At 36.1% G+C, this 115,343-nt stretch carries 108 protein-coding genes and 1 tRNA gene (1 of these 109 running past the window's edge); 41 read left to right on the forward strand and 68 right to left on the reverse strand.

All coding sequences use genetic code 11. From position 1 onward, the window contains the following. Positions 1–673: 673 nt before the first annotated feature. From OL225_RS21370 to OL225_RS21405, 8 genes are all read right to left on the reverse strand, one after another. Positions 674–1,000 carry a VanZ family protein gene (locus OL225_RS21370; RefSeq protein ID WP_047374019.1) on the reverse strand — a complete coding sequence of 109 codons (327 nt, stop codon included), beginning with the start codon at positions 998–1,000 and terminating at the stop codon, positions 674–676. Between the two features lie 25 nt (positions 1,001–1,025). Next, positions 1,026–1,403 carry a glycine cleavage system protein GcvH gene (gene gcvH / locus OL225_RS21375; RefSeq protein WP_047373847.1) on the reverse strand — a complete coding sequence of 126 codons (378 nt, stop codon included), beginning with the start codon at positions 1,401–1,403 and terminating at the stop codon, positions 1,026–1,028. 107 nt (positions 1,404–1,510) lie between these two features. Next, positions 1,511–8,545, reverse strand: coding sequence for a cell surface protein SprA (gene sprA, locus OL225_RS21380; protein WP_264519602.1), 7,035 nt, complete (start codon positions 8,543–8,545; stop codon positions 1,511–1,513). 57 nt (positions 8,546–8,602) lie between these two features. After that, complete coding sequence (ruvA, locus tag OL225_RS21385) at positions 8,603–9,187, reverse strand: Holliday junction branch migration protein RuvA (RefSeq protein WP_047373848.1); 585 nt, start codon at positions 9,185–9,187, stop codon at positions 8,603–8,605. 195 nt (positions 9,188–9,382) lie between these two features. Further along, positions 9,383–10,678 (reverse strand): carbohydrate porin, encoded by a 1,296-nt coding sequence (locus OL225_RS21390; RefSeq protein ID WP_264519530.1) that lies wholly within the window; start codon positions 10,676–10,678, stop codon positions 9,383–9,385. Between the two features lie 509 nt (positions 10,679–11,187). Then, positions 11,188–13,473, reverse strand: coding sequence for an NADP-dependent malic enzyme (locus OL225_RS21395; RefSeq protein ID WP_047373853.1), 2,286 nt, complete (start codon positions 13,471–13,473; stop codon positions 11,188–11,190). Between the two features lie 16 nt (positions 13,474–13,489). After that, on the reverse strand, positions 13,490–14,341 hold the full coding sequence (locus tag OL225_RS21400) for an ATPase (RefSeq protein ID WP_264519531.1): 852 nt from the start codon (positions 14,339–14,341) through the stop codon (positions 13,490–13,492). 85 nt (positions 14,342–14,426) lie between these two features. Then, positions 14,427–14,690, reverse strand: coding sequence for a hypothetical protein (locus OL225_RS21405; protein ID WP_047373857.1), 264 nt, complete (start codon positions 14,688–14,690; stop codon positions 14,427–14,429). 364 nt (positions 14,691–15,054) lie between these two features. Here OL225_RS21405 and OL225_RS21410 point away from each other — a divergent pair, with 364 nt between their 5' ends. The 8 genes from OL225_RS21410 to OL225_RS21445 all read left to right on the forward strand — a co-directional run bounded on the left by OL225_RS21410 (position 15,055) and on the right by OL225_RS21445 (position 25,200). Further along, a complete protein-coding gene (locus tag OL225_RS21410) occupies positions 15,055–15,513 on the forward strand; it encodes a GtrA family protein (RefSeq protein WP_047373859.1) in 459 nt (152 codons plus the stop codon). Positions 15,514–15,516: 3 nt separating this feature from the next. Next, complete coding sequence (locus tag OL225_RS21415) at positions 15,517–16,254, forward strand: lysophospholipid acyltransferase family protein (protein WP_264519532.1); 738 nt, start codon at positions 15,517–15,519, stop codon at positions 16,252–16,254. A 30-nt stretch (positions 16,255–16,284) separates the two neighbouring features. After that, entirely contained in the window at positions 16,285–17,730 is a 1,446-nt protein-coding gene (locus tag OL225_RS21420; protein WP_264519533.1) for an MFS transporter, read from the forward strand. A 94-nt stretch (positions 17,731–17,824) separates the two neighbouring features. Continuing rightward, on the forward strand, positions 17,825–18,781 hold the full coding sequence (locus tag OL225_RS21425) for a DUF3810 domain-containing protein (RefSeq protein ID WP_319800609.1): 957 nt from the start codon (positions 17,825–17,827) through the stop codon (positions 18,779–18,781). Between the two features lie 917 nt (positions 18,782–19,698). After that, positions 19,699–21,213, forward strand: a complete 1,515-nt coding sequence (locus OL225_RS21430; RefSeq protein ID WP_264519535.1) for a thioredoxin domain-containing protein — start codon at positions 19,699–19,701, stop codon at positions 21,211–21,213. Positions 21,214–21,404: 191 nt separating this feature from the next. Continuing rightward, on the forward strand, positions 21,405–23,600 hold the full coding sequence (locus OL225_RS21435; RefSeq protein ID WP_047373866.1) for a peptidase domain-containing ABC transporter: 2,196 nt from the start codon (positions 21,405–21,407) through the stop codon (positions 23,598–23,600). Positions 23,601–23,661: 61 nt separating this feature from the next. After that, entirely contained in the window at positions 23,662–23,856 is a 195-nt protein-coding gene (locus OL225_RS21440) for a hypothetical protein (RefSeq protein ID WP_156118338.1), read from the forward strand. 45 nt (positions 23,857–23,901) lie between these two features. Further along, complete coding sequence (locus OL225_RS21445; protein WP_047373870.1) at positions 23,902–25,200, forward strand: HlyD family secretion protein; 1,299 nt, start codon at positions 23,902–23,904, stop codon at positions 25,198–25,200. 399 nt (positions 25,201–25,599) lie between these two features. Here the strand turns inward: OL225_RS21445 and OL225_RS21450 are convergent. From OL225_RS21450 to greA, 7 genes are all read right to left on the reverse strand, one after another. Further along, a tRNA-Met gene (locus OL225_RS21450) sits at positions 25,600–25,673 on the reverse strand. A 44-nt stretch (positions 25,674–25,717) separates the two neighbouring features. Then, positions 25,718–27,010: a TlpA family protein disulfide reductase gene (locus OL225_RS21455; protein WP_264519536.1), complete on the reverse strand. Its 1,293-nt coding sequence runs from the start codon at positions 27,008–27,010 to the stop codon at positions 25,718–25,720. 61 nt (positions 27,011–27,071) lie between these two features. Further along, the gene (locus tag OL225_RS21460; RefSeq protein WP_047373874.1) at positions 27,072–27,287 is read right to left on the reverse strand and encodes a hypothetical protein; all 216 of its coding nucleotides are present in this window, start codon (positions 27,285–27,287) and stop codon (positions 27,072–27,074) included. A 5-nt stretch (positions 27,288–27,292) separates the two neighbouring features. Further along, complete coding sequence (locus OL225_RS21465) at positions 27,293–29,275, reverse strand: T9SS type A sorting domain-containing protein (protein WP_047373875.1); 1,983 nt, start codon at positions 29,273–29,275, stop codon at positions 27,293–27,295. A 74-nt stretch (positions 29,276–29,349) separates the two neighbouring features. Next, complete coding sequence (gene clpX, locus OL225_RS21470) at positions 29,350–30,537, reverse strand: ATP-dependent Clp protease ATP-binding subunit ClpX (RefSeq protein ID WP_047373877.1); 1,188 nt, start codon at positions 30,535–30,537, stop codon at positions 29,350–29,352. 68 nt (positions 30,538–30,605) lie between these two features. Continuing rightward, positions 30,606–30,995, reverse strand: coding sequence for an HIT family protein (locus OL225_RS21475; RefSeq protein WP_264519537.1), 390 nt, complete (start codon positions 30,993–30,995; stop codon positions 30,606–30,608). Between the two features lie 54 nt (positions 30,996–31,049). Next, positions 31,050–31,520 (reverse strand): transcription elongation factor GreA, encoded by a 471-nt coding sequence (greA, locus tag OL225_RS21480; protein WP_047373880.1) that lies wholly within the window; start codon positions 31,518–31,520, stop codon positions 31,050–31,052. A 109-nt stretch (positions 31,521–31,629) separates the two neighbouring features. Between greA and OL225_RS21485 the strand changes: the two genes are divergently transcribed. The 4 genes from OL225_RS21485 to OL225_RS21500 all read left to right on the forward strand — a co-directional run bounded on the left by OL225_RS21485 (position 31,630) and on the right by OL225_RS21500 (position 35,064). After that, on the forward strand, positions 31,630–32,085 hold the full coding sequence (locus OL225_RS21485) for a hypothetical protein (RefSeq protein ID WP_264519538.1): 456 nt from the start codon (positions 31,630–31,632) through the stop codon (positions 32,083–32,085). An 8-nt stretch (positions 32,086–32,093) separates the two neighbouring features. Further along, entirely contained in the window at positions 32,094–32,543 is a 450-nt protein-coding gene (gene dtd / locus OL225_RS21490) for a D-aminoacyl-tRNA deacylase (RefSeq protein ID WP_264519539.1), read from the forward strand. 10 nt (positions 32,544–32,553) lie between these two features. Continuing rightward, entirely contained in the window at positions 32,554–33,150 is a 597-nt protein-coding gene (locus OL225_RS21495) for a hypothetical protein (RefSeq protein WP_264519540.1), read from the forward strand. A 255-nt stretch (positions 33,151–33,405) separates the two neighbouring features. Continuing rightward, entirely contained in the window at positions 33,406–35,064 is a 1,659-nt protein-coding gene (locus OL225_RS21500; protein ID WP_264519541.1) for a S8/S53 family peptidase, read from the forward strand. Positions 35,065–35,146: 82 nt separating this feature from the next. On the opposite strand, the gene OL225_RS21505 is transcribed toward OL225_RS21500, so the two are convergent. The 13 genes from OL225_RS21505 to OL225_RS21565 all read right to left on the reverse strand — a co-directional run bounded on the left by OL225_RS21505 (position 35,147) and on the right by OL225_RS21565 (position 46,773). After that, positions 35,147–35,659 (reverse strand): hypothetical protein, encoded by a 513-nt coding sequence (locus OL225_RS21505; protein WP_264519542.1) that lies wholly within the window; start codon positions 35,657–35,659, stop codon positions 35,147–35,149. 59 nt (positions 35,660–35,718) lie between these two features. Beyond that, on the reverse strand, positions 35,719–36,258 hold the full coding sequence (locus OL225_RS21510) for a hypothetical protein (RefSeq protein WP_264519543.1): 540 nt from the start codon (positions 36,256–36,258) through the stop codon (positions 35,719–35,721). 51 nt (positions 36,259–36,309) lie between these two features. After that, positions 36,310–37,014 carry a DUF1361 domain-containing protein gene (locus tag OL225_RS21515; protein ID WP_264519544.1) on the reverse strand — a complete coding sequence of 235 codons (705 nt, stop codon included), beginning with the start codon at positions 37,012–37,014 and terminating at the stop codon, positions 36,310–36,312. A gap of 8 nt (positions 37,015–37,022) precedes the next feature. Next, positions 37,023–38,393 carry a DUF4173 domain-containing protein gene (locus OL225_RS21520; RefSeq protein ID WP_264519545.1) on the reverse strand — a complete coding sequence of 457 codons (1,371 nt, stop codon included), beginning with the start codon at positions 38,391–38,393 and terminating at the stop codon, positions 37,023–37,025. A gap of 59 nt (positions 38,394–38,452) precedes the next feature. Beyond that, positions 38,453–38,746, reverse strand: coding sequence for a hypothetical protein (locus OL225_RS21525; protein WP_264519546.1), 294 nt, complete (start codon positions 38,744–38,746; stop codon positions 38,453–38,455). A 12-nt stretch (positions 38,747–38,758) separates the two neighbouring features. Next, the gene (locus tag OL225_RS21530) at positions 38,759–39,244 is read right to left on the reverse strand and encodes a ubiquinone biosynthesis protein COQ4 (RefSeq protein WP_264519547.1); all 486 of its coding nucleotides are present in this window, start codon (positions 39,242–39,244) and stop codon (positions 38,759–38,761) included. A gap of 25 nt (positions 39,245–39,269) precedes the next feature. Continuing rightward, a complete protein-coding gene (locus OL225_RS21535) occupies positions 39,270–39,566 on the reverse strand; it encodes a hypothetical protein (protein ID WP_264519548.1) in 297 nt (98 codons plus the stop codon). 30 nt (positions 39,567–39,596) lie between these two features. Further along, positions 39,597–39,887, reverse strand: coding sequence for a hypothetical protein (locus OL225_RS21540; RefSeq protein ID WP_264519549.1), 291 nt, complete (start codon positions 39,885–39,887; stop codon positions 39,597–39,599). A gap of 65 nt (positions 39,888–39,952) precedes the next feature. Continuing rightward, positions 39,953–40,243, reverse strand: a complete 291-nt coding sequence (locus OL225_RS21545; protein ID WP_047373901.1) for a winged helix-turn-helix domain-containing protein — start codon at positions 40,241–40,243, stop codon at positions 39,953–39,955. A gap of 87 nt (positions 40,244–40,330) precedes the next feature. Further along, positions 40,331–40,948 (reverse strand): hypothetical protein, encoded by a 618-nt coding sequence (locus tag OL225_RS21550; protein WP_264519550.1) that lies wholly within the window; start codon positions 40,946–40,948, stop codon positions 40,331–40,333. 178 nt (positions 40,949–41,126) lie between these two features. Beyond that, positions 41,127–42,629 carry a RagB/SusD family nutrient uptake outer membrane protein gene (locus OL225_RS21555; protein ID WP_264519551.1) on the reverse strand — a complete coding sequence of 501 codons (1,503 nt, stop codon included), beginning with the start codon at positions 42,627–42,629 and terminating at the stop codon, positions 41,127–41,129. 11 nt (positions 42,630–42,640) lie between these two features. Next, entirely contained in the window at positions 42,641–45,589 is a 2,949-nt protein-coding gene (locus OL225_RS21560; protein ID WP_264519552.1) for a SusC/RagA family TonB-linked outer membrane protein, read from the reverse strand. Between the two features lie 419 nt (positions 45,590–46,008). Further along, positions 46,009–46,773 (reverse strand): enoyl-CoA hydratase/isomerase family protein, encoded by a 765-nt coding sequence (locus OL225_RS21565; protein WP_264519553.1) that lies wholly within the window; start codon positions 46,771–46,773, stop codon positions 46,009–46,011. A 253-nt stretch (positions 46,774–47,026) separates the two neighbouring features. On the opposite strand from OL225_RS21565, the gene OL225_RS21570 reads away from it, so the two are divergent. Both OL225_RS21570 and OL225_RS21575 read left to right on the forward strand, forming a co-directional pair. Beyond that, a complete protein-coding gene (locus OL225_RS21570; protein ID WP_047373909.1) occupies positions 47,027–47,578 on the forward strand; it encodes a phage tail protein in 552 nt (183 codons plus the stop codon). Positions 47,579–47,613: 35 nt separating this feature from the next. Next, complete coding sequence (locus OL225_RS21575; RefSeq protein WP_264519554.1) at positions 47,614–48,435, forward strand: T9SS type A sorting domain-containing protein; 822 nt, start codon at positions 47,614–47,616, stop codon at positions 48,433–48,435. Between the two features lie 76 nt (positions 48,436–48,511). Here OL225_RS21575 and OL225_RS21580 read toward each other — a convergent pair whose 3' ends face one another. The 23 genes from OL225_RS21580 to OL225_RS21690 form a co-directional block, all read right to left on the reverse strand. Further along, entirely contained in the window at positions 48,512–49,207 is a 696-nt protein-coding gene (locus OL225_RS21580; protein WP_047373911.1) for an SMUG2 DNA glycosylase family protein, read from the reverse strand. 2 nt (positions 49,208–49,209) lie between these two features. Beyond that, a complete protein-coding gene (locus OL225_RS21585; RefSeq protein ID WP_264519555.1) occupies positions 49,210–49,980 on the reverse strand; it encodes a DUF4241 domain-containing protein in 771 nt (256 codons plus the stop codon). A 163-nt stretch (positions 49,981–50,143) separates the two neighbouring features. After that, a complete protein-coding gene (locus tag OL225_RS21590) occupies positions 50,144–50,305 on the reverse strand; it encodes a bacteriocin-like protein (protein WP_264519556.1) in 162 nt (53 codons plus the stop codon). A 154-nt stretch (positions 50,306–50,459) separates the two neighbouring features. After that, on the reverse strand, positions 50,460–52,955 hold the full coding sequence (gene paaZ / locus OL225_RS21595) for a phenylacetic acid degradation bifunctional protein PaaZ (protein WP_264519557.1): 2,496 nt from the start codon (positions 52,953–52,955) through the stop codon (positions 50,460–50,462). 8 nt (positions 52,956–52,963) lie between these two features. Beyond that, positions 52,964–53,188, reverse strand: a complete 225-nt coding sequence (locus OL225_RS21600; RefSeq protein WP_047373916.1) for a hypothetical protein — start codon at positions 53,186–53,188, stop codon at positions 52,964–52,966. 62 nt (positions 53,189–53,250) lie between these two features. After that, on the reverse strand, positions 53,251–54,078 hold the full coding sequence (locus tag OL225_RS21605) for an alpha/beta hydrolase (protein WP_264519558.1): 828 nt from the start codon (positions 54,076–54,078) through the stop codon (positions 53,251–53,253). Positions 54,079–54,459: 381 nt separating this feature from the next. Beyond that, positions 54,460–54,717, reverse strand: a complete 258-nt coding sequence (locus OL225_RS21610; protein ID WP_264519559.1) for a hypothetical protein — start codon at positions 54,715–54,717, stop codon at positions 54,460–54,462. A gap of 92 nt (positions 54,718–54,809) precedes the next feature. After that, positions 54,810–55,403: a transferase hexapeptide repeat family protein gene (locus OL225_RS21615; protein ID WP_047373921.1), complete on the reverse strand. Its 594-nt coding sequence runs from the start codon at positions 55,401–55,403 to the stop codon at positions 54,810–54,812. A 76-nt stretch (positions 55,404–55,479) separates the two neighbouring features. Continuing rightward, positions 55,480–56,685 (reverse strand): 3-oxoadipyl-CoA thiolase, encoded by a 1,206-nt coding sequence (gene pcaF / locus OL225_RS21620; protein ID WP_264519560.1) that lies wholly within the window; start codon positions 56,683–56,685, stop codon positions 55,480–55,482. A 51-nt stretch (positions 56,686–56,736) separates the two neighbouring features. Then, positions 56,737–57,432: a DUF6624 domain-containing protein gene (locus OL225_RS21625; protein WP_264519561.1), complete on the reverse strand. Its 696-nt coding sequence runs from the start codon at positions 57,430–57,432 to the stop codon at positions 56,737–56,739. Between the two features lie 31 nt (positions 57,433–57,463). Continuing rightward, positions 57,464–57,877: a PaaI family thioesterase gene (locus OL225_RS21630; protein WP_264519562.1), complete on the reverse strand. Its 414-nt coding sequence runs from the start codon at positions 57,875–57,877 to the stop codon at positions 57,464–57,466. A 9-nt stretch (positions 57,878–57,886) separates the two neighbouring features. Then, positions 57,887–58,195 carry a hypothetical protein gene (locus tag OL225_RS21635; protein WP_264519563.1) on the reverse strand — a complete coding sequence of 103 codons (309 nt, stop codon included), beginning with the start codon at positions 58,193–58,195 and terminating at the stop codon, positions 57,887–57,889. 22 nt (positions 58,196–58,217) lie between these two features. After that, complete coding sequence (locus tag OL225_RS21640) at positions 58,218–58,448, reverse strand: hypothetical protein (RefSeq protein WP_264519564.1); 231 nt, start codon at positions 58,446–58,448, stop codon at positions 58,218–58,220. 16 nt (positions 58,449–58,464) lie between these two features. Next, complete coding sequence (locus OL225_RS21645; protein WP_264519565.1) at positions 58,465–59,595, reverse strand: 3-hydroxyacyl-CoA dehydrogenase NAD-binding domain-containing protein; 1,131 nt, start codon at positions 59,593–59,595, stop codon at positions 58,465–58,467. Positions 59,596–59,688: 93 nt separating this feature from the next. Further along, the gene (locus OL225_RS21650) at positions 59,689–60,489 is read right to left on the reverse strand and encodes an enoyl-CoA hydratase/isomerase family protein (RefSeq protein ID WP_047373933.1); all 801 of its coding nucleotides are present in this window, start codon (positions 60,487–60,489) and stop codon (positions 59,689–59,691) included. 142 nt (positions 60,490–60,631) lie between these two features. Next, a complete protein-coding gene (paaD, locus tag OL225_RS21655; protein ID WP_047373936.1) occupies positions 60,632–61,096 on the reverse strand; it encodes a 1,2-phenylacetyl-CoA epoxidase subunit PaaD in 465 nt (154 codons plus the stop codon). Between the two features lie 3 nt (positions 61,097–61,099). Continuing rightward, positions 61,100–61,909: an alpha/beta hydrolase gene (locus OL225_RS21660; protein ID WP_264519566.1), complete on the reverse strand. Its 810-nt coding sequence runs from the start codon at positions 61,907–61,909 to the stop codon at positions 61,100–61,102. 6 nt (positions 61,910–61,915) lie between these two features. After that, positions 61,916–62,665 carry a 1,2-phenylacetyl-CoA epoxidase subunit PaaC gene (gene paaC, locus OL225_RS21665; RefSeq protein ID WP_264519567.1) on the reverse strand — a complete coding sequence of 250 codons (750 nt, stop codon included), beginning with the start codon at positions 62,663–62,665 and terminating at the stop codon, positions 61,916–61,918. A 111-nt stretch (positions 62,666–62,776) separates the two neighbouring features. After that, a complete protein-coding gene (gene paaB / locus OL225_RS21670) occupies positions 62,777–63,058 on the reverse strand; it encodes a 1,2-phenylacetyl-CoA epoxidase subunit PaaB (protein ID WP_002981782.1) in 282 nt (93 codons plus the stop codon). 113 nt (positions 63,059–63,171) lie between these two features. Continuing rightward, a complete protein-coding gene (paaA, locus tag OL225_RS21675) occupies positions 63,172–64,110 on the reverse strand; it encodes a 1,2-phenylacetyl-CoA epoxidase subunit PaaA (protein ID WP_047373942.1) in 939 nt (312 codons plus the stop codon). A 76-nt stretch (positions 64,111–64,186) separates the two neighbouring features. Next, positions 64,187–65,272 carry a 2Fe-2S iron-sulfur cluster-binding protein gene (locus tag OL225_RS21680; RefSeq protein ID WP_077413752.1) on the reverse strand — a complete coding sequence of 362 codons (1,086 nt, stop codon included), beginning with the start codon at positions 65,270–65,272 and terminating at the stop codon, positions 64,187–64,189. Continuing rightward, entirely contained in the window at positions 65,272–66,588 is a 1,317-nt protein-coding gene (locus tag OL225_RS21685) for a phenylacetate--CoA ligase family protein (protein WP_264519568.1), read from the reverse strand. The genes OL225_RS21680 and OL225_RS21685 overlap by 1 nt, the downstream gene beginning before the upstream one ends. Positions 66,589–66,759: 171 nt before the next feature. After that, positions 66,760–67,392 carry a TetR/AcrR family transcriptional regulator gene (locus tag OL225_RS21690; RefSeq protein WP_264519569.1) on the reverse strand — a complete coding sequence of 211 codons (633 nt, stop codon included), beginning with the start codon at positions 67,390–67,392 and terminating at the stop codon, positions 66,760–66,762. Positions 67,393–67,705: 313 nt separating this feature from the next. On the opposite strand from OL225_RS21690, the gene clpB reads away from it, so the two are divergent. The 8 genes from clpB (at position 67,706) to OL225_RS21730 (ending at position 77,697) form a co-directional block, all read left to right on the forward strand. Continuing rightward, on the forward strand, positions 67,706–70,300 hold the full coding sequence (clpB, locus tag OL225_RS21695; RefSeq protein WP_264519570.1) for an ATP-dependent chaperone ClpB: 2,595 nt from the start codon (positions 67,706–67,708) through the stop codon (positions 70,298–70,300). Between the two features lie 497 nt (positions 70,301–70,797). Continuing rightward, the gene (locus OL225_RS21700) at positions 70,798–71,328 is read left to right on the forward strand and encodes a hypothetical protein (protein WP_264519571.1); all 531 of its coding nucleotides are present in this window, start codon (positions 70,798–70,800) and stop codon (positions 71,326–71,328) included. A gap of 28 nt (positions 71,329–71,356) precedes the next feature. Further along, positions 71,357–72,001: a hypothetical protein gene (locus OL225_RS21705; protein ID WP_047373953.1), complete on the forward strand. Its 645-nt coding sequence runs from the start codon at positions 71,357–71,359 to the stop codon at positions 71,999–72,001. Between the two features lie 32 nt (positions 72,002–72,033). Continuing rightward, the gene (locus tag OL225_RS21710) at positions 72,034–72,765 is read left to right on the forward strand and encodes a sensor histidine kinase (protein ID WP_264519572.1); all 732 of its coding nucleotides are present in this window, start codon (positions 72,034–72,036) and stop codon (positions 72,763–72,765) included. Continuing rightward, complete coding sequence (locus tag OL225_RS21715; RefSeq protein WP_047373957.1) at positions 72,762–73,403, forward strand: response regulator transcription factor; 642 nt, start codon at positions 72,762–72,764, stop codon at positions 73,401–73,403. The genes OL225_RS21710 and OL225_RS21715 overlap by 4 nt, the downstream gene beginning before the upstream one ends. 249 nt (positions 73,404–73,652) lie before the next feature. Further along, positions 73,653–74,666, forward strand: a complete 1,014-nt coding sequence (locus OL225_RS21720; RefSeq protein WP_047373958.1) for a zinc metalloprotease — start codon at positions 73,653–73,655, stop codon at positions 74,664–74,666. Positions 74,667–75,166: 500 nt separating this feature from the next. Continuing rightward, positions 75,167–76,180 (forward strand): zinc metalloprotease, encoded by a 1,014-nt coding sequence (locus OL225_RS21725; protein ID WP_047373959.1) that lies wholly within the window; start codon positions 75,167–75,169, stop codon positions 76,178–76,180. A gap of 104 nt (positions 76,181–76,284) precedes the next feature. Beyond that, complete coding sequence (locus OL225_RS21730; protein ID WP_264519573.1) at positions 76,285–77,697, forward strand: phosphatase PAP2 family protein; 1,413 nt, start codon at positions 76,285–76,287, stop codon at positions 77,695–77,697. A 36-nt stretch (positions 77,698–77,733) separates the two neighbouring features. Here the strand turns inward: OL225_RS21730 and OL225_RS21735 are convergent, their stop codons facing one another. The 3 genes from OL225_RS21735 to OL225_RS21745 form a co-directional block, all read right to left on the reverse strand. Then, positions 77,734–79,599, reverse strand: coding sequence for a M1 family metallopeptidase (locus OL225_RS21735; RefSeq protein WP_264519574.1), 1,866 nt, complete (start codon positions 79,597–79,599; stop codon positions 77,734–77,736). 106 nt (positions 79,600–79,705) lie between these two features. Then, positions 79,706–82,075, reverse strand: a complete 2,370-nt coding sequence (locus tag OL225_RS21740; protein ID WP_264519575.1) for an outer membrane beta-barrel family protein — start codon at positions 82,073–82,075, stop codon at positions 79,706–79,708. A gap of 176 nt (positions 82,076–82,251) precedes the next feature. After that, positions 82,252–83,085 (reverse strand): GLPGLI family protein, encoded by an 834-nt coding sequence (locus tag OL225_RS21745; protein WP_264519576.1) that lies wholly within the window; start codon positions 83,083–83,085, stop codon positions 82,252–82,254. Positions 83,086–83,203: 118 nt separating this feature from the next. On the opposite strand from OL225_RS21745, the gene OL225_RS21750 reads away from it, so the two are divergent. Then, positions 83,204–84,526: a sensor histidine kinase gene (locus OL225_RS21750; RefSeq protein WP_047373965.1), complete on the forward strand. Its 1,323-nt coding sequence runs from the start codon at positions 83,204–83,206 to the stop codon at positions 84,524–84,526. Next, complete coding sequence (locus OL225_RS21755; RefSeq protein ID WP_264519577.1) at positions 84,516–85,202, forward strand: response regulator transcription factor; 687 nt, start codon at positions 84,516–84,518, stop codon at positions 85,200–85,202. Before OL225_RS21750 ends, OL225_RS21755 begins: the two co-directional genes overlap by 11 nt. A gap of 5 nt (positions 85,203–85,207) precedes the next feature. On the opposite strand, the gene OL225_RS21760 is transcribed toward OL225_RS21755, so the two are convergent. The 9 genes from OL225_RS21760 to OL225_RS21800 all read right to left on the reverse strand — a co-directional run bounded on the left by OL225_RS21760 (position 85,208) and on the right by OL225_RS21800 (position 93,614). After that, positions 85,208–86,035 carry an endonuclease/exonuclease/phosphatase family protein gene (locus OL225_RS21760; RefSeq protein ID WP_264519578.1) on the reverse strand — a complete coding sequence of 276 codons (828 nt, stop codon included), beginning with the start codon at positions 86,033–86,035 and terminating at the stop codon, positions 85,208–85,210. Positions 86,036–86,101: 66 nt separating this feature from the next. Next, on the reverse strand, positions 86,102–86,305 hold the full coding sequence (locus tag OL225_RS21765; protein ID WP_264519579.1) for a hypothetical protein: 204 nt from the start codon (positions 86,303–86,305) through the stop codon (positions 86,102–86,104). Continuing rightward, positions 86,302–87,564 (reverse strand): S8 family peptidase, encoded by a 1,263-nt coding sequence (locus OL225_RS21770; protein ID WP_264519580.1) that lies wholly within the window; start codon positions 87,562–87,564, stop codon positions 86,302–86,304. The genes OL225_RS21765 and OL225_RS21770 overlap by 4 nt, the downstream gene beginning before the upstream one ends. Before the next feature lie 12 nt (positions 87,565–87,576). Continuing rightward, a complete protein-coding gene (locus OL225_RS21775) occupies positions 87,577–88,155 on the reverse strand; it encodes a hypothetical protein (protein WP_264519581.1) in 579 nt (192 codons plus the stop codon). Continuing rightward, positions 88,155–88,853 carry a hypothetical protein gene (locus tag OL225_RS21780; RefSeq protein ID WP_264519582.1) on the reverse strand — a complete coding sequence of 233 codons (699 nt, stop codon included), beginning with the start codon at positions 88,851–88,853 and terminating at the stop codon, positions 88,155–88,157. The genes OL225_RS21775 and OL225_RS21780 overlap by 1 nt, the downstream gene beginning before the upstream one ends. A 15-nt stretch (positions 88,854–88,868) precedes the next feature. Beyond that, entirely contained in the window at positions 88,869–89,756 is an 888-nt protein-coding gene (locus OL225_RS21785; protein ID WP_052184551.1) for a DUF2589 domain-containing protein, read from the reverse strand. Between the two features lie 364 nt (positions 89,757–90,120). Then, positions 90,121–92,061 (reverse strand): M1 family metallopeptidase, encoded by a 1,941-nt coding sequence (locus tag OL225_RS21790; protein ID WP_264519583.1) that lies wholly within the window; start codon positions 92,059–92,061, stop codon positions 90,121–90,123. 84 nt (positions 92,062–92,145) lie between these two features. After that, positions 92,146–93,027 (reverse strand): SDR family oxidoreductase, encoded by an 882-nt coding sequence (locus OL225_RS21795; RefSeq protein WP_047373979.1) that lies wholly within the window; start codon positions 93,025–93,027, stop codon positions 92,146–92,148. A 176-nt stretch (positions 93,028–93,203) separates the two neighbouring features. Beyond that, the gene (locus OL225_RS21800) at positions 93,204–93,614 is read right to left on the reverse strand and encodes a DUF1573 domain-containing protein (RefSeq protein ID WP_264519584.1); all 411 of its coding nucleotides are present in this window, start codon (positions 93,612–93,614) and stop codon (positions 93,204–93,206) included. A gap of 158 nt (positions 93,615–93,772) precedes the next feature. Here OL225_RS21800 and OL225_RS21805 point away from each other — a divergent pair, with 158 nt between their 5' ends. From OL225_RS21805 to OL225_RS21815, 3 genes are all read left to right on the forward strand, one after another. After that, entirely contained in the window at positions 93,773–95,035 is a 1,263-nt protein-coding gene (locus tag OL225_RS21805; protein ID WP_264519585.1) for a sensor histidine kinase, read from the forward strand. A 2-nt stretch (positions 95,036–95,037) separates the two neighbouring features. Next, on the forward strand, positions 95,038–95,721 hold the full coding sequence (locus OL225_RS21810; protein ID WP_264519586.1) for a response regulator transcription factor: 684 nt from the start codon (positions 95,038–95,040) through the stop codon (positions 95,719–95,721). Between the two features lie 77 nt (positions 95,722–95,798). Beyond that, entirely contained in the window at positions 95,799–98,096 is a 2,298-nt protein-coding gene (locus OL225_RS21815) for a GH92 family glycosyl hydrolase (RefSeq protein ID WP_264519587.1), read from the forward strand. Positions 98,097–98,265: 169 nt separating this feature from the next. Here the strand turns inward: OL225_RS21815 and OL225_RS21820 are convergent, their stop codons facing one another. After that, positions 98,266–99,603, reverse strand: a complete 1,338-nt coding sequence (locus OL225_RS21820; RefSeq protein ID WP_264519588.1) for a dihydroorotase — start codon at positions 99,601–99,603, stop codon at positions 98,266–98,268. Positions 99,604–99,703: 100 nt separating this feature from the next. On the opposite strand from OL225_RS21820, the gene OL225_RS21825 reads away from it, so the two are divergent. The 9 genes from OL225_RS21825 to OL225_RS21865 all read left to right on the forward strand — a co-directional run bounded on the left by OL225_RS21825 (position 99,704) and on the right by OL225_RS21865 (position 107,881). Then, positions 99,704–101,131 (forward strand): oligosaccharide flippase family protein, encoded by a 1,428-nt coding sequence (locus OL225_RS21825; protein WP_047373989.1) that lies wholly within the window; start codon positions 99,704–99,706, stop codon positions 101,129–101,131. 133 nt (positions 101,132–101,264) lie between these two features. Then, positions 101,265–102,281 (forward strand): sugar phosphate nucleotidyltransferase, encoded by a 1,017-nt coding sequence (locus OL225_RS21830; RefSeq protein WP_047373990.1) that lies wholly within the window; start codon positions 101,265–101,267, stop codon positions 102,279–102,281. Between the two features lie 106 nt (positions 102,282–102,387). After that, entirely contained in the window at positions 102,388–103,239 is an 852-nt protein-coding gene (locus OL225_RS21835; protein ID WP_047373991.1) for a DUF4292 domain-containing protein, read from the forward strand. Further along, the gene (locus OL225_RS21840; RefSeq protein ID WP_047373993.1) at positions 103,236–104,798 is read left to right on the forward strand and encodes a peptidoglycan DD-metalloendopeptidase family protein; all 1,563 of its coding nucleotides are present in this window, start codon (positions 103,236–103,238) and stop codon (positions 104,796–104,798) included. The genes OL225_RS21835 and OL225_RS21840 overlap by 4 nt, the downstream gene beginning before the upstream one ends. A 31-nt stretch (positions 104,799–104,829) precedes the next feature. Next, complete coding sequence (locus OL225_RS21845) at positions 104,830–105,042, forward strand: twin-arginine translocase TatA/TatE family subunit (protein ID WP_047373994.1); 213 nt, start codon at positions 104,830–104,832, stop codon at positions 105,040–105,042. Positions 105,043–105,057: 15 nt separating this feature from the next. Next, positions 105,058–105,672, forward strand: coding sequence for a DUF4254 domain-containing protein (locus OL225_RS21850; protein WP_047373995.1), 615 nt, complete (start codon positions 105,058–105,060; stop codon positions 105,670–105,672). After that, entirely contained in the window at positions 105,669–106,127 is a 459-nt protein-coding gene (locus OL225_RS21855; RefSeq protein ID WP_047373996.1) for a hypothetical protein, read from the forward strand. The genes OL225_RS21850 and OL225_RS21855 overlap by 4 nt, the downstream gene beginning before the upstream one ends. A gap of 18 nt (positions 106,128–106,145) precedes the next feature. Further along, complete coding sequence (gene ribA / locus OL225_RS21860; RefSeq protein WP_047373998.1) at positions 106,146–106,742, forward strand: GTP cyclohydrolase II; 597 nt, start codon at positions 106,146–106,148, stop codon at positions 106,740–106,742. A gap of 158 nt (positions 106,743–106,900) precedes the next feature. Beyond that, a complete protein-coding gene (locus tag OL225_RS21865) occupies positions 106,901–107,881 on the forward strand; it encodes a hypothetical protein (RefSeq protein ID WP_264519589.1) in 981 nt (326 codons plus the stop codon). 81 nt (positions 107,882–107,962) lie between these two features. Here OL225_RS21865 and OL225_RS21870 read toward each other — a convergent pair whose 3' ends face one another. Next, positions 107,963–108,502, reverse strand: coding sequence for a hypothetical protein (locus OL225_RS21870; protein WP_264519590.1), 540 nt, complete (start codon positions 108,500–108,502; stop codon positions 107,963–107,965). 116 nt (positions 108,503–108,618) lie between these two features. On the opposite strand from OL225_RS21870, the gene OL225_RS21875 reads away from it, so the two are divergent. From OL225_RS21875 to OL225_RS21895, 5 genes are all read left to right on the forward strand, one after another. Beyond that, positions 108,619–110,337, forward strand: coding sequence for a glycoside hydrolase family 3 protein (locus OL225_RS21875; protein ID WP_264519591.1), 1,719 nt, complete (start codon positions 108,619–108,621; stop codon positions 110,335–110,337). Positions 110,338–110,341: 4 nt separating this feature from the next. Then, complete coding sequence (bshA, locus tag OL225_RS21880; protein WP_047374001.1) at positions 110,342–111,490, forward strand: N-acetyl-alpha-D-glucosaminyl L-malate synthase BshA; 1,149 nt, start codon at positions 110,342–110,344, stop codon at positions 111,488–111,490. Between the two features lie 28 nt (positions 111,491–111,518). Continuing rightward, entirely contained in the window at positions 111,519–112,775 is a 1,257-nt protein-coding gene (locus OL225_RS21885) for a DUF2851 family protein (protein WP_264519592.1), read from the forward strand. A gap of 93 nt (positions 112,776–112,868) precedes the next feature. Beyond that, positions 112,869–113,090, forward strand: a complete 222-nt coding sequence (locus tag OL225_RS21890) for a PspC family transcriptional regulator (RefSeq protein ID WP_034695702.1) — start codon at positions 112,869–112,871, stop codon at positions 113,088–113,090. A gap of 3 nt (positions 113,091–113,093) precedes the next feature. Further along, on the forward strand, positions 113,094–113,606 hold the full coding sequence (locus OL225_RS21895; RefSeq protein ID WP_264519593.1) for a GNAT family N-acetyltransferase: 513 nt from the start codon (positions 113,094–113,096) through the stop codon (positions 113,604–113,606). Between the two features lie 55 nt (positions 113,607–113,661). Here the strand turns inward: OL225_RS21895 and OL225_RS21900 are convergent, their stop codons facing one another. The 3 genes from OL225_RS21900 to OL225_RS21910 all read right to left on the reverse strand — a co-directional run. Then, positions 113,662–114,396 (reverse strand): SIMPL domain-containing protein, encoded by a 735-nt coding sequence (locus OL225_RS21900; RefSeq protein WP_047374007.1) that lies wholly within the window; start codon positions 114,394–114,396, stop codon positions 113,662–113,664. 83 nt (positions 114,397–114,479) lie between these two features. After that, the gene (locus OL225_RS21905) at positions 114,480–115,292 is read right to left on the reverse strand and encodes a carboxypeptidase regulatory-like domain-containing protein (protein ID WP_264519594.1); all 813 of its coding nucleotides are present in this window, start codon (positions 115,290–115,292) and stop codon (positions 114,480–114,482) included. Between the two features lie 12 nt (positions 115,293–115,304). Beyond that, positions 115,305–115,343: the 3' portion of a hypothetical protein gene (locus tag OL225_RS21910; RefSeq protein ID WP_264519595.1), read on the reverse strand. Its footprint extends 780 nt past the window's final position; the window shows 39 of its 819 coding nt (coding positions 781–819); the start codon falls outside the window, past its right edge; it ends in the stop codon at positions 115,305–115,307.

Genomic DNA, 115,343 nt, shown 5'->3' on the forward strand with positions numbered 1-115,343 from the left:
ATTTGTTTGGAGTATTGGGTGAGGGGGCTGGAGGGTTGGAGAGTTGGGGCGTTGGAGAGGGGGTTCAAGTAATAAGTAATAAGTAATAAGTAATGAGTAATGAGTAATGAGTAATGAGTAATGGAAGGTATACATATATATAATAGTAGATGTGGGTTTGAAACAAATAGTCTTTATATAGGTTTGGGCTAAAGCCAAGGGAGGATTGGTTTTTATTAAACGGGCTAAAGCCCCCTCCTATTGAAGAATTATTTATAATGAAACGCAGATAACGCAAATTTGCACAGATGATGATGCATATTATAGATGGAGGGAAAGTTTTAATGATAGCGGGATAAAGTTCGTCTATTAAATATAATGAGATCAGTATTTGTCATCTGAACCTTATAACTCGCAACCAGAAACCACGTATCACACAACTCACAACTCATAATTCATAATTCATAATTCATAATTCATCATTTGTTTCTTCCTTAGCCCTGATAGAAATGGTTACCCCGCAGTAAGGGTTGGAGGGTGAGTGGGTTTGAACGTGGGAGAGCCCAGGCGCGAGGAGTAGAAATGGAGAGCAGGATGAAGCTCCTGAAAAAAGTTGGAGGGTTGGAGTGTGGAAGAGTTTGGATAAGTGAGAGGCTAAGAGAAATAGCTCTTTTACAAAAGCATGCCGATAGGATTAAAAGAAACGTTTTATTAATAACTTATATATATAGTATCCTAACAGACATCCGATAGTATCTGCTACGATATCCAATGTTTCCATAGACCTCCCCAATCCCATTTCTTCCTGTAAAATTTCAGTAAGGAATGCATAGATAAGGATAATCTGAAAAAAGTATGAGAATTTTATTTTAGGAAATGCAGCAATAAAAGAGAAACCTAAGGCTGCGAATATACTTAGATGTAAAATTTTATCAATACCACTGAACATGAACCAATATTCATGGTTCTCTTCTCCGGGTTTGAGAAGCATATAAGTAAGAAATGCCCAATAAATGGGCAATATCTTACTAAATATTTTTGAAATCTTATCCAATGATAGCTTTGTAGTCATCCGCAGAAAGTAACTCAGACTGATCTGCCCCATCAGCAATTTCTAATTTGATAATCCATCCGTCTCCATAAGGATCTGTATTTAACAGTTCAGGTTGAGCTTCTAATTCTGAATTGAACTCAATAACCTTTCCAGCAATAGGTAAGAATAGATCTGAAACAGTCTTTACTGCTTCTACACTTCCGAAAACATCTCCTCCATTAAGATCATCATCTACAGTATCTATGTCTACGTATACGATGTCTCCAAGTTCTCCCTGAGCGAAGTCTGTAATACCGATTGTAGCAACATTACCTTCAATCTTGATCCATTCGTGATCTTTGGTGTACTTTAATTCTGATGGTGTGTTCATTTTTTAATTTTTATTTTGTACAAATGTATTCAAAAATATAGTAGCTTCAAATATTGGATATAAAAAAAGTCCTTCAAAACTGAAGGACTTTTAAGTTTGTATCATTTTTAGAATCCACCTCCGGAATCTCCGAATGTAAATGTGGCAGAAATACCTGCTCTTACTGTAGACAGCGGGAATGCTGTGGAGATCTTATACTTTGAGGTCATCTGTTCATAGAATACTCTCAGGTTGAGATTCTCGGAAACATTATAATCTGCGGAAAGTTTGATATTCATCAGTCTTTGTCCTCCTGTAACCTGGGCATCATTCAACAGAATATTCATAATGGAGGTCTTGCTGTCTCTTAATGAAATATCTCCTCTGATGTTAAGGTCACTTCCTTTTCCTCTTGTTCCTCTTCCTCTGATGTTGGCAGTTCCCAATCTGAAGTTTCTGACAATATATCCAAGTCTTACTACATATTCTGTATTGGCATCTTCGGTAAGCGTCTGGTTTACTAATCCCAATACCATCATTCTTGTTTTGTTGTACTGTATTCCAAACTGCATATTGTTTCTCATGGTAACATCTATCCCGATAAGCGGTGAGAAAGATTCTACATATCCCACCTGTGCGAATGTATACGGATTGATTTTGTCCCCTGCGTTTTTGATTACATTCCCAGCATCATCTACTGTCTGATAGTATCCATTCGGGTTACCATGATAATCCACATTGCTTTGGATACCTGTTGCGGTATACGTCGCCGTGTAACCATGTAAAATATCAAACTTGGTGAACTGTCCGCTGATGATAGGAATATTTTTTAATCCTGAATACGTAATTCTCCAGTTTGGTAACGGGAATCCTGCTTTCTTAGGATTGGTCATAGGTGTAACAGATTTTCCTTCCATAGCTGCTCTAAAGGCTGGGATCAATACATATGCATTTCCAATACTATAATGCTGAGCAAATCCATTGTTGTCTAATACTGCTCCCGGTCCTCCCAACTGTTGTGAAAGTGCTCTCGCATTTTCTCTGATCGCCTGGTAAACCGCCTGTCCATCTTTAAATGATGTATTAAGAAGTACTGCAGAGTTGGAATACGTTATCATTTCGCTGGCAAATGTAAAGTCAGGATCAGGAACTCCATTATTGGTATAGTTAAATCCTGTATGTGAGAAGTTACTGTTGAAAGTATGCAGTACATTAAGATCAACTCTCAAATCGTTCATTGGCATCACCTGTAAATCTGCTCTCAATTCTTTGGTAGACATTCTTACGTATGGATCTGTCATATAATTGGAACCACTCACCCATCCGTTTTCCATTACGGTTCTTCTGATGTCTGCCTGTGATCCTAAAAGGAATCCCAGAGTTGGCCCTCCTAGTGTCTGTCCAGATCCATACCAGTTAGGAGCTGATATTAGTCCCGGAAGTACTGTTCCGTTTGTTTCATTATAACTTACGTTCAACTGTTTGAAAGAAGTAAGGAAGAATGCAGCACTCTGAAGCGGGGTAAGTCTATTTTTAAATTTATATTTCTTGTATCTGTATCTGTTTTTTTCCCATTGTTTTGTATACACATTGTTCAGAGAGTCCATCTCCTGTCTGCGTTTCTGAAGCTTGGCATTTATATTTTTGAAATAATTAAACTGACCAAAGAACTTCGGAAGATCTGCTGAAGCTGTTGCCTGAATAACATTGGTATTCTGGCCGACAGATCCCAAACTTGCGGTCTGATTCGTATTAGGATCAACAAAACCAGTCAACGAAGTAGATCTTGCAGCCCAGTTATAGGTAAATCCATACCCCACTTCTGCATCAATGAAATCAAGATAAGGCAAATACTGGAATGGCAGTTTATAATTCAGCTGCGCTCTGTGATTATACAACACCGGTCTTCCGGCTCTGAATACATTCCCGAAGATCGATTTGTTATCCATAGAATTCACATCGAGATTATCATTAAGGGTTCTGGTTGCAGAATTGATTTCCAGTTTTAATGATTTGGTGAAATTGAATCCTAATCCATACTGCCATCCAAAGAAGAAGTTTCTGTTTCTGATGGCATCAAAGTCACTATTCATATTTCCGTTCAGGATAGCTTCTACATTTCTGAATTCAAGTTCGTTGTAATTTCTGTCGATTTCAGTTCTGAAAGAGATTCTTGTAGGAATCGGGTTAAAATTGAATTCCTTCACCCATCTTAAATACTTCGTAGACTTCGCAGTATCACTGATCATTTTATTGAAAGGTTTGATTACCCACGGCTTAAATGTGTAGTTATAATCAACATATCCTCTCAGATACTGTCTGTAATTTCTCTTGGTATAGATATCTCTGAAGTAATCATCATTATAAACAGCCGTTACCGAAACGTTTTCGATGTCATAAAACTTAGGCTTTTTATTTGGATTCACTCTTTCTTTATGCATATTAACGACTCCTATACTTCTCTGCTGAGTATACGTTCTCGCTACTTTTTTCAATTGTTCCTTGTTCGGTGCCTTACTGAATTCTACATCGGTATCCAGAGGATTGTACTTCGGATCTTCAATGGTCTGTGAGTAAGAATAATTCAGAGGAATTTTCACCCCTGTTTTCTCCGGAAGGAATTTATCTACATTGATCGCTGTATTAATACTGAACGCTGATTGAGTAGATTGTGTTCTTTCTGCCGGTTTCGAATCGATATTACCGAAACCAACAGATGTATAAGAAGCATTGGCATTCACTGTTGCCAAGTCTCCCATATTAAAGTTTAAGCTGGCATTTCCTGCATACCCTCCATCATTCTCAATTTCAGAAAGACGGATTTCGTTTACCCAAAGAACTCTTGTTATAGTGGATGCCTCTCTTGGATCAGAATTCCTCACCCCAATCATAATTGTGGTAATATTTCCTAAACTTGGTCTACCTTTGATATAAATATTTTTATAAGGTTGCTGATATCCTGGATCAACCGTTCTATTGGTAATAGTAACCCCTGATTTGTCCCTTCTGATTTTAGCATCTACAAAATTCTGAACATCAAAATCGACCTCATTTTCCATTGGCCAGATCTCCATAGGAGCTGTTGCTGTAGTAGGAGTCAGGTTTAATGATGATTCATACTCATAATAGTTATCAGTAGCATCACTTCCGAAACGGATAAAGAATTTGGTTTTCTCATCCATTCCTATTACTCTGTTCAATGGATCATGAGCGTGTACAAACAGCTTCAGCTTTTTGTATCTTCTCATATCCAATGTTGTATTTTTGAACACTCCTCTTGCCTCAGTTTTAAGATCTTTTACTTTCATGTAAAGTGAAGCTTCATTTTGTCTCTGAGCTCCGGCATTTCCACTTAGTACCTGTCTGTCAATTCCTGGAGGCAATACATATGGAGGTTGGTTCAGTGCATTTTCTTCAATGTTTACACTTCCTACTTCAAAATTCGGATCTGTCACAGAACCTACTCCTTCGTCTGAACCAGGAACATCATTACTGGCAATTTTACTATCATACTTTCTCCAGTCTGATCTTACAAGATCCATTGTTCCGAATCTTAAGGTAGAAGTCTGATCAAATCCTGCCAGCATTAATCTTGCAAATCTTACATTATTCAATACAGATGGATCTGCAGTCCCTTCAGCTTTATCATAATTAGCAACAGGAATTCTAAACAGGAACCATTTTACATCTGCAGTCTGTCCGTTCTGGAAAGTTGCTTTTACTGTTTTTACATCTACAATATTGTTTCCTCCCAGCGCTAAGCTTGGCTGATCAAGCTTGATCACATACTGATTATAGTTTTCAGTCTGATCAAGGTTGTAATCTTTATTGATATCCTCAGCATCTGGAGTTTGTGAAGCTACGTTCAGAGAGTTTGCTTCTGAATTTCCTTCCGGGTTTCTGAAATATTTGTATCGTTCCACCACTGAAGCAGCCTGGCTTCCTGTAAATTTATCAGAAAGATAGAATACGAAATCATCCACTGCAGGGTCAGCAATATTGGTTACCGGGTTTACAAATGTATTCCCGAATCTCATGGCTTCCTGATCAGAAGTAAGACCATCATATCCGGCATCCTGTACTCTTCTGTCGTCTCCTTCTGTAGAGAAGGCGTATAAAATTGGCGGTTGTTTTGGCTGTGTCCCCCAGTTTGAATTCGTAGTAGAAGATGGTGTACCTGGAGTTGGCAATCCGTTTTCATACTGCATTTTCCCATCCTTCAATACATCTTCAGAAACGTTTCCTAAATGAAGTAAAAGTTTTGGATCAGTACCCAGTGTTTTACCATCTGCGTATGGATCCATCATCCAGAATTCAACGTATTCGATGTTTGAAGTAACAAAGTTTGGAACGCTGATGGATCTCATAATCCCCGCCCATCTGCTTTGTGCCTGTTCTGTTAAAGGGTTTACGTTGTATGGTCCTTTTTCTTTAGGGAAATAGGAGATATCGAATGTATTGGTGAAAGTTTGCTCTCCGGCTACGAAATCTCTGTTGTTGTAAATCTCTGAATATTGTACTCTTCTGGAAGCGTGATTGGATACGGATTGTGGTGTAATTCCTGAAGGAGCTTTCCCTCCAACACCCCAGAATCTAGGGTCGATATTATACCATGTTAATAGTCCTCTTCCATATCCGCTTGTTAAGTCATCATTACCAGGTATCGTATTAAATGGCGGCAATTTATTCTTTTCGGGTTTTGAAGCTAAGCTCCATGCTGCCGGTTCTTTTAATGATATCTTGGAAGTTGTCTGTTCAAAATCGTCAATATAAGACTGGTTATTTGTTCCTTTATTCAGCCCGGGCATCAGATACGCAGCTTCCATCTTAAAGTTTAAGTTAGATGGCGCTTCCGTTTTTACCATTGGAAGTTTATTGGTAAGTCTTGTCAGATAAGGGGCCTGATTGTTGTACATCAAGTTGATCCCTGCCATGGTATTGTTTACCGCTTCCTGTCCGAAGTTTACTTTTTGGGTAAGCGGAGACTCTGAATAATTGATCACGGTCCCTCCTAAAATAAAGTTCTCGCTGAATCTTCTTTCTAAATTTAATCCTAAGAATCTTTTTCTTTGGGTATTAAATGTCAATTGGTTTTCCAGTGAAATATTAATGGCCTGTCCGGACTGCTTTACATTTTCATTAATGATGGTCACCGTCCCAAGCATATAATCTACGGTATAGTCTACACCTTCAGTAAGCTGTACTCCGTTTGCAGCCACTTTTACTGATCCTTGAGGAACATTTACTGCGCCTAAAGATATACCTTGACCCTGAACACCTTTATAACGACCTTCCAATGTATACCTCTGTGCAAGGTTACTGGAGAGTGCTTGTTGTTTTTGCTTGGTATAAAGATCCTGGAAAACGTATTGGGGATCAAATGTTCCCCCTAACACCTTTTGCATATAGCTACCAAATGGCTGTACTTTCGTAAAGATTACTCTTCCGGTTTCCGGCCTGATAGTAATCCCGTTGACAAAGTCAAAAATACCATCTCCCTTGCTTCCGTCTTTATTATTCTGGATGTCACCGTTCATATTAAGACGGTCCCAGTTAAACAATTTCAGTAAGTTCTGGTCTTTTACAGGAGTATCCGGAAGATAGTTTACTTTACCGCCTGTTTTTGGGTCTCTGTAATAGGCATTAAGGATAAAGCCATCGGGAGATACCTGTCCTGCATCTATAGAATAGATATTCTTCATCATCAGGTCCCACATCGGAGACTGGGTGTTCACTTTATTGTTTACCCTCAATACTTTAGTAACCAATACAGGACTTTCTTCAGAAAACTCCCCTACTTTGTATACTTTGTTACTTCCATTAACGGTAAAGGAGTATGAAACGGCTAAAAGCTGCTGATCATTAAGTTTTTGATTTAATGAAATATACCCCAGCTGTGGCTGGAAGGTAAATTCATTACTGTTCAGTTTTCTAGCTTTTGTATTGTATATGAATTGTTCTCCGTTATCATAAGGAGTGGGATCTGCTCCAAGCACCTGTCCCTGGAAAAGAGTACCATAGTTTTTCCCTGCTTCTCTGGTTCCTGCGACTGTAGAAACAGCATCATATAAACCATTCAGAGAGTTATCCGGTAAAGTGACTCCGCCAGGGCCTTCTCCCAGGTCTCTGATCCCAATAATACTTTTCTGGTAAGCCAGGTTACTGTTTCCTTGGTCAAGCACCCATACCTCTAATCTGGTAATATTGATGGTTGAGTTGATCTGTGGATAATTAAGTAACGCATCATCATATTTGTTCAGGAAATAATGTCCTAAAAAGTAATGCTGGTTTTCTTCATAGTCAATGGCATTGACTTTAAAGTTATTCATAACACCACCGCCCTGTACTACAATATTCCGAGCTTCACCCTGTTGTTGGGAAAGGACTACGGTTCCGAATGTTTTTCCTAACTGGAATTCTGTCTTCACCCCGAACAATGATTGTGAACCACGGATAAGGCTGGTTGAAAGCGGCATATTTACGTTACCAAATTCAACTCTTTTAATAATTTTATCTTCTCCTCCTTCATTGGGTTTATCTACATTTCCAAGGCCTTTACTCTGAAGATCTTTCCAGCTTCCTTTTGCCTGCCAAACAAGGTTCATCCTGTTTTCGAAAGCAAAACCACTCTGGGTATCATAATTGGCCTTTAACTGAAGGTTTTCCCCTACTTTACCCAATAATCCAAGCTGAATTCTCTGATCAATATCAAAGGTGAAACTTGTCCTGTTTTGTGGCAGGATCATCGGGTTATCTATTTTTTGGTAAAGCCCTGCAAAATCCAGAGATGCATACCCTGAAGGAATAATTTCAATTTTATTACCTCCGAAAATCGTTTCAAAGAGTCTGTTATTAATCAACAATGAAGGGATAAGTCCCTTCTTCCTTGCGTCTGATCTGTCTCTTCTGAAAAGAAGGTTATATTTATCAGACTTCTCCTTGTAATAGGCCTTAGTCTGGGTTGCAAGCATATATTCTTTATACTCTTGCGGAGACATTGCTGTAGGAGGCCCCGTTATGGTGTTTCCGATTTTAGGATACACATAGTACATCCCGGTTTTTATATCGTAATAGGCTTCGTACCTCGTAGGGTCGGCCACTTCATATTGTTTTCTTATAATCGCCGTGTCTTTTTGTACCTGCGCAAAAGCGCTGACAGACATAAACAGGAACGACAGGAACAAAAATATGTTAAGATGCTTACTATTCGCCACCAAATGTTAAATGTTTTTTAAGATTTGTTTAACCAATTCTTCTACCGAGATGCTTGGATTTTGTTTTATGATTCTATCCGCAATCTTCTCGCTTGCACGTTTAGGAATCCCTAAAACTTCTAATGCAGATAACGATTCTTCCTTAATTTTATTATCTACCATCACAGAAATGTTCGCGTTTGGATCGCTGTATTTCTGTACTTTATCTTTAAGATCTACGATAATTCTTTCAGCAGTTTTTGCACCTATTCCTTTTGCTTTTTGAATTAGTGCACTATTTCCGGAAAGTATTGCAGAAGCAATCTCATCAAGGCTGAGTGTTGACAGCAGAATCAATGCTGAAACAGCCCCCACTCCATTAACGCTTATTAACAGATTGAACATTTCTTTTTCTAAACGTGTGTTAAATCCAAAGAGAAGATGAGCATCTTCACGGATGATCTGCTGGATAAATAAGAAAGTCTGCTGATTCAAAACCAGTGTCTGCGAGGTCATCAAGCTGATTCCCACGTAGTAACCAACTCCTTGTACATTAATAACAGCGTAGGTAGGCGTAAGTTCTTGGACGTTGCCTTGTAAAGAAAATATCATTATTAATTTTTAAAACTCCCAAATATAGCAATTTAAACTAATTAATGTTTTCATTTCATGCGCGAATGATTTTTAACTTAAATTTTGACTCAATACTCAATCTTTTAATTATAAACATAAAAGATTTTGAAAATCGGAAGTTTCACATTCCATCGTTTCGGAATTGAACTCAATTTCGACTGTTTATTCGCTTTGTCACCACCATACTTCAAGCTGAAGACCAAATGATATCCCATTATTTTTCTTTAAAAGTCTGGTATTAAAATCTGAGACACCCACCATCCCACTGAAATTTTCAGACCAATGCGCATAGGTTATAAAAGGTCTTAAAACAGGTCTTGAGTAATAGCCATAATCCAAGGAAATCTGAGGCGAAAATGTGATTTTCTGCAGACTGCCTTCTATTCCTGATCTATTATTTTTCATGTAATCATTTCCTGCTTCCAGAGCCAGATTAAAGTGTTTATCAAGATAATACAGGTATCTAAAACCTATACTAAACCAATTTTTTGAAAAGTCACTCAACAATACGTTCCCTTCACCTGTACTTTTTACGCCCAGATTCCTGTACTGATAAGTGAGAGCTACCTGTATAGCATGTCTTCTTTTATCATCATAAACAAAGTTATTGATGACATCAAATGAAGTGGAATGGTCAAGATTATAGATTGCATCATCATCTATATCTTCTGGCACTGTTTTCCCGGTATAGGCACTTTCTGTAATGGAGCTTCCTTTTCTGAATATTACAGTTGAAGTATGAGTGATATTTTTCTTAGAATACGTCCACCAACCACCTATTGCGTATCCTGAAGATTTCGGTGTTCCTGTTATATTATTTTGACTTTTTAAACTAAACTGACCCAGAAAATTGAGTTTAGAATATTCTGAAAAGGGTAAATCCAGATACCTGAAATCGGTTACATAAGAATGGGCATCGTTATTCCCGTATTTAAATCTCATCAAAGCAAGGTTTAGATTACCTGAATTTTTAACCTGATAATTCTCTATTCCGATTCCCATTTGTGAGTTTTGCGCAGAGTTAATCCAGAAATAATCCAACATGTCTACGTTTCTGCGATCATAATATCTTTTTCCAATCCATAGACTGGCATTTTTTGCGATTTTATTTATTTTTCCATAGAACTGTGCTGTTTCGGGAAACTGTTTGTAGTCATTACTCCCATAGGGAATAAATTTCGACATCATATAAGAGACTTCATAGAGACTGACTGAGTCTTTATTTTTATATCTGTAATTAAACTGCAGTTCACCATAGTGATTAGCCTCATTTCCCAATCTGAATTTATGTACATTCTCTGGGGTATTAAAATTGACCATCTGCCCTCCATCAGTCCATCCTATACCCGTTCTCAGGTAACCATTTACTGAGAGTTCATGAGAATGTAAATTGATTTTTTGTGATTTACACCATATCCCTGTTACAGCAAACAGAGAGAGCCCGATTTTTGTAAATATATTGCTTTTCAATGTTTTATTTCTAAAAAAGAATCAACTAAAAAACAATACAAATCCTTAACAGATATTTACCTGTTATTTATGAAAGAATAAAATATTACTGCAGCTTTTTTATTTAGAGACCTCTCCTTTGTTTTATCATTATGATGAGTCAAACAATAAACTTATGAAATTATTGGCCTATATATTTGAATATTTTTTCATGCATTTGTATTTCTGTGTTCTAGTATATCTTATGTTTTTAATAGTATCTAAGATATCAAATAATCGTATTGACATTGAAAAAAACAGCACTATTACATTAAAAATACAACCCTATTGTAAATTTTACACTTTATCTGCAAATCTTAAATAACAACTAAAAAAATAATCTATAAAAAAGTAAAAAGATTAAGTCCTATTTTCTTAAGAAATGACAAAACAACAGACCAAAAGACTTATTTTCTACCAACAATTAATAAAAAAGCCAGATGAATATCTTCATCTGGCTGTGATTCAGTCTTTAGACCGTTATGATTTTATTATTTCTTTTCTCTTCTTTGAGCATCAAGAACAGCAATTGTAGCAAGGTTAACGATCTCATCTACGCTTGAACGCATCTGAAGAACGTGTACCGGCTGCTTTAGTCCCATTAAGATAGGTCCGATAACCTGAGCTACTTTCATTCCTCTTATAATTTTATAAGAAAGATTAGCACTTTCCAGGTTCGGGAAGATGAATGTATTCGCTGGTGTTGTTCCTAATTTAGAGAATGGATAATCGCTAAGGTGATCTGCATTCATTGCAAAATCCGGCTGAATTTCACCATCTACAATCATTTTAGGGTATTTCTCATGAAGAATGCTCACTGCTTTAGCTACTTTCTTGGAAGTTTCAGAAATGGCAGCAAAGTTTTCAAATCCAAGCATGGCAATTCTTGGTTCTATTGCAAAAGATTTTACTGTAAATTCTGCCATTTTAGCAATATTCACAAGATCTTCTGAGGTAGGATTCTGGTTGATGGAAGTATCTGCGAAGAAAATAGGTTTCTTTTCAGAAAGAATCATCATCATTGCCGCTACCTTGTCTACTCCTTTATCTTTTTCAATAACTTCTAAAACAGGACGTAAAACTGAAGTATAGTTTTTAGAGAACCCTACGATAAGCCCGTCGGTATCACCATGTTTCAGCATTAAAGGTCCGAAGTAATCTCTCTGACGTACATATCTCTTCGCTTTGTACTCGTTCATTCCTTTTCTCTGACGAAGCTTCCAAAGAGTTTCTCTGTATTTTTTTCTGTTTTCTTTCTGATCATCATCACTTGGATCAATGATTGGAACATCCAGGGTAATTCCGTAACGCTCCATCTGCTCCTTGATGTATTTTTTATCTCCTAAAAGACTTGGATAAGCAATTCCTTCTTCATAAAGGATTTGAGCAGCTTTCAATACATTATATTCTTCAGCATTTCCAAGGGTAATTCTTTTCGGATTGGATTTTGCACGGCTCTGCATCATTCTTACCAATCTCTCATCTCTTCCCATTCTGTCTAAAAGCTGGTGCTCATACTCTTCAAAATCCGTAATGGTTTTTCTGGCAACACCACTTTCAATAGCTGCTTTCGCTACAGCACTTGATACTTTTGTGATCAGTCTGTTATCAAACGGTTTCGGAATGAAGTAATCTCTTCCGAACTGCAGGTTCTGAACGTTGTATGCTAAAATTACAGCTTCCGGCACCGGTTCTTTTGCTAAATCAGCAATCGCGTGTACGGCGGCCAGTTTCATTTCTTCATTAATTCCTGTAGACTGTACATCCAATGCTCCACGGAAGATATAAGGGAATCCTAGTACGTTGTTTACCTGGTTAGGATAATCACTTCTTCCTGTTGCCATAATTACATCTTTACGAGTTTCAATGGCAAGATCATAAGCAATTTCCGGATCAGGGTTAGCCAGAGCAAATACGATAGGATTTTCGTTCATGCTCAACAGCATTTCCGGAGTCATTACGTTTCCTTTTGATAATCCAACGAAAACATCAGATCCTTTTACAGCATCTTCTAATGTTTCAATATCCGTCTGAGCGATGAAATCTAATTTTTCAGGGGTAAGGTTTTCTCTCTTATGATTGATCACTCCCTTACTGTCACACATCAGGACATTTTCTTTTTTCAATCCTAATGAAATATAAAGCTTGGTACATGCAATAGCTGCCGCACCTGCTCCATTGACCACCATTTTTACTTTATCAATATCTTTATTGGCAATCTGCAAAGAATTGATCAATGCTGCAGCAGAGATAATAGCAGTCCCGTGCTGGTCGTCATGCATCAAAGGAATATTCAATTCCTCTTTTAATCTTTGTTCTATATAAAAAGCTTCAGGAGCTTTAATATCTTCAAGGTTGATCCCTCCGAAAGTAGGAGCAATTCCTTTTACAATTTCAATAAATTTATCAGGATCTTTTTCATCGATCTCAATATCAAATACGTTGATATCTGCAAAGATCTTGAACAAAAGTCCTTTCCCTTCCATGACCGGTTTTGAAGCTTCAGCACCGATATCTCCCAGTCCAAGTACGGCAGTACCGTTAGAAATTACTGCTACCAGGTTTCCTTTTCCTGTATAATCATAAACAGTTTCAGGTTTATCATGGATTTCCATACAAGGAACCGCTACTCCCGGAGAATAAGCCAGCGACAAGTCTCTTTGAGAAGAGTGCGGCTTTGACGGGATCACTTCAATTTTTCCTTTGGGTTCTGCTTTATGATAATCTAGCGCGGCCTGGCTAAAGTTCTTTTCGTCACGATTGTTGTTACTTGACATAAAATTTTGTTTTTTGTTAAAGTATATATTTAATGTGGTAATCTACTAAGCTTTCAATTGGTTTCTGCACAACATGTCCCACATTTAAATTAAGTTCTGTAGCTACAGAACGTAGTATATTTTCATAATAATAAGCAATAGAGCCAATGAAATTGATCTCGGCATCTTTTGCTTCCTCATAAGGAAGAACCTGATATTCAAAGAAACTTTTCATTTCTTCAAATACCATATCTCTGAAATAAGGATGATCTTTTCTTTCGATCACAAATTTGGTAAAGTTTGCCAAATATGCATTCGGTCTTGGAGTATGATACATATTTTTCAATGCATCTTCTACGGTAAGCTGATAGTTGGCTTCAAATTCGGTATGAAGGTCTGAAGGTAGTTTTTTCATGAAATATCTGCGTACCAATTGCTTTCCGATAGCACTGCCGCTTCCTTCATCCCCAATCAGGAACCCCAGTGAAGGTAATTTTATCTTCAAATTTTCACCATCAAAAAAACAAGAATTTGATCCTGTGCCAAGAATGCACACGATAGCAGGTTTTCCACTGTATGCTGCATATGCTGCCGCCATCAGATCTTCCTTTACAATAATTTCTGCTTTTCCAAAAACTTTTGTGAGTTCCTCTTCTATAGTTTCGCAGTTTTTTTTCACACCACATCCAGAACCATAAAAAAAGACCTTGGTAATTGAATTTTTAACCGACACCAGATTGCTATTTTTCTGTATCTCAGGAGCGATAAGTTCTCTGTTGATAAAATTCGGATTGAAACCGATTGTTTCTGTTTTCAGAAAAACTTTCTTAAAGTCATCAAGTATTACCCAATCCGATTTAGTAGAACCACTATCTACAATAGCAACCATATTTTAGATTTTAATTTAAGGGTGCTAAATTATGAATTTATCTTCAATTAGCGTTTATAAACAACCTGGAAGCTGTCTAAAATCATTAATGTTTAATCTGTGTCTTTTTTTCGTTGAACTGTAATAGCCAATCTTCTATTTCATCTTCTAAATAGGAAGTCTGTAATACCATTGCATTGATGAAATCATCAGGCACTGGTTCTCCTTTGGAGTTTTCAAGATTCCACAATTCATCTGACATATTTTCATATTCTGAATACACTCTTTTGAAGCGGGAATTTTCTTTCTCAAGAGCCTCAATATTTTTCTGTTGAAGCTGGAATTTTCTGTATTTGTTTTGACTTTTCATACAAATATTATTAATAATTGGGTCATAAAATGTAGGGGTATATGCTCTTAATCGCGCACTACAAGATAGAAAAAACCATCAACACAAGAAGTTGAAAATGAATTTATTATCAGGTCATTATTACATCATTCTGAATATTAAAATTAGAAATAATTTTAATTAAAAAAAATATTTTAACAACTTTTTTCAGTGTTTAACATATAGTTATAAATTTGCATACTCATATTGTGAAGCTTTGACATTATTGGCATTCTAAAAACGGTTATTAATAGTCGGAATACAGTAAAGTCTTTATATTCTGAGATATAAATCATTTCAGACTTTATACAATATGTATTATATATTTAGTTTTTATATTCATTACATGAAAGAAATACTCTTACGCCAGAAACAGGTTCTGTTCTTCATTATTGCAGGAGGACTGAGTGCCATTGTAGAAATAGGCAGCTTTAAGATTTTCAGTACCTATCTTCCACATTTCTTTGCAAAGGAAATCAACTTCCATGGTATACATTATCCTTTAAGCAATATTTTTTCTACGAGCTGTGGGATTATTACCAATTATTTCCTGAGTATCTGGTTTGTGTTTGAAAGAGGAAAACACTCAAAGAAAAAAGAGTTTGTTTATTTTATGGTGGTCTCCTTTTTTTCAACGTTACTCAGCCTAGGTTTTTTCCAGATCTTCTACAGCTTCATATTTAAGGATAATATCAATTTATTTTTTTATACCTTGAGCCCGGAAATGATCAGCAAAATTGCAGCAATATTGCTGGTTTCCATTCTGAATTATTCAGTAAAAAAGAAAGTAATTTTTAACGGTTAAGCTGTGACAAAAATTTTAAATTATCTCTGGAGATTCTGGCTGCTGCTGTTGGCATTTTTTCTGACAGTTATTATTGGGATCCCTGTCTATATTTTATCCTTTAACAAAAAACATTATAAGTACGGTTATAAACTTGTCAGGCTATGGTGTTTCGGAATGTTTTACGGAATGGGTTTCAGATATGACCTCATTAAACTTTCGGAACAGGAAAAAGACAAAAGTATTCCTTATGTTTTTATCTCTAATCATACCTCCATCATGGATATTATGCTTACCTGCATTGTATTTCCAGACCATCCGATATGTTTTGTAGGGAAGAAAGAACTGGTAAAGATTCCTATTTTCGGAACTATATATAAAAGGATATGTGTAATGGTAGACAGAGCAAGTGCAAGAAGCCGTGCAGATGTATACCGGAGATGTGCTGAAAAGATGGAAGAAGGCAACAGTATTGCTATTTTTCCTGAAGGCGGCGTACCGGACGACACTTCTATAATCCTGGATGACTTTAAGGACGGAGCATTTATGCTGTCCTCAAAACATAACTCTCCTATTGCTGTTTATACCTTTATCGGACTCAAGGAAATGTTCCCTTTTGAAAACTCAAAAGGCTATCCTGGAAGAGTAAAGGTGTATTTCAATGGAATCATTGAGCCTACCGATTCGCCAAAAGACTTAAAGGCAGAGGCTTATGAAGAAATAAAAAAAACCTTAATCAGGTATTCCGTTGAAAGGAAATAGTTATATTTGTTTGTGAAATCTATAATAAATATGTCAAATTATTCTAAACAAACCAATTGGGCCCAATTCATTCCATTGGTTACTGTATTCTTCTTTTGGGGATTTGTAGCAGCCAGTAATGATATTCTGATCCCCGTTTTTCAAAAAGCCTTCAATCTATCTCAAACTGAAAGTATGCTGGTACAGATATGCTTTTATGTAGCGTATACTGTAGGTTCTTTAATTTATATGATTGTATCAAAGAGCCTGAAACAGGATTTGATCAATAAAATCGGGTACAAAAACGGCCTTATTGTGGGGCTTCTTATTTCCGCAATGGGAACCCTGTTGTTTTACCCGGCGGCCAATATGCATTCTTTCCCTTTAATGATCTCCGGATTATTTATTGTAGGTTTAGGCTTCTCTCTTCAGCAGATTGTTGCCAATCCGCTTGCTATTGAGGTAGGTCCAACAGAAACAGGATCTCAGAGGTTAACAATGGCTGGAGGAATCAATAACTTAGGAACTACAATAGGACCGCTTATTGTTGCATTTGCCATTTTTGGTTCTGCAAGCGCAGGTAACACGGAAGCAAGTATAGAAAGTGTAAAAATACCTTATCTGATATTAGGAGCTGCTTTTGCTCTTGTAGCTTTAATGCTTAAATTTTCTTCTCTTCCTGCTGTAACTCCAACGAATACTGAAAATACGGATGATTCAACTCCGGGAGAGCATAGAAAATCAGCATTCCAGTATCCTCAATTGGTGATGGGAATGATCGCGATCTTCGTGTATGTAGGTGTAGAAGTTTCCACCGCCAGTAATCTTCCGGCTTATATGGAAAAAAACTTAGGATTTGAAACCAAAGATGTAGCCCCTTACATCTCTTTATACTGGGCCTCATTGATGATCGGTCGTTGGACAGGTGCTGTAGAAGCATTTGATGTGAATGCCGGATTTAAAAAGATCTTAAGGTTCTTAGCTCCTTATCTTGCATTTGGTGTATTTTTATTTGTAAACGCTATTGCGAAGCATGATCTCTCTCCGTTCTATGTATATGGATTCATTATTATTGCTATGATTATCTGTGATATATTAAGTAAAGGAAATCCGGCGAGAATGCTTTTGATTTTCTCTTTGGCAGGTATTACAGCTTTACTAATTGGAATGTTAACTACAGGAATGGTATCTGTGTATGCATTTACAAGTGTAGGTCTTTTCTGCTCTACTCTATGGCCATGTATTTTTGCTCTTGCCATTAACGGACTTGGAAAGCACACCAATCAAGGTTCCGGATATCTTATTATGATGATTATGGGTGGAGGTATCGTAAGCTTTATACAGGGGTATATTGCTGATATTACGAATATTCATTTCAGTTATATCGTAGGGGTTATTTGTTTTGCTTATCTTGCATTCTATGCGATCCGTGTGAGTGGGATTTTAAAAGCCCAGGGCATTGATCTTGACAAAGTATCTAAAGGTAATGGTCATTAATATAACGAAAACAATATATAAAAAGAAAAGGTTTTGGGCAGGTGTATTACTTGCCCAATTTCTTTTGTTTTATGTTTGCTCAAAATCCGGAGTGATGATCTCGTTTTTTGAAAGCTTTTTTGAACTTCAAAAAGGGGCACATCAGGCATTGTTTAGCTGGATCCCAATTTCTATGGGAGACCTTATTTATATCGTGTTAGGTGCTTTCCTTTTGTATTATTTCATCAGTCTATTCAGGAAACAACGAAGACATAATTCTCTGCTCAGAATTCTGATCATCCTCAATGTTTTTTACTTTATCTATCAGATCTTTTGGGGAATGTTGTATTTCCAGGCTCCTATCATCAGGAAGCTTTCAAGCCAGAAAGAACCGAATGTGGAAAAAGCCAAAAAACTGGCCTTTTCTTATCTTGAAAAATGCAAGATAACAAGACAGTCTGTCCGGGAAGACAGCAAAGGAGTATTCATCATTACGAACCTTAATTCTATACAACAGGAAATTCTGCATCAACAGGCAAAATTACCTTCTTATATTTCGGATAAACATGCACCTCAGATATTGGACATTAAACCTAGTTTGTTCAAGAATGTAATGAGCTTTACCGGGATTTTGGGATACTACAATCCTTTTACAGCAGAAGCTCAGTATAACTCTGAATTACCTCACACTTTCATACCCTTCACCACAGCCCATGAAAGTTCACACCAACTGGGTTTTGCCAGAGAACAGGAGGCTAATTTTGTGGGATATTTAATAGGCATTCATTCCAGTAATCTTGAGTTGAGATACAGTACTGAGTTTTTCACTTTAAAAAGCCTTTTAAGGTTCATTGTGGAAGAAGACCCGGAATTCGTCAAGAATATTCTTCATCAATATTCTCCTGCTATGAAAAGAGACCGTATGCATGAAAAGAATTTTGTACTCAGTCATCAGGGCTGGCTGGATGATTTTTTTGGATACACCAACAATCTCTTTCTGAAAAGCAACCAACAGGAAGGTTCTGTCACCTATTCTTACTTTATAGATCTTCTCTTAAACTATGAAAAATAAAAAAAGAATCGTATCAGGCGATACGATTCTAAAAACACAAATGATGAAAAAAAATTTATTACCTTGACTTGTTCCCTCATTCAAGGCGATGTAAAAGTACGACATATTTTATAAATACAAAAACATTTGCTTCCTTTTTTAAAACTTTATGAAAACTTTATGATTTTTTAAGTTTTTTTGAGTTCACACCACGACCTTACTGATCATAATCAAAAGTACTATTTAATACAAAAAACGCCATTTAACTGCATATAACCTGTTAAATATTTACAAAATCAAACATTTGTTTAAATAAAAAACATTCAGTTTTCTTCTTGTTTTCAGTGTTTTAAAAAATGGAGTTATCCACTGTATTGTATATATATTTCTAATATTTACACTCCAAAAATTTCAAGATTTTTGATCAAAAAAAATAATAGTCTTTACTATTCTAATTTGTTCCTTTTTTCAAAACAGGGATTTCCAGATTACTATCATTATACCATTTTATTTCAGTCGGTTTCAAGACATTCTTTGTCGTTTCATCTTTGCCCCAGATAAAAACACAATATACCTTGTTACAAATCAAGACTCCATTGATTCCTGCTGGTGAAATTTAATATAAACTATCATAAACCCTTTAAAAATACCTACCTTCGGAAACCAGACCTTATCTCTCTTAAAAGCAATTCATTTGAAAATCCCGCATTCAAAACCCAAACTATTATATTATCAAATAATACCATCAATCAATCCACTCTAAAACCATAAGATTCGATTAGAATATCATATTTCAGGATTGAATTTAGAACCCAATTTGTGAAATAAAATATTGAAAGTCAAATCAAATCTACCAACAGCCGTTTATATCTCACTAATAAAAGAAAAAATTTTTTGTATATTTAAAACATCTGTGTATTTTAGATAAAAATATTAACATGATTTTTGACAGACTAATTAACCATCTAAAACTCGATAAACAGGAATTCATTTTCCAGTTCAACTCACATCCCAATTATCCATCTGCACTAGCTTTCAGTGACACACTTAACTTTATGGGGGTGAAAAATGACGCTTATGAACTTGACAAAGAATATTGGGACGAACTTCCGGAAGAATTTATTGCCATTGTTGAAAATTCATTTTCTCTCGTAAAAAAGTCAGGAAGCAATTATTCAGTATACTCAGAAAAAGCAAAAACCTTCGGTAAAGAAGAACTTTATACCAAATCAACTGATTTTGTACTGTTGTTTGAAAAGACGGAAAATGCAGACAATAAACTGACCTTCAATTTCAAGCCGGTTCTTTATTTAATTTTTGCAGCAGTTCTCGCCTATTCATTTATAAGCCAAACCATTTATGAGGCCTTATTCAATCTTCTTTCTTTGGCTGGAGTATATATTTCACTTGAAATCTTCAATCAGAAATTCGGGAATACATCTACCGTTATCGGAAGTATATGTGGAAGCGGAGGTGCTGCTGCCAGCCAGACAGCCAACTCATGTGATAAAATTATAAAGCAGGATAAGACCAGTATTTTAGGTTTAAAATTTGCAGACTTTTCCCTGATCTATTTTGCAGGACTTGCCGTTCTGGGATTATTTTTACCGGCTACAGCTTATATTGTAAAAGGATTTACCTTTGTTTCTGTACTTGCAATAGGATATTCTCTGTACATTCAGGCATTTGTAGAAAAAACGTTTTGCAGAGTATGTCTTTTGATTATTTCAATTCTTGCAGCACAAATAGTAGTAAGCAGTTTATTTTTTGAGAACCTGTCTTTCAGTATCGGAACACTTTTATTGACTGTCATTTTATGGGCTCTTGTATTCTCTGCTGTTATTTATTTCAATACACTTCTTGAACAGAAAGAAGATCTTCAAAAATCTAATGCGAAAAACCTTAGATTCAAGAGAAATTATGAACTGTTCAAAAACCAGATGGAACAGAATCCAAAAATTGAATTCCAGGATACTGAAACTTTTGTTGTTGGAAAAAGAGATGCTAAACTTCGTATTGCTATCGTATCCAATCCATATTGTGGTTTCTGTAAAGACGCTCATAAACTGGCAGAAGGCCTTTTAGAAAAATATCCTGACAATATCTCTTTGCAGATGAGATTCAATTACAGTCCCGAAAGAGCTCCAGAAAATTATACACAGCTTATTTCAGACTTAACTCATATCTATCACAACAAACCTGAAAAAGAGTTCTTACACGCTGTAGAAGAATGGTTTGAAACTAAGGATGAAAGCAAAATCAATGTTCTTTCCGGAGGAAATGTAACATCGGAAAACCTGAATCCACTGGTAGAGATGTCTATTGAAAACAGTAACGCAGGATTAAACTTCACCCCGATCTTTATCATTAACGGATACCAATTCCCTGACAAGTATGATCGTGAAGATATTTCGTTCTTTATTGATGAATTAATAGAAGATGATGAGATTTAGTAAATAAATATCATTCATTTGAAAATTTCACTATCTTAGGAAAAACAAAAAAATAACATCTGATAAGGTGTAAAAGAGCAGAAAAACAGTGACAAATGGGACTTATTTCCGGTTTACCATTTCATTGAAATATAATTGAATTAAAGTAAATGTCGTCACCTGCTGACGGCATTTTATAATGAGTAGTAGTTTTGAAAAAAAAGTTTCCTTTTTATAAGCAACCAGATACCAAAGACTGCGGTCCTACATGTCTCAGGATCGTAAGTAAGTATTATGGTAAAAGTATATCTCTGCAGCAGATTCGTAACCTTTCCGAAACAACACGTGAAGGAAGCAGCCTTCTTGGGCTAAGCGATGCAGCAGAAAACCTCGGATTCCGATCAATGGGAGTCCAGATCGATTTCAATACCCTCACAGAAGAGGTTCCCTTTCCTTGTGTAGCACACTGGAATAAAAACCATTTTGTTGTAGTATATAAAATTGACAAAAACAATAAAGTATATATTTCGGATCCCAGCTATGGGCTCATTACGTATACGAGAGAAGAATTTATCAAATCCTGGATCGGAGAAAATGCAAACGAAAATACCGAAGAAGGAATTGTTCTGATTCTTGAAACAACCCCGGCATTCTTCCAGACTGAATTTGATGCTGAAGAAAGTAAAGCCAGCTTTACTTTTCTTTCCAAATACCTCCTTAAATATAAAACACTTGTAATCCAACTAGCCATAGGGCTTCTGGGAGGAAGTTTATTATCCCTGATATTCCCGTTTCTTACTCAGAGTATTGTAGACGTCGGAATCCAGAACCAGGATATTAATTTTATCTATGTGGTTTTACTTGCGCAGATTATGCTATTTCTTGGAAGAATGGGAATTGAAACCATACGAAGCTGGATTCTTCTTCATCTCTCGGCAAGAATTAATATTTCCATCATCTCCGATTTCTTTATCAAGCTCATGAGGCTTCCGATAAGTTTCTTTGATACAAGAATGACCGGAGATATCATGCAGAGAATAAATGACCACCACAGAATCGAGCAGCTGCTTACAAGTTCATCGTTAAATACCTTGTTCTCACTGGTAAACCTTATCATTTTCAGTATTGTTCTGCTGTTTTATGATTACAGATTATTCATTGTTTACCTTGTTGGAGCTGTATTGTATATCGGCTGGATCAGTTTCTTCCTGAAGAAAAGAAAGGAACTTGATTACAAAAGGTTCTCTCAGGTCTCTCAGGAACAAAGTAAAGTGATCGAGCTCATCAACGGTATGCAGGAGATTAAAATGCATAATGCTGAAAAACAGAAACGATGGGACTGGGAATTTCTTCAGGTAAAACTGTTTAAAATAAGAATAAAATCACTTTCATTAGAACAATGGCAGTCTGTGGGAGGAAATTTTATCAACCAGATGAAAGATATACTGGTAAGTTTCCTTTCTGCAAAACTGGTTTTAAGTGGAAATCTTACTTTAGGGATGATGCTTTCTGTGCAATATATTATTGGACAGCTGAACAGCCCTCTTCTTCAGCTTATCGACTTTATCAAGCAGACTCAGGATGCTAAAATTTCCCTTGAAAGATTAGGAGAAATTCATGATAAAGATGATGAGGAGGATAAAAATGAGCAATATGCTACAGATATCCCAAAGAAAGACATCGAGATCAAAGATATGTCATTCCGTTATATTGGTTCTGATGTTCCGGTTTTTGAAAATTTAAGTCTTACGATTCCTTATCAGCAGACTACAGCTATTGTGGGAGCCAGCGGAAGTGGAAAAACTACGCTGTTGAAACTGTTAATGAAGTTTTATGACCCAGATCAGGGTGAAATCAGAATCGGAAGTACCAATATGAAGAATATTTCTCCAAGATACTGGAGGGATCATTGCGGAGTGGTAATGCAGGAAGGCTATGTATTCAACGATACTATTGCCAATAACATTGCTGTAGGTGAAGATCATATTGACAAACAAAAACTGAGACGTGCTGTAGAAATAGCCAACATCAAAGAATTTATTGAAAGTCTTCCGCTAAGTTATAATACGAAAATCGGAAATGAGGGTGTTGGAGTCAGCGGTGGTCAGAAACAGAGGCTCTTCATTGCAAGAGCAGTTTATAAATCTCCTGAGTATATTTTATTTGATGAAGCAACATCAGCATTGGATGCCAATAATGAGAAAGTCATCATGGAAAACCTTGAGCAATTTTTCAAAGGTAAGACAGCAGTGGTTATTGCCCACAGACTTTCCACGGTAAGACATGCAGATAAAATCATTGTACTGGATCAGGGGAAAGTTGTAGAAGAAGGCAGTCATGCAGATCTTGTAGATTTAAGAGGGGAATATTACAGACTTGTAAGAAACCAGCTTGAATTAGGAAGCTAGCAAATATATAGCGAAATCCGAAAAGCTTACAGAGTAGGAAAAACAAAAACTAATTTTAATCATGAAAAATCTAAAAAAACTTTCGAGAAAAGATCTGGCATTTGTCAGCGGAGGTGTAGTTATTCCGGACAACAATTGTTGTGGTTCTTGGTGTCTTGGCAGCTGGATGCCATGCCGTATCCATCATATTGCATGTCCACCGGATGCTGATACTTCACCACCATCGTGGTACGACGGGAATTGCCCATTTGGTTAAATTATATTCCCCCTGAAATATTGGGGGAAATTTTATCTTAGAAAAATGAAAGAAGACGTTTTAGACAATATTGAACTTCGCTCAGAAAGCGTACAGGATATTCTTACCCAGCCTCCTCATTGGATGATACGCTGGGGAAATACCGTTATATTTATTATTCTCCTGTTGATTCTCTTAATGAGTTACATTATAAAATATCCGGAATTTGTACCGGCACCTATTATTGTAACTTCACAGAATCCTCCAGAGAAGATCGAAGCAAGGACAAGTTCCAAAATTGAAAAAATATTCATAAAAGACCATCAGGAAGTTAAAAAGAATGATGTTCTGATGGTAATGCAGTCTGCAGCCAATTATAAGGATATTTTAGAGCTTAAAAAGCTGATAGACTCCATTACTCCTGGTAATTTATATAACTTCCCTCTTGCCCAGGCTTCAAGGTTCAAATTGGGAGAATTACAGGGCGAATACAACAGTTTTGCAAAAGCATTTCAGGATGAAGCCCTTTTTACAAGATTACAACCTTATGCTCCGGAAGACCTGGCAGCCAATCAGAGTATTTCTGAATACCGCATAAGAATTGCTACCTTAAAACAACAGAAAAGCCTGGAATCAATAAAATATGATCTGACTAAGAAAAACTTCAACAGGTCTCAGGAACTTTTCAATCAAGGAGTTATTTCGGCTATGGAACTGGAAAATGAAAAGATCAAATATCTTCAGGCCCAGCAAAATCTTGAAAATCTTAAAATCTCCATATCACAAATGGATGAAGGCATCTCCAATCTTAATAAAACGAAAAGCGGAACTGCCATTAACACAGAAAAAGATAGAATTACATACTCTTCACAAACTTTACAGCTTCTTGAGCAATTGAGAAAATCATTAAAACAATGGGAACTGAATTATCTAGTTATATCATCTACAGATGGTGTTGCCAGTTTCCAGCAGTTTTTTGGTGAAAACCAGTTTGTAAAAGTTGGTGAACCTATCCTTTCTATTCTTCCTAAAAATAAAGAACAGCTGGTAGGCAGAATGTCTGTTCCTACCACCAACTCAGGAAAGATCATTCCGGGTGAAAAAGTACTGATTAAACTAGACAACTACCGATTCCAGGAATATGGTATCATTGAAGGAAAAGTACAGAATATATCTCTTATTCCTGATGAAAAAGGAAATTATTATGTAGATGTGATTTTACCAAAAGGATTAAAAACAAGCTACAACAAAACGCTTACATTTGATAAGGAACTTAGAGGCAGTGCAGAGATCGTAACACAAGATCTTAGATTGATTGAAAGATTCTTCTATCAAATCAGAAAGCTGCTCGGATATCAGGTCTGATAAAGAATTTAGATAAAAAATAAAAGCCGTTTTACAGATTGTAGAACGGCTTTTGTTATAATGGTATTTTAGATTGAATCACACTTGATGTATCCAATCAGCACAATTCATTGATTCCAGCCCTTAATCCTACCAAAAGAGACCCAATGATAATATATACATAGATCGATCAAAAAAAGCCTGTAAGAAAGCGAATACAAAGAAAACAATCACTTTCTATCTTAAAAGTATTCGATAAAAAGCAGGTTAAGCTCAAAAGTTAAGGAAGTTCCCTTAATTCTCTATTGAATGACGATAATTTTTAGAAATGAAAAAATCGGGAAGAAATGAAAAAGGTAAATTTGCAGTTATTCTAAAAGTAAAAACCGCAATCATTGATTTAATGATTGCGGTTTTTTGTAGCGAAGACGGGAATTGAACCCGTGACCTCAGGGTTATGAATCCTGCGCTCTAACCAACTGAGCTACCTCGCCGTTTTGGTGGTGCAAATATAGAAAATATTTCTTTACCTCCAAAATTATTTTAACTTAAAATATTCTAAAACATCTCCAACATGATCTGGTTTGTTGATAATCTTATTGTTAGCATCTAAAATAAAATACGTCGGAGTTGCATGAATATTGTACAAATCTGTATAACTGCTGTTCCAACCTCTCAATTCTGAGTCATTCACCCATGGAAATGCAGCAATCTTTTTAGTATAAGAATTTTTGTCAACATCTAAAGACAGCCCTACAACCTGAATATTTTTTGATTTCAGATCATTATATTTTTCCAAAAGTTTCGGAAGTTCACTTTCACAGTGTGAGCATGTGGATGACCAAAATACAACAATCTTTTTATCAGCCTTTACATCGTATAATGACTTCGCAGTTGTATTTACAGGTGACTGGAACTTATAATTAGGGAAAGCAGCCCCTATTTCAGTATTGGCATTTGATTTCAATGTAGAAGCAAGTCTGTCATTGATGGTACACTTAAGATTCTTGGCAAGTGACAAATATTTGCTCTTGTACTCATCCATCTCATATACATCAAAAATATCGATCAGTTCTGATAACACAGTCTGCCCTCTTGGAGTTTCCACTTTTAACCGGTCTAACAGTTTATCAACAGAAGCTACAACATTAGTATTTCCTCCGGAATTCAGAAAAGCCACTAGTACTGGTTTTAATAATGATGATGTCTCAAGCATATCATTTGACTTGTCCAGAAAGTTGATTATTTCCTCCTGATCTACTTTTTTGGCTGAATCCTGTGAGGTAGAAAGAAACTTACTATAATTCGTGTTATAATAGGTAATAAATGGATGTTGAGCGGCATCAATAGAGCTGGAAGCACCGGAAAGTCTGTCAATCTCTATTTTCAGTGCTTTTCCAAAGTCTGTATTGTCTTTATAATATTCTTTGATCTGTGCCAAAGCCGGCAAAATAAGCTCTTTCTTTTGCGAACCTTCCTGCTGCTTACTCATCAGGTTATTCGCTTCATCCAGATAGGTAACATCTTTAACTTTATTATTCTGGATATCCAGTTTAAAGTTAACATTTTTATTTTCAGAAATAAAGCTTATGGTATTATTAGAGCCAGGGAAATAGACTTTCATCATTCCCATATAGCTGCTTGGGTATTTAAAAGTCCATGTATTATTCTTACTTTGTTCTTTAGTAACAATAATATCTTTCGAACCGTTTAATGTATATAGAATAGCATCCTGATCTTTAAAGTCTGCTGGAGTCTGAATGGTAACAGTAAATTGAGCCTGCAGAACAAATGCGGACAAAACCGCAGATAGTGTATAAATCTTTTTCATAGAGTAAAAATAAAAAAACTCTCTGACTAATCAGAGAGTTTAATATTATTTTAATAAAATTTTATGCTTTTACGCTCTTGTACTTTCTTGTAAAGTAAACAATAAATCCAATTGCTACAATACCAAGTACATATACGTACATATCAATGGGTGCAGGTGCTCCGGTACCGTTTCCTCCATTTCCGCTTCCTGTTGGAGCTGGTTGTGGTGGTGCAGCATTTGCTAAAGTTATAGCAAAAAGAAAAAGAGCTAATACTAGTTTATTAATAGTTTTCATGTGGCTTATTTTAAGATTTTAGTGTTAACAGTTTCTCCCTTATCAGAAACGATTTTTACAACGTATGAATTTTTAACTGAGCCATCAAGCTCGATTACAAAATCTCTGGACGCATCAACCGCTTTTTTAGAGATTACTAGTTTACCGCTCATATCATAAACTTGAATATCTGCTTTTTTCCATTTTGGATCAAATCTTACAATGTAATTTGTAATAGATGGATCATACACTACAAGTGTTCTTGATGCAGCAGCTTTATTACTATTATCTACAGCCAAAGTAATATTACTTGGTTCTCCATAATACAAATTAGCTTCCTCATTTGTTACCGCTACAACATCTCCTTGCTTAGCTTCTATTAAATTTCCGTTTTCGGCTTTATAATAGAATCCAATTCCTGAAGATAACTGATGTGCACCAGCTGGGATTAGCGCTGCATTTTCTCTGATCTCGAATTTATAAGATTTCACCTGATCCAGGTAATAGTTAACTAACTTAACATTTTTACCCTTGAAGTTACTCTCATTAGCTTCGTTAATATATAACCAATAGTTAGTATTATTATTATCATACCCACCATTCAGTGATTCTTCAAAAGTACCGATGATGTTTTTACCCGCTGAAGACTGCACTGAAGTTGCTGCAGAAATCTGGTGTCCTGTTGTTAATGATGGAGAAACAACATAGTATGTTCTGGAAAGTTCTTTCCCGTTAGCATCAAGACCGATTACACCAAGCTGTTTTACAGTATTGGTTGTATTCTTACCATTAGCCATTTTAGCTGCTGTTACATCATAATTGGTACCTGCTGTTCTTGCAGTAGATTTGAATCTTCTCAGGGTATTAAAATTTAAAGTCTGAGCTGTATTGTCTCTTAACTTTATTTTAAATGACTGCATCGGTTTGATTACAAGTAAATCTACGTCACCAATAGCAGGAGCTACTCCGTCACCTGTAGGTAAGAAAGTAACTACCTTAGCAGCTGTAGCATAAGTAGAACCACTTGGAAGAGTAACAATTGTACCTGGGTCATATTCAATACCCCAGATGTTTCTTACAGCATTTCCATCAGATCCTGTAACACTTTCAGTATATCCAATATTAGCTAAATCTAAATTGGTAAGGAAAGGGTTTCCGAATTGGTAGAAATTTTGTCCGAATGTTCCAGACCATGGATTTGTAGTAAACTCAAAACTATCATCAAGATAAGTATTGTACTTCTCGTTGTATTGGTTTAGAGCATTACCATTAGTTCCGAATACAACATTGGAAGCACCTACGTTAGATTTTCCTGCATTCTGTAATGATACAGTTCCAGCATACGGTGCATATGGTTTTCCGTTAATATTGAATACGTTTCCTGATGCAGGAGCACTTGGATTCCAGTCATTATTTTTAACCTTTAGCATATAATAACCTGAAGGATCCCAAGTAGTCGAGGTAGGAGCTAGATTCAAAGTAGTAATAGAAACAGCATTAGCATTATCCCATTTAAGAATTGGATTATCATACCTTCCGGTATTGAAAGTTTTGCCAACTTCAGTAGATAATGAATTGAAAGCTTTACCAGAGAAAGGCAAAGCAACTTGCTGGAAATAATTCCCGCTACCGTTACTAGTAGTTCTGTATTCTTTGGTGACAACACCAGAAATGTTGGATTGGGATAATCCGTCAATGTACAGCTGACCATACGTGGAAGTAGCAAAAGAAGCAGGAGTGTTAAGTCTTAAGATGATATTTCCACCGTCAGTTTTATCAGCACCGCCAGCATCAATTGTCTTAAAACTATCTGTAGCAGATCCTACAACCATGATATTTCCATGTACGTCCAAAAGACCATTACCTCTTGTCTGTACACCTCCACCGCTATAAACTAGGGTGCCTTCGCTCACATACATATTAGCATTAGTGTCAACATGACATAGTATCTGCGCCTGAACAGAGTAACTAATTGCTAAAAGACCTATAGCAAATAAACTTTTTCTCATTGTATAAATTATTTGTGTGTTAATACAATCTTCACCCGCAAAGGTATTATTATTTTTCTTAAAAAAAAAATATTTTATCTATTAATCAAAACATTATCTTCCGTCAAGATGATCTCTTTGTCCTCTCCTATTGAAAACATATAGTCTTCTAGAACTTTTTCGGTAGTACCTCTCAACCCTCTTGCTCCTAATCCTTTTTCAATAGTTTCCTCTACGATTTTTTCAATTGCACCATCTGTTATTACCAAATCCGTACCATCCATCTTGAAAAGTTCCACAAATTGATTCACAATTGAATTTTTTGGCTCTTTCATAATTCTTACCAGGGTCTCTTTCGTGAGTTTATCGAGGTAAGTGATGATTGGAAATCTTCCTAAAAGTTCCGGAATTAATCCGAAAGTACGAAGATCAATTGCATTAATATTTGTTAATATATATTCGTCTTCATCTGTTTTATTGATTTTCTCAGAACTGAAGCCTATCGCCTGCTTGTTCATTCTTCTTTCAATAATCTCTTTAATTCCGTCAAAAGCACCACCAGCAATAAACAAGATATTCTGAGTATTGACCTGGATATATTTCTGATCCGGATGTTTTCTACCTCCCTGCGGCGGAACATTGACGATACTTCCTTCCAGCAGTTTCAATAATCCCTGCTGTACTCCTTCTCCGGAAACGTCTCTTGTAATACTTGGGTTATCGGACTTTCTTGCAATCTTATCAATCTCATCAATGAACACAATTCCTTTTTCAGCTTTTTCCACATCATAATCTGCTACCATCAGAAGTCTGGACAGAATACTTTCAACATCCTCTCCTACATATCCTGCTTCCGTTAAAATAGTGGCATCTACGATACAGAAAGGAACGTTCAGTTCTCTCGCGATCGTTTTTGCAAGAAGAGTTTTACCTGTTCCCGTCTCCCCTATCATGATGATGTTCGACTTTTCAAGTTCCACTTCTCTGTTTTCGTCCTGAGCGTGGAGTAATCTTTTATAATGATTATATACAGCAATAGAAAGCTGTTTTTTTGCCTGATCCTGACCTATCACATACTGATCAAGAAATTCTTTGATCTCTTTTGGCTTTTTAAGTTCAGCCATACTGTCGGCAGGTGAATATCCTGTTTTGGATGCACCATCTTTTACAATAGCATGGGCCTGCTCTATACAATTTTCACAAATAAAACCATTCTGGCCAGAAATCAGCATCTGTACTTCATTTCTTTTTCTGCCACAGAAAGAACATTGGTTTGAGTTCATATGATATAATATATATGTATATGTTAAAGAAAATCGTAAAAAATTACTTTTTTACGATTTTCTGGTTGTTAAGAATTAATAATTAAGTTTTGAATCTCTGTATATTCTTCGTTCGTTAATTTTAATCTTTCATTTCTAAAATTCATGTCTTCCATCTTGTTTAAAGGAATCAGATGGATGTGTGCATGAGGAACTTCAAGTCCTACCACCGCTACTCCTACTCTTACACATGGAATTGCAGTTTTGATCTTCTTGGCCACCTCTTGGGCAAATCCCCAAAGGTTTTTGTATTCTTCACTTTCAAGATCAAAAATCAAATCCACTTCTTTTTTCGGAACTACCAGAGTATGTCCTTTCACCAAAGGCATTGCGTCTAAGAATGCAATAAAGTTTTCATTTTCTGCAATCTTATAAGAGGGAATCTCACCGTTGATGATTTTTGTGAATATAGTGCTCATTGTATTAGAAGTTAGGTTATGTATTAGAAGTTTAGAAATAGAAACTGTATCAGACTATAAAGAAATGTCTAATACTTCAAAAGACAATTTGTTTCCGTTCGGTAAAGTAATTTCGGCAGTTTCGCCAATAGCTTTCCCCAACAAACCTTTTGCGATAGGAGTGTTTACAGAAATTCTTCCTGTTTTCAGGTCACTTTCGTTATCTGGTACCAATGTAAATACCTGCTCTTGCTTGGTAGCATTATTTTTAAGTTTCACTGTTGTTAAGATGGAAACTTTTGAAGTATCTAATTGGCTTTCGTCTATAATTTTAGAAGTAGAGATAACGTCTTTCAGCTTGGAAATTCTCATTTCAAGCATCCCCTGAGCCTCTTTAGCCGCATCGTATTCTGCATTTTCAGACAAATCTCCTTTGTCTCTTGCTTCCGCGATCTGCTGAGTGATTTTTGGTCTCTCTACAGTTTCCAACTGTTCCAGCTCAGCTTTCATTTTCTCTAGGCCCTCCTTAGTTACATAGCTTGCCATAATTTTCAAAATTTAGTTTTAGTATAAAAAAATAATCCGACATTTGCCGGACAATGTTTTCGTGTTGTAATCGTTTAATTTTTACAAATATATAAAAATTTAAATTGAAATGAAAAAAACTTTTTCAATCTTATCTATTTTCAGTATATTGGTTTTCAGTAACTTAACTATAAACTCTTGTGGAAGCAGAGAAGATACAGTGAACTGTTTCCCCAATACTCCTATTAATGTATCCCTCAATCTAAACCTGCCTGCCTACTATGCTTTGAACAATATCAGCGGTTGGATTTATGTGAATGAGCAGCAGTCCGGAACAAGAGGGCTGATTATTGTCCGAACTGCAAGCGGATTTAAGGTATACGACAGGAATGCTCCTCACCTATGCCCTGATAATAATACAACTCTGGAGGTAAAGGACGATATTGCCATTATCTGCCCGCAGGACAACACAAGATGGATCTTAAGTACGGGACAGCCGGAGGCAGGAGCTAAAACATCTCTACCGCCTAAAACCTATCCTTACAATTATGATGTTCCAAGCAAAACTTTAACTGTTTACTATTAGAATATAAAATGAAGATCGTTATACAAAGAGTCTCTGAAGCTAGTGTAAAAGTAGACGGAAAAATTGTTGGTGAAATCGGAAAAGGATTTATGCTGCTGGTAGGTGTGGATGAAAATGATGAAAAAACAGATGCGGACTGGCTTGTACAGAAAGTGTTAAACCTAAGGATCTTTGGAGATGAGGAGGGTAAACTTAATCTTTCCGTGAAGGATATTTCAGGAGAAATCCTTTGCATCAGCCAATTTACTTTGATTGCAGATTATAAAAAAGGCAATCGCCCGTCTTTCATAAAAGCCGCAAAACCTGATAAAGCCATTCCTCTTTTTGATTATTTTAAAGAAGAAATTTCTCAATCCGGATTAAAGATAGAAAGCGGAATCTTCGGGGCAGACATGAAAGTTTCCCTGATCAACGACGGACCTGTCACAATCGTAATGGATTCGGTTACCAAAAGCTAAAGTATAGAAGATGAATAACAAAAATACAGTCATTGCTTATCTGGCAGTGACTTTAGTTTTTCTGTTTGGAATAGTATTAAGTCTGAACAACTATAGTTTCGCTGGATATTATATTGATAAAATAATCAACTGGCTTTGGCTATTGATGACCATTTTTATTATTATCAGGTTCTGGAAGAAAAAAGTGATTAAAGTATACTTTGGTCTTTTGATATCAGGCATCATTCTTAGTATTTTACCCATGATGATCCCATTTTTCGGAATTGTTCATTATTTCTCCACCATTGGATGTGAGCAGAGAATTCAGCTTGATAATACTTACAGATTAGAAAGAGGCCGTCCGGGAGCACTTTACAGACCGCTTATTATGATTTATAAGAAAGAAGGTATTTTTGAAAAACAAATCTCAAGATTTCCTTATTCAGACATCATAGAAAAAACAGTACAGCCATCTAAGGATACTTATTTAGATGATAAAAAACTTCCAATCCAGGAAGCAAAACTCATTAATGTCAATCAGGACAGTATTGGTATTGAATATCGGATCATGAATAAGCAGAAAGTACTCTACCATAAGAACAAATTAAACTGGTTTGATGATCTTTAAAAATTAAAACTATACACCTCAACAAAACCATTCAGTGATCCTGGATGGTTTTTTTGTAATCATACAAAGTATATTTTCCAAACCTCACAGACTGTTGAAGCCTGTAAAGTTTATATACATAATTAATGAAAGTCTTTATACATAAGGAAGGATTAAAAAAAATAAAAATAAATTCACAAAAACGTGATTTGTTTTTATTTTATTATTAATTTTGATATAAATCAAAACTGATTTACAACCATTTAACAAAATTGTATGAAAACAAAAATCAACTTTTTCGCATTGTTTGCGTTCTGCTCTTCCCTGTCTTTTGGTCAGGACATCCAGACCAAAATGGCTAATGATCAAAATTCAGTTATCTATGTATGCTTTTCAAAAGGCATTAATTCAGAAAAAGCGGCATTCAGCAGAAATGCTGATCTGGAGAGATTTTCAAGAGAAAATAAAATTTCATTTAAGTATGATCTTGATTTTACAGACAACAAACTTGATGAAATGGCCAGAAGCAGCAAAGCAATTGGAAACTCCTCAGAATCTGTAGAAAAACTGAAAAGAATTTATAAGGCTGATCTGCCTCTTCAAAATGAAGAAAACACCCGGAAAATCATTCATAGCCTTGAAAGATTCCCTGAAATTGAGTATGTATCTGTGATGAGTGCGGCTCCTATTGAACCTCCTTTGGTAAACGCTTTTGTGGCAACACCTGATCTGGAAAGCATTCAGACTTATCTGAATGACAATCCGGGAATCAATGCAAAATATGCCTGGTCAAGAGGAATCACCGGACAGAATATCCGTGTAAGGGATGTGGAATATGGTTTCTACAAAACTCACGAAATGCTTTCTAATCAAAATTCTATACAACTGGAACCCGGATATTCCCCGAATGCAGGATTAGCCAATAATAACTACCGCGACCACGGAACTGCTGTGGTGAGTATTTTAGGTTCAATAAAAGATAATATCGGGCTTACAGGAGCGGCCTACAGTACTTCAGAAATAAAAGGATATATGGAATGGACTACTGTAGGATACAACAGAGCTTCTGCTGTGAGCAGATCTATAAACGCTTCTCAGGCAGGCGATATTATTCTGTATGAAATGCAGACCGGAGGAAAAGACGGTCAGTACTGTCCTGCAGAATATGATCAGGTGATCTGGGATCTTACCAAAGCTGCTACTGATTCAGGAATTATCATCATTGCAGCAGCGGGTAACGGGAATCAGAATCTGGATGATCCGTTTTATGCAACTTATCTTGGCAGAGGAAATAGTGGTGCCATTATTGTAGGAGCAGGATCTCCTAATACTACTCATTCAAAGTTAAGTTTCAGTACTTATGGAAACAGAGTGGATGTTCAGGGCTGGGGAAGCAGCGTTCTTGCTGCGGGTTATGGGTCTTATGCCAAATATGACAATGATAATAACAGGACTTATAATTATTTCAGCGGTACAAGTTCTGCAACGCCTGTAGTGTCTTCAGCAGCTATTTTAATTCAGTCTTTCTATCGTCAGACTACGGGTCAGAATTTAACACCTACTGCCATGAAAAGTCTATTGATTTCTACAGGAATTCCACAGGGAGGAACTGTAACCGGTCAGAAAATCGGGCCTCTTCCTAATGTAAAAAATGCGATACTTCAACTGGAAAGTAAGTTTGCTGCCCCTGTAAAAACATTATCTCCGCTGGAGGTTAAAATTTATCCTAATCCATCCAGCAGTACTATTGCTATTCAAAGTGCAGAAAACAAAAAGCTGGATTTTGAGATCATCAACCTTCAGGGGCGTACCGTGATCAAAAGTTCTGTTTTGTCTGATGAAAAAATCGATATTTCACAACTGCCAACAGGCCAGTATATCATCAATATCAATGAAGGCCAAAGAAGAGTTGTTGAGAAATTCACGAAACTATAAAAAGATTTTTATACATTTTACTTCACATCAAACCCTCTTTCAGCCTACTGAAAGAGGGTTTTTATTATCAATTTTTATCCGGTTATTTCGCAGGAACGCTGCTGAAATTCAGGGCAACTTTAATGTTCATGTCTGAAGAGGTTTGATTCTTCAATTCATAGACTGTTCTCACCGTTAATCCTGAACTTTTTACAATTTCATCAAGGAATCCGGTATCATTCAGATCCAGATTTAAGCTGGAAGAGTTGGTCGATATATTGGAGCGTGATGCTACCAGTGTTTCTCCTGTCCCGTTGGATGAAACATATATTTTGACGGTTTTGAATGCACTTAGATTTCCTCCTGAAGGAGAAGCAACAGAAATTTTTGCATCTGAAATTCTTACGTCTTTAATCTTTGCATTGTTATTTCCTCCGAACCATGTCTGTACATTGGTAGCGGTTGCAGTGGAAGAAACTTCTTTATCTGCAGGAACGCCTGTAGACACCAAAACATTCGTTGTGTATGGAAATGTATTCTGAACCAGCGACTGTACGGTTCCGCAACTTACGAGTACAGCTGAAGCGGCCATTGCTGTTAGAACTATATTTTTCATAATTGTAAATTTTAAACTTAGAATTTAGTTTGCAGAAATTGTACCAAATTGATTTGGGCTTATTCCACAGTTACCGTAAAACTTCCTTTGGTATTTCCGGAAGCCATATTACTTTTCCCGATAATCAGCCATACTTCACCTTTTCCCGGAGTGTCATAAGTAATTTCTCTTCCGAAAGGCCCATCGTAGTCGCCGTTAGGAAGTTTGATCTGATTGAAACGGATATTGAAATCTTTCTCTTTGGTTGAAATTTTTGCTTTGATATTCGGGCGGTCGTAATGTGTCAGTTTTAAGATCAGTTCCTGATCATCTTTTTTAAATTCTTCTCCCAAAGTAAAAGGAAGCTGGGTAGCATCGGCTGTTCTTATGATCTGTCCTTCTTTTTCATTTCTCATTACGCCTTTACGCAAAACTTCTTTGGTAGCCGGAGCATTGTTAACAATTGAATCTCTTTTTCTCAATGCTGCAGAATCTGCTTTTACAACAGAATCCGGCATTTCTGTTACAATGGTAGAATCCTTGTCCTGAACTGCTGTCACGGCAGGTTCTTTTTTACATGAAATAATAATCAATGGAATCAACAATAAGCTTTTTTTCATAATAATTAAGTTTAAGAATGTACCAACCATTCTGGTGAGCTCTATTAAATGCTAAAACTGTTCCAATCCGTTGAATGATTTATTTTCCGGCTGTAATTCTTTTTCATCATTTGTTCCTGCCCATTTGAATGTAAAATACATAAAATTGAGCATAATTCCCATCAGAACAGTGACTCCCCATGTTTTAATATATTCCATCGGATAAATTAACCGTACTATGATATCGGAGAACAGACCGAAAGGGTTATTGAGTACATCCCAGCTGTTCCATCTCAGAAATCTTCCCAGATATACTCCAAAACTGCTCATGAAAAGAAAGAATACAATCACCCCACTGATGCTATTTCTTTTGCCATACTCAGAAAGGCGTTTTTCAATATCATTAAGACTTATAAAACCACAGATCAGCCCCGTCCAGGCATAGGAAAGAATCACAATCAGGTCATACCATATCGGGATAGAATTTCTTGCCCTCAGATGAAAGAGGTCTGTGAGAATATAGGGTGAATTGGGAAAAAACAAGATCCAGACTATAATAATAAAGATAAGTGATATTTTACTTTTGATATTAAAAGCAAGAATACAAGAACTCAGTAATAAAGGAATCCATGCCAGAAAAAGATTCCAGTTGAGAAACAAAAACACCTTTGTATCACTTATATAGTATCTGAAAGCTGAGAGACTGAAACAGAATACAGTCATCAATATCAATAAAAGACTGATTTTAAACCTTGAAGATGCAACGAATGTATTCATAGCTATTACTATTGAATGGTTTGAAAATAAATAATCTTTGAAAGGAATGTTTTGGAGGTTTCCTTTTTTACTTTTGCCTGCAAAGTCTTTTTAAGTTTCTGATCATTTTTTTCGTCTGCATATTTCAAGAGTGCTTTTTCACTGAAGTTGATAGAAGTTAAATGATAATTAACCACAAAATCTTTTCTTTTCATGTTCTGGGAAGTAATAAAACCACCCCAATTGAAATAACTGCACACTAAAATGGTTCCATAAAAATACCAAACCATGGTATTGACAAGGAAAATGTTTCTTTTCTGTTTTTGAATTTTAATAAACGTCAAAGCCAGACCAACCAATGATAAAAGCAGGAAAGCAAATACTCCTAATCTTTTATAAGTGAATGCATAATTGACGATATACTCATAATTTTTAATTGCTGCTGATATGACAAGTATTGCATTGAGGAAAATCCAGATTTTGGCTAAAATTTTCAGCAATCCCGCTTTCGGATCAAAATTGAATCCTGATTTAAAGTAAAACATGATGACCAGAATAGCCATTATGATAGACATAATTACGGCATTCACTCTTTCATGGGTTTCTTCGGAAAGCTGAACGGGTGTTTTTACCGCTTCATAAAACTGTTCATAATTGTATGTAATAATGAAGAAGATCAGCAAAATATTCAGCAAAACAAAAGAGATCACTCCGCTCATTCTTTCGGCACTGAGATCAAGAAAGGAATAGGTAGCCTTCGGTATCCGGGAATCTTTTTGAAACTCATTATCCAAAAAACGATTGTTTTTGTAGATGAGTTTTTCTACAGCATAGTTCCAGTAATTAAAGGCAATAAAAAATCCTAAAACCGAGAGACAGAATACCTGCCATAGATTAATATCCAATTCATAATCTGTGAAAAGGGCTGCAAAATGGTTGCTTCCAACAGAATAAATTCCAAAGAAAACGGAAACCAGTACCAGCGGAATTAAAATGAAAGCTAATGTCTTTTGCCATAATCCCGGAACATTCTTTTTGGGAAGCCATTCATCAAAACTGAAAAAACGGCAGAATGAAGTGCAGCAATTCACAATAAAAACCGGAATCAAAAATAGAATTTTCAATCTTCTGTTCTTTGATTTATACCCTAACAAAAGTAATGAGCTTACTACTGCAATAAATGATGGAAAATCTCCAAACCAGGCAAATGCAATACTTGAGAGGATGCTTGTTCCCAAAAGAACATACAGAGTTTTGGTTTTATTTTTCTCCGGAGTTTTAAGCAGGGTTAATACTGCATAGATGATTCCCAGAATTCCAAGGTTCAGCCCGACATCCTGATCATAAAAGACAATAACAAACAGGATGGCAGTAAGAAATATATAATGATGTGTTTTCATGATGTTAATTATTTAAAAATTTAAAGGATTGAAGGATTTAATGGGTCCAAGTGTAGAGATTAGCAAAAATTAAAGAATAGGGTGAGATATAGAAAAGTAATAGGGATATTAAGCAACAATAGGAGGACAGAGTTTCCGTTACTTTTCTTTTCTGAAACATCACTCAGGTATTCCATAAGTTCATATAAAGTGATAAGCAGATTGGTGACGGCAGCAATAATCACATAATAAAATCCCAGTATTATAAGAACGTCGGCCTTTGTAATCCAAAATAAGAGCATTAAAGATGTACCTGATAAAAAGGAGATCAAAAATGTTTTTTCTCCTAACGGACTGAATTTTACTTTACCCATCAGACAACCGTTTTAATGAAGAACAATAGTTTCTTTCTGTTGAATAAAATCCATTACATGTTCATACTTCTGCCACAACAGCTCTTCAAAATCCCAGTGATGGAAAGCACGCATATTCTGCCCCTTTTTATAGGCTTTGATATAAATTCTCACATATTCAGGCAGAATAATCGTTCCTAAAACGATTGCCGCCAAAAGATGTGCATTGAGCTTACCATTTCCTAAAAGAAGATACTGCATGGCGATTTCATCTTCGAAGTTAGTTCCACAACCTGTAATAAGGTGGTGTACATCGTGATTCTCCATTTTAGGGATCATTGAAAAGCCATGTTTCCTGTAAAATTCTCCCAGTTTTCGGCCTAGAGAATCTTCCTGAAATTCCAGCAGCTGCTTTTCATTGAACTGCCATTGTCTCTTTTTCTTTTTGAAATATTTTCTGTATAATTTTTGAGTTTTGTCGTATACAAAAAGCAGAAACTGAACGCGTATTTTTTTCATAATAGTATTGATATATTTATGGACATTAATCGAAATACCCCAAGCCTATAATAGCATAAGTATATGCAATGGGAATATTGGCAGTCAAAATAAGTATGGCAATCATACATTCTTTGAATTTTGATGTATTTATAACACCATATGTCAAAAACCCCAGTATGCATAATAAATTAACCGGCACTCCGAAAACAATTAGCAGATACCCTGCTATGGCAAACCCGTCATTTTTTGTAATAATAGCTCCTAAAAGACAAAGACTTCCGATTGAAAAAAATACTCCGAATACTGCCTTGCCTAGATTTATTATTTCTGAATCTTTCATTATTATTTAGGATTAATCACAAATCAAATTTTAGCTTCCCGCAAACGGACTTCCGAAAATTCCTACCGCAAGTTCAAGCCACATTAACGCTAGAACCAGCAAAATGAAAATACATATCATTACTTTCTGACTTTGTTTTTTAACTCTGTTTCTGACCAAATTGATAAGAAAAGCGGTTGTAAAAAGCAAAGCTCCTGCAATCAGAAAATCGGATCCTGACCAGTTAATTTCTTTAGACACTAGATTTCCAACCAATGGAATGCACAGCAAAACCAATGGCAGGGCATAAATTGTGATTGTTTTTTGTTTTTGTGTGATCATTTTATTTAAGATTTAAATTATAAAGTACTTTGCATTTCAAAGTTAATTTTCAAAAAAATATAGGACTATCGTCCCAATAATTTTTCAAGAGCATCCAAATGTTCGGTAAATGCCTGTCTTCCATTCTGTGTAACGCGGTAAGATGTTTTGGGTTTTTTACCCACAAATTCTTTTTTCACTTCAATATAACCTGCTTTCTCCAATGCATTACTGTGACTGGCAAGATTTCCATCTGTAATTTCCAACAATGCCTTCATTTCTGAAAAATCAACCCAGTCGTTAACCATAAGAACGGACATAATGCCCAATCTTACGCGGCTTTCGAATTCTTTATTGAGTTGATTTATTTTGATCATTTTACTTTATCTTAATTATTCGGGAAATTGTATTCTTGAGAGTTATTTTTTTATGCTTTAATTTTTAAACATAACCAATCTGCATTATTACTTATACTTCTTATGCATAATTAATCCATATACAATATGCAAAACTCCAAAACCAATAGCCCAAAACACTAATCCCCAACCTAAAACGAATAAGGAAATAAGTCCTAATACAATCTCAAAATATCCAAGATATTTCACATCCGTTAATGTATACCGTTCTGCGGCCACCAGAGCTAATCCATAAAAAATCAAAGTAGCCGGAGCTATGAAAACGAAAAGATGATGATAAAGAAGTGCCAGGCAAAAAACTCCTCCTGCTATCAAAGGAACTGCAAAGGTAATCAAAAGCCGTTTTGTAGTAACATCCCAGATCTTCACCCCTTTCTTTTTACTTTTATTGGCGGTAAAAACATAACCACTGAGGATAGCAACAACCAGAATTATGATTCCAATCAACACCAGCTCTTTAACTAGTGCTAGACCGAGAATGTTTCTGTCTCCATCAAAATAACTGATTCCTTCCCTCTGAAAAACAAAATACACATATATAGCCCCAATAATTGCCGTTAATCCGGCAACAACTCCGGACAACCCACTTAAAGAAATGAACCTGGAAGACCGCTCCATCATGGAACGGATATGGGATAAGTCTTCGTGATAGTTTTTTGTCTCCATAAAAAGAACTTTGAATTACAAAGTTATAATTTATTTTCAATCCTCCAAATAGTACTATTAAATTTTGAAAATATTTTTTGATTGAAACCTCATCGTTTGCTTCCTTGTAGAAATATATAAAAAAAGAAAACCCCGCCAGAAGCAGGGTTTTCTCAAGATATATTAAAATTTGTTGTTTTTATAAAGGATTCTGAACAATCAATGGATTGGCATTGATCTCAGTTCTCGGAATAAGGAATTCCCAACGTAAATCGGTATTAGCAACTGTCATCACGTTATTGGTCACTACAGAAGAATGATTAGCACCTGTTCTGTCTAAACCTTGGTTTAGTCTCTTCAGATCTAAGAATCTAAAACCTTCACCCCAAAACTCCAATCTTCTGCTGTTAAGAATTTCTGTGATATAGGCAGCGCCTGTTGTAACAGCACCCGTATAAGAAGCATTTCTGTTTTTTGCGAACACATCAAAAACTGCTTTTGATCCTGCTTCATTTCCTGATCTGGCCAAAGCTTCTGCTTCAATAAGATACATTTCTGCAGATCTCATATAAGGAACATCTACTCTACTGTCTGCCTGACTTGCTGCAAGGAATTTCTGACTTGTATAAGGGAATTTAGAATATGTTGAAGGTAAAGCAAGCGCTGTATGCGCTCCTGTTGGATCAAAATTCTTAGTTCTTACATCTGTAGCTGGGAATGAAAGTAATAATTTACTGTTAATCGCTTTTGGAGCCTGACGAATATTTGTAGAGTTAAAGTTTCTTGACATATATGCTCCAAAGTTTGAAAACGTATCTCCCTGATCTGCGATAATGGTAGCTCCCCACATCCACTCTCCATTGCCTGCCAAATTATTAAAGCCGGCATTATAAGTAGCATTATCCATCAATGGAAATCCTGCACGAGCCGCTTGAGCTGCAGTCACAGCTGCCGCATAATTCCCTTGCGTCAATGCAATTCTAGCCTTTAATCCTAAAATAACTTTATCATTAAAATGTGATTTTGTAGCTCTGTTAACCCCTGCCAATCTGCTTGCAGCCTCATCAAGGTCTTTATTGATCTGGGTATACACTTCTTCTACTGTATTTCTTGCCAAAGGAATTTCATTAGCAACTAATCTGATAGGAACACCCAATTGGGTATTATTACCACCTGGCACATATCTTTTACCATAAATCTGAACCAGCATATAATAACAGAAAGCTCTGAAAGCATATGCTTCACCAATGGCTGTTTTAATTGTAGCTGCATCAGCTGCAGTAGGTGCAGGAACTGAAGGACCATTAGCAATAACCAAGTTTGCATTTCTGATTAATGCATAATAAAACTGGTAAGGATAAAGATCATTGGACGCATTATCATTTACCTGATCCTGCCATCTTACAGCTGAGACATACCAGCCATTTCCTGTAGATGGAAAAACAAGGTCATCTGCCAAAGCATCCATTATAATCATAATTCCACCCTGACCATTCTGTCCCTGATCACTTTGTCTGTAGTACATATCTCTATGCATTCCATTGACAATGGCCATAAGGTTAGCAGAACTTGAATACGCTGCTTCTTCAGAAGCCGCAGTAGTAGGATCCGCTTCAAGATAATCACTCTCACATGAAACCATTCCTGTAAAGACTGAAAGCACAACAGCCCATTTTATATATTGTTTTTTGATATTTTTCATTACTTAATTATTTAAAATGACACATTAAATCCTATCGTTACCACTCTCGCCGGAGTATATCTGTTTGACGCTGTACCGTTGAATGCCTGAGCCGGTTCCAAACCTTTTCTTGCTGTTTTACTCCATAAATTTTCACCGGAAACAAGAATTCTTAACCCGGATACTCCAAGCTGAGATAAAGTTTCAGGACTGAAACTATAGCTTAAGGTAGCTTGCCTGAATGTAAGAAAATCTGAGCTTACCAGCCATCTTGATGAAGCCGCATTTGAACTTGTATATGTTGAAGAATTCAATGAAGGTACGTCCGTGATCTGCCCCGGAGTAGTCCATCTATCCAGAATATCCGTACTTAAAGCTCCTCCTTGTGAGTAGCTGGACATCAATGCTGCATAATTGGAGTCATATGTCTTTCCTCCTAACTGATACGTAAACATTGCAGATAATGACCATTGTTTATACGTAATTGTTGTTCCGAAGCTTCCGAATAAATCAGGAATTGCTGTACCAGAATAGTCATATTTTGCTTTATTGAAATTGGTGGTAACTTTTTCTCCATTCACCGTTCTGATATCAGCAGCTGTTGTATTGGCATAAGCATCAGCAACCAGGAATAAAGGTGAGCCATCCGCGGGATCTACCCCATACCACTGTCTTAGCCAATAATCATATACTGAGTGCCCTACAGAGATTTTCTTCGTTCCGTTGATAATTTCCGTGATGCCATTAGAAAGTTCTGTAATCTGATTTTTAAGCGTAGATGCATTGGCGTTAATATTCCATGTGAAGTTTTGATTTTTAATAATGTCTGCATTAACAGTGAACTCAAATCCGCGGTTATACATTGTCCCTACATTTCTGCTGATTGTATTATCCGGAACCCCTGCAGAAACTGGCAGTGGAACAGGGAAGATCAGATCTTCAGTAACTCTGTTATAATATTCTACAGACCCAGTAATTCTATTATTTAAGAATCCAAAATCAATACCTACATCGGTTTGTTTGTTAGCCTCCCAGGTGATTGAAGGGTCTGCCAAAAACCCAAATAAAATTCCCGGTTCCTGAGCATTATTATACCCTAAAGTATAAGTACTTTTATACATATAATAACTGTCTGTTCTGTCATTCCCTACTTCACCATAAGAACCTCTCAGTTTCAATTCACTGATAAGGTTAGAATTGCTTAAGAACTCTTCTCCTTTCAATCTCCATCCTGCACCAAGAGACCAGAATGAATCCCATCTTACATCTTTAGCAAACCTGGATGAACCATCCCAACGGATAGATCCTGAAAGCAGGTATTTTGATTTGTAATCATAATTTAATCTTGAAAAGACTCCTTCTTTTCTGTAATTGTCTGTACGTGATGTAAGCGTTGATGGAGTTACAAAGTTAACCAGTTCGTCATTATCATCCACGATCTGGCCCTTTTTATATCCATATAGATACTCGTACATGAATTTATAGTTTTCATGCCCTAGAAGGAATTCAAAATTATGATCTCCAAATTTTCTTTTGTAGTTCAGGAGCTGGTTCCAGGTAAATGTTTGTTCAGTAAAGCTGTATTTTTCTGCTGAACCTCCAGGAGCCGCATCCCCGATAATTTTGTTACCGTATGTACTTCTTCTGTTATTTCTGATATCATATCCTACGTTTGTAGATAAAGTAAGGTAAGGATCTACTTTGATTTCAGCATATGCTCTGGAAATGATATAATAGTTTTTAGAAAGATCTTTATTTAAAAGAGTTTCCTGGATTACGTTTCTTCCAGCTGCAGCATCAGCACCTCTGGCACTTCCTGCATCATACATTATATTCCCTGCGCTATCATAAAGCGTTGCAAATGTGTTAGGATCATGAGCATAAGGACTGTAAATAGGCCCCATTGTTCTTGTCCATCTGTATGGGTTGATATAAGCAGAATTGTTATCCACACCTTCTACGGAATTGTTCCCGTTAGAAGATACTCCACTGATGCTTGTTCCTAATTTCAACCAGCTTTTAACTTGTGAATCTACTTTTAATCTTGCTGTAAATCTTTCAAAATCTGATTTGATAAGGTATCCTGTTTCATTGGTATATCCTACTGAAGAAAAGTATGTTGTTGTATTACTTCCTCCACTATAATTCAATTCATAGTTCTGTCTGAAACCTGTGTTCATCAAAGGTTTTTGCCAGTCTAAATCTGTATATTTAAGTTTTGCATCTGGATTTAAAACACCATTTACAACTAACTGATTATCGGGAACATTAAAAACATTGGTTTTCAAAACTCCCGAAATCAACTGTGCTGTAGCATAAGCATTGGCATCAGCTATAGTTGTACCAGGTACTGAGGTCATTCTGCCATTTCTTATTGACTCCCAGATAAGAGGATAATACTGATGAACATTTACTCTGTCATATTCAGGAATTGATCTTCCTACCGCTCCGGTACTCATGCTAAAGTTGAATGCATCTTTTCCTTTTCTACCGGATTTTGTAGTGATCAAAACAACACCATTGGCTGCTGCAGAACCATACAAGGAAGTGGAAGCAGCATCTTTCAGGATATTGTATGACGCAATATCATTGGGGTTGATCGCAGCAAGAGAACCGGTATATATGGTTCCATCTACTACGTATAAAGGATTTGTTGTAATACCATAAGAACCTATCCCACGGATCTGAATACTTGGTGAACTTCCCGGCTGTCCTGTACCGGTACTTACTTTAACCCCTGCACTGGCTCCATCTAAAGCCTGTCCGATACTCGTGATAGGTCTGTCTGCAAATTGTTTGGCCTTTACTTCGGTATTGGAACCTACCATGGTTTCTCTTTTTTGGCTACCATAGGCCACTACAACGATTTCATCAATCTTAGTATCCTGGGGTATTGTATCCCGTTTTGTTTTTTGAGCTTCCACCAGATGCCCTCCTACAAAGAACAGCACAGCAGTACTCAATATTAATTTCATTTTCATATTTAACATATTTTAACAGTATGAAGGCAAATATATGTAATAAATATTATTAAAAACATAAAGAAAACAGTATTTAAATTAATTAAATTCAATTGATTTAAATTTTTAATTAATACTTTGTTATTTGTTAAAAAAATATGTTAAAATTTGGTTAAATTAGATTTTTAAAAAGTAACAAATAAGCCAAAAACAGTTAAATTAATAACAATATAAAACCAAAACAATAATTAATTTGACAAATAAATACAATTAAACGCAAAAACATAAAAACAAATCAATTACAAATCAACAGTAATAAATATCTTCAACAGGATTATATTTAAATAATAGAAGGCATAAAAAAATCCGGAGAAACAAAATGTTTCTCCGGATGGCATGTGGATTAAAATCCAACTATTTTTTAATAATTAAGAGGAAAATTATTTTGCTCTCAACCTTTCTTTAATAGACTCAATGTTTTTCTTAGCAGAATCTTCCAGGATAAGACTTGCACTCATATGAATTCTTGCAGGCATTAGTTCATTGAAATGATCTGTACCCTCCCATGAAACTTTTTTAATTAATGCTAAAGCATCGCTGCTTCTTGATGCCAAAGTCTGTAAAAATGTTTCCAGTTTTTCATCCATCTCCTGAATAGAAGCTGACACGGAATGGTAAATATTATGCTGCTCAGCCCACTCAGCAGATCTGAAGTCTGCATCAATAGCCATCGCTGAAAATTGAGACTTTCCGATTTTTCTTTCTACATAAGGTCCTATTACAAAAGGCCCTATTCCAAGATTAACCTCAGTAAGTGCTAAAGCTGAATCTTTTGTTGCAAAACAATAGTCTGCTCCGCATGCAATTCCAACTCCTCCACCGGTTGTTTTCCCCTGAACTCTTACTACTACAATTTTGCCACAGTTTCTCATAGCATTTAAAACTTTTGCAAAACCACCAAAAAATCGTGTGGAAGCTTCCAGCTCTTCAATGGCTAAAAGCTCATCAAAACTTGCTCCAGCGCAGAATGCTTTTTCACCTGCACTTTTAACTAAGATAGCTTTCACCTCATCTTTCGCACCTTCTTCAAGAATGGTTTCTGCCAGTTTTTCTAAAATTGCCCCCGGAAGAGAGTTACTTTTGGGTGTTCCGAAACTGATCTCAGCAATATTATTTTTAATTTCTGATGCTACAAATTCGCTCATTTTTATTTTTATTGGATTCTTACAAAAATACGAAATACAGCTCTTTCAGAGAAACTTAAAAGAGATAATTTCCATTATTAACCTACCTTTTATAAAGATTTGTTACGTAGAAATACGGAGTAAGTAATTTGGTATTTTCTACTCTAGCACTCATTTTTTATTAATCGTTCCTTTGGAGTAAGAAATAATAATCAATGGCGGAATCTGAAAAGCCAATAACAGAGTAAGAAATCTAAAACTAAAAATCATTATCATGGATGAATACATTGGAATTGTAAAATTATTTGCAGGAAATTTTGCACCTAGAGGCTGGATGTTTTGTGACGGAAGCTTAATAAGCATTTCAAGAAATTCTGCCTTATTCTCTATTTTAGGCACAACTTACGGCGGAGATGGTATCTCTACTTTCGCTCTGCCAAACTTAAAAGGCCGTATGGCTTTAGGAGCAGGAAATGTAAATGCCAACCAGTTTTATCCTTTGGGAGTGGTATCTGGTACTACACAGAATACTCTTTTAACCTCAAACCTTCCAAGCATCGCGGGTGGGTTTCAACTGAAAGTTGCTAATAAGAACGCCAATTCATCAACACCTACGGCATTATCATCTATTGCTATCTCAGGAACACAGGTAGGTAGAGATTTCAATGTGGTATCAAGCTTTGTCAATGACTCTAATCCTGACACTGCTATCAACGCGCAAAGCATCTCTTTTGTAGGACAAAATTTACCCGTAAATAACATGCCTCCTTATCTTGGCTTAAATTATATCATCTGTGTTGAAGGTATTTATCCTCCAAGAGATTAACATTCATAATAACCTAATATTTAAAACAAAAAATCATGAAAAGCACTACTCTTTTTACAATTTGTAGTCTGCTCATTTCAATTTTTTCATTCGGGCAGACCAGTACAGAACAATTTGAAACGGAATCGCACGGAAGTACAAGCTTCACAGACAATGGAGTCATTTTCAATATCATTTCGCATGTAAGTGTCTTTGATATTCAAGGAAATTACCCGGGAACAGGCTGGAGTGGAACAGCGAATGACAACAGATACATTGACAATTCCAATGACACTCAATTTCCGCCGTCATTCAGCATTAAAACCACTTCTAATCTGTTTAAAGTAAACAGATTCTGGATGTATCTTTCTGCATTGAATCTTGACCTCAATGTAGCGGGAACACTTACCGTAACCGGAAAACTAAGCGGAGTAACAAAATTTACCCAAACAAAATCTACAGGGTTCGCAACAAGTTTAGGAAGTACAAACGGATATACTTTGATTGATCTTACCAACTTAAACGGCCAAAATTACTCCAATATCATTATTGATGAACTGCAACTAACGGTCAGTGGAGCATTCAGATATGTAGGCCTGGACGCCTTCACATGGGTAAAAGACAGTAATCTGGTATTGAGTACTTCGGAAACTAAAAGCATAAAAAAAGACCTGACAGTTTATCCTAACCCAACCAACGGACCTCTTTCCATTGCAACAGAGAAAGCCGGTGAAGCCAAAATCTATAGTGTAGACGGTAAAATGCTGAAAACGGTACAAACCCAGCGAGGAAATAATGAAATCAATATTTCAGATCTTCCCAAAGGAGTTTATATACTCAAAACAGCAACAGAATCAACAAAAGTTATTAAAAACTAATTTCAGGAAATTTCACATAAGTTCCATATCCCATAAAGATTCTAATTCATAAATGACAAATCCCTTAATTGTTTTATTAAGGGATTTGTTTTTTCAATGCCAGAATATACTTGTCTATATACAGCTGCTTTTCTTTTGATTTATACTGCTGAATGTATCTGGGATGTTCCAGAACAGTTATGGTATCAAACAATTTTGCTTCTTTGTTTAATTTTGAAATAAAGTCAGCATTTTTTTTACCCAGTACAAAAACCTCCGAGGTATCCAGATTGAGACTGATATGTTTCTTCAGAGATTCAATCATAAAACTCTTCACAGCCTCGAACAGCTCTTTATCATCATAATAATTGGCATTAAGCCATCCGCTTTTTGTTTTTCTTACGATAGCCAGCGGAAACGGAGAATTGATATAAACATCTTTATAGAAGAGATCTGTACCACCATATTCCTCAATCATATCATACATAAAAACGGAAGAAACTTCATGAGTACGGGCAGATTCCATTTTTATACCACAGATACTTTCGAGTCTTTTTGTATCGGTAAACGGAACGCCTGTGACACCTGCACCATGACGGCTTGGATTGATTCCAATCATAAATTTTCTCTGAGCCGAATCATCATAGTATTTATGATAAAACTTCTGCATGACCATCAATGTTTCGGGATTATCCAAATAAGGGTTCAGGACTTCAAATCCTTCAGGAAGAGTTCCTGTATAGCTAAGATTTTTATTAAACTCAATGACTTGATCTGCAAAAGTTGTATTCATATTTAATTTTTAAGAAAAACAAAATTATCAGGCTGATCATCTTCATTGTCTTCGTCTTCATCTTCGTCACTTAAAGCCAATTCAACATCAATGAATTGAATGTATAAACCACAGATTTCTTCGTTAGCATCATAAGCAAAGTACACAGGGTAAGTACCATCACCAAAACCACTTGCAAACATTGGAATCTGATGATTGGTACCCGGAATTGTCCAATTGATCCAGTCACCTGCTTCCCTCTGATTGGTGGGATGATCTTTATAGCTTTGTGAGAAAAGCCCGGCGAAATAATCATCATAAACATTGTCGACATCTATTCCATCTACAAATTTATCTACATAAGGAAGAACTTCTTTATCAGTAATACAACCTAGACCTGCATCCACTCCAAAACCAAAAAAATCTTCTTCTGTTACGTCCTCCAATTCTTCAATTCCCACTAAAGCTTCTCTGTAAACAACAGGCTTTTCTTTGGTAAATTCAACTTTTACAACAGCATATCTGTCTCCCCAGTCTTCAGATTTTACCACGGCTATGGTCACAGGAAAATCTCCTTTCGGAGCCTGAATAAAATAAGGTGACTGATTTGCATTTAAAGAAACCAACGGATCTCTTACCACTACTTTTCCAGAAGGAAGGGAAACATTTCCAATTTCCATCGTCTCCATTTTCTGTCCCAGAATTTCATCTAAAGTAAAATAGGTTTCCAGATCTGTAGGAGAAACCAGAATATTTTTTACTTCTTCCCATTTTTGTATCCAGCTTTCGTTCATAGTATTATATTTTTTGAATTAATTTTAAGTTTGAAAATAATGAATAAATCCAAAGGCATCAAACAGAGCTGTATTTTTAACAAAAGATTATTAAAAAAAGCCACAAATCACAGAGAATTGCGGCTTTATGTATTGTTTTAAGTTAAAAAATTAATTAAAAGAGCTAAGAATCGGCACATATATAACATGCTCTGGCAATATCAGGCCATCTTCCAGGAAGACAACAGGTTCCGGGAGGACAAGGATTAAGGGCACAAGACCAGTTTGGTCCGGCTCCTTTAAAAGATCTCAACTCATGTCTTGAAAGTTTTTTTAAGTTTTTCATAGTGGTCAGTTTTGATATTCTCTCCTACTCTATATGCTTTTCGGATTTCGCCTATTAAAGTTAATCATTTTTTCTGATCCTTGTCAAGAATAATCATCCATTAAAAAATCCCTTCCAATTACTGAAAGGGATTTTGAACTTATATTTTACTGAATTAAATCAATCCAAACTGCTGGAAGTGGTGGGTAAAATGCTTTTTGTGCATCAGTTCCCACATTTCTTTATTCAGTTTTCCGAATACATAATTCATATGTTCTGCCTGTGGATTTTCTTTGTAATAGATCACAAATTTCTTCACATTATCCATGAATGATAGTTTTGCAGCTTCCAGATTCTTGTGGGTAAGTTCAGGAAGCGAACCATCCTGCGGAAGAAACGGAGCGGTAAATTCTTTCGGCATTGCTCTGTGATTGTAAAGAGAATCCTGCCATTTTTCAAGATTTTCTTCCGGAGTAAAGCATTTTTTTGCTTCTGGCTCTCCAAAACTTACCAATACAGCCTGCTCAAGATGTTCTATCATCTGCTGTGGAGACATTTTTCCCCAAAGTGCAGGAGTACTTTCCGTTAATCCATTCAATATTTTCTGAACATTTTTCACATTCAGATCGATGAAAGGGGACTGTTTTGCTACCAATGTTAATATTGTTGCTACACAAACCACCTCATCTCTTTGATTCACTACTTCAACCAGCCATTTTACAACACCGGAAGGAATGTTTCTTCCTTTTACTCCTCTGTTGATTTTTTCTTTTGCCGTTAAATAAACAGTAATGGTATCTCCAGCATATACAGGCTTGAAGAAGCTGCATTCTTCCAGTCCGTAATTGGCAATAACAGGTCCTTTTTTACCCGAAACAAATAATCCTGCTGCTGCTGAAAGGATAAAATATCCGTGAGCTACAGTTTTATCGAAGATTGTTCCTGTTAAACTTGTTGCATCAGTATGGGCATAGAAATGATCCCATGAAACATTGGAGAAATTGACGATATCTGCATCAGTAACTGTTCTTCCTGCTGTTTCTAAAGAATCTCCCACTTCAACTTCTTCAAAATATTTCTGGAAAGGATGTTTGTCTGAAAACTTTTTCTCTGCTCCCTGCTGATAGATTTTTGTGATTGCTTTCAGTACATCCGGTGATCCCTGAATAGCTGTTTTCTGCAGGAAGAAATGAAGACCGCTCAGACCGCCCATTTCTTCTCCGCCGCCTGCTCTACCAGGACCTCCGTGCATCAATGTAGGAAGTGGAGAACCGTGACCTGTGCTTTCTTTCGCGTTATCTCTGTTCAGTACAAAGATTCTTCCGTGCTGGGAAGCCATTTTCCATGAAGTTTCGGCAATAAAGTTCTCGTCATGAGAAATGATAGAACCTACCAAACTTCCTTTTCCTCTTTTTGCCAGTGCAGCTGCTTCTTCTGCATCTTTATATGGCATTAATGTAGATACGGGACCGAAAGCTTCTACATCGTGAGAAATATTTTTTTCGAAAGGCTTGTCGTTCAGGAATAGTTTCGGACTCATAAATGCTCCATTTTCATAGTTGGCATCTATCAGTTCGTGTTTTCCGTCATAGACAAGTTCTGTTTCTGATTTTAATAGATTTACTTTTCTCAGAACTTCTTCATACTGCTGTCTTCCCACCAAAGATCCCATTTTGGTTTCTCTGCTTAATGGGTTTCCGATTTTCGTTTGATCTAAAGCTTTAGACAAAGCATTCTGAACATCACCGATTAAGTGTTCAGGAACGATAATTCTTCTGATCGCCGTACATTTCTGTCCTGCTTTCGTGGTCATTTCGTTACGAACCTCTTTGATGAATAAATCAAATTCAGGCGTTCCCGGTTTTGCCTCCAGTCCAAGGATAGAACAGTTCAATGAATCTGCTTCCATATTGAAACGAACTGCATTTCCTGCAATAGAAGGGAGTGATTTTAATTTTCTTCCTGTATGGGCTGATCCTGTAAACAATACAGAGTCTCCATCCTGTACATAATCTAAAATGTTTCCAGGCTCTCCGCACACTAACTGAACAGCTCCTTCTGGCAATACTCCGCTTTCAATCATATCCTGAAATACAGCATTGGTAAGGTAAGATCCGAAAGGTGATGGTTTCACAATAGAAGGAACACCCGCCAATAAGGAAGTAGATAGTTTTTCCAACATTCCCCATACCGGAAAATTATAAGCATTAATCTGTACAGAAACACCTTCACTAGGGGTTAAAATATGGGTTCCTAAGAAAGTCCCGTTAGCAGAAATCTTTTGAGTGTCTCCATCTACCCAAAATGAAGTATTGGGAAGCATTCTTTTTGCCAATCCGGAATAGGTAAAGAACGTTCCGAAACCTCCTTCAATATCCACCCAAGAATCAACGTGGGTAGCTCCTGTTTTGTATGATAAGTCGTAATATTTTTTCTTTCTTTCCAACAAGTAAAGTGCTACTTTTTTCAACATCTCTCCACGGTCGTAGAAAGTCATTGAAGAAAGGTTTTTATATCCTACGGTTCTTCCGTAGTCAAGAGCCTGTTCAAAATTAAGCCCTTCTGTATCGGAAACAGCTACCTGTTCTCCTGTAACGGCATTGTACAAAGGAACTCCGTTTCCGGTACCTTCTACCCATTGTCCGTAGATATAGTTTTTTAACTTTTCCATATAGTTTTTTACTTTTTGCTTAGATTATTCTTTTTAATAAAGTTTCTAATAATCAGATAAGGAATAAAAAGTGCCAGCCAGCAGTCTAAAATGATAACAATTTCAACAAACAAAGTATAGAAATTGTCTTTTTGCTTTAGATTAGCAATTACCTCATCTGATTCCACATGTTCCAAAGCATCTGAAATTCCTATTGACTCTTTTAACAGATAAAACCCTAAAGCATTTATCATGATTATAAAAATCAATACTACAATCCAATATTTCTTCAGAATATTTACCAATGAGAACTGATTTATTTCGGTTCCTGGTAAGGAAACATTTTCACTAGCCCTTCATACAAACTTCTGTGAAGAATGGTTGCATGGTTGTCTGTTTCCATCATTTTATATTCTAATGTCCAGTTTTTCTTTCCTGCTTTTTTCAAAACATCGTAGAAAGCTTCAGCATCTTTTATCATCACCGGATGTTCTCCTTTTCCTACAGAAACATAGACAAACTTTTTTGTATCCGGAGATTTTGAAAGCAGCTGTGGAGCCTGTTTTAAAAGACTTTCATCATCCCACCATAAGCTTGGACTGATGATAAAATAGTTATTGAACATTTCCGGTTTCTTCAATAAGATTTCTGTTGCCAAAAGCCCTCCCAAAGACTGACCGAAAAGGTATTTGTCTGTTGTTTTAAACTGGCTTTCCACATAAGGTTTTAATTCTTTTTCAAGGAATGCTATAAACTTATCAGAGTGCCCTGTTGTAGGATAATCTTTCTGCAAGTCTTTTAAATCTGTATGAAAAGTAAAATCCCTTTTTCTGTCTACATTAGCAACTCCTACCACAATGGTTTCCGGCATGGAATACATCTGATTAAAGAATTGTACTAATCCTGTAACGTGAATAAAATCTTCATTCATACTTCCATCCAGCAAATAGATCACCGGGTATGATTTTGTTTTATCATATCCCTGTGGAAGATAAATATTCAACGTTCTGTCCTCATTCAATGTTTTGGACTTAATCGTCCTCACTTCTCCTATTGTAAGCGGCTTTGTAGTAACAGTTTGCGCTGATACCACACTATTCATCGCCAACATCATGCTGCATACAAGTGCAATTTTTTTAATCATATTTATTTTTTGTTAAACCTAACGGGTTTTAAAAACCCGTTAGGTTTGATTATTAGCAATTATTCAAAATTTAAAAAATCATATTCAATAGTAGACTGATGATAATTTCTAAAAACTTCTACCGAATCAAAATACTGCATGATTTCCTTTCTATTCAATTTACTTTCTTTTTCAGGATTTAAATATGAATTGTACGAAGAATTCTTCCATTGATCAATTTTATTTACAAATCCATGATTAACCGGATTATTATGGATATAATGGAGAACTTTCAATAAATATTTCTCATCTGATATTTTCTTTCGTTTTACCGCATTCAGAAAAAGAGCTCCTTTTCTATTATATTTTTTGTTGTAAGCTTTAGCATAAGCATTCAATAAATTACCAAAAATGCTTCATTAAAAACTGATGCTCATTTTCACTATTCACATCATCAAAATTCTTAAATCTTAATAACAAATGAAAATGATTAGGTAATAGACAATGAGCATAAATATCAGCGACCGGAAGAATATATTTTTTTACTTTTTCTAGAAAAAATTGATAATTTGATGGTTCACGAAAAATAATTTCAGTCCCATTTACATGAGAAAAAATGTGATATGTACCTTCAAATTCAAAATTTTCTGTATTAATCATTCTTTTTAAATCTGGTATTTAATTTAAACCCAACGGGTTTTAAAAACCCGTTGGGTTTGATTATCTGCAATTATTCAAAATAAGTTATACTTTTATTTTATATCATCCCAGATGCTGTAATCCACAATTTTGGTTGGGATCTGCTGAACATATTCTGTAAAAGGTTCACAAGGCAGAATAGCTTCTTTTCCTTCTCTTGCCAGTTCCTGATATAATTTTGTTCCTTCTGTTTTCCAGTGAATCATTTCATCGGAAACATCACGAATCACTTTCGCAGGGCTTCCTACAACCAGTTTTCTTGGTTCACATCTGAAATTAGCCGGTACAAAAGCTAATGCTCCGACAATACTTTCATCTCCGATATAGGCTTTGTCCATTACAACGGAATTCATTCCGATTAAACAGTTTTTCCCAATATGTCCTGAATGAATAATAGCTCCATGTCCTATGTGTGCAGATTCTTCCAGTATGGTTTCTATATTCGGGAAGACATGAAGGGTACAGTTTTCCTGTACATTGGCTCCGTCTTTAATGATAATTTTACCCCAATCACCACGGATTACCGCATTGGGACCAATATATACTTCTTCCCCTATTTCTACGTTCCCGATAATGACTGCCTGCGGATGAATGTAAGCAGAAGGTTTGATAATGGGACGAATCCCGTGGTATGAGTAGATGTTCATATTTTTAGATTTCAGATAGCAGATGTCAGATGTCAGACATTTTTCTGACTCTAATATCTTTATCCTTTCAAATTAATTATACTTTTTCGATGACCATTGCATATCCCTGTCCTACACCGATACAAAGGGTACACAATGCATATTTTTTATCCTGCTTCTGAAGTTCCATTGCTGCAGAACCTACAATTCTAGCTCCGGAAACCCCCAGTGGGTGACCGATTGCAATAGCACCTCCGTTCGGGTTTATTCTTGAATCATCATCTTTCAGCCCTAAACTTCTTGTTACAGCCAGTGCCTGTGCAGCAAATGCTTCATTTAATTCAATGATGTCCATATCTTCAAGAGATAGGTTTAATCTTTTCAATAGCTTTTGAGCTGCTTCTACTGGTCCGATTCCCATGATTCTTGGTTCAACACCAGCTACGGAAGATCCCAGAATTTTCGCTTTTGGTTTTAGACCATATTTTTTAACGGCTTCTTCGCTTGCTAAAATCAAAGCAGCAGCACCATCATTCATTCCTGAGGCATTTCCGGCTGTTACTGTTCCTTCTTTTCTGAAAGCAGGACGAAGTTTTGCCAAACCTTCTATAGATGAAGTAGGTTTAATGAATTCATCTTTTTCAAAAACGATTGGATCACCTTTTCTCTGAGGAATTTCAACTTTTACAATTTCTTCTGCCAGCCTACCGCTTTCCTGAGCTTTCGTAGCTTTCTGCTGAGACCAAAGGGCAAATTTATCCTGATCTTCTCTGTTGATCTGATGGATATCTGCTAAGTTTTCTGCAGTTTCTCCCATTCCGTCAACCCCATACAATTCTTTCATTTTAGGGTTGATAAAACGCCATCCGAAAGTAGTATCAAACATCTGGCTGTCTCTTCCGAAAGCAGCACTTGGTTTTGACATCACATAAGGAGAACGTGTCATATGCTCTACTCCTCCTGCAATATAAATTTCTCCTTCTCCTGCTGCAATAGAACGGAATGCATTCGCTACAGCGGACATCCCTGAAGCACATAGCCTGTTAACAGTCTCACCTCCAATTTTGTAAGGAAGACCTGCCAGTAAAAGTCCCATTCTTGCAACGTTTCTGTTATCTTCTCCCGCCTGATTGGCACATCCGAAAATAACATCTTCAATTTCTTCAACAGGAACTTCAGGGTTTCTTGCTACTACTTCTTTAATAACAATAGCAGCCAGATCATCGGCTCTTACTTCTGATAATCCTCCCTGCAGTTTTGAGATGGGAGTTCTGACATAGTCTATGATGTATACGTTGTTCATAAATATTTTAATGTAATAATCCAGTAATGTAACCGTGTAACAATTCCAGATTTATTTGTTTTTATTTCTTAGTTCTAAAACCTGTTTTAAGGTATAGGGCTCGTATTTGAAATCCTTTCCATACATTCTTTGGACGCTTTCTTCAAAGGTGTAATCAAACCCTGCTTCTTTTCTTCTTTTATTTACATTTTTAAGATCTTTTACAGGCCATACAAAATTGACAAAGATTTGTTTTCCGTCTTTATCTTTTGTCATTTCTCCTTTTCCCTGTGTTCCGTAGATCTGTTCTTTGTTTTCATTCATCAGGTATCGGTCTTCCATCATAGCAACCCAGGCGAAGGGAATCTCTTTCTTTTTTCCAGCTTCTTTAATGAGTGGCAGATATTTTCCAATTTTGGTTGAATGCTGGATTACGTACCAAGCGGCCTGATTTGTAGGTTCTCCTACAAGTGTTTTTCCGGGATAGCCATATTGAGCAATAATATTTTCTATTTTCTGCACGTTCAGACTATCGTGTCCTGCAACCATCTGCCAGCCTTTCTTTTTGAACTCTTCTTTGTCAATATTCAGGGTTGTCAAGAGCTGCTCTCTTTTTTCCGGAGTTATTTCGGGATCGAAAAGCATTCTGTATCCCTGATCCATCTTCATGATATCATCAAGTTCCTTTTTCAAAGCTTCGTTCACTTTCTCCTGAGCGTTGATCAGAAGAGTTGAAATCCCGAAAAGCAATAGAAATATTTTTCTCATTTTGTTTAATCTGGTTTCTGGTTTTAGTTTTTTATAAATCGATTACTTTTTTCCCGATTTTGTAGACTGTTCCTACAAATTTTGCTATCAGCTCCTGATTTTGATTGGTAATCTGAATGTCATAAACAGCTGTTTTTCTTGTATCATTTACCAACACACTTTCTGCCCTGAAAACATCGCCTTCTTTTCCTGCTTTGGTAAAATTGATGATACAGTTCAATGCTACAGCGGCATCTCCGGTATTGTTGGAAGAAAATGCCAGTGCAGAGTCTGCAAATGCAAAAGTAACTCCGCCATGAACTGTTTTAAGGCCGTTTATCATATCTTTCTTGATCGGCATTTCTATTAAACAGTAATTTTCTTTTACTTCAATCATTTTGATATTCATCCACTGGGAAAAATAATCCTGATTGAACATATAATCTGCTACTTGTCTTGGATTCATTTCTGTTAATTATATGTTTGTTATTTCTTCATACAGCTCATCAGATAACCTGTCATAAACATTCATTGTTTTACCCAAAATGACCTGCTCGTATGAAAGACTTTCTGAGTCTGATGAATTTTCAGAGGGATAGGATTCGTTTAGATCAATTCCGCTTTCATTGGCTAATCTTTTGATCAGTTCTTTATATTTCTCATTAAACTTGCCTAATAGCTCAAGCCTTTCCTGCTCATCAACAGAGGAAGCTTCCTGAGTTAAATACTGTTTCTCAATTAAAAGCCTGGTCTCCAGCTCTGCTCTGAATTCATCTATATTCATGAAAAATCTATATCTTTTTCTTTTACTTCATTAAAAATCTTTTGCCGGGATTCTTTACATAATGTTTACCATCTTTATCAAAAGCCCAAACATTTGATATCTCTCTTAGCTGAAACAAATCATAATCTCTTTTGTGAATTTTGATTTTATTCAGTCTTCTTAATTTTCGATTGGCATCTCTTTTATTTTCCTTTTCTGTCTCTGCAGTTGTAACTCCTGTTATAGGTGTTTTCCTCCTTGACCTACTCATCATAAAATGCTGCTGATTTTTATAGTTTCCTTAGCAAAGGACTTTGTCTGTACCTTTCTTCCTGATACTCTTCATAAAGGCTCTGAAGGGTCTCGGAGATTTTTGCATACCCGATTTCTTTCCCCCAGCTTAATAATCCTTTCGGATAGTTTACACCTTTCTGCATTGCCAGTTCAAGATCTTCGTCATTAGCAACCCCTAATCTTTTAGCCTCAACAGCTTCGTTGATCAGCATGGAAATGATTCTTAAAAAGATCTGCTGGTATAAAGCATCATCTTTCTGGGCAACAGGTTTTTCTGTTCCTTCTCTGTAATCGTAGAAACCTTTTCCTGTTTTTCTGCCATGAAGTTTTGCTTCAGACATTCTTTGCTGTAATAGAGACGGCTTGTATTTCGGATCGTAGAAATAATCTTTGTAAACGGTGGTTGTTACCGCAAAATTCACATCAACTCCAATAAGATCCATCAATTCAAAAGGTCCCATTTTGAAGTTACCCAGGGTTTTCATGGCATCATCCACCTGTTCCGGTGTTGCGATGTTTTCTTCAACAATTCTTAAGCCTTCTCCATAATAAGGTCTGGCAATTCTGTTAACAATGAACCCGGGAATATCTTTGGCAATAACAGGAGTCTTTCCCCATTCTTTCATGAGGTTGTATATTTTTTCTGCTAATGTTTTTTCTGTTAATAAGGATGGAATAACTTCTACTAAAGGCATCAATGGAGCCGGATTAAAAAAGTGAATTCCGATGAAACGCTCCGGTTTCTTTAGTTCTGCACCCAGAGAGGTGATAGAGATAGATGAAGTATTGGAACTAAGAATACAGCTTTCTGAAACGTAATTTTCAAGTTCTGTAAACACTTTGGTTTTGATCTCTTTATTTTCTATGATGGCTTCAATGATGAGTTCACAATCTTTGAAATCCTTCAATTCCGTAGCAATGGAAATATTAGCTAAAATTTCAGTCATTTTTTCTGCCGAAATTTTTTGTTTATCAACCAACTTGGTCAAGGTTTTTTCTAAACCTACCGTTGCCGATTCTACTTGTTTTGCGTTGGCGTCATATACCCATACTTTGCATCCGTTCGTTGCGGCTACTTGTGCAATGCCGATTCCCATGGTTCCGGCACCGATAATTCCAATATTCATTCTTTATTTGTACAATGTATTAATGTAAAATGTATTCATGTAAATCGTTTTAAAAATCATTAATACATTTTACATGAATACATTAATACGAATTTATTTTCCTTTATAATTAGGTTTTCTTTTCTGTAAAAAGGCATTTACTCCTTCAAAGAAGTCTTCTGTGCCTGCAGCTTCTTGCTGAAGATCTCCTTCCAGCTCAAGCTGTTCTTTCAATGTGTTGGTATAAGAACTGGCAAAAGCTTTTTTTGTAAGCTTAAGAGCTGCTGTCGGCATGTTTGCCATTCTTTCAAGAATTTCCATAGATTTTGGCACGAACTCTTCTTCAGTAAAAACTTCTGCCACAAGGCCATGAGCTTTAGACTCTTCTGCAGATAATTTTTTACCTGTAAATGCTAAATAATTGGCCAATTGTCTGCCTAAAAGCTTCGGTAAAAAGTAAGTTCCTCCTGTATCAGGAATTAAACCGATATTTGAAAATGCCTGAGCAAAATATGCTTTCTCATTCGCTAAAACGAAGTCAGAAATTAAAGCCAACATCGCTCCAGCTCCTACTGCAGGACCGTTTACTAAAGCAATAACCGGTTTTTTGCAACGGGTAACTTCTAACACTAAAGGGTTATAATAGTCTACCACAATTTTTCTGATGATGTCATGATCATGGTGTTCTTTACCTACCACAAAAGCTTCATCCAGATTCTGACCTGAGCAGAACGCTCTTCCTCTTCCGGAAATGGCAACACATCTTACCGTTTCGTCTTCGCTGCATTCTTTAACAAAATCTCTAAGATCTGATAAAGCCGGCTTGGTAAGGGCGTTCATTGTTTCCGGCTGATTAAGATATGCGATTTTAAGCTTCCCGTCAAAATGCGTTTCAATATCAAGTTGTGTATACATAGTTTTTATTAATTTATTATTTAACAACGCACTAATTTAACAATATAAATTAATGTAACAGTCTAATAATTTAACAATCTAACAATTCCTTCGTTATGCTTTGCATAGCCGTAAAGTTTGTTGTGGATTGATGAATAACTCATCAATGACATTTAAAATAATCAAATGGCTCCAAACAGTCTAAACATTGATAAGATGCCTTACACAAAGTAGATCCAAATCTGCTGATCTGTTTGGTATGTTCAGAACCGCAACGCGGACATTTTTTCGGTTTTCCGATATGGTGTTCATCTGCTCCTTTTTCAGGAGGTGTGATCCCGTAAACACGAAGTTTTTCTCTTGCTTCATCAGTCAGCCAGTCTGTTGTCCAGATTGGAAACATCTTGGTTACTACTTTCGCATCCCATCCGTTTTCTTTCATCATTTTGATAATATCCTCTTCAATGGTAAACATAGCAGGACAGGCAGAATAAGTTGGCGTAATGATCACTTCACATGTATTTTCACCTGTGACCTGTGCGTCTCTTACGATTCCTAATTCCACAATATCAATCACCGGAATTTCCGGATCGGGAATTGTTTTTAATAAATCTAAAAGCTGATTCATATTTTATTTTTTATCAGAGTCAAGAATTACTTTCATTCCGTTCTGATAATCCAAATTATCTGTTATTCCGTTGTGAGCCTGATTTTTTAATACAATCAGGCTATCACCTTTTTTAAAGTTATTCTTAAGTTTTAAAGACGCTTTATAGTTAATAACCTCATCTTTATCCCCATGAAAAATAACTACTGGCGACTTAACATTTTTTAAATATTCACCAGTTTCAAAATTATATTTCAGTAAAAACTTCGGAAGAAATGAGAATTTCTGACCCATTTCATCTTCCATACTGTAATAAGGTGCCTGCAAAATCAATAATCTTGCATTATGCATAGATGCTAATTTTGCAGCAAGTCCTGTTCCTACAGAATATCCCAAAATAATAATTTTGTTCTCCGGATATCTTTTCAAAAACTCTTTGTAAGCACTTTCAACATCCGAAAAAAGCTGATCTTTACTGTTAATTTTATCTTCACTTTTTCCGTAACCCCGGTAATCAAGTATAAATGTATCATAATTCATACTGTGATATAACTGAGCTACATCTCCCCAGCCTTTTATTGATCCTCCGTTTCCATGAAGATAAAAGATGACTCCTTTTGGGTTTTGAGCTTTAAATAGTACAGCGTTCAAATGCTTATCATCCTGCGTTCTGATAGTTATTTCTTCAAAATCACCGTCAAATTTAAAGTTGTAGTTTTCCGGTAACTTTTCAGGATAAAAAATGATTTTCTCCTGATAGAAATAGATCCCGACACATAATATCACATATGCTGTAAGAAAAAAAGCCAATATCCGCAGAAGCATTTTCTTCATAACCTATTACCAGGTACATCCAGGATACGCTCTCTGCATATACTGAAGTTCACAAAGAATAAATCCGAAATACTCTGTATGATATCCCGTTCTTGACTTCGGCTGCATGAAAGGATTTTCAGGATATTCTAAACCGAAATCTGCAAAATCTTTCTTGGTAATGGCAAGGAATTCTTCGTAAAGAGCATCTGCATTTGGAACAACGTTCAAAGCAATAAGATCATCTTCACCTTCTGTTTTAGCAAAAAGCCCTTTTGTATATTCCCAGATATCTTCAATTGCTTTTATAACACGTGATTTACTTTCTTCTGTTCCTTGGGCGAAGATTTTCATCCATGATGCAGCATGAGTATAGTGATATCTTACTTCTTTCAATGATTTCTGAGCAATAGCCGAAAGTTCTTCGTCTGCAGAGTTTGACAATGCCTCATAGATCAGTTTCTGATACACCGCAAAAACATATACTTTCAGAATAGTCTGAGCATAATCTTCGTTTGGAAGTTCCGTCCAGTGTGCATTTAGATATTCATGCTCATATCTTAAAAATGCGATATCATCTTCATTTTTACCATTGTCTATTACTCTTGAAGCATAAACATAAAAGTTATTAGCCTGTCCAAGCTCATCCAATGCAATGTTTGTCAATGCAATATCTTCCTCCAAATAAGGACCTTCACCGCACCATGCAGACAAACGCTGTCCCATAATGAAACTGTCGTCTGCTAGTTTTAATAAATAATTATATAATGGGTTCATTGTTTTTCTTTTTGTAAAATGACTCAATGTAAAATGTATTAATGATTTGTAAAATAAATTTTCGAAAAATGTATCATTTTACTTTAATACTTTTTACATTAATACAGTTTTCTACATATTTTTTACATCGTTTGGAATTTCGTAGAAAGTTGGGTGACGGTATAGTTTATCATCAGCCGGATCGAAGAAAGCTTCCTTATCCACCCCTTCCGAAGTCACAATGTATTTACTTGGAACTACCCAAACAGAAGTTCCTTCTTTTCTTCTTGTATAAACGTCTCTTGCATTCTGCAAAGCCATTTCTGCTGTTGGTGCCTGTACAATTCCAACGTGTTTATGAGATAATCCCGGTTTAGTTTGAATAAACACTTCCCACATATCTAAATTTGCCATAGTCAGATTAATTTAACAATGTATCAATGTACCATTTCACCAATGAGATGCTTCGGCAAGCTTAGCATGACAAATTGATTGTTACATTTTTACATTGGTATATTGTTACATTATTATATTATTTCTTTTTGTTGTTTTTCTGCAAAAGCCGCCGCAGCTTCTTTTACCCAAGAGTTTTCTCTTTGCGCTTTTCTCTTCGTTTCGATACGCTTTTTATTGCAAGGTCCATTTCCTTTTAAGATTTCCATGAATTCATCCCAGGGAAGTTCTCCGAAATCATAATGTTGTCTTTCCTCATTCCATTTCAGGTCTTTATCCGGAACAGTTAATCCTAAGAATTCAGCCTGAGAAACGGTAACATCGATAAATCTCTGGCGAAGGCTGTCATTACTTTCTCTTTTTACTCTGTAATTCATAGAAATCTTAGAGTTTGGTGAGCTGTCATCATTAGGTCCAAACATCATTAGAGCTGGCCACCAGAAACGGTTTAATGAAGCCTGAGCCATTTCTTTCTGTTGTTTTGTACCGCGGCACAATGCCATAAGAATCTCATATCCCTGTCTTTGATGGAAAGATTCTTCTTTACAAATCTTTACCATTGCTCTTGAATAAGGACCATAAGAATTCCCCATCAGCATTACCTGGTTCATAATCGCAGCACCATCTACCAACCAACCGATTGCACCGATATCGGCCCAACTCAAAGTAGGATAGTTGAAAATACTTGAATATTTTGCTTTTCCTTCCAGCATATCATCATAAGTAGCATCTCTGTCTGCTCTGATACTTCCGTCTCCTAAAGTTTCAGTGGCAGAATAAAGATATAACCCGTGGCCTGCTTCATCCTGAACTTTCGCCAAAAGAGCCATTTTTCTTCTCAATGAAGGTGCTCTGGAGATCCAGTTGGCTTCCGGCAGCATTCCAACAATTTCAGAATGGGCATGCTGTGAAATCTGACGAACCAATAGTTTTCTGTAATCATCCGGCATTACATCTTTTGGTTCTACTTTATTTTCGTCATGTACGTATTGTACAAATTTTTCTAAGTCCATTTTTTTGTTTTTTTGTAAAATGTAAAAAGTATTAATGTATTCATGAATACATTTTACATTCAATCGTTAATACAATTTAAACATCATAATTAAGCATCACCACATTCGTTGTCGGGTGACATTGACAGGTAAGAACGAAGCCTCTGGCTACTTCTTCTTCGGTAAGTGCGTAGTTTTTTTCCATGAAAACTTCTCCTTCCAAAACTTCCGCTTTACACGTACAGCACACTCCTCCTTTACATGCAAAAGGTACAGGAAGATTGTCTTTCAATGCTTTATCTAAGATACTCTCTTTTTTAGAATTAAGGTGGAACGAATATTCATCATCATCAATGATTACCGTTACCATACTTTCAATGTTGGCAATTGCCTTGAATTCATCACTCATTTCCTCCGTATTTTCTTCATCAGGAGCGGTGAAGTACTCAAATAATACCTGGATAGCAGGTACTTTTTTATCTTTTTTCAGATAATCTGCGATGCCTTTGATCATTTCTGCAGGTCCGCAAATGAAATAAGTAGCTTCTCTTACGTCGATATCTGTGTATCTTTCAAATAACTGCTCTAATTTTTCAGAAGAAATTCTTCCTTCAAAAACAGGATCTTCGTGTTTCTCACGGCTTACCAGATAAATCACCTTCAGTCTGCCGTTGAAATGTTCTACCAGCCTATCAATTTCAGCTTTTCTTAAAATATGATTCATGCTTCTGTTACTATAGAACAGATAAGCAGTACTGTTAGGTTCCTGATAAAGGCTTTCTTTAATATTGGATAAAACAGGGGTAATTCCGCTTCCGGCAGCCAAACCTACGTAAGTTTTTACGTTTGTAGGATGATAAGAAGTATTAAAACCACCCATCGGAGGCATTACTTCCAGTATTTCATCCATGTGAAGATGCTCATTGAAATAGCCTGATACTTTTCCACCTTCAAGCAGCTTTACCAATACTTCCAGCGTATTGCTCTTTTCACTCGGAGCATTACAGATAGAGTAAGAACGTCTTTCTTCATTCCCGTTGATCATCATTCGGAAATTCAGATATTGTCCTTGTTTGAATCTGAATTTATCTTTCAGTTCTTCAGGAATTTCCACCGCCACACTGACTGCTTCGGAAGTGTCTTTCTGAACTTTAACTGTTTTAAGTTTATAAAATGAATTCATTATTTTTTAAGTATTCTATTAATTTTTCCACCTTCGCACTTCGGCAGGCTGTCCTGGGTATGAACTTTCACTTTCGTTGTAATTCCTACCCGTTTTTTTATTTCGTTTTCTATGTTTTTTCCAAAGTTCCCGACAAAATTAAAATAATCATCGGTATTTGCTTCTATTTTTTGTGTCTTTACCAGCTCATCATCTATTTCAACATCAATATCCAAAGCGATACACATATGTTCCTTTTCAATAGGTGTTAAATAATAATTAGGTACTACTCCTTCCACATAAGAGAAAGCCTCTTCAATCTGGCTTGGATAGACATTTACACCTCTCACAATCAGCATATCATCTGCTCTCCCGACAATGGGTTTCATTTTCACCATTGTTCTTTTGGCATTTTCATCATAGTAAAGACTTGTAATATCATTGGTCCAGTAACGAAGAAGTGGCATTGCTTTTTTCGTTAACGTTGTAATCACCAATACACCTTCTTCTCCAAAAGGAACCGGCTGCTTGGTAACCGGATCTAAAATTTCAGGATAAAAATGATCTTCCCAGATATAAGATCCTCCTTTTTCTTCGAAATCCTCCATTGAAACTCCTGGTCCGATAATTTCGCTCAACCCATAAATATTGGTTGCATGAACCCCTAATCTTTCTTCAATGTGGCCTCTGATAATTTCCGTCCATGGCTCTGAACCCAGCACGGCATATTTAAGACTGATCTCTTCTGCAGAAATTCCTCTTCTGGCAAATTCATCTGCAATAGTCAAAGCATATGATGGAGAGCAGCAGATTACTTCCGGCTTAAAATCTACAATCAGATCTACCTGTCTTGCCGTCATTCCTCCTGAAATAGGAAGAACACTCATCCCCAGTTTTTCCGCTCCGTAATGAAGCCCTAATCCTCCTGTAAAAATCCCATAACCATAGGCATTGTGCAGCTGCATTCCTGATTTCGCTCCTGCAGCATTTAAAGATCTTGCTACTACTTCGCTGAAAAGGTCCACATCTTCTTTGGTATATCCTACCACTGTTGGTTTTCCTGTTGTTCCGCTTGAACAGTGAATACGTTGAAGCTCATTTTTAGGAACGGTAAATAAACCAAATGGATAATTATCTCTTAAATCCTGCTTGTAAGTAATAGGAAGTTTCGTGATATCTTCAATCGACCTTATTTCCTGTGGAGATATTTGCAATTCATCAAATTTCTTTTTATAAAATTCCGACTTCTCCCCCAAATAGCTGATCAGGCTGATCAACCGGTCGGATTGAAGCTGTCTCAACTGACCCAGCTCCAGATATTCAACTGAAAAATCCATAAAACTAACTAACATTTGTTAGGTGTAAATTTAAAAAGATTTTATAAGCTGGCAAAATTTTTATGACTTTTGTCATATTTTGAATGATTCTAAATAAGAAAAATAAGTTGGGATTTCTTTTCTTGTAAAAAGTATAATGTAAAATGTATTAATGATTCTACTTGTGAGAGACTATATCTTCTGATTTCCAATAAGACCAAATAGGATTTTCTCTCTGATTTCATCTGTAATTGCATCAGTAGAATCGCTGCTTCTTTTGAACCAGAAATAGGAATTGTTTAAAGTATGAAGGATAAATCTTGTAGTAAATGATGGTGATTTCAGCTCCCAGTTTTCAGCTTTGTAGATCTCGGAAATCAGTTCTTCAACTTCCTGCTGATAGTTTTTTCTTAATTTTACAAATTCGGGAAGTTTTTCTTCCAGATGTCGCCATTCATTAGAATAAATATGAGTGACGTCACGGTTTTTAAGAACAACGGATAAGTGTTTATCCAGTAAAAGGTTCAATTTTTCTCTTGGAGCAATATCTGTATTTTTTACTTCCTGAAGTTCATCAAAAAACTCCTGAGCAATGCCAAAACAAATCCATTCCAAAATTTCTTCCTTTGAACGGATATGTGCATACAGTGATGCTGCCTTGATATTGAGTTTCGTAGCCAAGTCTCTTACAGAACTTCCCATATACCCTTTCTCTTTGAAAAGCTCTACCGCTACGTCTAATATTTTTCTCTGTTTTTCTTTTAGTTCCATCTGGTAAAATGCAAAAGTAATTATTCTGATCCAAACTGCTTGTTTTTTAATCATAAAATGAAAAAGACTCCTCATCTTCTGTTTCACTGTTAGATCATTTCACCTGTTATGACTTTTTGTTCCTGATTTCAGAGAAATAATTACGAAATCGGAAATTTTGTCAAGTTAAATTTCCGTTAAAAATACAATATCCGGAAAATTTGTCCTATTTTTTTGTAAATTTAATAATTGAACACTTTTTGCGATACAGTCATCGAATAAATGATTAAATAATTGATGGCATTAAGAAACTGAGCCTCAAAATTTGGTTTCTTGATGTTTTTTTAAACTAAACTTTGAACAAATCATTACCAAAAATATATAAGATATGAACTTGAACCAATATACTGTAAAATCACAGGAAGCCATCCAGGCAGCACAACAGGTTGCTATGGAACTGGGCAACCAAAGTATCGAACCTCAACATCTCCTTGAAGGAATCTTTCAGGTGGATGAAAATATATCGCCTTTCCTACTTAAGAAATCTGAAGCAGATGCCAATTTAGTAAGAGAGCGCAACCGTGAAAATTTAGAAAAACTCCCAAAAGTACAGGGAGGAAACATTTATCTTTCACAATCTGCCAACAAAGTATTACTGGATTCTCCTAATATCGCCAAGAAAATGGGTGATGAATATGTAACGATTGAACATTTATGGTTATCTCTTCTGGAAACCAGCTCTGAAGTATCCAAAATGCTGAAAGATATGGGGGTAACCAAAAATCTGCTTGAAGGCGCTATCAAAGAATTAAGAAAAGGAAGCAAAGCTACTTCTGCAAGTTCGGAAGAGACTTATCAATCCTTAAATAAATATGCTAAAAACTTCAACGAATTAGCAGCAGAAGGCAAACTGGATCCGGTAATCGGACGTGATGAAGAAATCAGAAGGGTTTTACAGATCCTTTCCAGAAGAACAAAAAACAACCCAATCCTTATCGGGGAACCGGGTGTAGGTAAAACAGCCATTGCGGAGGGAATAGCCCACAGAATTATCAACGGTGACGTTCCCGAAAACCTGATGGATAAAACTTTATTCTCATTGGATATGGGAGCTCTGATTGCCGGAGCAAAATATAAAGGTGAGTTTGAAGAGCGCTTAAAATCTGTTGTGAATGAAGTCATCAAATCTGACGGACAGATTATACTTTTCATCGACGAAATCCATACTTTGGTGGGTGCCGGAGGTGGTGAAGGAGCAATGGATGCAGCCAACATCTTAAAACCTGCTTTAGCAAGAGGCGAATTGAGAGCCATTGGAGCGACTACTTTGAACGAGTATCAAAAGTATTTTGAAAAAGATAAAGCGTTAGAAAGACGTTTCCAAAAAGTAATGGTGGAAGAACCGGATACTGAATCTGCAATTTCGATCCTTCGTGGTATTAAAGATAAATATGAAGCTCACCATAAGGTAAGAATCAAAGATGAAGCAATTATTGCGGCTGTGGAAATGTCTCAAAGATATATTTCAGACCGTTTTCTACCGGACAAGGCGATTGACCTTATTGATGAAGCTTCTGCCAAACTGAGAATGGAAATCAATTCCAAGCCGGAAGAACTGGATGTTCTGGACAGAAGACTGATGCAGCTGGAAATTGAACTAGCAGCTATTTCAAGAGAAGGCAATCAGACAAAAATTGATCATCTGAAGGAGGATATTGCTAAAATTTCCGAACAGAGAAATGAAATCAATGCGAAATGGCTGAAAGAAAAACAGAAAAGTGAAGATCTTACCCAGATCAAAAAAGATATTGAATCTCTGAAACACGAAGCTGAAAGAGCTTCCAGAACCGGAGATTATGCAAAAGTAGCGGAGATCCAATACGGAAAACTTCGTGAAAAAGAAGAAGAGCTCAGCAAAGTAGAACTGGAAATGCAGAATCATCAGAATGAGCTGATCAAAGAAGAGGTTACTGCAGAAAACATCTCTGAAGTAATCGGTAAATGGACAGGTATTCCTGTAACCAAATTATTACAATCCGAAAGAGATAAGTTATTGAATCTTGAGTCTGAACTACACCACAGAGTGGTTGGACAGGATGAGGCTATTCAGGCGGTTGCAGATGCTATCAGAAGAAACAGAGCCGGATTGAGCGATGATAAAAAGCCTATTGGTTCATTCTTATTTTTAGGAACAACCGGAGTAGGTAAAACCGAGCTGGCAAAAGCATTGGCTGAATTCTTATTTGATGACGAGAACAACATGACCAGAATTGATATGAGTGAATATCAGGAACGTCACAGTGTTTCGAGATTAGTAGGAGCGCCTCCAGGATATGTAGGATATGACGAAGGCGGACAACTGACTGAAGCTGTAAGAAGAAGACCTTATTCCGTAGTGCTTCTGGACGAAATTGAAAAAGCACACCCAGATGTTTTCAACACCTTACTTCAGGTTTTGGATGATGGTCGTCTGACAGACAATAAAGGGCGTGTAGTAAATTTTAAGAATTCAATCGTCATTATGACCTCGAATTTAGGTTCACATCTTATTCAGGAGAATTTTGAAAATCTTACTGAGGAAAATCAGGATGAAATTGTAGATAAAACAAAAGACGAGGTTTTTGATCTTTTGAAACAGACGCTGCGTCCGGAATTCCTGAACAGAATTGATGAGATTGTACTGTTCCAGCCTTTAAGAAAAAAAGAAATCGGAAAAATCGTTCAATACCAACTGAGAGGATTTAATGAAATGTTATCTAAAAGAAACATCATTATGACTTTCACTCAGGATGCAGTAGATTATCTGATGGAGAAAGGTTACGACCCTGCTTTCGGAGCAAGACCGTTGAAAAGAGTGATCCAGCAGGAAGTATTAAATAAACTGTCAAAAGAGATTCTTGCAGGAAATGTAAACGACGGAGACAGAATTACTCTGGATTACTTCGTAGAAACAGGTTTGGTTTTCAGACCTACTGAGCAATAAAATAGTTTTTTTCATATACATTATTTTTGTGAATAAGTGCTGTAGAGCGATCTGCAGCACTTATTTTTTAATTATTTTATCCTTATTAAGTGAAATAACATTATATTTACGCTACTAATAACTAAAACAAAATCAGCATGAAAAAGCTAAAAAGAAATGATTTAAAGAAAATTGATGGTGGAATTGAACCATTCCCTATTATGTGTGGTGAGGACTGGAGTTGTCCCACCGGTCTTTGTTGTACAGCAGGACTCGTATGCAGAGATTGGAAAAAGTACCCTTGTATTTAAAGAACAGGTGGAGAAAGTATGTTTCTCCACTTTTTTCCAGAATAAACCGCGTTTGATTTACCTTATAAATTGTTATACTTTACATACAATCCGTAAAAACACGGTAAAAATAACAGTATAATTCCCAATTAACTAATACATTTTCTAGCATATTTTTTCCGAAATTTGCATATTAATTGAATTTCATCCGTAAAATATTGCTAAGCTATGAATACAGAATCAAACAATCCGCTACAACCTGGAATAATGTCAAATAGTCTTATCCAGGCTCTGATTGACAATTACCGTCAAAATCATTTAAATGCGATCAATACCTCTTTAGGGATAGAAGATGCACATTCCATTTGGTTTGACCTTCCGAAATTAAAAAACTTCATTGCCACCATTGAAGCAGAAGCTGCAAAAGTGAACCCGGCTACCTCTACAGAAGATTTAGGCATTAGATTTTATTATGCCACTTATCCAAAGGCAGAAAACTGGTCTATTATGGATTCACATCCTGTTCCCGTAGCATATGCCGAAAAACATACATTAGTGATGATACCAACTGTGAAAAAAGCCAGTGAAACAGGAGAGCTTGTTGATTTTGATTTTAATCCCTTCCAAAGTACTGATGGAAAATCCTTAGCGCTAAATACACTTAAAGCTAAAGGCACAGGAGAAGACCCTGATACAGGCCTTGGAGAAAATAATGGAATACTTGTTCCACCAAAATCTCCTTTAGGCGAATCTTTTTAATTGTAATATTTATTATACTTAACACTGTATGACAGAGTTCCAAGAATTTGCACAAAAAAGTCTGCTTTGGGCTGAAGGACTTGCTGCAGTCATAGCACTTTTCCATTATAACCGCTTAAAAGAACAACATTGGAAACTTTTTGTGTTTTATCTGGTATTTATTTTTCTTGGGGAAGCATATGGCAAGTGGGGAAATTTCATTCATTTTACCAAGGCTCAGTATTATAATTACCTTTTAATGCCAATCCAATTTGTATTTTTTTACTGGTTATATGCTGCAAAATCTTTAGGAAAGCCCAAATTATTTTGGATATTTTCCATTCTATACCTGCTTTCATTTATTCCCAACGAATTATATTTTTCCAAAAGTAAAATTGTATTTGCTTTCAACTATACGTTTGGCTGTCTTATTTTGATGCTTTTGGTAATAATGGAGTACTATAAACAAATTACTTCACAAGAAATTCTCAATTTCAATAAAAACAAAATGTTTTATATTAATCTTGGGATTACAATATCATATATTGGAACATTACCTTTCATGGCATTTCTATCACTTTTGGTAAAATACAAGGAAATTTGGGACATTTATTTTAGTTATTTTCTCGTATCAGTTTCAGTGATGTATATTTTATTTGCAAGTTCATTCATATGGGGAAAACAGAACTCTTAATTGTTATTATTCTATTCAACATACTTTTTGTAATGTTTGTAACAGCGGTATTAATTTATATCAGAAGTTACAAACAACGCAAGAAGGAACATCTGAATGAAATTGAAAGAAAAAATGAACTTCACCAAAGAGAACTTCTGTCTACCCAACTAGAAATCCAGCAGGCCACCATGCAGCAGATTGGCCGGGAATTGCATGACAATATTGGCCAGAAACTTACCCTTGTAAGTCTTTATGTACAACAAATGCTTTATGAAAACAAAGTTTCTGAAGCAAGTGAAAGAATTGACCAGGTTTCACAGATTATTAATCAATCTCTGCAAGACCTTAGAAGCTTATCAAAAACATTAACGGATGACAATATCAACCAGAAGGAAATTGTAACTTTGATACAGGAAGAAGTAGACAATACCAATTCCTTTAAAAAGTGTATGGTCAGCTTTGAACATAATTTCAAACAACTGGATTTAGGTTTTGTTCATAAAAACGTTCTACTAAGAATTACTCAGGAGTTTATTCAGAACAGTATAAAACATTCTCATTGTAAAAATATATTTATCAGCCTGAATACTTCAGAAGATATCCTTTGGGAGCTTGATATCCGTGATGATGGAATCGGGTTTGATACTTCACAGATTAAATCCAACGGAATAGGTCTTACCAATATGAAAAACAGAGCTGAAATCATAGGAGCAAATTTTCATATGGAAAGCCAGGAAAATACAGGAACCCGCATCAATATTATCTTAAAAAAACAGTCATGAAGAAATCTATTGTAATTGTTGACGACCATATACTTATTGCAAAAGCCCTGGAAGGCATTATTGGCAATTTCAATGAGTTTGAAGTTATCTATGTGTGTGAAAACGGGAAGGATCTTATCCAAAAAATTGAAGAAGGAAATACCATTCCGGATATCATTCTTTTGGATATCAGTATGCCTATTATGGACGGTTTTGAAACCGCTGTCTGGCTTACAAAAAATCATCCTGCCATTAAAATCATGGCACTTAGTATGCAGGGTGACGACAACAGTGTAATCAAGATGATCAAAAGCGGAGCAAAAGGTTATCTTTTAAAAAACACCCATCCAAGAGATCTGGAAACAGCACTTACCCGATTGAGCAGTGATGGTTTCTTTTATCCGGACTGGGCTTCTAAAATTATTTTCTCTAACCTGAATAAAGAAACAGAAACTGAAATCGCTATAAGAATTTCAGACAGAGAAAAAGAATTCCTTAAATATACCGTAACAGAACTCAGCTATAAGGAAATTGCAGACAGAATGTGCTGCAGCCCAAGAACAGTAGAAAGCTATCGAGATCAGCTTTGTGAAAAACTGGATTTAAAAACCCGTGTCGGGCTCGCGGTTTTTGCTATTAAAAATGGTTTTGCAAACTAAAATCCATCTTGAAAAAAATTCATAAAAAAGATGAATTTAAACGAAAAGAATTCATAAAAAAATAATCAAAACAAAAAACACAATAACAACTTCATCAAATTGATTAAAATTTAAAGTTTTTAACATAAAAATGAATTAAAACCAATACATCCACTTAAAAACAATCAATTCGATAAAGAAATAGCAAAAACATTTGCATATAAATTTCAAATAATATAAATTCACATCCTCAAACAAAATGATTTTGATATGAAAAAACTATTATTTGGAGCTCTTGCTCTTGGATTAATGTCTTCATGTAACAATGACAACATGACCAATCAAAATGAAGTACAAGCTGAACAGGAGACTTCTTCATTAGCATCAAAAAGAATTTGTCCATCAGAAGAAATGAGACAAGAGGCACTACAAAAAGATCCTGCACTCAGACAAAAGGTAGACGAAATTGAAGCTAATGCAAAAAGATTCTCCAATAATCTTGCTTTAGGAAAAGTTCTTGCAGATGGAACTGTTGAAATTCCGGTAGTTGTAAATGTAATTTATAAAACAACAGCACAGAATGTATCTGATGCAAGAATCGCAGAACAGATTGCTGTTTTAAATGCTGACTATGGAGGTACAAACAGTGATGCATCATTAATACCTACAGAATTTCAAGGGGTAAAGGCAGGGGATGCGAAAATAAGATTCAGACTGGTAAATACCATAAGAAAAGCAACTACCAAAACATCGTGGAGTAAAACAGACAGAATAAATAACACCATGAAAAAAGCCTCTACAGGAGGTATTGACGCTACTAACTCTACAAACTATTTCAATATTTGGATCGTTGGAAGTATGCCAGACCCACAAGGAAATATTCTTGGATATGCTACTTTTCCTGAAGATGCCGGAACATGGAAAGATGGTGTGGTACTTGCCGCTCCTTATGTTGGAAAAACAGGTGCTTCTGCTCCATTTAATCTTGGAAGAACTGCCACTCACGAAGTTGGACATTATCTAGGGCTTAGACATATCTGGGGAGATACCAATTGTGGTGATGATCTGATTGCAGATACACCTACCCAAACAACAGCCAACACAGGAAAACCAACTTATCCTCTTTACAATACTTGCTATGGAGTAAAAAGGTCTGTCATGTTTATGAATTATATGGATTATTCTGATGATAATTCACTCTATATGTTTACGGCAGGACAAAAAACAAAAATGCAGTCTGTGACAGCTTCTTCCGGAGCAAGATCCGGATTGAGAGTGTATTAAGACCTATTTTTTCACATATGTTCTAGAATCTATCCCACAACGGGATAGATTTTTTTTACCTTTTTTATGATTAAAATTCAGGAATACCATCTATATATTAGCTCAGTAATTTATTCAAACAAAAAAAGCCTCAATAACATTATATTATTTCATATAAAAAACACATAATCAGCAAAACAAACTTAAAAAGAGAACAATGCATGAAATACAACACTCCAATTATATTTTTTAAAGTATTTTATTTATGAATTGTTTAAAGAAAAATATCCTACAAATTATATAGGGTATAAAATTATTTACGCTTAAAAACACACATAAATGTGAAATATAAAACAATTAATTCAAATTGATTAAAATTTAAAACAACACCATTAAAACATAAATAATATCAATAAAAACACTTATTCAATAGATATTTATCAATTATTTTACAAAATAACTTGCATATCAATTTTAAATAATATAATTTCATATCCACAACCAAATTATATTATAACGATATGAAAAAAATCCTATTTGGAGCCCTTGTCCTGGGCTTTATGTCGGCATGTAACACTGACAACTTATCTAATCAAAATGAAACACCCGTGGATCAGGAATCTTCTGCTCCAAGTGCTCTCAAAAGAGGCTGTGCTTCGGAAGGAATAAGACAGGCAATGCTCCTGAAAAATCCTGCATTAAAACAAAAAATGATTGATATTGAATCCGGTACTGAAAAATTTGTAGAAAATCTTAAAGTAGGAAAAGTTCTGGCAGATGGAACTGTTGAGATTCCGGTGGTTTTTAATGTAATTTACAACACTTCCGCTCAAAATGTTTCCGATGCAAGAATCGCGGAACAAATTGCTGTGTTGAATGCTGATTATGGCGCCACCAATTCTGATATCAATAAAATTCCTTCTGCATTTCAACCTGTGGCAGCAGGAGATGTAAAAATCCGTTTCAAATTAGTAGCTACCAACCGTAAACAGAGTACAAAAACAGGCTGGAGATCTGATCTTGAACAAATGAAAAAAGCGAGCACAGGTGGTATTGATGCTACTGATGTGACTAAAAATATGAATATATGGGTAGTTAATTCAATCCTTGACGAAAATAACCAACCTGGAACTTTAGGCTATGCTTATTATCCTGAAAATGCAGGAGAATGGTATGATGGTCTTGTAATTGGATATCAGTATATAGGAAAAACCGGTGCTTCTGCTCCGTTCAATTTAGGAAGAACAGTAACTCACGAAGTAGGGCATTATCTAAATCTTCCACACCTTTGGGGATCTTCCGATGCAGGCTGCCAGACAGATTACTCTAATGATACACCTGTGTCTCCAGGCCCTAACTATGGAAATCCTACCTATCCTCTGAACAGAGCTTGTGGAGGGGTAAGCCGTTCCCAGATGTTTATGAACTATATGGATTATGTGGATGACAAATCCATGGTAATGTTCTCTGCTAATCAAAAAACAAGAATGCAGGCCGTGGTAGCAGCATCCGGACCAAGATCTGGATTAAGATAATCAATTCAGTTTAAATATTATAAAAACATTAAAATAGTCTATCTCAATTTTTGGGATAGATTTTTTTAATATTTTTACCTGACTTAAATTTCAGCACCACTACGATGAAAAAATTAGCATTAGCATCAGGAATACTATTGCATTTATACTGTATTAAAGCTCAGGATACCATCAAAACTAAAACACAGGATACCATCCAAGCCAGGAATCTGATGGAGGATATCACACTTATCAATTCTTCCGGCTGTGTATTTCAGAATAAAACTCCTTTTTTCAAAAAAGAATGGGTGAAAAAATCAGTAGCTCCGGCCCTTCTTTTTACGGCTGCTGCTGCAACATGGGGAGAGAAAGAGAATATCCGAGAGGTAAGAAACCGATATCTTCCCAATTTTAAATTCAAATTTGATGATTATCTTCAGTATGCTCCGGCTGCAACTGTTTACGGATTAAAACTAGCAGGTGTAAAGGGCCGGAATAATATTGGAAGAGCAACCTTATCTTATGGTACAAGTTTAGCCATCATGGCTATTTTAGTCAATTCTATTAAATATACAGCAAAAGTTGAACGCCCGGATGGATCCAAAAACAATTCATTTCCATCAGGACATGCTGCAATGGCTTTTACCAATGCAAGTTTCCTACACAAAGAATATGGTATGGTAAACCCAGCCTATAGTATTGCAGGATATGGTTCCGCTGCCATTACCGGACTTGGCCGAAATTTAAATAACAGACACTGGGTTCCGGATATTCTTGCAGGGGCTGGTATCGGAATTATATCAACAGAACTGGGGTATTTTTTTATTGATAAAATTTATAAAAATAAAGGAGACAATTTAAGTATCCTATCAAGAATACAAGGAAATGATTATCCGTCTTTTCTTGCCCTGAAGATGGGCACCGCACTAGGTACAACCAATTTCCTGAGGGAATCTGAACTGGATGACAAAAAACAAATCGGTTTTGAAGGCGGACTGGAGGGAGCTTATTTCTTTTCAAAAAAATGGGGTGTGGGTGCAGATGTAGCCTTCAGCAGCTTTCCTATTAAATCTCAAAGAATAACCTTTGATGACGGACAGGATTTTGGGGACCATGAAATTAAAACACAATCTATGGGCTTTCTGGCTGCAGGTATTGGCCCATATTTTTCTCATGAATTCTCAGATAAATGGCAGCTTACTTTAAAGCTCACCGGAGGGTATGCCGCTACTGCCAGTGGAAAAGTATTTGTAAAAGGAAATGATATTGATGCTCCTAATCACGAACTGCAGATCGCCCGATATAAACCCAAACCTGCCTTCCGCTGGAATACAGGAGCTGCAATGACCTACAAATTCAATCCGGGATTGGGTCTTACTTTCTATACAGATTATAATCAGATCAATTCCACGATCCGGTATTACTTCAGCGGTGAGATCAAAGAAAGTGCTGAGCTGGATCAGGAACTTAACAACCTGATTGCTAAAGAAAAAATCAATTATATTACATTAGGTTTGAGATTAACCGCCTATTTTTAAAAATACAAAAGCCTTCAGAATCTGAAGGCTTTTACTTTATAAGTTTTTCTGGTTATTTTCCGGAGTATAATCCATAAACAGATCTCCATCCAGCTTTACAGATTTTACTTTCTTCTTAATAGGAATAACAAGATCAGTAAGTTTCTGATCTTTTTCCCAAACGGAAGGAGAGAAATGCAGTTTTTCTGTAGTCCCGTCTTCATATGACAATAGAGCATCAAACGGAATTGCAAAACCACCTACATTGGCTACATTTACTGTAAGCATATCATTAATCTGTGATGCACCTGTTACTTTTAAATCAATATAATTATTGGTATAAAACCAGTTTTGGAAGAACCAGTTCAGATTTTTCCCTGACCCGGTGTTCATAGAGTTAAAATAATCCCATGGAACCGGATGCTTTCCATTCCAGTTATCCATATAATGATGCAATGCTTTTTTGAACAGTTCGTCTCCTAAATAATCTTTCAAGGCCAGGTAAGACAGAGAGGCTTTTACATAAGAATTGTTTCCATATCCGGCACCGCTCACCTGTGTACTCATCGTAATCACTGGCTGGTCCTGTTCGGCTGAAGGATCATTGATCCATTTTTTAACACGGAAGTTTTTATAAAATTCTTTAGCTGCTGCTTCTCCGTTTTCATCAATTCCTATAAGATATTCCAGGGTGGTAGCCCAGCCTTCATCCATAAATGCATATCTCGTCTCATTGATTCCCATATAAAAAGGGAAATAAGTGTGAGCAATTTCATGATCTGCTGTCAGCCTTGCATCCTGAAGATCATCAGGAATACTGGTATCATTGATCATCATTGGATATTCCATATCTGCATATCCTTGAATAGCGGTCATTACGTTGTAAGGATATTCTACTCCAGGCCAGTTTTTAGAAAACCAATCAAGGTTATAACGCATCCAGTCTACATAGTGTTCAAAGTCTTTCGCACCATTTTTATATCCTGCCTGAACGCTTGCTCTTTTTGATTTTAGCTGAACACTTGCTGCATCCCACACATAATGGCTGCTCATTGCAAAACAGAAATCGGTGATGTGGCTGGCTTTAAATTTCCATACATTCCATTTATTGGGTTTGGTCACTTTTCCCGACTTCATTTCCTGCTCAGTAGCAATCTTCATTACTTTATCACTTTTTAATGAAGCTTTATATCTTTTTAAATACTCAGGCTGAAGTACTGCTTCCGGGTTCAGGAAATCTCCTGTTGCCCAAACTACAAAATTCTTTGGCGCGGTGATGGCAAAGCTATAGTCATTGAAGTCGTTATAAAACTCCTGTCTGTCTGAGTGTGGAAGCATATCCCATCCGTTGTAATCATCATATACAGAAATTCTTGGAAAAGAATAAGCTACATAGAATGTCTCAGGGTCTATCTGCCCTTCCCTCCCACTTTGTACTGAAAGTGGATATTCCCATTCAATTTTTACTTCAGCTTTTGATTTAGGCTTTAAAGCTGTTTTTAATTTCACTTTTTCAACAGTACTCCAATCATCACTGTTGATATCATATTTTGCTCCGTTTACAATGAAAGATTTAATTTTAAGTCCTGAAGACAGAAAATCTTTAGACACAAATCCTGATCTTGGTGACTGCGGTTTATGAAGGTTATTCACAAAACGTATAGCCAGTTCATTCAGATTATCCGGACTATTGTTCGTATAGACAATGGTTTCTTTTCCGGTAACCATTTTTGTATTGGCATCCACCTTCACATCCACATTATACGCTCCCTTATTCTGCCAATAGTTTTTACCTGGCGCTCCGGAGATATCGCGGGTTCCATTTTCATACGCTTTTTTGATATTCCTCGGCATATATAGTTCCTGTGCAGACAATTGTAATAAGGAAACGACCATCAGCATTCCGGAAAAAATTTTCTTCATAATGACCTTTTTAAAAATAGGTATCAAAAATAACGAAAATGTGACACCAGAAGATCATTTCTTTTGTAATAATATTTTATAGCAATGACTTTTCTATCATATTATTCTACAGCCTGTCCTGTTCGGCAGTTTTCTTTATTGTTTTTGCATTTTTCACAGACTGATTTCCGAAGTTGAATTTCAATGAAAACGAAATGCCTTGAGCATCCGTATAATCGAGAAAATAATTATCCTGATTCGCGTATTTTGTACTGACTTTCTGACCTGTTGTTCTGAAAATATCAGTGAATATAAGACTTGCTTCCAGTTTTTTATTAAAGAACTTTCTGTTCATTACAAAATATGCCGACCAGACAGCAGAAATCCTGAAAGTCCCTTGTATTCCGGGAGAATAGTATCGGTGTCCCACTTCCATTTTCCAATCATTATTTTTATTCAGGGTAAAACTGGTTGAGATATTGGATACCCAGTTCCAGACTTTATTTTTATATAGCATTCCGTCTGTTCCTTTGAAAAAATTTTCGTTGTGTTCAAGGTTTTCAGACATGATGATATTCCACCATGGTTTGACCTGAAAATTTTTATACAGGCTTAATCCGAAAGCTTCTCCTTTTTCAATATTGGTAAAATAATAGATGAGACTATTGGTGCTTGGTTCCTGATATGAAATTTCCATAGACGGATATATTTCTTTCCGGTAATATAGATCCAGATTCCAGTCTTTCCAGGAATAGGTAAGATTGAGATTATGAGTAATTGTTGCTTTTAATTTTGGATCTCCCTGATAATATGAAAACAGATTGTAGTAAGATTTCGCAGGATTCAACCATGAATAGGAAGGCCTGCTGATCCTTTTCCCATAAGAGAAACCGAATTCCTGTTTATTTTCTGTGGTATATTGTGCATAAAAAGTGGGGAAAAATTTCCAATAATTGCTTTTATTCAATTCATAAGGTTCAGAGACTACACCTTCAAGATCTGTCATTTCTGCACGAAGCCCTCCTTTGAAGTTCCATTTTCCAATATTATAGGCTAATGAAGAATACAGGGCAAAATTATGTTCTTTATAATCAAAAACACTGCTCTTTTCTGGTCTGTACTGTAATATTCCATTCTCGTTGTCAGAAAAATCAAGTGTACTGCTTGTCTTTACAAAACTATATTTTGCTCCGGATTCCAGCTCCAGTTTATCATTTTTCCATTGATAATCGAATTGAGTGGAATATAGCTGAACATCCGCTTTATTCTTTGTAAGAAAATTATCTTCTTTTGGAGGCTGGCCTGCAAAGTTCAGATCGGTGATTACATTCTGAAATTTATCGGCATTGTTTCCGGTAAAATAGTTAATCCATGAAAGATTGCTTTTCTTATTCAGCTTCCGATCTATCTGAAAACTTACAGAATTATTAATGGAGCGTGAGCGGTGGTCGTTGATTGTGGTATAATCAGATTCTACAAGATCCTGATTATTATAGATCAGTGTAGGGACATTGTAGGTTCCGAAGGATTTTGGAGAAAAATACCCTGAGTAGTTGAGGCTTGCATTGGTCAAACTGTCCAATTCATATTCCACATTAAAATTCAGGGTATTCTGGTTATTGTTTTTATCCTTCCTGTTCATCGTACTGACCCATCGGGTTTGGCTTTCCGGGTAGTTCACATAGTCTGTTCCTTCCCGGTAGTACGTCCCCAGCCCTCTATAATAGCTTCCCATAATGGAAAGTTTATCTTTTTTATAATATTGGGAAAGACCAAAAACGCCTTTCACATATTGTGTCTGTGTATATTTGGATGAGAGAATTCCGCGGTAACCTTCAATTTTATTCTTTTTCAGAACGATATTCAGTACTGCACTTCCTGAAGCTTCATATTTCGCAGGTGGATTGGTAATCACTTCTACTGACTTCACTTCATCTCCCTGTGTATTTTCCAGAAGATTTTTCAGTTCATCTCCTGTCAGCATTACCTTTTTATCATTAATAGTCACCAAAATTCCGGTACTTCCTTTTACTCCGAGTACATCATTATTTATTGTGACACTGGGTGTATTTTTTAGAATTTCCCAGGCATTGAGGGATGAAATATTGCTGTTTTCAACATTAAATTCCAGGCGGTCTACTTTTCTTTTCACCAAAGGCTTACGCTTGGTCATTACAACGCCTTCTATTTCCTGGGGTTCTTTTTTAAGAACAATATTCAGGGGCTCAGGTTCTTTCAGATCAATCTTTTTCTCAAATAAAGAGTATCCCTGATTTTTAATTACCAGTTTTACATCCTGTTCTGCTATGTTCTCCAGTACAAACTTCCCGTTTTCGTCTGTTTTTAATTCTTTGATTAATGCATTCTGAGCATTATACACTTCTACCTTTATTGATGAAAGTTTTTCATTCTCGATATTCACCACTGTACCTCCAGTTTTTTGTTTCTGGGCAAGAATCAAGGCTGAAAAACACAGAAAAAAAAGAATTTTATACATGGCTATTTTTTTATCCTCTCAAACAAAATCACTGTTCTGTTTTATGGGGACAAAATTCTGTATTGAAAAGGAGAATTTCGGTTAATAGACGGTTAATGATGGGTTAATGTCTTTTTCTTTAAAATAATAAACCCTGAACTCGCAAATTCAGGGTTTAAAATCAATAGAGTCTGTTTCTATGGATAAGGAATTGCTTTATCCAGTTCTATCGGATTATAATATTTTTTGATGTCTATCTGTGTTTGTTTGGTCAAACCTGCGAACTCCTCTTTACTTTTGATTTGCTGCCCATTAATGCGTACATTCCAGTCCGGCTGAAATTCGGTTCTCATTCTGGCATAAGGATCATTATAAAACTCCAGATTCAGTTTCACCCATTTCTTAAAGTCAATGGCAATAGGAGCCAATGAATAATGCTTTTCGAGAAAGCCTGTTGTATCATATGTTTTGGAGAGATTACTATTTCGCGAGAAAGAATATATAAAATCTTTCTTATCATCCTCCACATACAGAACCAATCCCGGAAGTCCTCTAAATTTATATGGTCCTTCAGGAATGTTGATATCCGGAGTAAACCAGGCAGTCCAGTTTCTTCCTCCAAACATGGCAGTTGCTTTTTGCAATTTATAATTGTTGATCTTTTTAGTATCAGCCTCTATTTTCCATTGAATATTATTCTCCGTTTCAAAAACATAATAATACGGCATCATCATAATCTGAACAAAGTTTTTATTTATATTGGAATTTCTTTTTCGGATAATAGTCTGTCCGGACTGGCTGGTATGCTGAGAAGAAATTCCTCCATGAAGAATATTCAGAGAATCGCTCGTTAAAAATTCAAATTCATAAAACTTTACTTCCTCCGGATTGATATCCAGCACCATTTCTTCTTTATCATATCCTGTACCGTTAGGTTCTATTCTGTATTGAAGTTCATATATAAAACGATGTGTTTGAGCATTGATGAACATCCCAAATAACAGAACAAGAAGAATGAATATCTTTTTCATTAATTAATAGTTTTTTATTTTCTAAAATTACCAAAAAACACACTAATCATCAGGTTAATAAAAGGTTAATGATAAAAATATTATTTCAGTAAAATGGTAAAGCTTTATCTTTGTTTCAATGATAGCCAAGAGTAAAATTCTGATTTCGGTTTTTGCCGCTCTGTTCCTGCTTTTACTGGGAATACAGATCTACTTTATGTATAAGACCTATCAGGTAAAAGAAAGGGATATCTACAGATCCGTGAATGACGGGCTTACCCATTTTACAGACAGTCTTGAAGACATCCAGGAGGTGAAAGAAAGAAATGATGACTCTCTCCAGAACATCATTATAAGGTATCATAATAAGGAGATCAACAAAAGGGATTTTCTCACTTATTTTATAGAAAACAGAAAATCTGCCAGAGAAAGACTGATTCATTATATCAACAGCCGCTACCAGAAAGACGGTTATGAGATTTCTGCCAGAATCCGGTACTTGTCTATTGTTCATCTTCCAGACAGCACAAAAGTAATTACAGAACCAATTGTTATTTTTGAGACACAGGATAAGCTTAAAAATCCCCGTATTGCAAGTAATGGAAGTTGGGAAACCTCAACATCTAAAAGAGATGATTCGGATGAAGGGCAGGTTGAAAAAAGAAATACTTTTCTCGTTAAAACCCAAACAGATTTTGAGATCAGAAATATCAAGAGTATTGTTTTCAAAGAGCTTACGTTATTGATTATTTGCTGTGTGATTCTTCTTTCGGGAGTTCTTCTGCTTTATATTTTCACAATTAGAAATCTGATCCGGCAGCAAAAGCAGGTGGAAGTTCTCCACACCATTGTGGATAACATTTCACATGAGTTTAAAACTCCGATCGCTACTTTAAAAATAGCTTCAAAAGCATTAAAAAAAGAATGGAATCCGGAAACGCTTCCTCTTATCGAAAGGCAGATTTCCAGGCTTGAAAGCTTGATGTACCAACTTCATAAAGATGAAATACCGGATGAAATGACAGCCATACAACCTGAAGACTGGAACTTTTTCATTCAGGATCTTGCTGTTACTTATTCCGATACTGATTTTAACCTTACAAATTCAGTCTCACACCAGCTTCCTTTTGATAAAAACCTGATGGAAACAGTCATTAAAAATCTTTGTGAGAACAGTGTAAAGTATGGAGCTTCTGCTGTGAAAATAAATATCTGCAACAGTTCTCAACACTTAGAAATCGAAGTTTATGACAATGGTCAGGGTATGGAAACGAAAGAACTTAATCATATTTTCGAAAAATTCTACAGAATACAGAACAACAATATTCACAATAGCAAAGGGCTTGGACTGGGGCTTTATTTTGTGAAGAAAATCGTTGCCAATTATGGTGGCAAAATAGACGTATCCAGCCAGCTTAATACAGGTAGTACTTTTAAAATATCAATTCCTTATGAAAACTAAAATCCTTCTGGCAGAAGACGATCCGGATTTCGGAATGATTCTTAAGCATTATCTTGAATTGGAAGATTTTGAAGTCAGCTGGTTTCAGAATCCTGAAGACATAGTACCATTGCTTCAGGCTGATTTTCCTTTTCAGATAGGAATACTGGATGTGATGATGCCTAATTTAGATGGTTTTTCACTGGCGAAAATGATCATCAAAGAAAGAAGTAATTTTCCATTGTTATTTTTAACAGCCAAAAATCAAAAAATTGACCGATTGACCGGGTTGAAAATAGGTGCCGACGATTATATTGCGAAACCCTGCGATCCTGAAGAACTTGTTCTGCGAATTAAAAATATTCTGAAGAGAACACTTCCCGCCGTTACAGAAAGTCTAATAAAAATCGGAGCGTTTTCGTTGGATACCACTAAACTTCTGTTGTCACATCCTAACGGAAACAACCGGCTGACCATACGGGAACAGGAGCTCCTACTGTATCTTCTGAAATACAACCGATCTATCATTACAAGGGATAACATTCTGGATAATCTTTGGGAAACCAATGATTATTTTACCGGAAGAAGTCTTGATGTGTTCATCAGCAGGCTTCGTAAATATTTCAACAGTGATCCTCAAATAAAAATCCAATCCCTGAGAGGAATTGGATTTGAAGTCGATTTTCCAACCAACTGATTTTTTTATAGGGAAAGATTCACAATCACTGGAAAATGGTCTGATGGATACAAAAGATTTTCTCTTCTGTCATTAATGTGTCGGTGAGATCTTATTTTAAAGCCTTGCGTAAAAATATAATCGATTCTGTCTTTCGGAACTTCATTGACGTTGAAGCCTGTAAACGTTCCTACAGGACCGTAATGTTTGGTTTCGGAATGGTAGAACGTATCTTTCATATTCTGGGAAAGAATTTTAATAGGTTCAGAATCATCTGTCAGGTTAAAGTCTCCGCTCAGCGCTACCGGAAGATTCTTTGGATTCAGTTCTTTGATCTTTTTCAGAATCAGTTCAGAAGATTTTACTCTTGCTACATTTCCTACATGATCGAAATGAAGGTTCATTGCCAGAAATTCCTTCTTCGATTTTTTATCTTTAAATACCGCATAAGTACAGATTCTGTTTAGTGCAGCATCCCAGCCCTTTGAAGGTTTTTCCGGAGTTTCAGATAACCAGAACGTTCCTGATTTTACCACTTCAAGTTTATTGGTATCGTAAAAAATGGCAGAAAATTCGCCTTTTTCTTTGCCGTCATCTCTTCCTACTCCTATATAGTCATAGTTTTTTAATCCTGTTTTAATATCTTTCATCTGTTCCGGAAGTGCTTCCTGTACTCCGAAATAATCAGGATGATAATAGGTCAATAGATCAGCAACGTCCTGCTTTCTTTTTGGCCATGCATTGTCTTTATCTGACTCTACATTCAGTCTAATATTGAAACTCATTACGGTAAGGTCCTGTGAAAATCCTAATGCAAAAAACATCAGAAACACCATTGAAAATCTGAAATTCATATGTTATTTTATCAGTAAGAGACAAAAATAAAACTTCTCTGTGACAGAAAAGCTTTATTGATGTGATTATATTGTTAAATTATCTTTTTCTTCTTCTATGGATATAAAATACTCCTGAAGTTCAGCTTCCGAAACCGGCTGCGGGCTTTCAAGCTTTACAACTCCTATGGTTTTGTAGTGAGAGACCAGTTTTATGCCTTTACTTTTGAGAAGCGATTCAAGCTTTTTAAAATTTATATCTTTCTTTAAAACTGCGAGATAAGTGATCATAAGTATACCTGTATTAAACCGTTACCAATATCTCTGTATTTTATGCCTTCAATAGGCCTTGCCTTCTTTTCAATCAGTTCCCAGATCTCTTTTGCTGATTTGTCGGGAAACTGTTCCATATACAAAGCAGCAAGCCCGGAAACATGCGGTGCTGCCATGCTTGTACCACTCATACTGTAATACAGGTTAGATTTGTTCTTTGCATTTTTTGGGTAAGCACTGATAATATCCACTCCGGGAGCACAGACATTGATATTTCCTCCTGTAGACGGATTGATTCCTGCGTTTGAAAATCTGGCTATCTTCATTTGACTGTCAATAGCTCCTACCGCCATAATTGATTTTGAATTGGCCGGCATTGAAACGGGTTGTGGAATCTGCGGCCTGTTGCTGTCATTTCCCGCAGCTGCTATAATAAGACAGTTGTTTTCCAGTGCTCTTTCTCCAATGGTTTCAAAAAGGACGGAAGGCTGATCATCAAGTTTCACCGGAGATGCCAGTGAAAGAGATAATATTCTGAATTTTTTCGTGATCGCCCAGTCTATCGCATCAATCACGCTGCTGGTAGTTCCTCTTCCGTTATCCGCGAGTACTTTTGCAATCTTCAGATTACAATCTCTGGCAATTCCATAGCGTTTTCCGTTATCACTTCTGATATTTCCTGTAGCCACTCCCGCGCAGTGCGTACCATGTCCGTTGGGATCCCGGTTCCAGTCTTCACCGTCTATGAAAGATTTGCCTTCAATTTCTTCAGAGGAAAAATCAGGATGGGAAGTTTCAAGCCCTGTATCCAGAATGCAAATATCAATACCTTTTCCTGTATAGTTGGTTTTTTCCAGCCCAATAGCTTGTAATCCCCATTCCAATTCAACGAATGATTTTTGAGGTAAAGGCTTACTGGTGATATATTGTTCAAGTTCTGAAATTTTTTCTGCGAGTCCGGCAGATTGCTTTTTAAGTTCTTTGATCAGCTGTAATTCATCTGCAGGGAAAAATTCTCTTTCTTTTTCGTAATAAACAATAGAGTTAGATTCATTTTTCACGGCACTTTTCAATTGATCTTCATCCATATTGTCCACCACAAGAATGCCCAGATTTTTGTAAAGCACACCGTTGTCCTGATCAATAATTTCATAGGAACGGTTTTCTTTGGAGAGCAGTTCTGAAGAAGTAATATTCACTTCCAGCTCTTTCTCTATTTTTTTGAGTGCATTTTTCTGCTGATCCTGCAGCAAAACAATATATCTTCCGGTTTCCATAATGATCTTTTTTTAAATTAATTTCAGAAATACTTTTTCCAGAATAAGGAAAATATCTTCTGGAATAATGGTCAGTCTGAGCTTTTTATTAATTCCTGACATGGCTGTATTCTGCTCAACCAGTGAAGTCCAAAAACGTTCAATTTTAGGAACAGAATTCATGTCTTTCAGCTTTTCATCATCCAGAATACCATTCTGATATAATGAGACAATGATTCCTGAAATAAGTTCTTCCGCATCGTCAAGCTTTTTATTTTCCTTAGTATATATTTCCATCAGAATATCATACATACTTTCCATGCCATTGAATGAAAATCCTCCGAGAAGTTCTCGTCTTCCTGTTATTATTTTCTCCATTTTAATAGGATTAAAACCTCTTTTAACGGTGGAAATCATATTCATAATCTTTAAAACTTCAGATTCGTGGCTGGTGTTTCCTTTGGTACGGAAATATTCCAGAACTTCATTGAGAAATACATCAAGCCGGGCATCAAAATCAAATGATTTGGACAGGTACAAAGCCTGAACTTCATTGAAATGCTCCAGCAGTTCTTTGATTTTCTGTACCGTAAAGTGAATAAGTTCCTGCATTACTCAAAAGTTATCTGTTCTATTTCATTACCGTCTTTATCTTTGTATGACACAATCCTGATTCCTTCTTCCTCCATTTCCACATGAAGGTTGATGAATAGTTTGTCTTTATCTTCTGCTGCACTTGTGTTGGGATCAATATAAATGCTGTTCAGTTTGGCATTAACCAATGTATATTTATTCAGCAGAACCTTTGAAAAGATTTCTTTCAGCTCATCGGTTTCTTCTTCTGTAGTTCCATCCTGAGGTCTAAAGATTCCGGAATTAAGAACCTGAACTTTCTTTCTGAGATCTAGTTTAAGCACTTCATTGGCAGGAAGCTTACCGAATTTCTGATCATTTTTTTCCAGTGTACTGAACAACGTTTTGAACTCTTCGGTCTGGAGTTGTCTTTTACTGATTTCAGGAATATTCAGTCTTTTTTCTTTATTTACCAGACGGATTCTCTCATTTATTTCAGTCACAAACTGATCCTGATTCAGTTTAAAATTATATTTGGTGTCTGAATCTATATCCGTAATCTTGATCGGAATGTCCATCTTTACACTGGGCAGCGCATATCGTGGAACCTTGAAATATTTAAGGTATTCATGACGGGCATATTCTTTGGCAATAAGAACTGCATTTTCGTCTGCTTTTTTACGAGCCTGAATTATCTCGTTGTTGAGATAATCCAGGTAATCTGATAGTTTTATCATCTTTCGTAAAATATATTATTGTGAAAGAAGTCCAAGCACTTTTTCAAGTCCGGCAGGCATTTCGTCATTGGTTGCACGTACTTTTACACCCAAAGAATATTCTTTTTCCACTTTGATTCCTGTGCTGGAAGTTCTTTTATAAGATACATCCACTTTGAATTTTACAGGTCCCCATCCTCCGGAAACTCCGGCATTGATACCAAATTCGTCACTTACGTCTTTCGTGTAAGTAGAATTAAGTTTAACATTGAAGTCTACTTCACAGGTTTCAATTCTGAAGCTTGGAACATTCAGCAATGCAATAAAAGGCACTGAAATTTCTACATCATTCGGAATCGTTTTAGGATTGGTAGCACTTACCGGCTCATCTTCTTTAAAATCCGGATTCGGAATATTTTTTTTGTATTTGAATTCTGCCATTCTCAGTTTTTTAGGACTGGCAGCATTGGCCGGATCTGTAAGCTCAAACCCTACTTCATTTATGAAATTAACGGTGGCAATAGAGGCATTAGACTGTGCTTTTACACAAGCATCCAACGGTCCGCCAATGATGGTAGCAAAATCTATACTTCCTAATTCTGCCGCAAAATCTGCACTGGCAGCATCTGAAGTTCTGAAGATCTCTTCATCAGCAGCCATTTTACCGGCAATAAGCTTCATAATCTCTGAAGAAACTCCGGAAAAGGATTTTTCCCATTTTGCATCATAATTATTTTTGAAATCTTCTACGATGTTTAGAAGTTCCTTATTGGTCAGTGAACTTAATTCCGAAATCTCGATTCCTGATACCTTTTCATAAACTGCAGGGGTAAGCACTTTTTCTACTCCCGATAAGAGATCAATTAACTCATTTTTTGTTTTTTTGGCGTGGCTTGCTTCAAGCACTGATTTTAATGTTTCCATGTTTTTTGTTTTTGATTAATATTGTAGGACAAAATTATATCACTGGCCACCAAAACATTGCAGGAGAACCCCTTCACCTGAACCGGAAAAACACCCTAAAATAAAAAGCCTGAACTTACGGTTGTAAGCTCAGGCTTTTGTAACAGGTATATTTTGCTGCTGTTTATCTGTCATAAACGCAAAGGTTATAGTGAATCTTCTTAATTTTTAAATAGGCTAAGAAATGCTGATTAAGCTACATGAATATGCTTACGCTTAGCAAGAATCAATTCCATTGATTCCATCTTTGCTCCCTTAAAAAATTAAACATCGGATATCAGATCTTTGCGTTACATCTAAATTACCAGATATAAATCCAATATCTCTATGAAGGTTTTTTGCTATTGTTTTCCAGATTGACATCAGGGACAACAGAATTCGGATCCAGCTTCACCTCATCTATTTCCTTGTTAGAATCTATTTTGAATGCCCATTCCGTATTTCTTTTCCAGACTTCCACAGGGATATTCACCGTTTGTGCCGTTCCATCTTTGAATTTCAGTTGAACTGTTGTAGGCATCGGCAGCTGTCCAATATTTTCAACAGTGATCTGAACTCCGTTTTTAAAGTCTCCGTTAATGTATTTTACATTTTTAACAGCCTGGTCAATTTTCCATTTGTTAAAGAACCATCCTCTCCAGAACCAGTTCAGTTCTTCTCCGGAAACATTTTCCATTGTATGGAAGAAATCCCATGGTGTAGGATGTTTAAAAGCCCATCGGTCTATATAGGTTCTGAATGCTTTATCAAATTTTTCAGGTCCGAGAATCGTTTCTCTCAAAACATCCAAGCCTGTTCCCGGTTTATAGTAAGCCAAAGCTCCGATACTTCTTTCTTTCATATTATCCGGTCCTACCATTACAGGTTCCAGGCTGTCTGTCAACAGATAAGGTCCTGATCTTGCCAGATTCGGTTTACGATAATATTCGCCTTTATTGAAAGCTTCGGTTGAAAGTCCGTTGATGAATGTATTAAATCCTTCATCCATCCATGCGAAAAGTCTTTCATTAGATCCTACGATCATTGGGAACCAGTTGTGTCCAAACTCGTGGTCTGTAACGCCCCAAAGATCTTCTCCTTTAGAATCCATATGACAGAACACAATTCCTGGATATTCCATTCCGCCTTCATTTCCTGCTACATTGGTGGCAGCCGGATAGGTATACTCATACCATTTCTTTGAATAATGCTCTATGGCTGCTTTGGTATATTCTGTAGATCTTCCCCAAGCTTTCTCTCCGGCACTTTCAGCAGGATAAGCCGAGATAGCTAAGGATTTCTTTCCGCTAGGCAGATTAATTTTAGCAGCATCTAAAATAAATCCGGCAGAAGACGCCCAGGCAAAATCTCTGGCCTGTGTAATTTTAAATTTCCAAGTTTTTGTACCAGAAGCTTTGTTTTTACCGATTTCAGATTCAGGATGAATCATTACTGTTTTATCACTGTTTCTTGCTTCATTCCATCTGTTGATTTCTTCTTTGCTGTATACTTCTTTTTCATTCAGAAGTTCTCCGGATGCTACCACATAATGATTGGCCGGAACTGTGATATTCGCTGTAATATTCCCATATTCTAAATAAAACTCTGACGCTCCAAGATATGGAAGAGTATTCCATCCCAATACATCATCATACACACACATTCTCGGATACCATTGTGCCATGGTAAATATTTTACCGTTTTTGGTATCCTGAATCCCCATTCTGTCTGAACCGTAGTCAGGAGAAACAAAAGAATATTCAATTTCTATTTTGGCAACTCCTCCATTGGCTTTCAGTTCCTTTGGAAGATCAATCTGCATTCTTGTATCAGTAATGGTATATTTTACTTCTCTTTTTCCATCAAGCTTTACTGATTTAATCTTATATCCGCCATTAAATTCTTCGCCATGAGCTCCATTTCTGCTTCCCGAAAGCGGAACTACACCGTTTCCTCTGGAATCTTTTGCAAACAGATTCTGATCCAGCTGCAGCCAAAGGAAACCTAATTTATCCGGGCTGTTGTTGGTATAGGTAATCTGTGCTGTACCGGTAATCTCTTTTTTATCTTCATTCAAGCTGACATTCAAATGATAGTCTGCTGAATTCTGCCAATAAGCATGTCCCGGCTGTCCGCTTGCAGAACGGGTTGCCGTACCTGTCTGCGGATAGAAAAACGGCTTAAATGCTTCTACATAATCATATTTGGGGGATTCCTGTGCGTGTACAGAACCTGAAAACAGGATCACTGCAACAGTGGAAACAAGGGTTGGAAGTTTAAAATTCATGTGAAAAGTATTATTTTACTGTATAGGTAAAAAAAACTCCCGGATTTGTTACACATCCGGGAGTTTTTTTAATATAAGTTTAATTTAATTTGATTTTTTTGCTTTAATCATTGCTTCCAAAGCATCCCACATTTCTTGAGGAATTGCTTCAAGCATATTAAATTCTCCTGCTCCCTGAAGCCATTCTCCACCATCAATTGTTACCACTTCCCCATTCATATACGCCGAATAATCTGAAACCAAGTAAGCCGCAAGATTGGCAAGCTCCTGATGTTCTCCTACTCTTCTCAACGGAACTTTTTTCTTCATATCAAATTTCTCCTGAAGGTCTCCCGGAAGAAGTCTGTCCCAAGCTCCTTTTGTAGGGAAAGGCCCTGGAGCAATCGCATTGAAACGGATTCCGTATTTTGCCCATTCTACCGCCAAAGATCTGGTCATCGCCAAAACTCCGGCTTTTGCACAAGCTGATGGCACTACATAGGCAGAACCTGTCCATGCGTATGTTGTTACAATATTCAGTACAGTTCCCGGAGTTTTAGAATCTATCCAGTGTTTTCCTATAGAAAGGGTACAGTTTTTTGTTCCTTTTAAAACGATATCCAGAATAGAGTCAAAAGCAGAGTGAGTCAGTTTTTCCGTTGGAGAAATAAAATTTCCGGCGGCATTGTTTAATAAAATATCAATTTTACCGAATTCTTTTAAGGTAGCTTCTTTCATTGCTTCCACTTCATCCCAATTTCTTACATCGCAAGCCACACACAGTACTTTACCTCCTGTTTCATCTTCCAGTTCCTTAGCTGTTGTCTGTAGTTTTTCCAGATTTCTGGAAGTAATCACTACTTTGGCGCCCAGTTCAAGAAAGTATTTGGTCATCGCTTTTCCAAGACCGCTTCCGCCTCCTGTTACAATCGCTACTTTATCTTTTAGTGCACCTTCGCGCAGCATAGGTTGTGTATATAGACTCATAAAATATTTTTTCTTAAAAATAACAAATATTGAAATGCAATCCCTTAAAATAAATTGATAAATAATGCTACAAATAGTTATTCCTGATATTATTCTTAAAATAGATCAAACTATTCAAAAAAGAAAATAGCCTGATAACAATTATCAGGCTATTTTTATCTTAAAAAAACAATCTATTAAGCTGTAACCACTCCTTTGAATGAAAGTGTTTTAGGAGTTTTGCTGTCACTTGTTGTAACATTTACAGTCTTCATAAAAGGACCACTTGCTGCTGCATTATAGCTAGCCTCTACAAATCCTTTTTTTCCTGGTTGGATAGGCGTTTTTGTATAATCAGCTGTAGTACATCCACATGAAGGAGCTACATTTTGAATAATGATAGGTTTTGAACTTGTGTTGGTAAATTCAAATCTGATCAATTTTGGTTTTCCCTGAGGAATATTTCCCACATCTATAGATTCTGATTTCCATTTAATAGCATCAGCTACCATTTTCATAATAGATGGAGCGTCTGTAGAAAGTACATTAGCATAAAAAGGAGAGAATGCCAAAATGGCTAAAAGAGCTGTGATTTTTAATTTTTTCATGAGTATACATTTTAATAGTTAGAAACTAATTATTTTTTCGATATAACAAATGTAAAGCAGACCATGATTACAACTTGTTAACCGCTATCTAACATTTGTTAATGAGTTGTTAATAATAAAAGATAAATAGATATTTTTGGATAATATTGTTTCAGGAAATGAAAATAAAAAAACTCAATATTATAATAACGCTGGGGTTCGTGGCTATTATCGGAATTTTAATAGCTCAGCTGATGTGGACCCGCCAGGCTTATAATCTTGAAGATAAGAAATTTAATCAAAAGGTAAATATAGCCTTAATGGAAGTTGCGGAGAAATTGTCCGGAGGCAAAACTTCCTATACTGAAAACCCCGTACAGAATATTGCCAATGACTATTATGTAGTTAATATTAATAATGAATTTCATCCCGTCGTTCTGGAATACTATCTGAAAACAGAATTTACCCGTTTTCAGATCAATACAGATTACGTATATGCCTTATATAACTGTCACAGTGATAAAATGGTTTACGGAAAGTATATGACTTCACACCAGGAAAGTCCCAGCAATAAAGTGATCAATTTTCCAAAACACAAAAATCTGATCTATTACTTTTCTATACGTTTCCCTGATAAAACCACTTATCTGATCAGCTCATTAAGATTCTGGTATCTTCTTACATTTGCCCTTATCATCATTCTTCTGGTATATGTTTATTCTATTTATACCATTATTCAGCAGAAGAAGTTTTCGGAGCTGCAGCGTGATTTCATCAACAATATGACTCATGAGTTTAAAACTCCTTTATCATCGATACTTTTAGCATCTGAAGCACTCAATAAACAGGAAATGGTGATGGAAAACTCAAAACTGCAGACCTATACCTCTATTATCATCAATCAAAGCCACAAGCTCAACAATCATATTGAGAAAATATTGAATATTGCGAAGAACGATGCGGCAGGTCTTTCATTAAAATCTCAAAAAATCCTGCTGCTCCCTTTTATCCAGGAGATTGCAGACAGTATACAGCACAAAAATAAAGACCTCAGCATCGAAATTGATATTGAAAACAGTTCTTCAGTAATGGCTGATGAATTTCACTTTACCAACATCATTTATAACCTTTTGGATAATTCCATCAAGTATTGTGAAACAAAACCTGTGATTAAAATTTCAGCCTATAAAGATTCAAAAGGCTTATATTTAAAGTTTAAAGACAACGGAATGGGGATTCCTGCTAAAAATATTCCTCATATTTTTGAAAAATTTTACAGGGTACACACCAAAAGAAGTGAAGAAGTGAATGGTTTTGGGTTGGGATTATTTTATGTAAAAAAAGTAGTTCAGCAGCATCACTGGAAAATTTCTGTGGAAAATAATGAAGACAAAGGAATTACGACTACCCTGTTTTTTCCGTTTTCAACTAATCATGTATAAGTATGGAGAAATCTAAAATTTTATATGCCGAAGATGACAAAACAATAGCTTTTCTGGTGGAAGACAGCCTGGAAAGTTATTATGATATCAGCTGTTATTCTGATGGTGAATCTGCATTGGAAGCATTTAACAGCCAAAATTTTGATATTTGTCTGCTGGATATTATGATGCCCGGCATGAACGGATTTGAAGTTGCCGAGCAGATCCGCAGTAAAAATTCTGAAATCCCTATTATTTTTATTTCTGCAAAAGCTCTTAAAGAAGACAGAATCAAAGGGTTAAAAATTGGGGCAGATGATTATCTGGTAAAACCATTCAGTATTGAGGAACTTATGCTGAAAATTGAAGTCTTCCTGAAACGCACCAAGAAAGCAGATCCTTCTCCTCTAAAATACAAAGTCGGAAAGTATGATTTTGACCCCAAAAACTATACGCTCCAAGGCATAGAAAACAGCATTACTCTTACCCAAAGAGAATCTGACCTGCTTTTGTATTTTATCTGTCACAAAAATCTGGTTGTCAAAAGACAGGACATTCTGAAGGCAATCTGGGGTGATGATGACTATTTTATGGGGCGAAGTCTTGATGTATTTATTTCCCGGTTGCGGAAGGTACTTGCCGAAGAACGGAATGTTTTAATAGAAAACCTGCACGGAATAGGTTTTCGTTTTTCTGAAAAAGAATAAATAGTGCCCGAATTGATCTAAAACACAACAGCAAATGATGATTTTAATTAATTTTAAACTTTGAAAAATTGTCATTAATGAAAAATCACAAACCTATTGTTTTTCTTTCTCTAGTATTTTTAAGTGCACATTTTCATGCCCAAAAATTTGAAAAACTAATACAGTACGTCAATCCGCTGATTGGTACCGAAAAGATGGGCCATACTTATCCCGGAGCTACAGTTCCCTTTGGTGCGGTACAGCTAAGCCCTGAGACAGACACCATTTCTTATGAACTTAACGGAAAATATAACGGCGAAGTTTATAAATACTGTGCAGGTTACCGCTATGAAGATAAAACCATTGTAGGATTCAGTTCTACTCACTTCAGTGGAACGGGGCATTCTGATCTCGGAGATTTTCTGATCATGCCCACTGTTGGAAAACTTCAACTGAATCCCGGAACAGCTTCCAACCCTGAAAATGGATACAGAAGCAGATTTTCTCATCAAAACGAAATAGCAGAAGCCGGATATTACAAAGTAAAACTGGATGACCATAATATTCTGGCAGAGCTGACGGCAACACCAAGAGTAGGAATTCACCGCTATACTTTTCCAAAGTCTGACCAGTCTCATATTATTCTGGATCTGATGGCTGGTATTTATAATTACGACGGAAAAAATGTATGGACCTATATGCGTGTAGAAAACGGAAATACCATCACAGGCTATCGCCAGACCAACGGTTGGGCGAGAACCAGAACTGTTTATTTTGCGATGAAGTTTTCAAAACCTTTTAAATCTTATGGTCAGAAAAACTATGATGAGAAGCAGGTTTATAAAGGATTCTGGAGAAAATTCGACCAAAATCAGAATTTCCCGGAGATTGCAGGAAAGAATCTGAAAATGTTCTTCGATTTTGACACCACCGAAAATGAAGCGATTGAAGTAAAGCTTGCCATTTCTCCCGTAAGCCAGACCAATGCTTTGGAAAATCTTGAAAAAGAAACCGGAAATATGACGTTTGATCAGGCTAAAGCTCAAGCTCAGGACAATTGGAATAAGGAATTAAACAAAATTGTCATCAAAGGTTCTGATACAGAGAAGACCAATTTTTATACCGCAATGTATCATACCTTTATTAATCCCACCACTTACATGGATGTGAATGGAGAATATAAAGGCCTGGATCAGAATGTTCATAAAGCAGACGGTTTTACCAATTATACAACATTTTCGTTTTGGGACACTTATCGTACACTACATCCTTTCTTTAATATCATCCAGCCTAAAAGAAATGGCGATATGGTAAAATCCATGATGGCTCATTATAATCAGTTTTCTATGAAAATGCTACCTATCTGGTCACATTATGCCAACGACAACTGGTGTATGAGCGGATATCACAGTGTAAGTGTAGTTGCCGATGCGATTATTAAAGGAAATTATGATGGTGATCCTGAAGAAGCCTTAAAAGCGTGCATAGAAACCGCCAACAAAAGAAATTATGAAGGCATCGGGCAATATATTGATCTTGGATATATTCCGGCAGAAAAAAATGGAACTTCAGTTTCCAATACGCTGGAATACGCCTATGATGACTGGGCGATTGCTCAACTGGCAAAACATCTGAACAAAACAGAAATTTACAATCAGTTTATCAAACGATCTGAAAACTGGAAAAATAATTTTGATCCTACAATCGGTTTTATGCGTCCACGTCTGGCAGATGGAAGCTTTAAAAAGGATTTTGATGTATTAAGTACTCACGGACAAGGCTTTATTGAAGGAAATTCATGGAACTACAGTTTCTTTGTTCCGCAAAATCCGGATGAACTGATCACAATGATGGGTGGAAAAAAGAAGTTTGCATCAAAACTTGACGAGTTATTCACCATGCATTTACCTGATGAGTTTTTCGCAGACACTGAAGATATTACCCGCGAAGGAATTATTGGCGGATATGTTCACGGAAATGAACCCGCCCACCATGTTGCTTATTTCTATAACTGGGCAGGACAGCCATGGAAAGCACAGGCACAAATCCGCCGTATTCTGGAAATGCAATACAAAGCAACACCAGACGGATTGGGAGGAAATGATGATGCGGGGCAAATGAGTGCATGGTATATCCTAAGTTCATTAGGTTTTTATCCTGTAGCTCCCGGCTCTGAAGATTATTCTATTGGAAGCCCTGCCATTGATAACGCTGTATTGAATCTGGAAAACGGGAAAACTTTTGAAATTGAAGCCATTAATCAAAGTCCGAAAAATGTATATGTCCAAAAGGTTCTTTTGAATGGAAAGGAAATCAGGAATTTCACATTGAAGCATTCTGACATTATGAATGGTGGAAAGCTTACTTTTTATATGGGGAATAAAGCGAAAAGATAAGATATTCTCGCAGATTTTGCGGATTGAGCAGATGATTGGGTAAAAAAATCTGCGTAATCTCCTACATCTGCGAGAGCTAAGAATAAGTTTTGGCTAAAGCCAATGAAAGATTAAAATAAAAAGAGCGGGCTAAAGCCCGCTTCTATTGAATTATATTAATAATTTCTGATTAATCCCTTGGTTCAAAAAGCAATCTCTCTCCAAATTTCTCCTCAGCAATAATACCATTATCATACACCAGATGTCCGTTGACAAAAGTATGGGTAACTTTAGAGTGGAAGTTCATTCCTTCCAAAGGACTCCAACCACATTTGTACAGTAAATTATCTTTGGAAACCGTCCAGTCTTCATTCAGATCAACTAAAACCAAATCTGCTTTATATCCTTCTCTCACAAAACCTCTTTTTTCAACTTTGAAAAGGATGGCAGGATTATGAGACATTTTTTCAACAATTTTTTCAAGAGATATCTTGCCGTTTTTATAGTTTTCCAGCATCACAACCAATGAATGTTGTACCAAAGGTGCCCCTGAAGGACATTTTGTATACACATTATTTTTTTCTTCTGCAGTATGCGGAGCATGGTCTGTAGCAATCACATCAATTCTGTCATCCAGCAATGCTTCCCACAGGGCATCTTTATCCTTTTGAGTTTTTACAGCCGGATTCCATTTGATAAGTCCGCCTTTTGTTTCATAATCCTCATTGGTAAAAGTCAGGTGGTGCACACACACCTCAGCAGTGATCTTTTTATCTTTTAAAGGAATATCATTTCTGAAAAGTTCCATTTCCTTTGCAGTTGAAAGATGGAAAACGTGAAGTCTGGCTCCTGTTTTTTTCGCAAGCTCAATAGCTTTAGATGAAGATTTATAACATGCTTCTTCGCTTCTGATCAAGTGATGGAATTTCACAGGAATATCATCCCCATATTCATCCATATATTTTTGAGTATTGGCTCTGATTGTAGCTTCATCTTCACAGTGAACAGCAATCAGCATTTGGGTATTGCTGAAAATATTTTCCAGTGTTTCCGGATTATCTACCAGCATATTTCCTGTAGATGAACCTAAGAATAATTTAATCCCGGGAACATTTCTCGGATTTGTTTTTAAAACCTCCTCCAGATTATCATTCGTTCCTCCCATCATAAAGCCATAGTTGGCATAAGCTTTTTGGGAAGCAAGCTCGTATTTGTCCGCTAGGAGTTCCTGGGTAACAGCATTAGGAACTGTGTTAGGCTGATCTATAAAGCTGGTTACTCCACCTGCAATAGCAGCTCTTGATTCACTTTCAATATCTCCTTTATGGGTAAGTCCCGGATCACGAAAATGCACCTGATCGTCAATGACTCCCGGAAGAAGATATTTTCCCGAACCATCAATGATCTGATCTGCATCTTCAGAAATGTCCGCAGCTATTCTGGAGATTAAGTCACTTTCTATTAAGATATCGCTTTCAAAGACTTTTCCTTCGTTGACGATATTTACATTTTTTATAAGAACTTTCATTTCAATTTATTTCCCCGTAAAATTAAGATTTTATGTTTTAATTCACCCCAAAATCACCAAACGAATGCTTAAAGTTTTACATTTGTAAAAAATTTCGACTTTGTATAAGAAACTATTAGGGCAGACAATCATCTATGGAGCGGGAGCTATAGCACCCAGAATTATTTTATTCATCCTGAATCCACTTTTGATTTATAAAATTCCCAATGAAGGTTTTGCGATTTTCACCCAGCTTTACGCATGGATTTCGTTTGTTAATATTATACTTTCTTTCGGTTTTGAAACGGCGTATTTCCGGTTTTCTGCTGAAGAGAATAATGAGAAAAAGACCTTCAATACTTCGTTCTGGTTTTTATTTTCAACCTCAACTATTTTCCTTGCATTATGTTATTTATTCAATCAGCCTATTGCAGATTATTTAGGCTATCATGATAACCCGGAATATATCAGATGGTTTGCTTTAATTGGTTTTTTTGACAATTTATTAGTGATCCCATTTGCTTGGCTTCGTTTTCATAATAAACCCATCAAATACTCCGCAGTAAGAGTTGTTCAGGCTATATTTCAGGCTGTTTTTACAGCGGCATTATTCTTCTGGATTCCGGAAAGTATATCCAAAAGTTTTGGATTGGACCAAAATGTAGACTATCCGTTCTTCAGTAATCTGGCGGGAAGTGCTCTGGGGGTTCTATTGCTGTTCCCTATTATATTAAAAGTAAGATTTCAGTTTGTGACCTCTTTGTTCGGGCGTATGATTAAGTATTCGTTTCCGCTCATGCTGGCAGGTCTGGCTTTTATGGTCAATGAAAACTTTGATAAGTCCATTCAGAGAAATCATATTTCAGACGAAGAAGCCGGGGCTTATGGCGGCTGCTATAAACTGGCTGTACTAATGACCTTATTTGTTACCGCATACCGAATGGGTATTGAACCTTTCTTTTTTAAACAAATGGATAAAGGTGATGCTAAAAAGACTTATGCCAAAGTAGCAGAATACTTTTCCTTTTTTGCCTGCGCTGTCGCTTTAGGAATCATTGCCAATATCTCTTGGTTGAAAGACGTTTTCATTCCCAACAAATCTTACTGGATCGCTATAGATATCATCCCGATTATTGTTATTGCCAATCTCTGCTTCGGAATATATTATAACTTTTCCACCTGGTATAAAGTAACGGACAGAACCAGTGTAGGTACTGTTATTTCATGGCTTGGAGCAGGAATAAACATTACCCTCAACCTTTTAGCCTTAAACTATTACCACAGCATGATCGGTTCTGCGTGGGCTACATTCGGAGCCTACGTTATTATGATGATTGTATCTTATCTGCTGGGCCAGAAATATTATCCCATTCCTTACAGAATGAAGAAAATGTCCTTCTTCCTTATATTACTTGGGATCTTTAGCTTTATCATTGTAAAATATCTCAACTATAACATTTTAACAAGTAATATACTATTCTTGATCTTTACAGGAATTTTGATTTATTCCGAAAAAGACTTGATTTTATCGAGAATCAGAAAGAATTAAACTTTGGTCTTTATTTTGATAGTAAACAAACCTATTCAAATATTAAAAAGATATAAATCATATCCCAACAAAGGTTTTAATTATTATCTTTAACCAAATTATTAAAATAACTATAAAATTTTTTATATAATTTATGAAAATTATTGTTCCTATGGCTGGACGTGGTTCCAGATTACGTCCCCATACACTGACAGTTCCAAAACCGCTTATTCCTATTGCAGGAAAACCTATCGTACAGAGATTGGTGGAAGATATTGCTAAAGTTGCAGGAGAAAATATTGAAGAGGTAGCCTTTATCATCGGAGATTTTGGCCCTGAGATCGAAAGATCCCTTATTCAGATTGCTGAAAAGCTGGGAGCAAAAGGAAGCATATATTATCAGAACGACCCTCTTGGTACCGCTCATGCCATCAAATGTGCTGAGCAATCTATGCAGGGAGACATCGTTATTGCTTTTGCAGATACCCTTTTCCGTGCAGACTTCCAATTAGACAAAAATTCTGATGGAGTGATCTGGGTAAAAAGCGTGGAAGATCCATCTGCTTTCGGAGTTGTAAAATTAGACAACTACGGTTTTATTACAGATTTTGTTGAAAAACCTACTACTTATGTTTCAGATCTTGCCATCATCGGTATTTATTATTTCAACAGTGCTGAAAAACTGATGGAAGAGATCAACTATATCATGGACAATGATATTAAAAACGGAGGTGAGTATCAATTGACAACAGCACTTGAAAACCTTAGAGCTAAAGGTGCCAAGTTTACCCTTGGAAAAGTAAACGACTGGATGGACTGTGGTAACAAAAATGCCACGGTAGAAACCAACAGCAAAATCCTTGAATATGAAAGAGAGGAAATGATGAATCACCCTGCTTCTGCTGTGATTGAAAATTCTTTGATCATTCAGCCATGTTTTATTGGTGAAAATGTGAAAATCTCCAATTCAAAAGTAGGACCTGGAGTTTCATTAGGAAACAATACAACGGTTGTTAATTCTAATATTGAAAACTCTCTGATTCAGGAAAACACCAGAATAAATCATGGAAACCTTTCTAATTCTATGATCGGTAATTCTGCACAATATTTCGGAGTGGCCAGAGAAATTTCTTTGGGAGACTATTCCGTTTTAGATTTTCTATCTAAATAAAAGAATAGAAATTATTTAACTTAACAAGATATCATCAGGCCACACAAAATGTTTTGTGTGGTTTGGCGTTAATATTGCACCGTATTTTTTAATTAAAGATAAATACATGAAAAATTGGATTCCCCTTCTTTTATTGCTTCTTGCCTTATCATCCTGTAAAACCCGTACCAAAGTTCAAAATGATACAGATCAGACACGGGACAGTATTGCTACAACAGTAGATAAAGACAATGGAGATCCAAAAGATGTAAACCAGCCGGTGAGAGACAAACTCACTTTTTACGAACATGTATTGATTCCACCCAAATTTGAGCAAATCAAAATCGACAGTAAAGTTCGTGTAGAAACAGGAAGTTATGTTCCTACTCTGGATGCTACTGTCTATATTGAAAATGATAAAAAGGTATGGATGAATCTCAGAGCATTATTCATCAATGCGGCCCGAGGTATTGCTACTCCTGAAGGAATAAAAGGTCAGGATAAGATCAATAAAACCTATATAGATTCCGACTTTGATTATCTTAATAATTTACTGAACGTTAATTTCATTGATTATAAATCTTTGGAGAAAATCCTGCTAGGAAGGACTTTTGTTAAAATAAATGACAGACAATTTGATCTTACGCAGAATGCACAAGGATTTAAAATGGTTTCCAATATCAATCAGAAAATTACAACGGACGAAAAAAACAGAGAGTATAAAATTGCACTTCAATACGATACCAATTACGATTTATTGTCCGTAAACTTAAAAGATATTTTGTCTTCAGACGAACTTGATGTTTCTTATAGTGACTGGAATGAATACGAAGGAATCCGTCTTCCAAAAAATGTTAAAATAATTATAAAAGGCTCAAAATCTAGTCAGATTTTAATGGAAAACACGAAATTTGACTTTTCGAGGATGGAAACACCTTATTCTGTACCATCCAGTTATAAGAAAATTGAGATTAAATGATTAAAAAATTTAGCTTTTTAATAGGTGTTTTGATGTTTGGACTGCACCAGGGACAGCAGAACAAAGAACAGCTGCAGAAGCAGAATGCCGAACTTAAAAAACAAATTGCACAAATAAATTCCGATTTAGCCAAAACCAGAAGTGAATCTAAGCTTTCTATAGCCTATCTTTCCAGTGTGAACCAAAAGTTGGTTTTAAGAGAGAAGGTTTATAATAATACCCAGAAAGAAAAAAGATTCATTGAGGATGATATCTATTTACGTCAGCTGGAAATCAACCGTCAGAATAAAGAACTGGCTGTATTGAGAAAAAACTATGCTGAGGTTTTGGTGAATGCTTATAAAAATAAAGGAGTACAGAACAAAGTAACTTTTATTCTTTCTGCCAAAAATCTGGGGGAAGGTATACGTAGAGTACAGTACCTGAAACAATATTCAGATTACCAGGATAAAAAAGCTGCTGAAATTACAAATGCGGCCAACCTGATCAAGAAAACAATTGCACAAAGACAAAACTCTGTAAAAGAGAAAGCAAACCTTCTGGTAAACCAACAGAAGGATTTAGCGACGATCAATGCTGAAAGAGCTCAAAAAGAGCAATTGGTAACTGATTTCAAGAAAAACGAATCTAAACTAACAGCTGAACTTAAGCAAAAACAAGTTCAGTCTAAAGCATTGGAAGGGCAGATCAGAGCTATTATTGCTGAGGAAATCAGAATTGCTAAAGCAGAAGAGGAAGCAAGAAGAAAAGCAGAAGCAGAAAAAATACGTTTGGCAAAAATAGCTGCTGAAAGAGAAAAAGCAAGAATTGAAGCGGAAGCTAAAGCAAGAGCAGAAGCCCTTGAAAGAGAAAGAAGACTTGCAGAAGCAGAAGCTAAGAGAGCTGCAGATCTGGCGGCGAAGAGAGCCGAAGAAGAAAGAAAACGTAGTGAAGATGCTGCCAAGGCAGAAGCTAATGCAAGAGATGAGTCCAGAAGAATAGCTGCCAAAAAAGCCTCAGACGAAGCCAATGCAAGAGCTAAAGAAGCTGCAGATAAATTGACAGCAGCAAGAGCCGCAGAAGCAGCCCTTACGAAGAGAAAAGAAGAAGAGAAAAAAGCTGCTGAAACAAAAGCAATGACAAGCTACGGAGTTTCTACCGCTACCGGAAACAGCTTTGCAGACAACAGAGGAAGACTTGGTTATCCTGCAGACAGAGCCGGACAAATCACACACCGTTTCGGAAGACAGCAGCACCCGGTTTTCAAAAATATTTCTGAAGATAACACCGGTATTAAAATTTCTGTACCTTCAGGTACACGTGCTAAATCTGTATTCCCGGGAACTGTATCTTCGGTGGTAGCAAGCAGTGACGGTACCAAAACCGTTATTATCAAACACGGAGGGTATTTTACTATTTATTCCAACTTATCCAATGCTAATGTGTCCAAAGGACAGCAGGTTTCATCAGGAACAGCAATCGGTACTATAGCCCAGGATTTTGATGGCGCTTATACACTTGATTTCCAAGTATGGAACGGAAGTACACCAGTTGATCCATTAGGTTGGATTTCATATTAAAAAAAGTGTAACTTTGCAAAAATTTTAAGAGATGAATACACTAACAATACTTGCCTTATCTTGGCAACATATCCTTATCGTAGCAATACTTTTAGTGTTGCTTTTTGGAGGAAAGAAAATTCCGGAATTAATGAGAGGAGTAGGTTCAGGAATCAAGGAATTTAAAGATGCAGTAAAAGAAGAAGACAAGCCAGGTTCTGAAAAAAAACCAACGTCGAACGATAATAATTCTCCAAGCAACTAAAATTCCTTAGAATTAATGAAATTTACTGAGACTGCATGGAAAGTCTTCAATCAGGCTATTGAAGACTATCACGTGTCTGATGATGTTAACACTCTAATTAATAACCCGTTCGAAAAAAATAGTTTGGAACGGATTTTGTATGCAAAGAACTGGATTGATACCGTTCAATGGCATCTGGAAGATATAATTAGAGATGAAAATATTGATCCGGCTGAAGCTCTTCAACTCAAGAGAACAATAGACGCTTCCAATCAGAAAAGAACTGATCTGGTAGAATATATTGACGGCTGGTTCCTTACTAAGTTTGAAAATATAACTCCTAAATCTGAAGCAAAAATAAATACAGAAACTCCCGCTTGGGCAGTAGACAGATTATCAATTCTTGCATTAAAGGTTTATCATATGTCGTTAGAAGCGAATAGAGAATCTGCTTCTGAAGAACACAGAAACAACTGCCAGGCTAAACTGGATGTTCTGCTTACTCAGAAAGAGGATCTGTCTACTTCTATAAATCAGTTGCTTGCTGATATTGAGAACGGTAACGTTAAGATGAAAGTATACAAACAAATGAAAATGTATAACGATGAAAGTCTTAACCCAATCCTTTATCAAAAAGGGCAACAGAAATGAAACGACTAATTTTTCTTGGAGTACTTATCATATTAACATCTTCCTGCGCAACGGAAAAGCTAAATCTTTCCCCGTTGTCAAATAATTTTTATAGTGATACCAAAGGTTCTGATTCCGACAGAGGCTCAAAGAAGAATTTTAATATCAATATTAAAGAAAATGTAAATGCTTCTGAAATTTCAAATATGATCTCCACTTTTCCCAAGTTTAAAAATAATGGGTTGAACGATGAGGTTACCAGTTTGAAATACAGTCTTCAGAATTATTTATATGCTATTGATGCCAGTAATTCTGCCGGTAAGAGCAGAGCCCTTAAAAGCTTCGAAAAATCATACAAAAAAATTCAAAAGCTAAGACAGAATCTTGACAGAGATGACGATGAAGTTCTCAACAGATATCTGGTTCGTTTAAAAACCAATATCTCTGTTATTGAAGATGCTTTGCCAGGAAGTTAAAAACCAATTGAACTATCAATGATTAAAATTCAGGCGGAAGCCAATGTTCCTACAGAGCACGGTACTTTCCGAATGATAGCTTTCTCCGAAAACGCAAACGACTGGATGCCTCATATGGCCATTGTTGCTGAAAATACAGATTTTTCAAAACCTGTTAATGTTCGCTTCCATTCAGAATGTATTACTGGAGAAGTTTTCCATTCAAAAAAATGTGAATGCGGCCAACAATTGGATGCTGCAATGAAATATATCCATGAAAACGGTGGAATTATCATCTACCTTCGCCAGGAAGGGAGAAACATCGGGATCATCAACAAGCTGAAGGCATATTCTCTACAGGAAAAAGGGCTAGACACCGTACAAGCCAATCTTGAACTGGGACTTCCTGCAGATGACAGAAACTTTGGCGTAGCCATTGAAATCCTTAATCTGCTGGATGTAAAAGATATCAACCTTCTGACCAATAATCCTGAAAAGGTAAAATATGTGGTAGACAGCAATATTCATCTTAATTCAAGAGTACCGCTACAGATTCCTGCAAACGAAATAAGCAAAGGATATCTGCAAACAAAAAAAGATTTCTTTGGACATCTACTGGATGACAATGATAATTAATTTTATAAAGCTAACATTAAAAAGCTCCAAAAAATATATGTTTTTTGGAGCTTTTTAATTATTTAAATTAACACAAATCTCTTAATTAAATAACATTTCACTAGTTAGTGTATTTTTTTTAAAAATTAATTTATTTTTGCATGGAAAATTATTCAATTATGAAAAAAACATTATTCGTTATTTCTTCACTTTTTTTCATTGCCTGTGCAAATAGCAATGATATACTTTATTCTCAAGATGAAAACTCACTTCCTAAAAATACTACTGAGCTTTCATTAATATCTAAAAATATGTTAGCTAAGAATGCTGCCGAATCAGTTATAATGGACTTATCTTTTACTACTGGAGTTATAAATGAAAATGGAGGTTGCTCTTTTAAAGATTTAGTAGGTCCTCAAGGAACTTATTTTACATCAACAAAATGTTACGGACCGAATCCAATACAACAAAACGGATATTCAATCAGAGGTTATGGAAAACCCCGTCGGGTTGAAGCTTATTCCGGTTATTGGTATTGGCATGGTGTTATGTTAAATGCAGAAAACCGTAGTAAGACCGTTAGTTCAACAAGAGGAGGTACAACTCTAGTAGATGATCCTATTTCAAATGCAATCTCAATAGAACAGTATTTTGAACCAAATCAAACTTATGAAATTATTGTAACTACTAATTTAGAAGATTATATATATACTACTCAACACGACACACACAATTATAACGATGACGAATATGAAATTGATAGAAGTGAAGCCAGCCCTACATTAGCATTAGAATTATCAGATTCACCACTAATACTCGGAAACGACCCATGTGCGGAAAGACCTAATGTTGCAAACAAAATCAATTCTGCTAATTATTATAAAAAACAAAAGACTGAAAAAACAACTCATTGGTCTAATGAAGACAAAACTTATACATATTATTTTTCCACATTAGTACCTAAGAATAGCCTTATCATATACTATTTACCCGAACAATCAGGTGAAAGACCTGCCAACCATGTCCCTGAGAGTGCTTATAAAATTGACATTAGAAACGTAAAAATAATAAAAAAACCATTTGATCCAACCCATGTTGTACCTCCAAGAGTTACTACTCCAGACCCTAGCCTTCCGTGTGGTTTTAGAGGAGGATGTTAATCAATTTAAAATATCAAAAGCCCCGAGAGAATTTCTCCCGAGGCTTTTTTAATTATAAAAAACTGAAAAGATATTTCTAAATTATTTAGTCGTGATTTTAGACTCGTCAATATTGTAATACTTAATTACACTATTGTAGTCTGAATAATCAACTGCGTTGGCAACAGCACTTTTAGAGGTACCTGTTTTTGCAGGAACAATTACTACTCTGAATTTTTTGTTCGTGTAATATACTGGGTTATTATCCAAGTTAACTCCATTAGTAGATCTCACATCAATTCCGATATCAAACTTACTGAAGTCATATGAATATTCAACTTTATCAGCACCATTATTAGGATATTCTGTATAGGTAAGTAATTTCCAAATTGGAGAATTATTGTTTGTAAGACCCGTTTGCAAATAAATAAGGACTACGTCAGATTCAAGCAAAGGACTTTTAAATGCATCATCAAAATGATATACATAGCTATCTTGTTTATTAAATTTCGGGATAATATCATAAGCCGTTGAATATGTATCATTATCCTGACCTTGAACTACAACATCATCACTATTATCACAGCTATAAGCAGTAAACCCTACAGCGCCCAGGAATAAAAAGAGAAGTATTTTTTTCATTTCTTATTAAAGTTTAGTTATTATTTATATTGCGTATTCAAATCATATACCAAAAATCTCAAAAACTTTGTTTTCCTCATTTTTTTAATTGTATTTTTGTTCTTATTCAAAAAGTCATGAAGAAATTATTATATACTTCACTCTTTATTGTCGCATTGATAGGTCCTAAGGTGAACGCCCAATATCAGCCTAAAAATGCTTCTAAGGAAGATTTAAAAAAGGCTAAGCAATGGGTTGACAAAACCTATAAAAATCTTTCTCAGGATGAAAAACTAGGACAGCTTTTTATTGTGGCACTTTATACCAATAAAGGTGAAGATTATATCAGCCAGGTAAGAAATATTGTTGCAAATGATAAAATAGGAGGTCTGATCTTAATGCAGGATGATGCTGCAAGGGAAATCAATCTGGTCAATGAATTTCAGCAGAAATCAAAAGTTCCTTTGATGATTGGTATGGATGCCGAATGGGGGCTATACCAGAGAATAGCCACTGCTCACAAATTTCCATGGGCAATGACATTGGGGGCTATCCAGGATAAAAACCTTGTATATCAGATGGCCGCAAAAATTGCTGATGATTGTCACAGAATGGGAATCAACTGGGATTTTGCTCCTGTAGTGGATGTCAATACCAATCCTAATAATCCTATCATTGGGAACAGAAGTTTTGGTTCTGAAGTAGATAATGTCATCAGCTCTGCCCTGTCCTACTCTAATGGTCTTCAGGATAATAATATCTTAGCAGCAATTAAACACTTCCCTGGGCACGGAGATACCAGCACAGACTCACACCTTGATCTTCCTGTAGTTTCCCACTCGATAGAAAGGCTCAACAAAGTAGAACTTGCACCGTTCAAAGCATTGATGGATAAAGGAATCGGCGGAGTAATGGTTGCTCATTTATATGTTCCAAGCTTAGAATCAGGGAAAGGAATTCCCGCTTCTGTTTCTAAAAATATCATTACCGGATTATTGAAAGACAAGCTGGGGTATAAAGGCTTAATCATCACCGATGCTTTAAATATGGGTGCTGTAGCCAATAAATACAAGCCGGGAGAACTGGATGCTATGGCTTTTAAAGCAGGAAATGACATTATGCTTTTCTCACAAGGTGTTTCTGAAGGTAAAAAACTGATTCAGAAAGCTATTGATAAAGGGGAAATTCCTCAGTCCAGAGTAGAAGAAAGTGTGAAAAAAATCTTATTAACCAAGTATTTCCTTGGTCTGACTCAATACACACCGAAAAATCCTGAAAATATCAATGCTGATTTAAATAATAATTCTCATATCCAGCTGGTACAGAACCTTTATTCCAATGCGCTGACTTTATTAAAGGATGAAAAGAAATTACTTCCTCTTACAGGAAAGCAGGTTTATTATGTTCCTTTGGAAGAAGCTCCTTATCAGACTTTCGCCAGCAGGTTAGGTAACAATGTAATGATCAAAAAAGCAGGTGAAATAAATACTATTCCTGCAGGATCAACAGTAATTGTTGGTTTCCATAAAGATAATTCAACGGCTTATAAACCTTATAAAGTTTCAGCAGAATCTAAGCAGGTGCTTTCTGATCTTACCAAAAATCAAAATATAATTCTCAATGTATTTGGAAGTGCTTACGCATTAAAGGATATTGATATTTCAAAAGTTTCTACGGTTCTTGTTTCTTATGAAAATAATGATGATTCAATGAATGCGGCTGCAGATGCTCTGAACGGGAAAACAAAAATATGGGGAAAACTTCCTGTACTGGTTAATGATCAGCTGAAACCAGGAATGGGCATTGATCTTACTACAGTTACCTCAGCAAATAATACAACATCAAAACACCAATAATCTAATGAAAATAGGCATACTTTGCTATCCAACATATGGAGGAAGCGGAATTGTAGCAACAGAATTAGGAATGTCCCTTGCCAATAAAGGATATGAAGTACATTTCATCAGCTCTGCACTTCCTGCAAGATTAGACATTACCAACCCGAATATTTTCTTCCACAGGGTAAATGTTCAGACCTATCCTCTTTTCCAGTATCAGCCTTATGATATTGCGTTAAGCTCAATGATCTACAGGGTTGTTAATCTTTATAAACTGGATCTTCTTCATGCACATTATGCCATTCCTTATGCGTATGCAGCTTTTACAGCAAAGCAAATGCTTCAGGAAGACAATAATGATATTCCGCTGGTGACTACTCTGCACGGTACAGATATTACCCTTGTAGGCCAGCATCCAAGTTATAAACATGCAGTAGAATTTTCAATCAACCAGTCAGATGCTATTACTTCAGTTTCTGAAAGTCTGAAAAAAGATACGCTTCAGTTTTTCAACATCAAAAAAGAAATTCAGGTGATTACCAATTTTATTGACAATTCTGAATTTGATGACTGCTCTGAGTGCCAGAGAACACAGTTTGCCAATCCTGATGAAAAGATTCTGATCCACGTATCGAACCTTCGTCCTGTAAAACGTGTGGATGAAGTACTTCAGATCTTTAAGAATGTGGAGAAAAAGGTAAAATCAAAACTGATCATCATTGGAGAAGGTCCTGATATGGAAAAGGTCAATCAGTTTTTGGAAGAAAACCCGGATCTTATCTCCAAAATCCGTCTTTTAGGAAAAGTGAATGATCTGTATAAAATCTTACAGCTTTCGGATGTATTTCTTCTTCCTTCGGAGCAGGAAAGTTTTGGTCTGGCAGCTTTGGAAGCTATGGCTGCTTATACTCCGGTAATCAGTTCCAACGCAGGGGGAATTCCTGAGGTGAATATTCAGGGAGAAACAGGATATCTTGCTGAAATCGGAAATGTAGAAGCCATGAGCAACTATACCATTAAGCTGTTGAGCAATGATGAACTTTTAACCAAAATGAAGCAAAACGCGAAAGATCAGGCTATAAAATTCGATTTGAAAAACATTCTTCCTATCTATGAGAAAATGTATAGAACGACTATAGAAAACTTTAATAAGAAGCTGACGAAAGTATAATATTTCTATTATATTTATCGTCACACTTATGACGGAAAAACTACTTCAATATCTTTGGAACTATAAGGTTTTCAAAAATTTTGACTTCAAGGATATTGAAGGGAATTCCGTTGAGATCATCCATTTTGGAAAATGGAATACCAATGCCGGCCCCGATTTTCTGGATGCTAAAATCAAAATCAACCGCTTACTTCTCGCAGGAAATATAGAACTGCATGTTCGTTCCTCAGACTGGATTTTCCACAATCATTCCCAGGATCCCAATTATCAGAATATCATTCTGCATGTTGTATTTCAGCATGACATAGAAATTCAGGAACTTACCGGAAAGCATGTTCCAACTTTGGAGCTGAAATATCATATTGATGAAAATATCATACTGAAATATGAAAAACTCATTAATGAAAACGAATTTATTGCCTGTGAAAATATATTCAATCCGAAAAAAGTACCTGTAAATTTCCATGAAGAGAACATTCTGAAAAAACTGGACGAAAAATCTGAAGAACTTGAACAAAGTTTAATCCGGTATAAAAATAATTTTGAAGCCGTTTTATTTCACAGTTTTGCTTATTCATTCGGATTAAAAGTAAATGCTCATATTTTCCGGCAGATTGCTGAAAGTGTGGATTACAGCATCATTAATAAAATCCGGCAGAATCCTCTTCAGCACGAAGCTTTACTCTTCGGAATTTCGGGATGGCTAGAGAAGCCACAGGACGGACAGATGAAAATATGGAAAAGAGAATTTGATTTTATTAAAGCCAAATTTTCGATTTCAGATCTGAAATTTCATCCTAAGTTTTTAAGATTAAGACCTCCAAACTTTCCTACCATCCGATTGTCCCAGTTAGCAGACCTTTACAAACATCAGAATCTATTCTCTAAGATTATGGAAGCAAGGAATGCAAATCAGCTATATAACATCTTCAGAGTTGTAAAAGCCTCTGAATACTGGGATTTTCATTTTAATTTCGGAAATATTTCAAAAGTACAGCCTAAAACACTGAGCAAGGATTTTATGGATCTTCTTATTCTAAATACTGTCCTTCCTCTAAAGTATACTTATCACAAATACCATCGCGAAGAAATTGCAGATGAAATTATTGAACTATACAAAACTGTTTCAGCTGAAAAAAACACTGTCATTAAAAGCTGGGAAAAACTTGGCATGAACATTACCAATGCATTGGAAAGCCAAAGCATGATCTATCATCACAAAACCCATTGTGAAGTAAAAAACTGTTTAGCCTGTGGTATTGGATTTAACCTTTTAAAAGAATAGCTTTCTTTAATAGATATCATTACACAAAAACCTTATCAAAAAAATTCCTTAACTTGCAGTATTGGATTTAAACTTTTAAATAACAATCTGGAAATGCTGAGTAATATCCGTCATAAAATGGAAAGAGAGTGGTTTGGTGTACTGACAAGAACGGGTGCCAAACTGGGGATTCCTGTATCTAAATTGAGAATTTTCTTCATTTACTCTACTTTTGCCACAGCAGGCTTTTTCTTTCTGATCTATTTAGGATTGGCATTCACGCTTTGGATTAAAGATATTTTCATCACCAGGAGACCAAGTGTCTTTGATTTATAAATTATGAAATTTTTACCGATCACATCTGCTGAGGATCATAGAATAAAGGAAATCTATGCTTCTTACACAACTACTTTTCCTGTAGACGAACAAAGAGACAAAGAACAGTTTGAGGGTTTATTTTCAAATCCGCATGTAAAATTTATGTCTGTCATTCATGAATCGGAAGCTATTGGCTACCTCATCTTGTGGGAGCTCAGCACTTTTGTTTTTGTAGAGCATTTTGAAGTATTTGAAGCATTCAGAAGTAAGAAACTGGGTTCTCATATCATCAATCACATTTCAGAAAACTATCCAGGTGTCATTTTAGAAATTGAACCTGCAGATTTGAGTGAAGATGCTGCAAGACGCTATTCTTTTTATCAGAGAAATAATTTCAGTCTAATTGATGATACTCATATTCAGCCAAGTTATGGAGAAGGGAAAAAGTCTTTGAATTTATGGTTGCTTGCTAACTACACTCCTGAAAATGTAGAAGAAGCCAAAAAAGAAATTTACGATATTATTTATCATTAAAAATATAAAACGCCGGAATCTTTCTCCGGCGTTTTTCTTTTATTGATATTTATATTTAATTTACCTCGTACTCCAGTTTTATTGTGATGCTGGCTTCTTTTTCTTTGGAAGAGGTATTGAAAGTTCCTCCATAGGAATAATCTTCATTAGAGTTGGGCGCTGTAATCTGGATTACTCCCATTGTTGCTTTCTTTAGATTTCCCAAACTGCTCCCTGAATTTTCCGCAATTTTCTCAGCACGTTCTTTGGCATCTTTTGTTGCACTGGCAATCATTTCCTGCTTTACGGTAGCCAATTTAGTATAAAAATAGGCTGGTGAAGAAGAGGTGAATTCAATTCCGCGATTGATAATTTCCGTAATATTTCTGGAAAGATTTTCTATTTTGCCGACTTCTTTACTTTCAATAGAGACTTTTTGGGTAAGGTTATAACCGGAGAATTCTCCCTGTACATAATTTCCGTTGGCATCATTATAACTTCTGAACTGTTTTTGGATATCTACGGAAGAAAATACAATCTCCTTCTGCTGTATACCTTTTGAAAGAAGATAGTCATTGATTACTTTCCTGTCTGTTGCCAGCTCATCATAAGCCGATTTCAGATCAGCATTATTTTTGGAAAAACTTCCGGACCAGGTGATCAGGTCTGATGTAAACTGTTTTGTACCAAGCCCTGTTACGGAAATAGTATTTTCAGATTTGTTTCTGTTTTTAATGGCATTTCCTAAAAATCCAAGCCCGATTATAAAACCTAACGCGGCAATAGCTACTGCAAATATATTTTTATTCATAAAACTTGTGAATTGAGTTGTTGTTACGATAAAGATTGTATCAATTTCTATTCCACTATTTTAAGATTTTCTTAACATTTGAACTACTTTTCATTCTCTTTCAGTCTTTCTATAAAAAGAGGTGCCGTTTCTTCTAACCTCAGCATTACGCCAGAAAGATTTTTTGCTTTTACATAGGTTCGTACCTGAGGCTTTGCTAAAAATGAAAACTGAATAAATTCTGAAATTCTGTCAGCAGGAATTCCGGCTTTTACAAAGTAATCATCATCTATCCTGTCCCGAATCCAGGCAATGTGCTCCTGGAGGTCATCATATCTATATTGTCTTTTCTGCCTTCTGGCTTTGCCGCTTATCAGATCATATACTCCCTGAACATTCAGGTTTCCTAAGAGTATGGGCAAAAGAACACTTTTCACTTCTGCAGGCTTCTCTCTCATTTTTCCAACCGGCTGCGGAAGTCCTACAGCATCTCTCACCTGTTCTCCTTTATCTACTTTTGCCACAATCCGGGAATCTACTCCCAAATCTCCGGTAAGCTTTTTTACGATCTTTACTTCTCCTACATCTCTCGGAATCTGATAAAGTGTAATGAATAAGGGAGGATTAATACCATTAATAAGAACTTTTCTGGATGTTCTGTTGAAATCTTCTTTTACAAATCTCAGTTCATCATTGGGATTGGCTTCTATAGAAAACACACCTTCTGAATCAGAATATATTTTTTTGTCGGAAGACATGTTAATAACAATTACTTTACTCAAGTTTTCCCCATTATCATCCACTACTCGCCCGGTTACTGTCTGCTGAGAAAAAATAAAAGTACTGCACAGAAGCATAAGGAAAAGAAGAAATTTTCTCTGCCCCAATGTTTCTATATTTTTAATGAAATAATTCAATTTTTATTAAAGTTATTCTTTAGTTCCTTCCAGTTTATTTGTTTTACTGTA

Origin of the sequence: Chryseobacterium viscerum (genome assembly GCF_025949665.1) — a bacterium.
GTDB classification, from domain to species: Bacteria; Bacteroidota; Bacteroidia; order Flavobacteriales; family Weeksellaceae; genus Chryseobacterium; species Chryseobacterium viscerum_A.

Coding starts and splice junctions, on each gene's coding strand:
- paaZ (WP_264519557.1), bottom strand. CDS start 52,955: ATGGAAAAGTTAAAAAACTATATCTACGGACAATGGGTAGAAGGTACC.
- OL225_RS21580 (WP_047373911.1), bottom strand. CDS start 49,207: ATGAATACAACTTTTGCAGATCAAGTCATTGAGTTTAATAAAAATCTT.
- OL225_RS21660 (WP_264519566.1), bottom strand. CDS start 61,909: ATGAAGAAAATGCTTCTGCGGATATTGGCTTTTTTTCTTACAGCATAT.
- OL225_RS21475 (WP_264519537.1), bottom strand. CDS start 30,995: ATGAGCACTATATTCACAAAAATCATCAACGGTGAGATTCCCTCTTAT.
- OL225_RS21465 (WP_047373875.1), bottom strand. CDS start 29,275: ATGAGAAAAAGTTTATTTGCTATAGGTCTTTTAGCAATTAGTTACTCT.
- OL225_RS21715 (WP_047373957.1), top strand. CDS start 72,762: ATGAAGAAATCTATTGTAATTGTTGACGACCATATACTTATTGCAAAA.
- sprA (WP_264519602.1), bottom strand. CDS start 8,545: ATGTCTGTCAGCGCTTTTGCGCAGGTACAAAAAGACACGGCGATTATA.
- OL225_RS21445 (WP_047373870.1), top strand. CDS start 23,902: ATGAAAGAAGACGTTTTAGACAATATTGAACTTCGCTCAGAAAGCGTA.
- OL225_RS21820 (WP_264519588.1), bottom strand. CDS start 99,603: ATGAAAGTTCTTATAAAAAATGTAAATATCGTCAACGAAGGAAAAGTC.
- OL225_RS21545 (WP_047373901.1), bottom strand. CDS start 40,243: ATGATCAAAATAAATCAACTCAATAAAGAATTCGAAAGCCGCGTAAGA.
- OL225_RS21590 (WP_264519556.1), bottom strand. CDS start 50,305: ATGAAAAACTTAAAAAAACTTTCAAGACATGAGTTGAGATCTTTTAAA.
- OL225_RS21525 (WP_264519546.1), bottom strand. CDS start 38,746: ATGGGTAAAGTAAAATTCAGTCCGTTAGGAGAAAAAACATTTTTGATC.
- OL225_RS21760 (WP_264519578.1), bottom strand. CDS start 86,035: ATGAATTTCAGATTTTCAATGGTGTTTCTGATGTTTTTTGCATTAGGA.
- OL225_RS21725 (WP_047373959.1), top strand. CDS start 75,167: ATGAAAAAAATCCTATTTGGAGCCCTTGTCCTGGGCTTTATGTCGGCA.
- OL225_RS21900 (WP_047374007.1), bottom strand. CDS start 114,396: ATGAATAAAAATATATTTGCAGTAGCTATTGCCGCGTTAGGTTTTATA.
- OL225_RS21870 (WP_264519590.1), bottom strand. CDS start 108,502: ATGAAAAAAATACTTCTCTTTTTATTCCTGGGCGCTGTAGGGTTTACT.
- OL225_RS21405 (WP_047373857.1), bottom strand. CDS start 14,690: ATGAAAAGTCAAAACAAATACAGAAAATTCCAGCTTCAACAGAAAAAT.
- OL225_RS21460 (WP_047373874.1), bottom strand. CDS start 27,287: ATGAAAACTATTAATAAACTAGTATTAGCTCTTTTTCTTTTTGCTATA.
- OL225_RS21600 (WP_047373916.1), bottom strand. CDS start 53,188: ATGATAAATGCTTTAGGGTTTTATCTGTTAAAAGAGTCAATAGGAATT.
- clpB (WP_264519570.1), top strand. CDS start 67,706: ATGAACTTGAACCAATATACTGTAAAATCACAGGAAGCCATCCAGGCA.
- OL225_RS21500 (WP_264519541.1), top strand. CDS start 33,406: ATGAAAACAAAAATCAACTTTTTCGCATTGTTTGCGTTCTGCTCTTCC.
- paaD (WP_047373936.1), bottom strand. CDS start 61,096: ATGAATCAGCTTTTAGATTTATTAAAAACAATTCCCGATCCGGAAATT.
- OL225_RS21400 (WP_264519531.1), bottom strand. CDS start 14,341: ATGGTTGCTATTGTAGATAGTGGTTCTACTAAATCGGATTGGGTAATA.
- OL225_RS21720 (WP_047373958.1), top strand. CDS start 73,653: ATGAAAAAACTATTATTTGGAGCTCTTGCTCTTGGATTAATGTCTTCA.
- OL225_RS21615 (WP_047373921.1), bottom strand. CDS start 55,403: ATGAACATCTACTCATACCACGGGATTCGTCCCATTATCAAACCTTCT.
- OL225_RS21795 (WP_047373979.1), bottom strand. CDS start 93,027: ATGAGTCTATATACACAACCTATGCTGCGCGAAGGTGCACTAAAAGAT.
- OL225_RS21485 (WP_264519538.1), top strand. CDS start 31,630: ATGAAAAAAACTTTTTCAATCTTATCTATTTTCAGTATATTGGTTTTC.
- OL225_RS21585 (WP_264519555.1), bottom strand. CDS start 49,980: ATGAACGAAAGCTGGATACAAAAATGGGAAGAAGTAAAAAATATTCTG.
- ribA (WP_047373998.1), top strand. CDS start 106,146: ATGATTAAAATTCAGGCGGAAGCCAATGTTCCTACAGAGCACGGTACT.
- paaC (WP_264519567.1), bottom strand. CDS start 62,665: ATGAACCCATTATATAATTATTTATTAAAACTAGCAGACGACAGTTTC.
- OL225_RS21775 (WP_264519581.1), bottom strand. CDS start 88,155: ATGCAGGAACTTATTCACTTTACGGTACAGAAAATCAAAGAACTGCTG.
- OL225_RS21770 (WP_264519580.1), bottom strand. CDS start 87,564: ATGGAAACCGGAAGATATATTGTTTTGCTGCAGGATCAGCAGAAAAAT.
- ruvA (WP_047373848.1), bottom strand. CDS start 9,187: ATGATATTTTCTTTACAAGGCAACGTCCAAGAACTTACGCCTACCTAC.
- OL225_RS21410 (WP_047373859.1), top strand. CDS start 15,055: ATGAAAGAAATACTCTTACGCCAGAAACAGGTTCTGTTCTTCATTATT.
- OL225_RS21635 (WP_264519563.1), bottom strand. CDS start 58,195: ATGAATATAGATGAATTCAGAGCAGAGCTGGAGACCAGGCTTTTAATT.
- dtd (WP_264519539.1), top strand. CDS start 32,094: ATGAAGATCGTTATACAAAGAGTCTCTGAAGCTAGTGTAAAAGTAGAC.
- OL225_RS21630 (WP_264519562.1), bottom strand. CDS start 57,877: ATGAATCCAAGACAAGTAGCAGATTATATGTTCAATCAGGATTATTTT.
- OL225_RS21800 (WP_264519584.1), bottom strand. CDS start 93,614: ATGAAAAAATTAAAAATCACAGCTCTTTTAGCCATTTTGGCATTCTCT.
- OL225_RS21520 (WP_264519545.1), bottom strand. CDS start 38,393: ATGAAAACACATCATTATATATTTCTTACTGCCATCCTGTTTGTTATT.
- OL225_RS21555 (WP_264519551.1), bottom strand. CDS start 42,629: ATGAAAAATATCAAAAAACAATATATAAAATGGGCTGTTGTGCTTTCA.
- OL225_RS21540 (WP_264519549.1), bottom strand. CDS start 39,887: ATGATCACACAAAAACAAAAAACAATCACAATTTATGCCCTGCCATTG.
- OL225_RS21790 (WP_264519583.1), bottom strand. CDS start 92,061: ATGAATTTTAAACTTCCAACCCTTGTTTCCACTGTTGCAGTGATCCTG.
- OL225_RS21650 (WP_047373933.1), bottom strand. CDS start 60,489: ATGTATACACAACTTGATATTGAAACGCATTTTGACGGGAAGCTTAAA.
- OL225_RS21535 (WP_264519548.1), bottom strand. CDS start 39,566: ATGAAAGATTCAGAAATAATAAATCTAGGCAAGGCAGTATTCGGAGTA.
- pcaF (WP_264519560.1), bottom strand. CDS start 56,685: ATGAACAACGTATACATCATAGACTATGTCAGAACTCCCATCTCAAAA.
- OL225_RS21835 (WP_047373991.1), top strand. CDS start 102,388: ATGAAAAATTGGATTCCCCTTCTTTTATTGCTTCTTGCCTTATCATCC.
- OL225_RS21740 (WP_264519575.1), bottom strand. CDS start 82,075: ATGTATAAAATTCTTTTTTTTCTGTGTTTTTCAGCCTTGATTCTTGCC.
- OL225_RS21685 (WP_264519568.1), bottom strand. CDS start 66,588: ATGGATTTTTCAGTTGAATATCTGGAGCTGGGTCAGTTGAGACAGCTT.
- OL225_RS21425 (WP_319800609.1), top strand. CDS start 17,825: ATGATCTCGTTTTTTGAAAGCTTTTTTGAACTTCAAAAAGGGGCACAT.
- OL225_RS21865 (WP_264519589.1), top strand. CDS start 106,901: ATGAAAAAAACATTATTCGTTATTTCTTCACTTTTTTTCATTGCCTGT.
- OL225_RS21815 (WP_264519587.1), top strand. CDS start 95,799: ATGAAAAATCACAAACCTATTGTTTTTCTTTCTCTAGTATTTTTAAGT.
- OL225_RS21765 (WP_264519579.1), bottom strand. CDS start 86,305: ATGATCACTTATCTCGCAGTTTTAAAGAAAGATATAAATTTTAAAAAG.
- paaA (WP_047373942.1), bottom strand. CDS start 64,110: ATGGACTTAGAAAAATTTGTACAATACGTACATGACGAAAATAAAGTA.
- OL225_RS21640 (WP_264519564.1), bottom strand. CDS start 58,448: ATGATGAGTAGGTCAAGGAGGAAAACACCTATAACAGGAGTTACAACT.
- greA (WP_047373880.1), bottom strand. CDS start 31,520: ATGGCAAGCTATGTAACTAAGGAGGGCCTAGAGAAAATGAAAGCTGAG.
- OL225_RS21785 (WP_052184551.1), bottom strand. CDS start 89,756: ATGGAAACATTAAAATCAGTGCTTGAAGCAAGCCACGCCAAAAAAACA.
- OL225_RS21680 (WP_077413752.1), bottom strand. CDS start 65,272: ATGAATTCATTTTATAAACTTAAAACAGTTAAAGTTCAGAAAGACACT.
- OL225_RS21570 (WP_047373909.1), top strand. CDS start 47,027: ATGGATGAATACATTGGAATTGTAAAATTATTTGCAGGAAATTTTGCA.
- OL225_RS21895 (WP_264519593.1), top strand. CDS start 113,094: ATGAAATTTTTACCGATCACATCTGCTGAGGATCATAGAATAAAGGAA.
- OL225_RS21750 (WP_047373965.1), top strand. CDS start 83,204: ATGATAGCCAAGAGTAAAATTCTGATTTCGGTTTTTGCCGCTCTGTTC.
- OL225_RS21495 (WP_264519540.1), top strand. CDS start 32,554: ATGAATAACAAAAATACAGTCATTGCTTATCTGGCAGTGACTTTAGTT.
- OL225_RS21625 (WP_264519561.1), bottom strand. CDS start 57,432: ATGAGAAAAATATTTCTATTGCTTTTCGGGATTTCAACTCTTCTGATC.
- OL225_RS21430 (WP_264519535.1), top strand. CDS start 19,699: ATGATTTTTGACAGACTAATTAACCATCTAAAACTCGATAAACAGGAA.
- OL225_RS21845 (WP_047373994.1), top strand. CDS start 104,830: ATGAATACACTAACAATACTTGCCTTATCTTGGCAACATATCCTTATC.
- OL225_RS21690 (WP_264519569.1), bottom strand. CDS start 67,392: ATGATTAAAAAACAAGCAGTTTGGATCAGAATAATTACTTTTGCATTT.
- OL225_RS21440 (WP_156118338.1), top strand. CDS start 23,662: ATGAAAAATCTAAAAAAACTTTCGAGAAAAGATCTGGCATTTGTCAGC.
- OL225_RS21885 (WP_264519592.1), top strand. CDS start 111,519: ATGACGGAAAAACTACTTCAATATCTTTGGAACTATAAGGTTTTCAAA.
- OL225_RS21565 (WP_264519553.1), bottom strand. CDS start 46,773: ATGAGCGAATTTGTAGCATCAGAAATTAAAAATAATATTGCTGAGATC.
- OL225_RS21455 (WP_264519536.1), bottom strand. CDS start 27,010: ATGAAAAAGATTTATACACTATCTGCGGTTTTGTCCGCATTTGTTCTG.
- OL225_RS21810 (WP_264519586.1), top strand. CDS start 95,038: ATGGAGAAATCTAAAATTTTATATGCCGAAGATGACAAAACAATAGCT.
- OL225_RS21645 (WP_264519565.1), bottom strand. CDS start 59,595: ATGAATATTGGAATTATCGGTGCCGGAACCATGGGAATCGGCATTGCA.
- OL225_RS21705 (WP_047373953.1), top strand. CDS start 71,357: ATGACAGAGTTCCAAGAATTTGCACAAAAAAGTCTGCTTTGGGCTGAA.
- OL225_RS21875 (WP_264519591.1), top strand. CDS start 108,619: ATGAAGAAATTATTATATACTTCACTCTTTATTGTCGCATTGATAGGT.
- OL225_RS21735 (WP_264519574.1), bottom strand. CDS start 79,599: ATGAAGAAAATTTTTTCCGGAATGCTGATGGTCGTTTCCTTATTACAA.
- OL225_RS21605 (WP_264519558.1), bottom strand. CDS start 54,078: ATGATTAAAAAAATTGCACTTGTATGCAGCATGATGTTGGCGATGAAT.
- gcvH (WP_047373847.1), bottom strand. CDS start 1,403: ATGAACACACCATCAGAATTAAAGTACACCAAAGATCACGAATGGATC.
- OL225_RS21840 (WP_047373993.1), top strand. CDS start 103,236: ATGATTAAAAAATTTAGCTTTTTAATAGGTGTTTTGATGTTTGGACTG.
- OL225_RS21420 (WP_264519533.1), top strand. CDS start 16,285: ATGTCAAATTATTCTAAACAAACCAATTGGGCCCAATTCATTCCATTG.
- OL225_RS21505 (WP_264519542.1), bottom strand. CDS start 35,659: ATGAAAAATATAGTTCTAACAGCAATGGCCGCTTCAGCTGTACTCGTA.
- OL225_RS21710 (WP_264519572.1), top strand. CDS start 72,034: ATGTTTGTAACAGCGGTATTAATTTATATCAGAAGTTACAAACAACGC.
- OL225_RS21780 (WP_264519582.1), bottom strand. CDS start 88,853: ATGATAAAACTATCAGATTACCTGGATTATCTCAACAACGAGATAATT.
- OL225_RS21510 (WP_264519543.1), bottom strand. CDS start 36,258: ATGAAAAAAAGCTTATTGTTGATTCCATTGATTATTATTTCATGTAAA.
- OL225_RS21575 (WP_264519554.1), top strand. CDS start 47,614: ATGAAAAGCACTACTCTTTTTACAATTTGTAGTCTGCTCATTTCAATT.
- OL225_RS21850 (WP_047373995.1), top strand. CDS start 105,058: ATGAAATTTACTGAGACTGCATGGAAAGTCTTCAATCAGGCTATTGAA.
- bshA (WP_047374001.1), top strand. CDS start 110,342: ATGAAAATAGGCATACTTTGCTATCCAACATATGGAGGAAGCGGAATT.
- OL225_RS21745 (WP_264519576.1), bottom strand. CDS start 83,085: ATGAAAAAGATATTCATTCTTCTTGTTCTGTTATTTGGGATGTTCATC.
- OL225_RS21530 (WP_264519547.1), bottom strand. CDS start 39,244: ATGAAAAAAATACGCGTTCAGTTTCTGCTTTTTGTATACGACAAAACT.
- OL225_RS21515 (WP_264519544.1), bottom strand. CDS start 37,014: ATGAATACATTCGTTGCATCTTCAAGGTTTAAAATCAGTCTTTTATTG.
- OL225_RS21550 (WP_264519550.1), bottom strand. CDS start 40,948: ATGGAGACAAAAAACTATCACGAAGACTTATCCCATATCCGTTCCATG.
- OL225_RS21610 (WP_264519559.1), bottom strand. CDS start 54,717: ATGATTAATACAGAAAATTTTGAATTTGAAGGTACATATCACATTTTT.
- OL225_RS21805 (WP_264519585.1), top strand. CDS start 93,773: ATGAAAATAAAAAAACTCAATATTATAATAACGCTGGGGTTCGTGGCT.
- clpX (WP_047373877.1), bottom strand. CDS start 30,537: ATGAACTCAAACCAATGTTCTTTCTGTGGCAGAAAAAGAAATGAAGTA.
- paaB (WP_002981782.1), bottom strand. CDS start 63,058: ATGGCAAATTTAGATATGTGGGAAGTGTTTATTCAAACTAAACCGGGA.
- OL225_RS21700 (WP_264519571.1), top strand. CDS start 70,798: ATGAATACAGAATCAAACAATCCGCTACAACCTGGAATAATGTCAAAT.
- OL225_RS21830 (WP_047373990.1), top strand. CDS start 101,265: ATGAAAATTATTGTTCCTATGGCTGGACGTGGTTCCAGATTACGTCCC.
- OL225_RS21560 (WP_264519552.1), bottom strand. CDS start 45,589: ATGAAAATGAAATTAATATTGAGTACTGCTGTGCTGTTCTTTGTAGGA.
- OL225_RS21730 (WP_264519573.1), top strand. CDS start 76,285: ATGAAAAAATTAGCATTAGCATCAGGAATACTATTGCATTTATACTGT.
- OL225_RS21755 (WP_264519577.1), top strand. CDS start 84,516: ATGAAAACTAAAATCCTTCTGGCAGAAGACGATCCGGATTTCGGAATG.
- OL225_RS21395 (WP_047373853.1), bottom strand. CDS start 13,473: ATGTCAAGTAACAACAATCGTGACGAAAAGAACTTTAGCCAGGCCGCG.
- OL225_RS21855 (WP_047373996.1), top strand. CDS start 105,669: ATGAAACGACTAATTTTTCTTGGAGTACTTATCATATTAACATCTTCC.
- OL225_RS21890 (WP_034695702.1), top strand. CDS start 112,869: ATGCTGAGTAATATCCGTCATAAAATGGAAAGAGAGTGGTTTGGTGTA.